General features: G+C 69.0%; 103 protein-coding genes and 1 tRNA gene (2 of these 104 cut by a window edge). 46 read left to right on the top strand and 58 right to left on the bottom strand.

The features are described from left to right. A protein-coding gene (locus LR948_RS13570) for an acetyl-CoA C-acyltransferase family protein (RefSeq protein WP_232754607.1) crosses the window boundary here: on the top strand, positions 1-333 show its 3' end. 846 nt of this gene lie to the left of the window's left edge; the window shows 333 of its 1179 coding nt (coding positions 847-1179); its start codon lies beyond the left edge, outside the window; its stop codon occupies positions 331-333. Positions 334-425: 92 nt separating this feature from the next. Here the strand turns inward: LR948_RS13570 and yaaA are convergent, their stop codons facing one another. From yaaA to LR948_RS13555, 3 genes are all read right to left on the bottom strand, one after another. Beyond that, entirely contained in the window at positions 426-1211 is a 786-nt protein-coding gene (yaaA, locus tag LR948_RS13565) for a peroxide stress protein YaaA (RefSeq protein ID WP_232754606.1), read from the bottom strand. 66 nt (positions 1212-1277) lie between these two features. Next, positions 1278-3332, bottom strand: coding sequence for a DNA helicase RecQ (gene recQ, locus LR948_RS13560; RefSeq protein ID WP_232754605.1), 2055 nt, complete (start codon positions 3330-3332; stop codon positions 1278-1280). A 275-nt stretch (positions 3333-3607) separates the two neighbouring features. Beyond that, complete coding sequence (locus tag LR948_RS13555) at positions 3608-3901, bottom strand: YggT family protein (protein WP_232754604.1); 294 nt, start codon at positions 3899-3901, stop codon at positions 3608-3610. A gap of 131 nt (positions 3902-4032) precedes the next feature. Here LR948_RS13555 and LR948_RS13550 point away from each other — a divergent pair, with 131 nt between their 5' ends. From LR948_RS13550 to arfB, 6 genes are all read left to right on the top strand, one after another. Continuing rightward, entirely contained in the window at positions 4033-4569 is a 537-nt protein-coding gene (locus LR948_RS13550; protein ID WP_232754603.1) for an acyl-CoA thioesterase, read from the top strand. A gap of 714 nt (positions 4570-5283) precedes the next feature. Next, on the top strand, positions 5284-6648 hold the full coding sequence (locus LR948_RS13545; protein WP_232754602.1) for an MFS transporter: 1365 nt from the start codon (positions 5284-5286) through the stop codon (positions 6646-6648). Continuing rightward, entirely contained in the window at positions 6645-7577 is a 933-nt protein-coding gene (gene mepA, locus LR948_RS13540; protein WP_232754601.1) for a penicillin-insensitive murein endopeptidase, read from the top strand. Before LR948_RS13545 ends, mepA begins: the two co-directional genes overlap by 4 nt. After that, a complete protein-coding gene (locus LR948_RS13535) occupies positions 7550-8428 on the top strand; it encodes an esterase-like activity of phytase family protein (protein ID WP_232754600.1) in 879 nt (292 codons plus the stop codon). Before mepA ends, LR948_RS13535 begins: the two co-directional genes overlap by 28 nt. Before the next feature lie 96 nt (positions 8429-8524). After that, complete coding sequence (locus LR948_RS13530; RefSeq protein WP_232754599.1) at positions 8525-9154, top strand: queuosine precursor transporter; 630 nt, start codon at positions 8525-8527, stop codon at positions 9152-9154. Between the two features lie 326 nt (positions 9155-9480). Continuing rightward, the gene (arfB, locus tag LR948_RS13525) at positions 9481-9900 is read left to right on the top strand and encodes an alternative ribosome rescue aminoacyl-tRNA hydrolase ArfB (protein ID WP_232754598.1); all 420 of its coding nucleotides are present in this window, start codon (positions 9481-9483) and stop codon (positions 9898-9900) included. 283 nt (positions 9901-10183) lie between these two features. On the opposite strand, the gene LR948_RS13520 is transcribed toward arfB, so the two are convergent. From LR948_RS13520 to argH, 6 genes are all read right to left on the bottom strand, one after another. Next, complete coding sequence (locus tag LR948_RS13520) at positions 10184-12820, bottom strand: TIGR02302 family protein (protein ID WP_232754597.1); 2637 nt, start codon at positions 12818-12820, stop codon at positions 10184-10186. Positions 12821-12859: 39 nt separating this feature from the next. Beyond that, complete coding sequence (gene lysA, locus LR948_RS13515) at positions 12860-14125, bottom strand: diaminopimelate decarboxylase (protein ID WP_232754596.1); 1266 nt, start codon at positions 14123-14125, stop codon at positions 12860-12862. Positions 14126-14242: 117 nt separating this feature from the next. Next, entirely contained in the window at positions 14243-14566 is a 324-nt protein-coding gene (locus tag LR948_RS13510) for a DUF2834 domain-containing protein (RefSeq protein ID WP_232754595.1), read from the bottom strand. After that, the gene (locus LR948_RS13505; protein ID WP_232754594.1) at positions 14566-14778 is read right to left on the bottom strand and encodes a hypothetical protein; all 213 of its coding nucleotides are present in this window, start codon (positions 14776-14778) and stop codon (positions 14566-14568) included. The genes LR948_RS13510 and LR948_RS13505 overlap by 1 nt, the downstream gene beginning before the upstream one ends. Next, positions 14775-14918: an argininosuccinate lyase gene (locus tag LR948_RS13500; protein ID WP_232754593.1), complete on the bottom strand. Its 144-nt coding sequence runs from the start codon at positions 14916-14918 to the stop codon at positions 14775-14777. Before LR948_RS13500 ends, LR948_RS13505 begins: the two co-directional genes overlap by 4 nt. Further along, on the bottom strand, positions 14915-16306 hold the full coding sequence (gene argH / locus LR948_RS13495) for an argininosuccinate lyase (RefSeq protein WP_232754592.1): 1392 nt from the start codon (positions 16304-16306) through the stop codon (positions 14915-14917). The genes LR948_RS13500 and argH overlap by 4 nt, the downstream gene beginning before the upstream one ends. Positions 16307-16334: 28 nt before the next feature. Between argH and LR948_RS13490 the strand changes: the two genes are divergently transcribed. From LR948_RS13490 to LR948_RS13475, 4 genes are all read left to right on the top strand, one after another. Next, complete coding sequence (locus LR948_RS13490; RefSeq protein WP_232754591.1) at positions 16335-16892, top strand: TlpA disulfide reductase family protein; 558 nt, start codon at positions 16335-16337, stop codon at positions 16890-16892. A 160-nt stretch (positions 16893-17052) separates the two neighbouring features. Next, positions 17053-17418, top strand: coding sequence for a hypothetical protein (locus LR948_RS13485; RefSeq protein WP_232754590.1), 366 nt, complete (start codon positions 17053-17055; stop codon positions 17416-17418). Between the two features lie 63 nt (positions 17419-17481). Beyond that, on the top strand, positions 17482-17874 hold the full coding sequence (locus LR948_RS13480; RefSeq protein WP_232754589.1) for a hypothetical protein: 393 nt from the start codon (positions 17482-17484) through the stop codon (positions 17872-17874). Then, complete coding sequence (locus tag LR948_RS13475) at positions 17871-18800, top strand: sterol desaturase family protein (protein WP_232754588.1); 930 nt, start codon at positions 17871-17873, stop codon at positions 18798-18800. The genes LR948_RS13480 and LR948_RS13475 overlap by 4 nt, the downstream gene beginning before the upstream one ends. Positions 18801-19331: 531 nt before the next feature. Here the strand turns inward: LR948_RS13475 and LR948_RS13470 are convergent. From LR948_RS13470 to pncA, 6 genes are all read right to left on the bottom strand, one after another. Continuing rightward, on the bottom strand, positions 19332-20201 hold the full coding sequence (locus LR948_RS13470; protein WP_232754587.1) for an extensin family protein: 870 nt from the start codon (positions 20199-20201) through the stop codon (positions 19332-19334). Then, positions 20198-21121, bottom strand: a complete 924-nt coding sequence (locus LR948_RS13465) for a prephenate/arogenate dehydrogenase family protein (RefSeq protein WP_232754586.1) — start codon at positions 21119-21121, stop codon at positions 20198-20200. Before LR948_RS13465 ends, LR948_RS13470 begins: the two co-directional genes overlap by 4 nt. Further along, positions 21118-22203, bottom strand: coding sequence for a histidinol-phosphate transaminase (hisC, locus tag LR948_RS13460; protein ID WP_232754585.1), 1086 nt, complete (start codon positions 22201-22203; stop codon positions 21118-21120). The genes LR948_RS13465 and hisC overlap by 4 nt, the downstream gene beginning before the upstream one ends. A gap of 82 nt (positions 22204-22285) precedes the next feature. After that, positions 22286-23578, bottom strand: a complete 1293-nt coding sequence (gene pncB / locus LR948_RS13455; protein ID WP_232754584.1) for a nicotinate phosphoribosyltransferase — start codon at positions 23576-23578, stop codon at positions 22286-22288. A 2-nt stretch (positions 23579-23580) separates the two neighbouring features. After that, a complete protein-coding gene (locus LR948_RS13450) occupies positions 23581-24174 on the bottom strand; it encodes a hypothetical protein (protein WP_232754583.1) in 594 nt (197 codons plus the stop codon). Between the two features lie 114 nt (positions 24175-24288). Further along, positions 24289-24885, bottom strand: coding sequence for a bifunctional nicotinamidase/pyrazinamidase (gene pncA, locus LR948_RS13445; RefSeq protein ID WP_232754582.1), 597 nt, complete (start codon positions 24883-24885; stop codon positions 24289-24291). 142 nt (positions 24886-25027) lie between these two features. On the opposite strand from pncA, the gene LR948_RS13440 reads away from it, so the two are divergent. Beyond that, entirely contained in the window at positions 25028-25939 is a 912-nt protein-coding gene (locus LR948_RS13440; protein WP_232754622.1) for a rhodanese-related sulfurtransferase, read from the top strand. 499 nt (positions 25940-26438) lie between these two features. Here LR948_RS13440 and LR948_RS13435 read toward each other — a convergent pair whose 3' ends face one another. Then, positions 26439-26987 (bottom strand): ActR/PrrA/RegA family redox response regulator transcription factor, encoded by a 549-nt coding sequence (locus LR948_RS13435; protein WP_304621976.1) that lies wholly within the window; start codon positions 26985-26987, stop codon positions 26439-26441. Between the two features lie 72 nt (positions 26988-27059). Next, a complete protein-coding gene (locus LR948_RS13430) occupies positions 27060-27674 on the bottom strand; it encodes an SCO family protein (protein ID WP_232754580.1) in 615 nt (204 codons plus the stop codon). 82 nt (positions 27675-27756) lie between these two features. Here LR948_RS13430 and regB point away from each other — a divergent pair, with 82 nt between their 5' ends. The 10 genes from regB (at position 27757) to hslU (ending at position 41599) form a co-directional block, all read left to right on the top strand. After that, positions 27757-29148 (top strand): sensor histidine kinase RegB, encoded by a 1392-nt coding sequence (regB, locus tag LR948_RS13425; protein ID WP_232754579.1) that lies wholly within the window; start codon positions 27757-27759, stop codon positions 29146-29148. Between the two features lie 191 nt (positions 29149-29339). Further along, positions 29340-30509, top strand: a complete 1170-nt coding sequence (locus tag LR948_RS13420) for a PAS-domain containing protein (protein WP_232754578.1) — start codon at positions 29340-29342, stop codon at positions 30507-30509. 220 nt (positions 30510-30729) lie between these two features. Next, a complete protein-coding gene (gene tsaE, locus LR948_RS13415; RefSeq protein ID WP_232754577.1) occupies positions 30730-31206 on the top strand; it encodes a tRNA (adenosine(37)-N6)-threonylcarbamoyltransferase complex ATPase subunit type 1 TsaE in 477 nt (158 codons plus the stop codon). Then, positions 31200-32171, top strand: a complete 972-nt coding sequence (locus LR948_RS13410; RefSeq protein WP_232754576.1) for a phosphotransferase — start codon at positions 31200-31202, stop codon at positions 32169-32171. The genes tsaE and LR948_RS13410 overlap by 7 nt, the downstream gene beginning before the upstream one ends. Continuing rightward, the gene (locus LR948_RS13405; protein ID WP_232754575.1) at positions 32164-32832 is read left to right on the top strand and encodes a nucleotidyltransferase family protein; all 669 of its coding nucleotides are present in this window, start codon (positions 32164-32166) and stop codon (positions 32830-32832) included. Before LR948_RS13410 ends, LR948_RS13405 begins: the two co-directional genes overlap by 8 nt. After that, on the top strand, positions 32829-35789 hold the full coding sequence (gene addB, locus LR948_RS13400) for a double-strand break repair protein AddB (RefSeq protein WP_232754574.1): 2961 nt from the start codon (positions 32829-32831) through the stop codon (positions 35787-35789). The genes LR948_RS13405 and addB overlap by 4 nt, the downstream gene beginning before the upstream one ends. Further along, on the top strand, positions 35786-39157 hold the full coding sequence (addA, locus tag LR948_RS13395; RefSeq protein ID WP_232754573.1) for a double-strand break repair helicase AddA: 3372 nt from the start codon (positions 35786-35788) through the stop codon (positions 39155-39157). The genes addB and addA overlap by 4 nt, the downstream gene beginning before the upstream one ends. Positions 39158-39201: 44 nt before the next feature. After that, a complete protein-coding gene (gene trxA, locus LR948_RS13390; protein WP_232754572.1) occupies positions 39202-39522 on the top strand; it encodes a thioredoxin in 321 nt (106 codons plus the stop codon). Positions 39523-39659: 137 nt separating this feature from the next. Then, on the top strand, positions 39660-40217 hold the full coding sequence (hslV, locus tag LR948_RS13385; RefSeq protein ID WP_232754571.1) for an ATP-dependent protease subunit HslV: 558 nt from the start codon (positions 39660-39662) through the stop codon (positions 40215-40217). A gap of 62 nt (positions 40218-40279) precedes the next feature. Continuing rightward, positions 40280-41599: an ATP-dependent protease ATPase subunit HslU gene (gene hslU, locus LR948_RS13380; RefSeq protein ID WP_232754570.1), complete on the top strand. Its 1320-nt coding sequence runs from the start codon at positions 40280-40282 to the stop codon at positions 41597-41599. 317 nt (positions 41600-41916) lie between these two features. On the opposite strand, the gene LR948_RS13375 is transcribed toward hslU, so the two are convergent. The 5 genes from LR948_RS13375 to pip form a co-directional block, all read right to left on the bottom strand. Further along, positions 41917-43470: an ABC transporter substrate-binding protein gene (locus LR948_RS13375; protein WP_232754569.1), complete on the bottom strand. Its 1554-nt coding sequence runs from the start codon at positions 43468-43470 to the stop codon at positions 41917-41919. A gap of 69 nt (positions 43471-43539) precedes the next feature. After that, positions 43540-45189 (bottom strand): ABC transporter ATP-binding protein, encoded by a 1650-nt coding sequence (locus LR948_RS13370; RefSeq protein WP_232754568.1) that lies wholly within the window; start codon positions 45187-45189, stop codon positions 43540-43542. A gap of 3 nt (positions 45190-45192) precedes the next feature. Continuing rightward, positions 45193-46365 (bottom strand): ABC transporter permease, encoded by a 1173-nt coding sequence (locus LR948_RS13365; protein ID WP_232754567.1) that lies wholly within the window; start codon positions 46363-46365, stop codon positions 45193-45195. After that, positions 46362-47357 carry an ABC transporter permease gene (locus tag LR948_RS13360; RefSeq protein ID WP_232754566.1) on the bottom strand — a complete coding sequence of 332 codons (996 nt, stop codon included), beginning with the start codon at positions 47355-47357 and terminating at the stop codon, positions 46362-46364. Before LR948_RS13360 ends, LR948_RS13365 begins: the two co-directional genes overlap by 4 nt. Before the next feature lie 95 nt (positions 47358-47452). Next, the gene (gene pip / locus LR948_RS13355; RefSeq protein WP_232754565.1) at positions 47453-48421 is read right to left on the bottom strand and encodes a prolyl aminopeptidase; all 969 of its coding nucleotides are present in this window, start codon (positions 48419-48421) and stop codon (positions 47453-47455) included. 49 nt (positions 48422-48470) lie between these two features. Here pip and ubiG point away from each other — a divergent pair, with 49 nt between their 5' ends. Beyond that, complete coding sequence (gene ubiG / locus LR948_RS13350; RefSeq protein WP_232754564.1) at positions 48471-49226, top strand: bifunctional 2-polyprenyl-6-hydroxyphenol methylase/3-demethylubiquinol 3-O-methyltransferase UbiG; 756 nt, start codon at positions 48471-48473, stop codon at positions 49224-49226. Positions 49227-49234: 8 nt separating this feature from the next. Here the strand turns inward: ubiG and LR948_RS13345 are convergent, their stop codons facing one another. Genes LR948_RS13345 through LR948_RS13330 form a run of 4 tightly spaced genes read right to left on the bottom strand, consistent with a single transcriptional unit; the run spans position 49235 to position 51497 of the window. Then, a complete protein-coding gene (locus tag LR948_RS13345; RefSeq protein WP_232754563.1) occupies positions 49235-49672 on the bottom strand; it encodes a MarR family transcriptional regulator in 438 nt (145 codons plus the stop codon). Beyond that, positions 49669-50499, bottom strand: a complete 831-nt coding sequence (locus LR948_RS13340) for a carbon-nitrogen hydrolase family protein (protein WP_232754562.1) — start codon at positions 50497-50499, stop codon at positions 49669-49671. The genes LR948_RS13345 and LR948_RS13340 overlap by 4 nt, the downstream gene beginning before the upstream one ends. Continuing rightward, on the bottom strand, positions 50496-50753 hold the full coding sequence (grxC, locus tag LR948_RS13335) for a glutaredoxin 3 (RefSeq protein ID WP_232754561.1): 258 nt from the start codon (positions 50751-50753) through the stop codon (positions 50496-50498). The genes LR948_RS13340 and grxC overlap by 4 nt, the downstream gene beginning before the upstream one ends. 30 nt (positions 50754-50783) lie before the next feature. Continuing rightward, entirely contained in the window at positions 50784-51497 is a 714-nt protein-coding gene (locus LR948_RS13330; RefSeq protein WP_232754560.1) for a double zinc ribbon domain-containing protein, read from the bottom strand. Positions 51498-51526: 29 nt separating this feature from the next. On the opposite strand from LR948_RS13330, the gene LR948_RS13325 reads away from it, so the two are divergent. The 3 genes from LR948_RS13325 (at position 51527) to LR948_RS13315 (ending at position 54497) form a co-directional block, all read left to right on the top strand. Continuing rightward, entirely contained in the window at positions 51527-52354 is an 828-nt protein-coding gene (locus LR948_RS13325; protein WP_232754559.1) for a methyltransferase domain-containing protein, read from the top strand. Between the two features lie 66 nt (positions 52355-52420). After that, entirely contained in the window at positions 52421-53506 is a 1086-nt protein-coding gene (hemH, locus tag LR948_RS13320) for a ferrochelatase (protein ID WP_232754558.1), read from the top strand. Between the two features lie 85 nt (positions 53507-53591). Beyond that, positions 53592-54497 (top strand): lipo-like protein, encoded by a 906-nt coding sequence (locus tag LR948_RS13315; RefSeq protein ID WP_232754557.1) that lies wholly within the window; start codon positions 53592-53594, stop codon positions 54495-54497. A gap of 111 nt (positions 54498-54608) precedes the next feature. On the opposite strand, the gene LR948_RS13310 is transcribed toward LR948_RS13315, so the two are convergent. Next, positions 54609-54803, bottom strand: coding sequence for a ferrochelatase (locus LR948_RS13310; protein ID WP_232754621.1), 195 nt, complete (start codon positions 54801-54803; stop codon positions 54609-54611). Positions 54804-54945: 142 nt separating this feature from the next. After that, positions 54946-55551 (bottom strand): L,D-transpeptidase, encoded by a 606-nt coding sequence (locus LR948_RS13305; RefSeq protein ID WP_232754556.1) that lies wholly within the window; start codon positions 55549-55551, stop codon positions 54946-54948. 167 nt (positions 55552-55718) lie between these two features. Between LR948_RS13305 and LR948_RS13300 the strand changes: the two genes are divergently transcribed. Then, positions 55719-56300, top strand: coding sequence for a CAP domain-containing protein (locus tag LR948_RS13300; RefSeq protein ID WP_232754555.1), 582 nt, complete (start codon positions 55719-55721; stop codon positions 56298-56300). 485 nt (positions 56301-56785) lie between these two features. Here the strand turns inward: LR948_RS13300 and LR948_RS13295 are convergent, their stop codons facing one another. The 8 genes from LR948_RS13295 to LR948_RS13260 all read right to left on the bottom strand — a co-directional run bounded on the left by LR948_RS13295 (position 56786) and on the right by LR948_RS13260 (position 66058). Beyond that, complete coding sequence (locus tag LR948_RS13295; RefSeq protein ID WP_232754620.1) at positions 56786-57253, bottom strand: murein L,D-transpeptidase family protein; 468 nt, start codon at positions 57251-57253, stop codon at positions 56786-56788. 95 nt (positions 57254-57348) lie between these two features. Continuing rightward, positions 57349-58143: an ion transporter gene (locus tag LR948_RS13290; protein WP_232754554.1), complete on the bottom strand. Its 795-nt coding sequence runs from the start codon at positions 58141-58143 to the stop codon at positions 57349-57351. Positions 58144-58152: 9 nt separating this feature from the next. Beyond that, positions 58153-59373 carry a class I SAM-dependent RNA methyltransferase gene (locus LR948_RS13285; RefSeq protein ID WP_232754553.1) on the bottom strand — a complete coding sequence of 407 codons (1221 nt, stop codon included), beginning with the start codon at positions 59371-59373 and terminating at the stop codon, positions 58153-58155. 42 nt (positions 59374-59415) lie between these two features. Beyond that, the gene (locus LR948_RS13280; RefSeq protein ID WP_232754552.1) at positions 59416-61284 is read right to left on the bottom strand and encodes an ABC transporter ATP-binding protein; all 1869 of its coding nucleotides are present in this window, start codon (positions 61282-61284) and stop codon (positions 59416-59418) included. Beyond that, the gene (locus tag LR948_RS13275) at positions 61281-63131 is read right to left on the bottom strand and encodes an ABC transporter ATP-binding protein (RefSeq protein ID WP_232754551.1); all 1851 of its coding nucleotides are present in this window, start codon (positions 63129-63131) and stop codon (positions 61281-61283) included. The genes LR948_RS13280 and LR948_RS13275 overlap by 4 nt, the downstream gene beginning before the upstream one ends. A gap of 164 nt (positions 63132-63295) precedes the next feature. Next, positions 63296-64480 carry a CCA tRNA nucleotidyltransferase gene (locus LR948_RS13270; RefSeq protein WP_232754550.1) on the bottom strand — a complete coding sequence of 395 codons (1185 nt, stop codon included), beginning with the start codon at positions 64478-64480 and terminating at the stop codon, positions 63296-63298. Next, entirely contained in the window at positions 64477-65085 is a 609-nt protein-coding gene (locus LR948_RS13265; protein ID WP_232754549.1) for a CoA pyrophosphatase, read from the bottom strand. Before LR948_RS13265 ends, LR948_RS13270 begins: the two co-directional genes overlap by 4 nt. Then, on the bottom strand, positions 65072-66058 hold the full coding sequence (locus tag LR948_RS13260; RefSeq protein ID WP_232754548.1) for an Hsp33 family molecular chaperone HslO: 987 nt from the start codon (positions 66056-66058) through the stop codon (positions 65072-65074). The genes LR948_RS13265 and LR948_RS13260 overlap by 14 nt, the downstream gene beginning before the upstream one ends. Positions 66059-66626: 568 nt before the next feature. On the opposite strand from LR948_RS13260, the gene LR948_RS13255 reads away from it, so the two are divergent. Next, positions 66627-67064, top strand: a complete 438-nt coding sequence (locus LR948_RS13255) for an NUDIX hydrolase (RefSeq protein ID WP_232754547.1) — start codon at positions 66627-66629, stop codon at positions 67062-67064. Positions 67065-67220: 156 nt separating this feature from the next. Here LR948_RS13255 and LR948_RS13250 read toward each other — a convergent pair whose 3' ends face one another. The 4 genes from LR948_RS13250 to LR948_RS13235 all read right to left on the bottom strand — a co-directional run bounded on the left by LR948_RS13250 (position 67221) and on the right by LR948_RS13235 (position 71657). After that, positions 67221-68423 (bottom strand): PP2C family protein-serine/threonine phosphatase, encoded by a 1203-nt coding sequence (locus tag LR948_RS13250; protein ID WP_370634957.1) that lies wholly within the window; start codon positions 68421-68423, stop codon positions 67221-67223. A 340-nt stretch (positions 68424-68763) separates the two neighbouring features. Then, the gene (locus tag LR948_RS13245) at positions 68764-69546 is read right to left on the bottom strand and encodes an SDR family oxidoreductase (RefSeq protein ID WP_232754545.1); all 783 of its coding nucleotides are present in this window, start codon (positions 69544-69546) and stop codon (positions 68764-68766) included. A gap of 26 nt (positions 69547-69572) precedes the next feature. Then, entirely contained in the window at positions 69573-70799 is a 1227-nt protein-coding gene (ilvA, locus tag LR948_RS13240) for a threonine ammonia-lyase IlvA (protein WP_232754544.1), read from the bottom strand. 96 nt (positions 70800-70895) lie between these two features. Next, entirely contained in the window at positions 70896-71657 is a 762-nt protein-coding gene (locus tag LR948_RS13235) for a hypothetical protein (protein ID WP_232754543.1), read from the bottom strand. A gap of 168 nt (positions 71658-71825) precedes the next feature. Here LR948_RS13235 and LR948_RS13230 point away from each other — a divergent pair, with 168 nt between their 5' ends. Beyond that, positions 71826-73052: an argininosuccinate synthase gene (locus LR948_RS13230; protein WP_232754542.1), complete on the top strand. Its 1227-nt coding sequence runs from the start codon at positions 71826-71828 to the stop codon at positions 73050-73052. A gap of 429 nt (positions 73053-73481) precedes the next feature. Here LR948_RS13230 and LR948_RS13225 read toward each other — a convergent pair whose 3' ends face one another. After that, positions 73482-73895: a hypothetical protein gene (locus LR948_RS13225; protein WP_232754541.1), complete on the bottom strand. Its 414-nt coding sequence runs from the start codon at positions 73893-73895 to the stop codon at positions 73482-73484. 267 nt (positions 73896-74162) lie between these two features. Here LR948_RS13225 and glpD point away from each other — a divergent pair, with 267 nt between their 5' ends. Then, entirely contained in the window at positions 74163-75770 is a 1608-nt protein-coding gene (glpD, locus tag LR948_RS13220; RefSeq protein ID WP_232754540.1) for a glycerol-3-phosphate dehydrogenase, read from the top strand. A gap of 34 nt (positions 75771-75804) precedes the next feature. On the opposite strand, the gene LR948_RS13215 is transcribed toward glpD, so the two are convergent. The 3 genes from LR948_RS13215 to LR948_RS13205 form a co-directional block, all read right to left on the bottom strand. Then, positions 75805-77175 carry an aspartate aminotransferase family protein gene (locus LR948_RS13215; RefSeq protein WP_232754539.1) on the bottom strand — a complete coding sequence of 457 codons (1371 nt, stop codon included), beginning with the start codon at positions 77173-77175 and terminating at the stop codon, positions 75805-75807. Between the two features lie 34 nt (positions 77176-77209). Beyond that, positions 77210-78697: an NAD-dependent succinate-semialdehyde dehydrogenase gene (locus tag LR948_RS13210; protein ID WP_232754538.1), complete on the bottom strand. Its 1488-nt coding sequence runs from the start codon at positions 78695-78697 to the stop codon at positions 77210-77212. Positions 78698-78910: 213 nt separating this feature from the next. Next, on the bottom strand, positions 78911-79390 hold the full coding sequence (locus LR948_RS13205) for an Lrp/AsnC family transcriptional regulator (protein WP_232754537.1): 480 nt from the start codon (positions 79388-79390) through the stop codon (positions 78911-78913). A gap of 88 nt (positions 79391-79478) precedes the next feature. On the opposite strand from LR948_RS13205, the gene LR948_RS13200 reads away from it, so the two are divergent. Then, complete coding sequence (locus LR948_RS13200; protein ID WP_232754536.1) at positions 79479-80696, top strand: CynX/NimT family MFS transporter; 1218 nt, start codon at positions 79479-79481, stop codon at positions 80694-80696. A gap of 13 nt (positions 80697-80709) precedes the next feature. Here LR948_RS13200 and LR948_RS13195 read toward each other — a convergent pair whose 3' ends face one another. Further along, the gene (locus tag LR948_RS13195) at positions 80710-81306 is read right to left on the bottom strand and encodes an HD family hydrolase (protein ID WP_232754535.1); all 597 of its coding nucleotides are present in this window, start codon (positions 81304-81306) and stop codon (positions 80710-80712) included. 183 nt (positions 81307-81489) lie between these two features. Here LR948_RS13195 and LR948_RS13190 point away from each other — a divergent pair, with 183 nt between their 5' ends. From LR948_RS13190 to LR948_RS13175, 4 genes are all read left to right on the top strand, one after another. After that, positions 81490-81792, top strand: a complete 303-nt coding sequence (locus tag LR948_RS13190) for a hypothetical protein (RefSeq protein ID WP_232754534.1) — start codon at positions 81490-81492, stop codon at positions 81790-81792. A 76-nt stretch (positions 81793-81868) separates the two neighbouring features. Beyond that, positions 81869-83260 carry an adenosylhomocysteinase gene (ahcY, locus tag LR948_RS13185; protein WP_232754533.1) on the top strand — a complete coding sequence of 464 codons (1392 nt, stop codon included), beginning with the start codon at positions 81869-81871 and terminating at the stop codon, positions 83258-83260. A gap of 153 nt (positions 83261-83413) precedes the next feature. Then, positions 83414-84211 carry a PRC-barrel domain-containing protein gene (locus tag LR948_RS13180; RefSeq protein WP_232754532.1) on the top strand — a complete coding sequence of 266 codons (798 nt, stop codon included), beginning with the start codon at positions 83414-83416 and terminating at the stop codon, positions 84209-84211. 172 nt (positions 84212-84383) lie between these two features. Then, the gene (locus tag LR948_RS13175; RefSeq protein WP_232754531.1) at positions 84384-84725 is read left to right on the top strand and encodes a DUF2853 family protein; all 342 of its coding nucleotides are present in this window, start codon (positions 84384-84386) and stop codon (positions 84723-84725) included. Between the two features lie 1033 nt (positions 84726-85758). Here LR948_RS13175 and LR948_RS13170 read toward each other — a convergent pair. From LR948_RS13170 to tsaD, 3 genes are read right to left on the bottom strand one after another with little or no spacing between them, the layout of a single operon-like run. Next, positions 85759-86178 (bottom strand): EVE domain-containing protein, encoded by a 420-nt coding sequence (locus LR948_RS13170; protein ID WP_232754530.1) that lies wholly within the window; start codon positions 86176-86178, stop codon positions 85759-85761. Further along, positions 86178-86447 (bottom strand): YciI family protein, encoded by a 270-nt coding sequence (locus LR948_RS13165; RefSeq protein ID WP_232754529.1) that lies wholly within the window; start codon positions 86445-86447, stop codon positions 86178-86180. Before LR948_RS13165 ends, LR948_RS13170 begins: the two co-directional genes overlap by 1 nt. 26 nt (positions 86448-86473) lie before the next feature. After that, entirely contained in the window at positions 86474-87556 is a 1083-nt protein-coding gene (gene tsaD / locus LR948_RS13160; protein ID WP_232754528.1) for a tRNA (adenosine(37)-N6)-threonylcarbamoyltransferase complex transferase subunit TsaD, read from the bottom strand. Between the two features lie 71 nt (positions 87557-87627). Between tsaD and LR948_RS13155 the strand changes: the two genes are divergently transcribed. From LR948_RS13155 to LR948_RS13140, 4 genes are all read left to right on the top strand, one after another. Further along, a complete protein-coding gene (locus LR948_RS13155; RefSeq protein ID WP_232754527.1) occupies positions 87628-88362 on the top strand; it encodes a uroporphyrinogen-III synthase in 735 nt (244 codons plus the stop codon). 59 nt (positions 88363-88421) lie between these two features. Then, entirely contained in the window at positions 88422-89972 is a 1551-nt protein-coding gene (locus LR948_RS13150) for a hypothetical protein (RefSeq protein WP_232754526.1), read from the top strand. Between the two features lie 10 nt (positions 89973-89982). Continuing rightward, entirely contained in the window at positions 89983-91521 is a 1539-nt protein-coding gene (locus LR948_RS13145) for a heme biosynthesis protein HemY (protein ID WP_232754525.1), read from the top strand. Between the two features lie 51 nt (positions 91522-91572). Next, a tRNA-Thr gene (locus LR948_RS13140) sits at positions 91573-91648 on the top strand. Positions 91649-91831: 183 nt separating this feature from the next. Here the strand turns inward: LR948_RS13140 and LR948_RS13135 are convergent. The 5 genes from LR948_RS13135 to LR948_RS13115 are packed head-to-tail and all read right to left on the bottom strand — an operon-like array spanning position 91832 to position 97445. Next, the gene (locus LR948_RS13135; RefSeq protein ID WP_232754524.1) at positions 91832-92752 is read right to left on the bottom strand and encodes a sugar kinase; all 921 of its coding nucleotides are present in this window, start codon (positions 92750-92752) and stop codon (positions 91832-91834) included. Beyond that, on the bottom strand, positions 92749-93915 hold the full coding sequence (uxuA, locus tag LR948_RS13130; protein WP_232754523.1) for a mannonate dehydratase: 1167 nt from the start codon (positions 93913-93915) through the stop codon (positions 92749-92751). The genes LR948_RS13135 and uxuA overlap by 4 nt, the downstream gene beginning before the upstream one ends. A 30-nt stretch (positions 93916-93945) precedes the next feature. Next, positions 93946-94677 carry an FCD domain-containing protein gene (locus tag LR948_RS13125; protein WP_232754522.1) on the bottom strand — a complete coding sequence of 244 codons (732 nt, stop codon included), beginning with the start codon at positions 94675-94677 and terminating at the stop codon, positions 93946-93948. After that, positions 94674-96458: a glycoside hydrolase family 2 protein gene (locus tag LR948_RS13120; RefSeq protein WP_232754521.1), complete on the bottom strand. Its 1785-nt coding sequence runs from the start codon at positions 96456-96458 to the stop codon at positions 94674-94676. The genes LR948_RS13125 and LR948_RS13120 overlap by 4 nt, the downstream gene beginning before the upstream one ends. A 6-nt stretch (positions 96459-96464) precedes the next feature. Further along, the gene (locus LR948_RS13115; RefSeq protein WP_232754520.1) at positions 96465-97445 is read right to left on the bottom strand and encodes a TRAP transporter substrate-binding protein; all 981 of its coding nucleotides are present in this window, start codon (positions 97443-97445) and stop codon (positions 96465-96467) included. A 215-nt stretch (positions 97446-97660) separates the two neighbouring features. On the opposite strand from LR948_RS13115, the gene LR948_RS13110 reads away from it, so the two are divergent. From LR948_RS13110 to uxaC, 5 genes are read left to right on the top strand one after another with little or no spacing between them, the layout of a single operon-like run. Then, positions 97661-98164 carry a TRAP transporter small permease gene (locus LR948_RS13110; protein ID WP_232754519.1) on the top strand — a complete coding sequence of 168 codons (504 nt, stop codon included), beginning with the start codon at positions 97661-97663 and terminating at the stop codon, positions 98162-98164. A gap of 10 nt (positions 98165-98174) precedes the next feature. Further along, on the top strand, positions 98175-99479 hold the full coding sequence (locus LR948_RS13105) for a TRAP transporter large permease (RefSeq protein WP_232754518.1): 1305 nt from the start codon (positions 98175-98177) through the stop codon (positions 99477-99479). After that, positions 99476-101836 carry a TIM-barrel domain-containing protein gene (locus LR948_RS13100; protein ID WP_232754517.1) on the top strand — a complete coding sequence of 787 codons (2361 nt, stop codon included), beginning with the start codon at positions 99476-99478 and terminating at the stop codon, positions 101834-101836. The genes LR948_RS13105 and LR948_RS13100 overlap by 4 nt, the downstream gene beginning before the upstream one ends. Then, positions 101833-103236, top strand: coding sequence for a mannitol dehydrogenase family protein (locus LR948_RS13095; RefSeq protein ID WP_232754516.1), 1404 nt, complete (start codon positions 101833-101835; stop codon positions 103234-103236). The genes LR948_RS13100 and LR948_RS13095 overlap by 4 nt, the downstream gene beginning before the upstream one ends. Beyond that, the gene (gene uxaC, locus LR948_RS13090; protein ID WP_232754515.1) at positions 103233-104627 is read left to right on the top strand and encodes a glucuronate isomerase; all 1395 of its coding nucleotides are present in this window, start codon (positions 103233-103235) and stop codon (positions 104625-104627) included. The genes LR948_RS13095 and uxaC overlap by 4 nt, the downstream gene beginning before the upstream one ends. Before the next feature lie 31 nt (positions 104628-104658). Here the strand turns inward: uxaC and LR948_RS13085 are convergent, their stop codons facing one another. Further along, positions 104659-105663 carry an NAD-dependent epimerase/dehydratase family protein gene (locus tag LR948_RS13085; RefSeq protein ID WP_232754514.1) on the bottom strand — a complete coding sequence of 335 codons (1005 nt, stop codon included), beginning with the start codon at positions 105661-105663 and terminating at the stop codon, positions 104659-104661. 181 nt (positions 105664-105844) lie between these two features. Here LR948_RS13085 and msrA point away from each other — a divergent pair, with 181 nt between their 5' ends. Beyond that, positions 105845-106480, top strand: coding sequence for a peptide-methionine (S)-S-oxide reductase MsrA (gene msrA, locus LR948_RS13080; RefSeq protein ID WP_370634955.1), 636 nt, complete (start codon positions 105845-105847; stop codon positions 106478-106480). Positions 106481-106510: 30 nt separating this feature from the next. Here msrA and LR948_RS13075 read toward each other — a convergent pair whose 3' ends face one another. Continuing rightward, on the bottom strand, positions 106511-107392 hold the full coding sequence (locus tag LR948_RS13075; protein WP_232754513.1) for a ribokinase: 882 nt from the start codon (positions 107390-107392) through the stop codon (positions 106511-106513). A gap of 28 nt (positions 107393-107420) precedes the next feature. After that, the gene (locus LR948_RS13070) at positions 107421-109676 is read right to left on the bottom strand and encodes an NADP-dependent malic enzyme (protein ID WP_232754512.1); all 2256 of its coding nucleotides are present in this window, start codon (positions 109674-109676) and stop codon (positions 107421-107423) included. Positions 109677-109830: 154 nt separating this feature from the next. On the opposite strand from LR948_RS13070, the gene mutS reads away from it, so the two are divergent. Next, positions 109831-112488 (top strand): DNA mismatch repair protein MutS, encoded by a 2658-nt coding sequence (mutS, locus tag LR948_RS13065; RefSeq protein ID WP_232754511.1) that lies wholly within the window; start codon positions 109831-109833, stop codon positions 112486-112488. A 1-nt stretch (position 112489) separates the two neighbouring features. Here mutS and LR948_RS13060 read toward each other — a convergent pair whose 3' ends face one another. Next, on the bottom strand, positions 112490-113059 hold the full coding sequence (locus LR948_RS13060) for a nucleotide exchange factor GrpE (RefSeq protein WP_232754510.1): 570 nt from the start codon (positions 113057-113059) through the stop codon (positions 112490-112492). Between the two features lie 9 nt (positions 113060-113068). Further along, on the bottom strand, positions 113069-113827 hold the 3' portion of the coding sequence (hrcA, locus tag LR948_RS13055) for a heat-inducible transcriptional repressor HrcA (RefSeq protein ID WP_232754509.1). The gene runs 306 nt beyond the window's last position; 759 of the gene's 1065 nt are visible here — the last part of the coding sequence; its start codon lies off the right edge, out of view — the gene reads right to left on this strand; the stop codon is at positions 113069-113071.

Here is a 113827-nt window from a genome sequence, read left to right as displayed (position 1 = left end):
GTCCGCCCCGAGGTCATGGGCATCGGCCCGGTGCCCGCGGTCCGCAGCCTCTTCGAGAAGACCGGCCTCGGCCCCGAGGATTTCGACGTGGTCGAATCGAACGAGGCCTTCGCCGCCCAGGCGCTGGCGGTGAACAAGGAGCTGGGCCTCGATCCGGCCAAGGTGAACCCCAACGGCGGTGCCATCGCGCTTGGCCATCCGGTCGGCGCCACCGGCGCGATCATCACGGTGAAGGCGCTCTACGAGCTCGAGCGCATCGGCGGCAAGCGCGCGCTGATCACCATGTGCATCGGCGGCGGCCAGGGCATCGCGCTGGCGATCGAACGGCTCTGATCCCGCAGCCCGCTTGACGTGAAAAGCGCCGCGCCGGTCCCCACCGGCGCGGCGCTGTCGTCTCTAGGGGCCACCTGCGGGCCCCGGCCGCCTCAGGCCGCGCGTTCGGCCGCCTCGGCGTCGCGCAGGAAAACCGGCTTGCCGGGCTCCGAAAGATCCGCGCGGTAAGCATAGCCGCCCAGGTCGAAGCCGAGGATCGCCTCGGGATCGGTCAGCCGGTTCTGCACGATGAAGCGCGCCATGGCCCCGCGCGCCTTCTTGGCGAAGAAGCTGACGATCTTCGGCGTGCCGTTCTTCTCTTCCATGAACTGCGGGGTCACGATGCGCAGCCCCAGCGCCTTTTCCGGCACCGCGCCGAAATACTCCTGGCTTGCGCAGTTGATCAGCGTGTCGCTGCCCAGGACCTCCGCCTCGGCCTTCAGCGTCTTGGCGATCTGGTCGCCCCAATAGGCATAGAGGTTGCTGCCCCGCCGGGTCTTCAGCCGCGAGCCCATCTCGAGCCGGTAGGGCTGGATCGCGTCGCGGGGCCGCAGCACGCCGTAAAGACCCGAGAGGATACGCAGGTGGTCCTGCGCCCAGTCCATCTCCTCGGCATCGAGCGAGCCGGCCTCGAGCCCCTGGTAGGTGTCGCCCGCGAAGGCCAGGGCGGCGGGGCGCCGCTGGTCCGCACCCGGCGCCTCCGAGAAGGCCCGGAACCGGTCGCGGTTCAGCCGCGCCAGGTCGTCCGACAGATCCATCAGCGCCTTGAGGTCGCGCAGCGGCAGGTTGCGCATGGTCTTGGCGAGCCGCAGGGCATCGGCCTCGAATCGCGGTTCGGTCATCTGGACGGACTGCGGGCTCCAGTCGAGCCGCTTGGCCGGGGAAATCACGGTGAGCACAGCGGGGCTCCTTGCATCTGGTCCTCGTCGGGGCCGATCTAGCGCGCCGAGGGCGCGACGCAAAGTCTAGGAAGAAGCGCGCAGCACCTCGAGGAAGGCCGCGCCGAAACGGTCGCAGCGCTTCTGGTCCAGAAGCCGCCCCAGCGAACCCTCGTCCGAGGGCCGTGCCTCGGCGATCCGCGCGAGCTGCGCCGCCGAACAGGAGAGCGGCTTCTCGGTGCCGTCGATCCCCCGCGCCAGCGCCGATTGCGCCTCGAGCAGCTGGTCATACAACCCGCCCGCCGGCTTTCCCGCCAGCTTGCGGCGCGCCGGGTGCAGCCCCTCGGCCTCGCCCGCGATCACCGCGAGGAAGGCGTCGCCGTAGCGGTCGAGCTTCTTCGCCCCGATGCCCGACAGCCCCGCCATCTCATCAAGCGTCTGCGGCCGCCGCTCGGCCATCTCGATCAGCGTGCGGTCGTTGAAGATGATGTAAGCCGGGACCGAGGCCGCCTCGGCCAGCGCCCGCCGCTTGGCCTTCAGCGCCGAGAGGAGCGGCGCGTCCTCCTCGTTGACCAGGGCCTTGGGCGCGGCCCGGGCGGCCTTCTTCACGCTCTTGTCGCGGCGCAGCTGCACCGGCTCTTCGCCCTTCAGGATCGGCAGCGCCCGGTCGGTCATCACCAGCGCGCCATGGCGCTCGGGGTCGGGGCGCATCAGGTCGAAGCCCATCATCTGCCGGAAGACCGCCTGCCATTCGGCCTGCGACAGCTCCTGGCCGACCGCGAAGGTCGGCAGCTTGTCGTGGCCCCGGGCGCGCACCTTCTCGGTCGACTGGCCGCGCAGGATGTCGATCAGATGGCCCGCGCCAAAGTTCTCGCCGGTGCGCAGCGCCGCGGAGAGCGCCTTGCGCACCGCCTCGGTGCCGTCGAAGGTCTCGGGCGGGCTGTCGCAGAGGTCACAGAAGCCGCAGTTGCCCTCGGGGTTCTCGCCGAAATAGCCCAGGAGGTTGTGCCGCCGGCAGCCCTGCGCCTCGGCCAGGCCCAGAAGCGCGTTCAGCCGCCCGTGGTCGGCGCTGCGGCGCTCGGGCGGGGCGAGCCCCTCGTCGATCTGGCTGCGGCGCAACCGGATGTCGTCGGGGCCGTAGAGCGTCAGCGTCTCGGCGGGCCCGCCGTCGCGCCCGGCGCGGCCGATCTCCTGGTAATAGGCCTCGATGGACTTCGGCAGATCCGCATGGGCGACCCAGCGGATGTCGGGCTTGTCGACGCCCATGCCGAAGGCGACGGTCGCCACCACGATCAGCCCGTCCTCCCCGGCGAAGCGCGCCTCGACCGCGCGGCGGTCGTCGGGGTCCATGCCGCCGTGATAGGCCAGCGCCGCATGGCCCTCTTCGCGCAGCGCCCGGGCCAGGGTCTCGGTCTTGGCGCGGGTGCCGCAATAGACGATGCCCGACTGGCCCTTGCGGGCGCCCGCGAAGCCCAGGATCTGCCGCCGGGGGCCGTCCTTCGGGGCGAAGGCCAGGTGGATGTTCGGCCGGTCGAAGCCGCGCAGGAAGACCTCGGGCGCGCCGCCCGCGAAAAGCCGCTCGACGATCTCGGCGCGGGTCTCCTCGTCGGCGGTGGCGGTGAAGGCCGCGACCGGCACGTCGAGCTCGCGGCGGAGCGCGCCGATGCGCAGGTAATCGGGGCGGAAGTCATGGCCCCACTGGCTGACGCAATGCGCCTCGTCCACGGCAATGAGGCTCACGCCCGCCTCACCCAGCATCCGCGCGGTGCCGCCCGAGGCCAGCCGTTCCGGCGCGAGGTACAAAAGCTTCAGATCGCCGGCGTGCAGCGCGTCGAAGACGGCGTCGGTCTCTTCCTGGGTGTTGCCCGAGGTCAGCGCCCCGGCCGAGACCCCGGCCTCGCGCAGCGCGCGCACCTGGTCGCGCATCAGCGCGATCAAGGGCGAGATCACCAGCGTCAGCCCGGGCCGCATCAGCGCCGGCAGCTGGAAGCAGAGCGACTTGCCGCCGCCGGTCGGCATGATCGCCAGGACGTCCTGCCCGGCCGAGACCGCCTCGACGATCTCGCCCTGGCCCGGGCGGAAGCAATCGTAACCGAAAACGTCGCGCAACAGCGCCTCGGCGCCGGGAAGGTCGCGGGGCATGGCACCTGCCAATTTATCTAGATCTGCTCGAGTACAAGGAATCTCATACTAAGATTAGGTAAACAAGCCCCGCGCGCGCCCGCGGGCGCGTTCCGCGGCCCAAGCCGCCGCCCTGCTTCGAGAAAAGCTCCGAGGCCCGGCACCGGCCCCGTTCAGGCCCGGCGCGCGCCGGTCTTGGCCTGCGCCGACCGCCCTGCCTGCATGACCGGGCCGGAAATACTCCGGGAGTATGAGGGCAGCGCCCTCATGCCCGCGCGGGGACCGCGCGGGAGCGCTCAGTAGCCGTAGAACAGCCCGGCGTTATTGGCGAGCACGATGCGGATCGCGTAGATGCCGATCAGCGCCACCAGCGGCGCGAGGTCGAGCCCGCCCATCTGCGGCAGCACCCGGCGGATCTGCGCATAGGCCGGCTCCAGGAGGCGGTTCAGCCCGTCCCAGATCTGCGCGACGAAGGGCTGGCGCAGGTTCAGCACCTGGAAGTTGATCAGCCAGCTCATGATGACATGCGCGATGATGAAGAACCACACGACGTCGAGGATCAGCATCAGGATCTGGAAAAGCGATTGCATGTCGGGTCATTCCTTCCGCGTCTGGCACCGCCCCGAGAGGTAAGGGCAGCGCCGCGCGAGGGCAAGTGCCGCCGCGTCCCCCTTGACGCTGGGGCGGAGGAACGCGACAGGGCTGCCCAAAGGAGCGCCCGATGTATCCATTCGTCCGCCTGTTCAAGGAAGCCCTGGTCTTCCGCAACGCCCCCGCCCTGGCGCTGGGCGCGCCGCATGTCTCGCATCACATCTGCTGGCCCTGGGACCTCGACATGTGGTGGGAGCTGAACAACGGCCGGACGCTGACGCTCTACGACCTCGGGCGGATCCCGCTGGCGATGCGCGCCGGGCTGATCCCGGTGATGCGCGCGCGCGGCTGGGGGCTGACCGTGGCGGGCTCCTCGGTGCGCTACCGCCGCCGGGTGCGGGCCTTCGACCGGGTCGAGATGCATTCGCGGCTGGTGAGCTGGGACTCGAAGTTCATCTACATGGAGCAATCCATGTGGCGCCGCGACGGCGAATGCACGAGCCACGCGCTGTTCCGCACCGCGGTGACCGACAAGAACGGCATCGTGCCGCCCGCCAAGGTCGCCGAGGTCCTGGGCCACGCCCCCGAGCCGCCCGAGATGCCCGCCTGGATCCAGGCCTGGACCGAGGCCGAAGCGCAGCGCCCCTGGCCGCCCGAGAAGGGCTGAGCTGCGGGGGCGTTGGTCGCATGCGTGACCGGCTGGCGCGGCCTCCGGTCGGCGCGCGCCATCTGTCTTGTCTCCCTCTGAATGCCTCGCTGGTTAGCTAGGTCGATCTCGAACGGATGGCCTTTCCCCGAGAAGGCCGGCCATCGGGGACGGCTTCCGTCGGCCCGAACAAGGCCCCGCCAAGCTGTCCACCTGGCACATCGCCTCCCTCCCAGCTCCAACCACGCAACAGGCGCCCCTCCAACCGCGCCACAAGCGCCTCCAGAGGGCGCGCGCCGGACCGGGGGTCGGCGCTGCTGGCCTCTGAGCGGCGCGCTTTATCCACGCAAGGTCAGGACTAGGGGTGAATGACGCGCCTCGCCCACAAGAGCGCCGGCCCAAGGGGCCGGTCCGGCGCGCGCCCGGCATCTTCGATGCTATTCGGGCGCAAGGCGGGGCGCGGGGCGGCGTGGTGTGCGCTTGGCTTGGCTTGGCTTGGCTTGGCTTGGCTTGGCTTGGCTTGGCTTGGCTTGGCTTGGCTTGGCTTGGCTTGGCTTGGCTTGGAGAGTGTTTGTTCCGGTTGAGCCGGCAAGGTGGGCGCACTGACCGACCACCCCCACCCCCATCGGCAGCAATGTCGCGCGTGACGGGAATTCCACGCCCCCGCCACAGCGCCCCCTTGCCAGCCCAGCGTGCCCCGCGTTTGATCGCCCGGGACCGCGACACGGGGGTGACATGACGACGGCGCGCAAACGGATCTGGGGCTGGATGTTCTTCGACTGGGCCCAACAGCCCTATGCGACCCTCGGCCTGACCTTCATCTTCGCCCCCTATTTCGCCGCCGTCGCCTCCGAGGCCTTCATGGCCGGGGGCGCCAGCGAACGCGCGGCGAGCGCCAGCGCCCAGAGCCTCTGGTCGAGCGCCCAGACCATCGCCGGGCTGGTCATCGCCTTCTCGGCCCCACTTCTCGGGGCCTATGCGGACGCTTCCGGGCGCAAGCGGCCCTGGTTCGTGGGCTTCATCGGGACGGCGGTCCTCTGCGCGGCGGGCCTCTGGTTCCTGCAGCCCGACGGCACCGGGCTCTACCTCGCCCTGGCGCTTTTCTGGATCGGCTTTGTCGCCTCGGAATCCGCCTTCAACCTCAACAACGCCATCCTGCCGACGCTCGGCCAGAACGAGACCATGGGCCGGCTCTCGGGCGGGGCCATCGCCTTCGGCTACTGGGGCGGGGTGCTCTCGCTCTTCGTGATGCTGCTGTTCTTCGCGGAAAACGAAAGCGGCACCACGCTCATCGGCCTCGCGCCGCCCTTCGGGCTCGACGCCGAGGCGCGCGAGGGCACGCGCTTCGTCGGGCCCTTCATCGCGCTCTGGTTCGCGCTTTTCGCGATCCCCTTCTTCGCCTGGACCGAGGACCGGATCGCCACCAAGCTCGCCCGGCCCAGCCTCGGCACGGTGCTGGCGCGGCTGAAGACCACGCTCAAGGGCGTGATCGCCCGGCCCTCCTACCGCAGCTTCCTGCTGGCCTCGATGTTCTACCGCGACGCCATGACCGCGCTTTACGCCTATGGCGGGGTCTACGCCAAGCTGGTGCTCGGCTGGGAGATCATCGAGATCGGCGTCTTCGGCATCATCGCGGCGCTGGCGGCGGCAATCCTGTCCTGGGTGGGCGGGCTCGCCGACCAGCGCTTCGGGCCGAAACCGGTGATCCGGGCGAACATCTGGTGCCTGATCGTGGTCGGCTCGGTGATCGTCGGCATGTCCCGCGAGGCGCTCTTCGGCATCCCCTTCGGCGAGAACTCGCGCACGCCCGACGTGATCTTCTACATCTGCGGCGCGATCATCGGCGGCGCGGGCGGCTCGCTCTACGCCGCCTCGCGGACCATGATGGTGCGCCATTGCAGCGCCGAACACGCCGCAGAGGCCTTCGGGCTCTTCGCCCTGGCGGGCCGGGCGACGGCCTTCCTGGCGCCGGCGCTGATCACCGTCTTCACCATCGCGACCGAGAGCAACCAGCTGGGCTTCATCCCGGTCATTCTGCTGTTTATGGGCGGGCTCATTCTGCTACGCTGGGTCCACCCCGACGGAGATCGAGCAGCATGATCCGACCCTTCTTGAGCCTGGCCCTCGCCGCCGCGCTTGTCGCGGGCTGCGGCGGGGACGACCCGGAGCGTCCGCAAAGCACCCTGCCCGAGGCCAGCGCGCCCGCGGCGATTCCCGCGGTGCTGTCTTCCAAAAGCGCCAAGCAGCTCTTCGGCGCCGAGCAGAACGGCTCGGCCCAGGCCGCCGAGCCCTTCGGCTCCTATTCCAAGGGCTGCGCGGCGGGCAATGTCGCCCTGCCCGAGACCGGGCCGACCTGGCAGGCCATGCGGCTCTCGCGGAACCGCAACTGGGGCCATCCCGAGGTCGTCGACTACGTGCAGCGCCTCTCGCGGAAGGCCGCGGCCCAGCCGGGCTGGAACGGGCTTTATATCGGCGACATCAGCCAGCCGCGCGGCGGGCCGATGCTGACCGGCCACGCCAGCCACCAGGTCGGGCTCGATGTCGACATCTGGCTGCGCCCCGCCGACCGGCTCGACCTTTCGGCCAGCGAGCGCGAGAACATCTCCTCGATCTCGATGCGCCGGGCCAAGGGCGCCTTCACCAACGACAACTGGACCCGCTCGCACCACGAGATCCTGAAGGCCGCCGCCTCGGATCCGCGGGTCGCGCGGATCTTCATCTTCCCCGGCGCCAAGGTGCAGATGTGCAACGACGAGACCGGTGACCGCGCCTGGCTGCGCAAGATCCGGCCCTGGTACGGGCACCACTACCACTTCCACGTGCGGCTCTCCTGCCCGCCGGGCGCGACGGGCTGCGTCGACCAGAACCCGCCGCCCCCGGGCGACGGCTGCGCCGACGCGCAGGCCTGGGTGAACAACATCCTGAACCCGCCGCCGCCGGACCCGAACGCACCGAAACCCAAGCCCAAGCGTGAGATCACCATGGCGGACCTGCCGGCCCAATGCGTTTCTGTCCTTTCGGCGCGCTGAGCGCGCTCGCCCTTCTCGCCCTGCCCGCCTGCGCCGCCGAACCGCCCATCGAGGGCTATTTCGGCGCCTATACCTGGCAGTCCGAGGCCGAGGCCCACGGCGGCTTCTCCGGCCTCGAGGTCTCGGACGACGGGCAAAGCTTCGTCGCGATCTCGGACCGGGGCGCGATCACCGCGGGCCGCTTCGAGCGCCGCGAGGGCCGCATTGCGGGCGTCCGCGCCGGGCAGCTTGAACCCCTGACCACGCCGGGCGGCGGCGCGGTCGAGAAACACGAATGGGACGCCGAGGGCCTGGCGATCAGCCCGCAGGGCGCCCGGGTCATCAGCTACGAGGGCGCGGCCCGGCTCTGGGCCTATGGCGCGCGCGGCGCGAGCGCGCTGCCGGTTCCCCCGGCCTTCGAAAGCCTGCAGGTGAACTCCGGCCTCGAGGCCCTGGCGATCGACGGCGAGGGCACGCTCTACACCCTGCCCGAACGCTCGGGCCAGCTGACCCGGCCCTTCCCGGTCTGGCGGCTGAAACAGGGCCGCTGGTCGCAGCCCTTCGAGATCCCGCGCGGCGAGGGCTTTCTGCCGGTCGGCGCGGATTTCGGCCCCGACGGCGCCTTCTACCTGCTCGAACGCGAGTTCAGCGGGCTGGCCTTCCGCAGCCGGGTGCGCCGCTTCACCTTCGAAGGGGACGCGATCACCTCTGAGCGCGTGGTCTTCACCTCGACCTATGGCACCTTCGACAACCTCGAAGGCATCGCCGCCTGGCAGGATCCGGGCGGCCAAACCGTGCTGACGATGATCTCGGACGACAATTTCAACATCCTCCAGCGCACCGAGTTCGTGGAGATCCGCGTCACGGAATAACTTGCGCCGCGCCCGGCTCTGCATTATTGCGCGCGGCTGTTCCGGGAGCGTCCGGAGCCAAGTCCCCGCAACCTTGCAAAAAACGGGAAGCATTCCATGACCCGCGCACATATCCCCGGCATTCTTGCCATGGCGGCCGTCGTCGTCGCCTCGAACATCCTGGTGCAATTCCTGCTCGGCCAATGGCTGACCTGGGGCGCCTTCACCTATCCGATCGCCTTCCTCGTCACCGACCTGATGAACCGGCTCTACGGGCCCGGCCCGGCCCGCAAGGTCGTGCTGGCGGGCTTCGCCGTGGGCGTGGTCTGTTCCTTCATCGGCACCCAGATCCAGGGCGAGTTCGGCCCGCTGGTGACCTTCCGCATCGCGCTGGGCTCGGGCCTGGCCTTCCTGACCGCGCAGCTGCTGGACGTGTCGATCTTCGACCGGCTCCGGGGCGGGCGCTGGTGGCGCGCGCCGCTGGCCTCGACGCTGGTGGGCTCTTCGCTGGACACGGCGATCTTCTTCACCGTGGCCTTCTCGGGCGCGCTGGTCTTCCTCGAACCCGGCAACGACGTCTCCTGGGCCGGCGAGGCGCTGCCGCTCCTGGGTGTCGGGCCGGTGGTGCCGCTCTGGGTGTCGCTCGCGGTGGCCGACTGGCTGGTCAAGCTGAGCCTGGCGCTGATCGCGCTTGTGCCCTTCCGTTTGATCGTTCTCCGCGCAGTATCGACGACGCACACCGCCTGACCACAAGATTTTGTTTTGCGACCGAGGAAAAGCATGGCAGGCTGACCTCATTGAGCAACTCAGAGAAAGGAGGTGATCCAGTGTCGAGAGAAGCATTGGAGAGAGGTGTCGGGACAATTCGGAGGACCCGCCCCTAGGGCAGCCCCTACAGGCGGATGATCGTCCGGATTGGTGGATTGCCTAACCGGCCCCACCTCCACATTCTCGGGGGTCGCCCACATCGGGCGGCCCTTTTACTTTGTGCCCCCGTGCTACATGGGGGATGAAGCCGCGAGCCCTGACTTTGCCGCGGCGTGAGACGGCCGCCGAAGCCCCGGAAAGGACCGATGCTGAGAATCGGACAGCGCACCACCATCGAGGACTGGGAGATCACCGAGCAGTTCATCCGCGCCTCGGGGCCGGGCGGGCAGAACGTGAACAAGGTCTCGAGCGCGGTGGAGCTGCGGTTCGAGGCCGAGCGCTCGCCCAACCTGCCGGGCCACGTCAAGGCGCGACTGCGGCGCATCGCCGGGCGGCGCTGGACCAAGGACGGGGCGCTGATCCTGCAGGTCGACGAGACCCGCAGCCAGGCCCGCAACCGCGAGATCGCCCGCGACCGGCTGGCCGAGCTGATCGCCCGGGCCTTCGAGAAGCCGAAGAAGCGCATCCCGACGCGGCCGACGCTGGCCTCGAAGAAGCGGCGGCTGAAGGCGAAGAAGGTGCAGGGCGAGAAGAAGGCGTTACGCGGGAAGGTGGACCCGGATTGAGGGGGGCCGGCGGCGGTCTGCCTTTGCGGGGTTCTGAAGGCCGGTCACTGAGGGCGAAGACGGTGCGCGGAGATGGGACAGCCTTGCGCGTGAGGCTTGAGCCTAAATGCGGCGGACCTTTGAGCGCGCGGCCAAGCTGACTTCCGCACCCTCTGGCGCTCGCGTTTTAACTCAGCCTTAACGTGACTGCTCTAACAAGGGTGAACGCCACAACGCCTGCCTCGCGCGTCGATCCCCGCGCGAACCGCCGACCACAACCTGAAACGACAGGACAAAAGCCCCCTCAGAACCGCTCCAGCAGCCGTTCGAGATATTCCAGCTCTTCCTCCGGCCGCTCGCCCTCGCCCGAGCGGCGGCGGATCTCGTCGAGAAGCTCCCGCGCGCGGCGGTAGACGTCCTCGCCCTGCAGGAGCTGTTCGTCGGTGCCGACCTGGCCGGTGGTGCCGCTCGACCGGCCCAGCGGGTCGCGCTGCTGGCCGGGGTCGGTGCCGTCGGCCATGCCCTGCTGGCCCTGCTGGCCGGGCTGCTGACCCTGTTCCTGCGCCAGCGCCTCGCCGAGGTTGCGCATGCCCTCGCGCAGGGCCTCCATGGCCTCGGACTGCTGGTCGATGGCGCCGGGCAGATCGTCCTGGCGCAGCGCCTCCTCGGCGCCCTCCATGGCGCCCTCGGCGCGGTCCAGCGCTTCTCCGGCGCGGCGGCCGGCCTCGGTGCCCTGGCCCGGCAGGCTGCCGCGCTGCCGGTTCAGCTCCTGGCGCAGCGCGCGCTGGCGGTCGGCGAGGCTTTCCTCGAGACTCTGCCCCTCGCCGCCCTGGCCCTGCTCTTGCCCCTGGCCCTGTCCCTGGCCGTTCTGCTGGCTGGGCTCCTGCCCGCGGCCCTGGCCGGGCTGCCCGGGCTGCTGGCCCTGTTGCCCCTGCTGACCTTCCTGGCCCTGCTGACCTTCCTGCCCCTGGCGCTGCTGGCCAGGGTTGAACTGGTCCTGCAGGTCGCGGAACGCCTGGTCGGACAGATCCTGCTGCTCGCGCAGGGTCTCGCCCAGCCCCTCCATGGCCTGCTGGCCCGGCGAAGGCTGGCCCTGCCCCTGGCCTTCGGTCACGCGCATGTTCTCCATCAGCCGCTGCAACTCCTCGAGCGCCTGCATCGCCTCGGCCATGCGCCCCTGTTCCATCAGCTCCTGGATGCGGTCCATCATCTCCTGCAGATCGTTCTGGGTCATCTGCATGCCGTCCTGCATGTCCTGCTGAGGCGGCGTCTCGCCGTTCTCCTCGGCCATGCGGCGCTGTTCCTGGGCGAGCTGGCGCATGTAGTCGTCGGTGGCGCGGCGCAGCTCCTGCATCAGCTCGGCGATCTCTTCCTGGGAGGCGCCGTTGCGCATCGCCTCGGAGAGCCGCTCCTGCGCCCGGCGCAGCCGCTCCCGCGCGTCGTCGAGGTCGCCTTCCTCGAGCACCAGCGCCAACTCCCACATGGCCTCGGCGGTCTCGGTCACCTCTTCGTCGGTCAGCCCGTCCTCGAGCTTGGCCTCGAGCCGCCGCAGGATCGTGCGGAAGCGCAGATAATGCGAGCTTTGCCGGAAGAGCCCGTCGGGCTGATGGCTCACCGCCCGCAGGATCAGCGCCACGTCCGATCCGTTCTCGCGGTTCCACAGGAGCGCCTGCCGCTCCTCGATCAGTGCCGCGGCCAGCGGGTCGAAAAAGCGCCGCCCGGGCAGGGTCAGCACCTCGGCGGGCGAGGCGCCGGTCTGGCCCGCGGCGTCCTGCACCTCGAAGGAGATGCTGACCGGCAGGTTGGCCCAGGGGTGCTGCGAGAAATTGTCGATCAGCGCGTCCTCGAAGTCCGAGCGGTCGCCGGCCACGGGCAGCGACAGCGGCACCTCGATGGCGGGGCGTTCCTCGGGCGGGCGGCTGCGGCCGAAGCGGCGGTCGACCTCCTCGAGCGCCAGGGTTATCCGCGCGGTGCCGCCGGTCACGGCGTAGTCGTCGCGGGCCGCATAGGGCAGCGAGGCCTCGCCGTCGTAGGTCACCTCGAAACCGCCGGCGCGTTCGACCTCGGGGGCGCTGTCCTCGGTGACGGCGAAGTCCCAGGCGCGCCCGCCCGGCCCGTCGACCGCGACCCGGCCCGGCTGGGTCACCGAGAAGTCGCGGGCGCTGGCCTCGGCCGCGCCCTCCTGGCCCAGGGGGTTGCCCGAGACGCTTTCGCGGACGCTCAGCGCGCCGACCTCGCCGTAGAGCCGCAGGGTGACATCGGCGCCCTCGGGCACGGTCAGCTCGGGCGCGGTGATGTCGTTGAGGTAGACGGTCGGCAGCCGGGTGTAGGCCGGCGGCTCGACCCAGCCTTCCCAGCTCGGGCCCATGGCCAGCTCCGAGGCGCCGCCCGGCCCCATGCCCGCCACCGAGGAAACCCGCATCACCGACCCGAAAAGCAGCGCCACCGAGAGCGCCAGAAGCGCGGCGTAACGCAGCGCGTAGGGATCGGCCTCGGAGACCCGCAGGTCCGGGCTGACCGCCCGGGCCTTGGCCAGCCGGGCCCGCATCCGCGCCTGGTGCGCCGCCCAGACCGCCTGGCTCGCGCCGTCGCCCGAGCCGATGGCCTGCCGGTCGAGCGCGGTGGAGATCGGCCGCCCCGGCAGCGAGGCATCGAGCCGCAGCATGGCGTCGATCCGGCGTGGCCAGCGGAAGGCACGGATCCCCCGCCAGAGGGTCCAGAGCGTCAGCCCCGCCACCAGCACCGCCAGCCCGCGCGCCGCGCCCAGGGGCAGCATCTCGTGCAGCCCCAGCATCAGCGCGGCCAGCGCGGCGAACAGGACCGACCAGAGCGGCCAGAAGGCCCGGACCAGCCGTTCGGCCAGAAGCCCCGCCCGGGTCAGCCCAAGCGGCCGCTTTACGGGTGAGAGTATCTGTGACGGATCATCGACCTTGTCGGTCATCACGGCTCCGGCGGCGGTGGGGGCCGGAGGCGGGATGCCTCACAGCCATTCAGGAATGCTATCTCGCGAAATCATTTCGTCAAAGTTCGGGCGGGCGCGGATGACGGCATGGTGATCGTCCTTCACCAGCACCTCGGGCACCAGCGGGCGCGAGTTGTATTCGCTCGCCATGACCGCGCCGTAAGCCCCGGCTGAGCGGAAGGCGACCAGGTCGCCGGCCCGCAGCTCGGGCATCTCCCGCGCCTTGGCGAAGGTGTCCCCCGATTCGCAGACCGGGCCGACCACGTCGTAGCTTTGCCGCTCGTGGCCCGGCGCGGGCTCCAGGACCGGCACGATGTCGTGCCAGGCGTCATACATCGCCGGGCGGATCAGGTCGTTCATCGCGGCATCGAGGATCAGGAAGCGCCGCCCCTCGCCTTCCTTCACGTAGATCACCCGCGACAGCAGGATGCCCGCGTTGCCGGCGATCAGCCGGCCGGGCTCGATCTCGACTTCGCAGCCCAGGTGGCCGACGGTGCGCTTGATCAAGGCGCCGTATTCGGTGGGCAGCGGCGGCGCGGCATTGGAACGCTCGTAGGGAATTCCGAGCCCCCCGCCGAGGTCGAGCCGCCGGATGTCGTGGCCGTCGGCGCGCAAAACCTCGGTCAGTTCCGCCACCTTGAGGTAGGCCGCCTCGAAGGGCGCCAGATCGGTGAGCTGCGAGCCGATGTGCACGTCGATCGCCATGGGCTCGATGCCCGGCAGCGCCGCCGCCTCGGCATAGACGGCGCGCGCCCGCGAGATCGGGATGCCGAACTTGTTCTCGGATTTGCCGGTGGCGATCTTGGCATGGGTCTTGGCGTCCACGTCGGGATTGACCCGCAGCGCCACCGGGGCGGTCTTGCCCATCTCCTGGGCGATGCGGCTGATCGCCAGAAGCTCGGGCTCGCTTTCGACGTTGAACTGGCGGATGCCGCCGGCCAGCGCCTGGGCGATCTCGGCCTCGGTCTTGCCGACGCCCGAGAAGACGATGCGCTCACCGGGCACGCCCGCCGCCTTGGCCCGCGCGTATTCCCCGCCCGAGACCACGTCCATGCCCGCGCCGAGGTCGGCCAGCGTCTTCAGGATTGCCTGGTTCGAGGCCGCCTTCATCGCGTAGCAGACGAGATGCGGGATCCCCTCCAGCGCCTCGTCGAAAAGCCGGAAGTGCCGTTCCAGCGTGGCGGTGGAATAGACATAGGCCGGGGTGCCGACCTCGGCCGCGATCTCGGTCAGCGGCACGCCTTCGGCGCAGAGCACGCCGTCGCGATAGAGAAAGTGATCCATGGCAGCCTCCGGGGATTGCGACGGCGGATCTATCGCAGCAGGGCGCCACGCTCCACCCTTCATCTTGGCGAAAATACCTCGGGAGCGCGAGGGCAGCGCCCTCGCAGCGCCGCGCGCTCAGACCGGGCGCGACCGCAGGTAGAGATAGAGCGGCAGCCCGCAGCTCACCCCGATGCAATAGGTCGCGGGGATCGCCCAGAGCGCCGACCAGTTGCGCCGCACCGCCACCTCGGCCAGCACCCAGAGCGTCAGCGTCACCGCCGCGATGGTCAGGTCCCAGGTCAGACCGGTGGTCGAGGCGTTCACATACCAGGCGTCGATCAGCGCGCCGAGCGACCAGTCGTTCTGCGACAGATAGGTCACGAACCAATACATCGGATGCACCGCGCCCCAGAGCGCCAGCGCCAGCCAGAGCGGCCGGAGCCCCGTCAGTGTCGCCATCAGAAGCCTATCCCGTAGCGGAAATTGCCGCGCGTGCGGGTGATCGAGCCGCCGACACCCACGCCGTTGCTGCCGACCGAGAGGGTCACGCTCTTGCGGGTCTCGACCTGGGCGGGCGGCGGGCCCAGCTCCCGCTCAAAGGGGTTCTCGGGCTCGGGCGCGCAACCCGCCAAGAGCGCCGCGGCGCAGGCCAGGCCCAGCGCGGCCCTCACCGGACCGCCACCCCGGTCTCGACGCTGCCGCTGACGCTGATCCCGCGGCGCGGCTCGGGGTCGGGGTCTGGGCGTTCGGGGGCGCCATCGGCACCGCAGGCCGCCAAGGCCAGCAACGACAGGGCCAGGATCACTCTCACGGCAGCAACTCCTTCCAGCGGGCGATCTGTTCGCGCACGCGCTGGGGGGCGGTGCCCCCGTAGCTCACGCGGCTCGCCACGGAATTATGCACGCCGAGGACGTCGAAAACAGCCTCGGTGATGCCATCGTGAACGGATTGCATCTCGGCAAGCGGCAGGTCCGGCAGGTCGCAGCCCTGCGCCTCGGCCTTGGCGACCAGCGATCCGGTGACGTGATGGGCGTCGCGGAAGGGCAGGTTCAGCTCGCGCACCAGCCAGTCGGCCAGGTCCGTCGCGGTGGAGAAGCCGCTTGCCGCGGCGGTCTCGAGCGCCGCGCGGTTGGCGGTCATGTCGCCGACCATGCCCTGCATCGCCGCCAGCGACAAAAGCCAGTTGTCGGCGGCGTCGAAGACCTGTTCCTTGTCCTCCTGCATGTCCTTGGAATAGGCCAAGGGCAGCCCCTTCATCACCGTCATCAGCGCGACATTGGCGCCGAAGATGCGCCCGATCTTGGCGCGGATCAGCTCGGCCGCATCGGGGTTCTTCTTCTGCGGCATGATCGAGGAGCCGGTCGAGAAGCGGTCCGACAGGGTCACGAAGCGGAACTGCGCGGAGGACCAGATCACCAGCTCCTCGGCGAAGCGCGACAGATGCATGGCCGAGATCGAGGCGACCGAGAGGAACTCGAGCGCGAAGTCCCGGTCGCTCACCGCGTCGAGCGAGTTCGCCGTCGGCCGGTCGAAGCCCAGCGCCTCGGCGGTCATGTCCCGGTCGATCGGAAAGCCGGTACCGGCCAGCGCCGCCGAGCCCAGCGGGCATTCGTTCATCCGCTTGCGGGCGTCGCGCACGCGGGAGAGGTCGCGGCCGAACATCTCCACATAGGCCATCATGTGGTGGCCCCAGGTCACCGGCTGCGCGGTCTGCAGGTGGGTGAAGCCCGGCATCACCCAGTCGGCGCCGGCCTCGGCCTGCTCCAGGAGCGCCCGGATCAGCGCCTCCAGCCCCTCGGCGGCGGCGTCGAGCTGGTCGCGCACCCAGAGCTTGAAGTCGGTCGCCACCTGGTCGTTGCGCGAGCGCGCGGTGTGCAGCCGCCCGGCCGCCGGGCCCATGATCTCTTTCAGGCGGGCCTCCACGTTCATGTGGATGTCCTCGAGCGCGGGCGAGAAGGCAAACTCGCCGCCCTCGATCTCTGACAAGACGGTGAGCAGTCCTTCCCTCATCGCCTCGGCGTCATTAGGCTCCACGATGCCCGTCGCGGCCAGCATGGCGGCATGGGCCCTCGACCCGGCGATGTCCTGCGCCGCGAGCCGTTTGTCGAAGCCGATCGAGGCGTTGATCGCCTCCATGATCGCATCCGGCCCCGCGGCGAAGCGGCCACCCCACATCTGGTTCGAGGTCGTGTCGGACATGCAATTTCCTTCTGACGGAGAAGATCTGATGAAGAACGCTCTTGGCCTGCTCGTCTATACTGCGGCCCTCGCGCTTGCAATTCCGGCCAATGCCGAGCTCGCGGACCTGACCGAGGCGCGCGAGGGCGACATGAAGAAGCTCAACCTGCACAGCGAGGCCAAGCCCGCCGGGGAGGCCGATTTCGAGAGCTTCGAGGGCGCGGCGCTGAACCTCTCGGACTACGAGGGCAAATGGGTGCTTGTGAACTTCTGGGCGACCTGGTGCGCGCCCTGCCGCAAGGAGATGCCGGCGCTGGCCGAGCTGCAGGACGAGCTGGGCGGCGAGGACTTCGAGGTCGTGACCATCGCCACCGGGCGCAACCCCAAGCCCGCGATGGAGAGCTTCTTCTCCGAGATCGGCGTCGACAGCCTGCCGCTGCACCGCGACCCGGGCTCGGCGCTGGCGCGGCAGATGGGCGTGCTGGGCCTGCCGATCACCGTGATCCTCAATCCCGAAGGCCAGGAGGTCGCCCGTCTGACCGGCGATGCCGACTGGGCCGCCCCCGAGGCCAAGGCGCTTCTGACCGAGATCGTTTCGCGCCGCTGAGCCGCTTATAGCGGCGGCTCGCACACATCGGGCGGCTTTCCGCCCGCGCCGGGACTGCGCCCGCGCGTGACGCTTGACGCAGGGTCATGCCGGGGACATCGTTTCTGCCATAACAAGAAACTTCCCCGCAGACCTATCGCGCAGCTTTCGGAGACGCCGCATGTCCAGACCCTTCCTTGCCGCCGCCCTGACCGGCGCCCTCCTGCTTGGCGCGATCGGCGCCCGGGCCGACAGCCACTGGGTGCAGATCACCTCGGAGGACCAGTTCACCGCCGCCATCGTCGGGCGCGACCTCGAGGACCGGCGCGGCAACACGCTGACCCTGCGCCGCAACGGCACCTATGTCGCCAGCCACGACGGCCGGAAGGCCCGCGGCGACTGGCGCTGGTCGGGCACCACGCTTTGCCGCGAGTCGCGCAACGACGAACGCGCCGGCTGCCACACCTGGGAGGTCGCCGGCGACTGGGTCCGCGTCACCCCGGACTCGGGCGACAGCAACCGCGCGATCCGCTACCGCTTCAAGTGACGTAACGCCCGTTTTGACAGGGCATGGGCTCCTCCCGCATCGTCTGAGCCGGGAGGAGACGCCATGCCGCTGGGCATTCTCATCGCGCTCGTCGTGGGCGGGATCGCGGGCATCGCGCTCCTGACGCATGTCTTCGGCTTTTCCGCCGCCCGGCGCTTCGCCGATGCCGATGAGGCCCGCGCCGCCTTCCTGCGCGAGTTTCCCGAGACCCGCATTGACCGCGTGACGCTATCGGCCGACGGAGCGGCGGCGCTTCTCGAGACTGAGGACGGCCCGGCGCTGGCCTGGGCCATGGGCGCCGACACCAGCGCGCGGCTCCTCTCCGAGGTGCGCGTCGAGGAGACACCACGCGGCCTGCGCTTCCGCCTGCCCGACATGACCGCCCCCTGCATCGACATCGCCCTGGCGCCCGAGGACCGGGCGGCCTGGCACAGCGCCTCCGGAGGAGCCCGATGACCCCCGATCTCAGCTATCCCGACGTGGTGCAGATGGCCGTGCCGATCTTCATCGCGCTGATCCTGGCCGAGCTGCTCTGGATCGCGCTGTCGCGCCGTGGCGGGCGCTACGAGACCCGCGACGCGGTGACCTCGCTGGTGATGGGGGCGGGCAATGTCGCCTCGGGCATCGCGCTGGGGTTCCTGGCCTGGGGGTTCTTCATGCTGCTCTGGCAGATCACCCCGCTGGACCTCGGTTCGGCCTGGTGGGTGGTGGCGCTGTGTTTCGTCCTGGACGATCTACGCTACTACTGGGTGCACCGCTTCGGGCACCGCATCCGCTGGGTCTGGGCGAGCCACGTGAACCACCACTCGAGCCAGCACTACAACCTCACCACCGCGCTGAGGCAGACCTGGACCGGCACCTTCACCTTCATGATGGTCGTCCGCGCGCCGCTGATCCTTCTGGGTTTTCACCCGGCCATGATGCTCTTCTGCGGCGGGCTGAACCTGATCTACCAGTTCTGGATCCACACCGAAGCCATCGGCCGCCTGCCCCGCTGGGTCGAGGCGGTGATGAACACGCCCTCGCACCACCGCGTGCACCACGGGCGCAACCCGCGCTACCTCGACGCCAATTACGCAGGCGTTTTCATCGTCTGGGACCGGCTCTTCGGCACCTTCGTGGCCGAGCGCGACGACGAGCGGGTGGATTACGGGCTGGTGCGCAACCTCGGGACCTTCAACCCGCTGCGCGTGGCGTTCCACGAATGGGCGGCGATCTTCCGGGACGTGACGCGGCCGGGGCTCTCCTGGCGGGCGCGGCTGGCCTATGCCTTCGCGCCGCCGGGCTGGAGCCACGACGGCAGCCGCGACACCTCCGCCGCGATCAAGGAGAAGCACCTGGCGCGGCACCCCGAGGACCGGGGCACGCCGGGGTTTTCGTGAGGGGGCTTTGGGGGTTGTGGGCCGAAAGCAAGCGCGGGTCGCGGTCTTCGGAGATCAGGTTGACGGATTTCGGCCTCCACCGTTTTGGAGAGTGCCCAGGGACCTGAGTTTCGAAGCGAAACGCTCCGCACGAGTGTAACTAAGAGGCTCCCGAGACACCCCGCGCACCACGACCGTCGCACCTCGACGCCCCGCGACGCCACATCCGACGCCCATTCGCGCCACTCTCCACCGCACCAACGTCCCCCATGACGCCCCAGCGGCCCCCACCCGTGCACCACCCCGCCATCACCCCGCGCAACGGAGGGCGCGCGCCGGGCCGGGGGCCGGCGCTGCCGACCTCCGAGCGAGGCGCTTTATGGCTGCAAGGTCAGGAGGAGAGATGAGCGGTGCACGCCACTCACAGGAGCGCCGGCCCAAGGGGCCGGTCCGGCGCGCGCCCGGCATCTTCGATGCTATTCGGGCGCAAGAAAGGGCGGTTTGCAGAGGCAAAGGCGTGGTGAGCTAGGCGATACGCCCAACGCCCACCCCTCACGGCCCGCAGTACGCCCCACCACGATGGCGCGCGGTGTCGAAGTGGAAGTGGTCCTGGTGATACCGGTCCGAATCCGGCCCCAGCGTCGTGCCGAAGATCCCGCAGGCGCCCTTGTACATCCGCCGCAGGATCGGGCCCTGGTAGTCGGTGCGATAGCCGCCCAAGACGCTCAACTGCGAGCCGTCGCGCAGGTTGATCGCGGAGATGTCGATCGCCCGGCCCTTGCCATGCTCGGAGATCTTCGCCCCGGGCTGGTTGTTGCGCGTCCGGCAGGAGTAATGCGCCGCCACCTTCAGCTCGGCGATGCCGCCGCCGACCCGCCCGACCGAGGGTTTCGCCACCCGGTCGACCCAGCGCTTCAACGCCTTGGCGGTCGAGCAATGCACCAGCGCGCGCTGGCTCAGCGCCACGCCCGAGACCGAGCGCAGTTCGACCGCATCCTCGATCCCGCAGCCGCGGATGCGGCCGGGCACATAACCCACGTAGTCGCCCTGAAGCGCCGGATCGCCGCAAAGCGCGCCGCCGCGGCGGTCGCGCTGGCGCGCCATGGCCTTTTCCACGAGCCCGCCGCTGCGCATCAGCGGCCTGAGGGCGCGCGGCACGGCCTGGCGACTGGCGGCGGCGAAGGCACGCTCGCGGGCGAGCCGCGCGGCCTCGGCGGTGGGGGCGAGGCGCTCAAAACGCCCGGCCAGTTCCTCGGCGATCAGCGCCTCGACCTGCGCCGCGGGCCGGGCCTCGGGGCGCATCGGCTGCGCCTCGGGCATGACCACGACCCGCGCCTCGGGCCGGGGCGAAACCTCGGGCGCCGCGGAAAGCGCCGGCCCCGCGGCCAGCGCCAGCAAGAGAAGGCCCAGCGCGCCCCTCACCGCTCCACCTTCACGCGGCCGAAGTCCGGCGCGTCGGTGTCCTGGCCGGCTTCGATGATGCCGCGCCGGATCGCGCGGGTGCGGGTGAAATACTCGTGCAGATGCGCCCCGTCGCCCTTGCGGATCGCCCGCTGCAGGGCAAAGAGCTCTTCGGTGAAGCGGCCCAGGATCTCGAGCGTGGCTTCCTTGTTGGTCAGGAAGACGTCGCGCCACATGGTCGGGTCCGAGGCGGCGATCCGGGTGAAATCGCGGAAGCCCGCGGCGGAATACTTGATGACCTCGCTGTCGGTCACCCGGCGCAGGTCGTCGGCGACGCCCACCATGGTGTAGGCGATGAGATGCGGCGTATGCGAGGTCACGGCCAGCACCAGGTCGTGATGCTCGGCGTCCATCTCCTCGACCTGGGCGCCGAGGCCCTCCCAGAAGGTCTTGAGTCGGGCCACGGCGGCGCGGTCCGAGCCCTCGACCGGCACGAGCAGGCACCAGCGGTTGTCGAAAAGCGTGGCGAAGCCCGATTCGGGGCCGGAATGCTCGGTCCCGGCGAGCGGATGGCCGGGGATGAAATGCACACCCTCGGGCATATGCGGGCCGACGGCGGAGATGACCTCTTTCTTGACCGAGCCGACGTCGGTGACGGTCGCGCCGGGCTTCAGATGCGGGCCGATCTCCTCGGCAACGGCGCCCATGGCGCCCACCGGCACGGCCAGGACCACGAGGTCGGCATCGGCCACTGCCTCGGCGGCGCTTTCGGCGATGCTGTCGCATAGCCCGATCCGGCGGGCGGTCTCGCGGGTGGCCTCGGAGCGGGCGTAGCCGCTGACCTCGCCCACGAGGCCGCGGCGCGACATCGCCCAGTACATCGACGAGGCGATCAGCCCGAGCCCGATCAGCGCGACCTTTCCGTAGACCGGAGCCGTCATCGCTCCCCCGCTTTGAACAGCCCGATGCAATGCGCCACGCGGCGGCAGGAGGGTTCGTCGCCCACGGTGATCCGCAGCGCCGAGGGCAGCCCGTAGCCGCCGACGCGGCGCACGATCAGGCCCTGTTTCTGCAGGAAGGCGTCGCAGGCCTTGGCCTCTTCCGGCGAGGAGAGCCGCGCCAGCACGAAGTTCGCCGTCGAGGTGTCCGAGGGCACGCCGTGCTCCATCAGCGCCTCGGCCAGCCAGGTGCGCAGGCGGGTGTTCTCGTCGCGGGACTTCTTCACGTAGTCGGCGTCGCGGATCGCCGCCTCGGCAGCGGCCAGCGCGATGTTCGACAGGTTGAAGGGCCCGCGCACGCGGTTCAGCACCTCGATCACCGCCTTGGGCGCATAGGCCCAGCCGATGCGCATGCCGCCCAGCCCGTAGATCTTCGAGAAGGTGCGGGTCATCACCACGTTCTCGCGGCTCTCGACCAGATGCGCGCCGCCGTCGTAGCCCTCGACGTATTCGGCATAGGCCCCGTCCAGCACCAGCAGCGTCTGCGGCGGCAGGTTCTCGGCCAGCCGCTCGATCTCGGCGAGGCCGACCATGGTGCCGGTCGGGTTGTTGGGGTTGGCCAGGAACACCAGCTTGGTCTTCTTGGTGCAGGCCGCGAGGATCGCGTCGACATCGGTCACGCGCTCCTTCTCGGGCACCTCGACGGGCTTGGCCCCGGCCACCCGGGCGCTGATCTTGTACATGGCGAAACCATGTTCGGTGTGGATCACCTCGTCGTTGCGCGCGGCATAGGCCTGGCACAGGAAGTGGATGATCTCGTCCGAGCCGGTGCCGCAGATGATCCGCTCGGGATCGAGCCCGTGCACCTCGCCGATGGCGGCGCGCAGGCTGGCGTGATCCGACGAGGGATAGCGGTGCATCTCGTGCAGCGCCCGGCGGATCGCCTCCTTGGCGCCCTCGGGCGGGCCGAAGGGATTCTCGTTGGAGCTGAGCTTGATGACGTTCGACACGCCGTCGACCGCCGCCTTGCCGCCCTCATACAGGGCGATGTCCATGATGCCGGGTTTGGGTGCGATTTTTGTCATTTGTCCGCGCTCTCCTCGTTCCCCGGCTATAGCGGCCCGCCGGAGCCGTGAAAAGCGCGAAGCGCCCGGCGGAGGCGGCGTGTCACACCGTCACGTCAAAGCGTTTCTGCGCGCCGACCTCGAAGACCCGCTTGTAGCGCGCGATCTCGTCCTCGGGGCCCATGGCCTTGTTGGGGTTGTCCGACAGCTTGACCGTCGGGCGGCCCTCGGCGGCCACCGCCTTGCAGACCAGGCTGAAGGGCGCCAGCCGGTCCCCCGGCACCAGCCCGCGGAAGTCGTTGGTCAGAAGCGTGCCCCAGCCGCAGGAGACCCGGACCCGCCCGGCGAACCGCGCGTAAAGCTCTTCGATCTTGGCCACGTCGAGCCCGTCGGAGAAGATCACCAGCTTCTCGCGCGGGTCTTCGCCCCGGGCCTTCCACCAGTCGATGGCGATCTCGGCGCCCGCCGCGGGGTCGCCGGAATCGATGCGGATGCCGGTCCAGCCCGCCAGCCAGTCCGGCGCGCGATCGAGGAATCCCTGGGTGCCATAGGTGTCGGGCAGGATGATCCGCAGGTTGCCCTCGTGTTCCTCGTGCCAGTCGGCCAGGACGTCGTAGGGCGCCTGGGCGAGGCCCGCGTCATCCTCGGCGAGCGCCGCGTAGACCATGGGCAGCTCGTGGGCATTGGTGCCGATCGCCTCGAGGTCGCGGTTCTTGGCGATCAGGCAGTTCGAGGTGCCAGTGAACCGGTCCCCGAGCCCCTCGTACATGGCCTGCACGCACCAATCCTGCCAGAGGAAGCTGTGCCGCCGCCGGGTGCCGAAATCGGCGATGCGCAGCCCCTCGATGCCGCGCAGCCGCTCGATCTTTTCCCAGAGCTGGGTCATGGCGCGGGCGTAAAGCACCTGCAGCTCGAAGCGGCCGAGGTCGTTCAGCACCGCCCGGCCGCGCAGCTCCATGAGCACCGCAAGCGCCGGGATCTCCCAGAGCATGACCTCGGGCCAGGAGCCCTCGAAGGTCAGCTCGTATTGGTCGCCCACCCGCTCCAGGTGATAGGGCGGCAGGCGCAGGTTCTCGAACCAGTCCATGAAGTCCGGCCGGAACATCTGCCGCTTGCCATAGAAGGTGTTGCCGCGCATCCAGGTCGACTCGCCCCGCCGCAGCGAGAGCGAGCGGATGTGGTCAAGCTGCTCGCGCAGCTCGCCCTCGTCGATCAGCTTGGCCAGCGGCACATGCGAGGAGCGGTTGATCAGGCTGAAGGTCACCTGGGTGTCGCGCTTGTTGCGGAACACCGACTGGCACATCAGGAGCTTGTAGAAGTCCGTATCGATCAGCGAGCGGACGATCGGGTCGATCTTCCACTTGTGGTTCCAGACGCGTGTGGCGATGTCGACCAAGTTTAATTCCTTTCGCCGGAACCGATTGTTTCAAGCGCTTCGCGAAGCTCGGCGTGCATCACCCAAACAAAATTGCCAGTGTCTTTTCGAGGTTTGCCAACGCCAGCAAGCACGCCTGTCGGCATTTCCTCGCTGCGCGTCGTGGACATCGGCGGCACAACGTCAATGGCTTCGGCCACCAACCGGCCTGCACGACCGTAGATCGAATTTGCGACCTCGAAGTCCGAATAACCACCTGCAGACGCAAGCTCACCGGCCGTCATTCCATCGGCCCCTGTCTTGGCGTGCGCTTCGAGCATCCTCCACTGGATTTTGGACAGTGATGCCGTTCCCAGCGCTTCCTCGAACTCCGATACAGACGGAACGTCAAAACCAAGCGTCTCGTCACGACGTCGCGCCGATCGTTGGCGCCGCTGCAGATCGTCCAATTTCCCGCGGAGCGCATCGAGAGCGCCTTGAGCGCCGTCGCCCTCGGCTTCCGCGACGATTCCACGGCGCTTGCCACCCCTTGCGTAGAATGCGCGCGCAACGAAGCGCTCACCGAGCTTGGCGGATAAAAGACGGTATCGCCCGTAAGTTACCTCGACAGTCTTCACCTATTACCTCTCACGTTTACGCAATGGGCTCGGCGCTAACAGGTTAAAGCTTCCGTTGGACCACATGACAAGGTGGCGGGAGTGAATGCACTCTCTCAACACCAGACGAGGGATTTAACCTGTCAGTTGCACCCCCGCGGTGGCCATCTCGTCGAGCGCGGCGGCCAGCGAGCCCTCGAGGTCGATGGCCCGGCAGAGGTCGCGCTTCACGGTGACGCCGAAGCCCAGTTTTGCCGCGTCGAGAGCCGAGAACTTCACGCAGAAGTCGGTGGCCAGCCCGACCAGCGTCAGATCGGTGATCCCGCGTTCGCGCAGGTAACCCTCGAGCCCGGTGGGCGTGGCGTGGTCGTTCTCGAAGAAGGCGGAATAGCTGTCGATCGCGCGGCGGAAGCCCTTGCGCAGGACCAGGTCGGCGCGGTCGGTGTCGAGATCGGGGTGAAAGCGCGCGCCTTTGGAGCCGATGACGCAGTGATCCGGCCAGAGGACCTGCGGGCCATAATCCATCTCGGTCATCTCGAAGGGCGATTTGCCGGCGTGTTCCGAGGCGAAGGAGGAATGGCCCGCCGGGTGCCAGTCCTGGGTCAGGATCACGGTCTCATAGGCGGACATGAGCGCGTTGATCGGGGCGACCACGGCGTCGCCTCCCTCCACGGCGAGCGCCCCGCCGGGGCAGAAGTCGTTCTGCACGTCGATGACCAGAAGCGCCTGCATGCTGTCTCTCCTCTCGCGGATCGCGGGGCAGACCCTAACCGCCCGCGGCGCGGAGGCAAGGGGCGGCGGGGCGCGCGGCGGGGCCCAGCCCGTGCAGGGCGGGACTTGCGCGACGCAGGCCCGCTACCCTATCTCGCAGGGCATGTATCAGATCGCCGCGCTTTACCACTTCACTCCCTTCGCCGATCCGGCCGCGCTGAAGCTAGGGCTCGTCGCCCGGGCCGAGGCCGGCGATGTGACCGGCACGCTGCTCATTGCGCGCGAAGGGATCAACGGCACCGTCGCGGGGCCCGAGGCCGGGGTGGCGGCGCTGCTCGAATATATCCGCGCGCTGCCGGGCTGCGCCGATCTGGAGGTGAAGTTCTCCACCGCCGAGGCCCGCCCCTTCGCGCGGCTCAAGGTGCGGCTCAAGAAGGAGATCGTCACCCTCGGCCAACCCGAGGTCGACCCGCGCGCCCGCACCGGCCATTACGTCGAGCCCGCCGAATGGAACGCGCTGATCCAGGCCCCCGACGTGGCGGTGATCGACACCCGCAACGCCTACGAGGTGGCGATCGGCAGTTTCGAGGGCGCCATCGACCCCGGCACCGAGAGCTTCCGCGACTTCCCCGCCTGGTGGGAGGCGAACAAGCACCGCTTCCACAACAAGCGCATCGCGATGTTCTGCACCGGCGGCATCCGCTGCGAGAAATCGACAAACTGGCTGATCGGCCAGGGGGTCGAAGAGGTCTATCACCTCAAGGGCGGCATCCTGAAATACCTCGAGGAAGTCCCCGAGGCCGAGAGCACCTGGCAGGGCGAATGTTTCGTCTTCGACGGCCGGGTCTCGGTGGGGCACGGGCTCGCGGAAGGCCCGCACGAGCTGTGCCACGCCTGCCGCCGCCCGATCCTGCCCGAGGACCGCGCCCGCCCGGAGTTCGAGGAAGGCGTCGCCTGCCACCATTGCGCCGCGGAAACGAGCGCCGAAGACAAGGCCCGCTTCCGCGAGAGGCAGCGGCAGATCGCGCTGGCGCGGGCGCGGGGCGAGCGGCACCTGGCGGGGTCCGGGGAGTAGGTCTGGGGCCTGTCGGTAAAATACGCGCGGGGGCTTGGTGCGCGGTTGTGGGCTTAGTGCGGCGGTTCCGGGTTTAGTGCGGCATCCTTTGGGCCTGGCCGACGGCGCTGGGTGACTGCGCTAAGTTGGGTAACCGCGCTCGGTGACCGCGCTTAGTGACTGCGCTTAGAGCGCAGATCCGTCTCTAACGCTGGGAAACCCGCCCCTCTCCAGGTGAAAAGCCGCGTCTGCGCCGGACCGGGGTCTGGCGCTTCCAACCGCCGAACGGCGCGCTTTATCCCGGCAATGTCAGGACAAGAGGCAAGCGTCGCGCTGACCTCTGAGGAGCGCCAGACCGCCGGGCCGGTCCGGCGCAGGCGCGGCGGCCTGCGGCCTTGTTCCGCGCCTTTGGGGTTGGGCGGTGAGGTCAGGACGAGACCGGTGCGGGCGGAAATGCGGCTCTAAACCGGGGCGAACGGCACCGAGCGCAAACCGCGCGGCGCTCGACGCCCAGCGCCCCCTACCGCGGCGAGCGCTTCGCCAGGATCCGCTGCAGCGTCCGGCGGTGCATGTTCAGCCGCCGCGCGGTTTCGGAGACGTTCCGGTCACACAGCTCGTAGACCCGCTGAATGTGCTCCCAGCGCACCCGGTCGGCGGACATCGGGTTCTCTGGCGGCGGCGGCAGTTCCTCGCCGTCGGAAAGCAGCGCGTTCACGATGTCCGTCGCATCGGCGGGCTTCGACAGGTAGTCGGTCGCGCCGATCTTCACCGCAGCGACCGCCGTGGCGATGGCGCCGTAGCCCGTCAGCACCACGATCCGCGCGTCGGGGCGCTTCTCGCGCAGCACCTCGACCACATCGAGCCCGTTGCCGTCCTCGAGCCGCAGGTCGACCACCGCATAGGCCGGCGGGCGCGCGGTGGCGATGGCGCTGCCGGCGGCGACCGATCTGGCGGTCTCGACCGAGAAGCCGCGCTTCTCCATGGCCTTGGCCAGCCGCTTCAGGAACGGCTCGTCGTCATCGACCAGTAGCAGCGAAATGTCGTCGCCCAGCTCGCGCATCTTGTGCATCCTTGCCTGCCTCCGGTCCTGCCGGAGTGCCTCTGATCTAGGCGCGGGCCGGGATGCGGTCAAACCGCTGCGTCATGCTGCCTCGGCGAAACAGGCGACACGCTCGGCGATCTGCTCGGCCGGGGCCTCCCGGCGGAAGTAGTCGACGAAGCCCTCTTCGGGCATCAGGAGGTAGGTGAAGGTGGTGTGGTTCACGAGGTAATACTCGTCCTCGGGGTCCTGCGGCACCTGGTAGATCACCCGGAAGGCCTCGGCCGCTTCGCGGATCTGCTGTGGGCTGCCGGTGAGGCCGATCATCTCGGGGTGGATCGCCTGGGCGAACTCGCCCACGACCTCGGGGGTGTCCCGCGCGGGGTCGACGGTGATGAAGGCGTTCTGGGCCTCCACGCCCTCCTCGGCCAGAAGGTCGATCGCCGCGGCGTTGCGCACCGTGTCGAAGGGGCAGACGTCCGGGCAGAAGGTATAGCCGAAGTAGACCAGCGTCGGCTCGCTGACCAAGGCCTCCGAGGTCACCGTCTCGCCGGCGCCGTTCACCAGGGTGAACTCACCGCCGATATTGCCGGCCACCGCGCCCTCGCGGCAGGAGGCGAAGGTCTCGGCGTCGCCGCGCAGCACCGACCAGAAGACCGTCACCCCGGTCACCGCCGCCAGCACCAGGGCGGCCGCTATCACGTAAATCCAGCGCATGGGTCGCACCCTCCGCGATTGCCTCGGAACCGCCCCGGCTTTATCACTTGCCACACCGCCCGCAAGAGACAGGTTGGCGCAGATGACCGACGCCGACATCGGCATTTACGGCGAAGGCCGCCGCGCCAACTGGATCCGCCTGCGCACCATGATCCTGTTGCGCTGGTTTGCCATCGCCGGCCAGCTCGCCGCCATCGTGGTGGCCGAACAGGTCTACCGCATGGACCTGGAGACCGGGCTGTGCATCCTGGCCATCGGCATCTCGATCATCGGCAACCTCGTGGCGATGTTCATCTTCCCCGAGAACAAACGCCTGTCGGAGACCGAGAACCTGCTCATGGTGCTCTTCGACGTGCTGCAGCTGGCCTTCCTGCTGTTCCTGACCGGCGGGCTGCACAATCCCTTCTCGCTCTTGATCCTGGCGCCGGTCACCGTCTCGGCGGCGGTGCTGCCCCTGGCGCGCACGGTCTTTCTGAACATCACCGCCTTCGCGCTGGTCACCGGGCTGGTCTTCTACCACCTGCCGCTGACCACCGAGGCGGGCGAGCTGCTGCGCATTCCCGACCTCTTCGTCTTCGGGCAATGGGCGGCGATCACGATCGCGTTGATCTTCATCTCGATCTACGCCCGCCGCATCACCCAGGAGATGCATTCCATGGGCGACGCCTTGGCGGCGACGCAGATGGCGCTGGGCCGGGCGCAGAAGCTCAACGACCTGGGCGGGGTGGTGGCGGCGGCCGCGCACGAGCTGGGCACGCCGCTGGCGACCATCAAGCTGACCTCCTCGGAGCTGATCGAAGAGCTCGACGACCGGCCCGAGCTGCAGTCCGACGCGCTGCTGATCCGCGAACAGGCGGACCGCTGCCGCGATATCCTGCGCTCCATGGGGCGGGTCGGGAAGGACGACCTGCAGCTCCGCCAGGCGCCGCTTCTCGAGGTCATCCGCGAGGCCGCCGAGCCGCATGAGGACCGCGGCAAGGTGATCCGCGTCGAGGCCCAGCGCGGCCCCGGCGGCAGCGAGGAGGAGCCCCTGGTCCTGCGCCGCCCCGAGATCATCCACGGGCTGCGCAACCTGATTCAGAACGCGGTGGATTTCGCCCGCAGCACCGTCTGGATCGAGACGCTCTGGTCCGACGACCTCGTCTCGATCCGCATCGTCGACGACGGCAGCGGCTTCCCGCCGCATCTCCTGGGCCGGATCGGCGACCCCTTCATGCGCTCGCGCCGGACCGAGACCGACCGCGGCCAGCGCCCGGCCTACGAGGGCATGGGGCTGGGGCTCTTCATCGCCAAGACGCTGCTTGAACGGACCGGGGCGGAGTTGAGCTTCGCCAATGGCTCGGACCCCTTCGCGGGCAGCGGCGGCCCCCGGCGCGGCGCCATCGTCGAGGTTGTCTGGCCGCTCTCCGCGGTCGCCGTGGACACCCGCGCGGCGCGGGCGCCGATGGGGCAGAACCGGCCTTTCGAGGGATGACTGTGGCTCTGCACCGGCGTGAGTGCTGGTGACGGCGGTCCGGCGCGCGGTGTTCTCGGACGAAGCCTGACCGCCGCTTTTCGCGCCCTCATCGACCGTCTCACCCTGCCCCGCCCCACAGGGTTAACCGGCCGTTAACCCGTGGTTAACCGAATCTTGCCAGCCTGAGGATCGTTCTCTTGGAGGGGCGCATGGCCGGGGCGGCGATCTTCGCGATTTTGGTGGGCACGGGGCTGGCGCTGGTGCTGATCGGCCCCCTGCAGGGCGCCCTGCCCGGCCCGGCGCGCGGCGCCCGCCTGCCGCGTCCCGCCAGCGCCGAACGGCTCGCCGCCGAACGCGCCCCCGCGCCGATCTGGCTGACCTCGGCCACCGGCAACCTGCTCTGGGCCAATGCCAGTTACCGCCGCCTCGCCGCGCGCATCGGGGCGGAACGGGTCTTTCCCGACCCCGTCCCCGAGGACCGCCGCGCCGTGCGCCGCATCCGGCTCGAGCCCAAGGGCCCTGCCACGCCCGGCTGGTTCGACGTGCAGACCCGCGCCACCCGCGGCGGCGCGCTGCATTATGCCCAGGACGCGGGCCCCCTGGTCGCCGCCGAGACCGCCCGGGCGACCTTCGTGCAGACGCTCGGCAAGACCTTCGCATCGCTGCCCACCGGCCTCGCGATCTTCGACCGCGACCGGCAGCTCGCGCTGTTCAACCCCGCACTCCTGGATCTCACAAGACTCTCGGCGCCCTTCCTCTCGGCCCGGCCGACGCTGGTGACCTTCTTCGACCAGCTGCGCGAAAGCCGGGTCATGCCGGAACCCAAAAGCTACGCCGACTGGCGCGCCCATCTCGCCGACCTCGTGGAGGCCGCCAAGGAGGACCGCTACACCGAGACCTGGAGCCTGCCCGACGAGACCACCTACCGGATCACCGGGCGCGCCCATCCCGACGGCGCCATCGCCTTCCTCTTCGAGGACATCAGCTCCGAGATCGCCCTGACCCGCCGCTTCCGCGAGGAGCTGACCCTGAACCACGCGGTGATCGAGGCGCTGGGCGACGCCATCGCGGTCTTCGACGCGGGCGGCATCTGCATCTTCTCGAACGCCAGCTACCGGCGGCTCTGGCTTTTCGACGCGGGCGCGCAGATCCGCGAGGCGACGCTGGGTGAGGCGCTGGCCGAATGGCGCGCGAAATCGGCCCCCGGGGAGGGCTGGTCCGAGGTCGCCTCCGCGCTCGAGGCGCGCGACCGGGGCGAGGCCTGGCAGGGCGTCGCCCCGGGCCCCTCGGGGCACCTCCTGGCGGTGGCCTGCGCACCGCTCGCCGGGGGCGCGCTGCTGGTGCGCTTCTCGCGGGGGCCGGGACGCGGGGCGGGGTGATCCGCGGCAGTTAGGGCCGGGTGTTCTAGGTGAGCTGATCCGGGCAATATCAGGCTCTGTGCAGAGGTTTTCGTCGCATATCGCCTGATCCCCCCTGCCCGCGCCGCACCCTCGCACAGACCGTCCAGCCACCACCACAAGCCACCCCCAGCCGCCGCGTCACCCGGCCGATCCGCGATCCCCTCTTGCGAGTGATCATGGGCGCGATAGTCTCGCGCCCATGCCAGCCCAGCGCCTGCACATCCCCCTGCCCGACGCCGAGGCCACGGCCGCGCTGGCCGCGGCCCTCGCCCCCCGGCTAAGCCCCGGCGACGTGCTCCTCCTCTCGGGCGGCATCGGCGCCGGCAAAACCCATTTCGCCCGCGCCCTGATCCAGTCCCGGCTCGCCACCCCCGAGGACGTGCCCTCGCCCACCTTCACGCTGGTGCAGACCTACGAGACGCCCGAGACGGAGATCTGGCACGCCGATCTCTACCGCCTCGACGGGCCCAACAGCGTGCTGGAACTGGGCCTCGCCGAAGCCTTCGACACGGCGATCTGCCTGATCGAATGGCCCGACCGCCTGCAGGAGGTCGCCCCCGAGACCGCGCTGTCGCTGGCCTTCTCGGACGGCGCATCCCCCGACGAACGGCTCCTGGACCTGAGCTGGAGCGACGCCCGCTGGGCGGCCAAACTCGACGGGATTGCCCCGTGTTAGAGACGTTTCTCGCCACCGCCGGATGGGACACGGCCCGCCGCAGCCCGCTCGCGGGCGATGCTTCCGCGCGGCGCTACACAAGGCTGAAATCGCCCTCGGGCAGCGCCATCCTGATGGAGGACCCCGAGGGCGATCCCGCCCGGTTCGCCGCGCTCGCGCGCTACCTGACGCAACATGGGCTCAGCGCCCCGCGCATCCTGGCCGAGGCGCCGGGGCTTCTCCTGATCGAGGACCTGGGCGACGCGCTGTTTGCCGGCCTCGCGGACCGCGACGAGGCGACCGAAATCAGGCTCTATGAAACCGCGATCGAGGCGCTTCTGGCGCTGCAGCGGCTGTCGCCGCCCCCCGGGTTGGCACGCGCCGACGCGGGCTATTTCGCCCGCCAGACCGAGGATGCGCTGGGCTGGTATCTGACCGGCGCGGGCACCGAGACGCGCCCAGAGGACCGCACCGACCTGGCCGCCGCGCTGAGCGCCGCCATCGACCGTCACTGCCCGGACTGCGCGGTCACCATCCTGCGCGACTACCACGCCGAGAACCTGATCTGGCTGCCCGAGCGTGAAGGCCCGGCGCGGGCGGGCCTTCTCGACTTCCAGGACGCGCTGGTCGGCCACCGCGCCTACGACGTGGTCTCCCTGCTGGAGGACGCGCGGCGCGATGTCTCGGAGCCCGCCCGCGAGGCCGCGATCAGGCTCTATCTCGGCGCAACCGGCCTCTCGGACGAAGGGTTCTCCGCCGCGCTTGCGGTCCAGGGCGCGGCGCGCAACCTGCGCATCCTGGGCATCTTCGCCCGGCTGGCCGCGGTCCGGGGCAAGCCGCATTACGTCGACATGATGCCCCGCGTCTGGGCCCACCTGATGCGCGACCTGCGCCACCCGGCGCTGGCTGACCTCACGCCCCGCGTCACCGACCTTCTGCCCGCCCCGGAGCCCGCCGTGAGAGAACATATGAAACGCCATGCCTGAGGCCGCGATGATCTTCGCCGCTGGGTTCGGCACGCGCATGGGCGCGCTGACGAAATCCCGCCCGAAACCCCTGATCAGGGTCGAAAACCAGACGCTTCTCGACCGCACCTTGGCGCTGGCCGACCACCTGCCGCGCCGGGTGGTCAACGCGCATTACCACGCCGACCAGATCCAGCGGCACCTCGAGGGGCGCGACGTGCAGGTCATCGTCGAGACCGAGGAGATCCTCGACACCGGCGGCGGTCTGCGCAACGCCCTGCCGCAGCTTGGCGCCGGGCCGGTCTACACAATGAACGCCGATGCCGTCTTCGCCGGGCCCAATCCGCTGGAGGTGCTGGCCGAGGCCTGGGATCCGGCGCGGATGGACGCGCTGCTCCTCTGCCTGCCGGTGACGCGCGCCGTCGGGCGGCAAGGCGGCGGCGACTTCGCCCTTGGGCCCGATATGCGGCTCGAACGCGGGGGAAATCACGTCTACACCGGCGTGCAGATCCTCAAGACCGAAGCGCTTTCCGAGATCCCGGAGCGGGTCTTTTCGCTGAACCTCCTGTGGAACCGCATGGCGGCGGAGGGCCGGCTTTACGGTTGCGACTACCCCGGCCGCTGGGCCGACGTCGGCCACCCCGAGGGCATCGCCCTGGCCGAGGAGATGCTGGCGCAATGATCTTCGCGGATGCCCCGACCCCGCGGCTTTACGCCCTGCCGCCCGGCGCGGACTTCCCCGCCGAGCTGGTCCGGGGCCTGACCGCGCGCCACGAGAGCCTGCCGCCCGAGGCCATGGCCCGGGCCGAGCTCTTCCTCAACAGCGCCCGGATGCGGCGCCGCGTGACCGAGCAATTCGCCAATCACCGCGCGGGTTTCCTGCCGCGCCTGCGGCTTTTGACCGAAACCGGCGACCCCGCGCTGCGGGCGCTCCTGCCGGCCCCCGTGCCGCCGCTCCGCCGCCGGCTCGAGCTGACCGCGCTGGTCTCGCGGCTCCTGGACCAGGAGCCCGACCTCGCCCCGCGCGCGGCGCTTTTTGACCTGGCCGAGAGCCTCGCGCAGCTCATGGAGGAGATGCAGATCGAGGATGTGCCGCCCGAGGCCATCGCCGCGCTCGACGTCTCGGACCTCTCCGGCCATTGGGAGCGCGCGCTGCAATTCCTGCGCATCGTGCAGCATTATTTCGAGGCCACGCATCCCGCGCCGGATGCCGCGCAACTGCAACGTCGCGCTTTGGAGGCCCGGCTGGAGACCTGGGACGAGGCCCCGCCGAGCCACCCGGTGATCGTCGCGGGCTCCACCGGCTCGCGCGGCACCACCCACGAGATGATGTGTGCCGTCGCGCGTCTGCCCCAAGGGGCGGTGATCCTGCCGGGCTTCGACTTTGACCTGCCGCGGCATGTCTGGGACCAGCTGATCGACGACATGCCGCGCAAAGACCAAAGCCAGCCGGGCGAGGATCACCCGCAGTTCCGCTTTGCCCGGCTGCTGCGCGACCTAGGCGCGAGCCCCGCCGACGTGCGGCCCTGGGGCGGTGATGCGCCCGCGCCCGCGCGCAACCGGCTGGTGTCCCTGGCGCTGCGGCCCGCGCCGGTCACCGACCAATGGCGCGCCGAGGGGCCGGAGCTGCCGCCGCTGCGTGCCGCGACGGAGGGCATGACGCTGCTCGAGGCCGCCAACCCGCGCGAGGAAGCCGTGGCCATCGCCATGCGCCTGCGCCAGGCCGCCGAGGACGGCACGCGCGCCGCGCTGGTCACGCCCGACCGGGTGCTGACCCGGCAGGTCTCGGCGGCGCTCGATCGTTGGAACATCGTGCCGGACGATTCCGCCGGCCAGCCCGCGCAGCTCAGCCCGCCGGGGCGGCTCTTGCGGCAGGTGGCGGCGCTTCTGCACGAGGATCTGACGGCGGAGAGCCTGCTGGCGCTTCTGAAGCATCCGCTCTGCCACGGCGGCGACGACCCGGGCCGCGACCGCAGTCCGCATACCGCCGCTTTGCCCAAGTTAGAGACACATATCCGCCGCAAGGGCATGCCCTATCCCGACGCCGAGGCGCTGGCGGCCTGGGGCGAGAAGGCGGACCAAACCCGCTGGGCGGCCTGGCTCGGGCGCTGTTTCTGCGCGCCGCGCGCCACCGGGACCCGGCCGCTCGCCGACTGGGTGGCCGCGCATCGCGCCCTGGCCGAGGCGGTGGTCGCGGGCAGCGCCGGGGCCGGGCCCGCCGCGCTTTGGGACAAGGAGGCGGGCCGCAGCCTGCGGATGGTCATGGACGACCTCGCCGCCGAGGCGGACGCGGGCGCCGATCTGACCGCGCGGGATTATGCCGAGCTTTTCGGCGCGATCCTCGCCCGCGAGGAGGTGCGCCGCAGCGAGACGGTGCATCGCGACATCCGCATCTGGGGCACCATCGAGGCGCGCGTCATGGGCGCGGACCTCATCATCCTGGCCGGGCTGAACGAGGGCAGCTGGCCCGAGGCGCCCAAGGCCGACCCCTGGCTGAACCGCCGGATGCGCGCGGAAGCGGGTCTGACACTGCCCGAACGGCGCATCGGCCTCGCTGCGCATGACTTCCAGCAGGCGATCGGCGCGCGGGAGGTCTGGCTGACCCGCGCGGTGAAATCCGACGACGCCGACACCGTGCCCTCGCGCTGGCTGAACCGGCTGACGAACCTCATGGAGGGCCTGCCCGAACGCGAGGGCGACAGCGCCCTGGCCGAGATGCGCGCGCGCGGCGACGCCTGGCGCGCGCGGGTCGCGGCGCTGGAGGCGCCCGAGGTCAGCGCCCCGGCCACCCGGCCCTCGCCCAAGCCGCCCGCCGAGGCCCGGCCGCGCAAGCTGCGGCTGACGCAGGTGAAGACGCTGGTGCGCGATCCTTACGCGATCTACGCCAAGGAGGTGCTGCGCCTCGATCCGCTGAACCCGCTCATGCAGGCGCCCGACGCGCTCTTGCGCGGGGTGGTGATCCACGACGCGCTGGAGCGCTTCGGCAAGGCCATGCGCGACGCGGGGCTGGCGCCGACGCCCGAGGCTTTCCTGCGGGAAATCGAGACTGTTCTGGCCGAAAAGGTGCCATTTCCTCTGGCCCGGCAGCTCTGGCATGCACGTCTGAGACGGGTCGCCCTGCCCTTCGTCGAGGCCGAGAAGGCCCGGCAGGCGCGCGCCCGGCTGGCGCATATCGAGACCGGCGGCGAGACGCGGATCGAGCCTCTGGACTTCACCCTGATCACCCGCGCCGACCGAATCGACATGGACGATCTCGGCTATGCGCATCTCTACGACTACAAGACCGGCGCGCCGCCTTCGGAGAAGCAGCAGAAAAGCTTCGACCCGCAGTTGCTGCTGACCGCGGCACTGGTGATGCGCGGGGCCTTCGAGAACCTCACTCCGCGCGGCGTGGGCTCGGCGCATTACCTGCAGATCGGCTCCGAGACGAAAGAGGTGGCAGCCCCCCTCGAGGAGATGCAGCCCGCCACGGTTTGGGCCATGTTCGAGACGCTTGTGGCGGGCTATCTTTCGCCCGACAAGGGCTTCACCGCGCGGCGGGCGATGTTCAGCGATCAGGCCATCTCGGATTACGACGACCTCTCGCGGCTGGGCGAATGGTCGGTCTCTGACCCCGCGGACCCGGAGGTGCTGACATGACCCGCGACGCGGCAAGCGAAGCCCAGGTCCTGGCGGCCCGGCCCGAGGTCTCGACCTGGCTGTCGGCCAATGCCGGTTCGGGCAAGACCCGGGTGCTGACCGACCGCGTCGCGCGGCTCCTGCTGGACGGCGTGGCCCCCGAGAACATCCTCTGCCTGACCTACACCAAGGCCGCGGCCAGCGAGATGCAGAACCGGCTGTTCCGGCGGCTCGGCGCCTGGGCCATGCTGAGCGACGCCGACCTGCGCGCGACGCTGACCGAGCTGGGCGTCGAGGGCGCGCTGCCGGGGGTCTTCCTGCAGAAGGCGCGCACGCTTTTTGCCCGCGCGATCGAGACGCCGGGCGGGCTGCGGATCCAGACGATCCACTCCTTCTGTGCGGCTCTGTTGCGGCGCTTTCCGCTCGAAGCCAAGGTCAGCCCGGACTTCCGCGAGATGGAGGACCGCGCCGCGCAGCTCCTGCGGGCCGAGATCCTCGACAGCCTGTCGAACGGCCCCGAGGCGGATCATGTCACCGCGCTGGCGCTACATTTCACCGACCAGGACGACAACCTCGACCGGCTGTTGCAGGAGGTGCTGACCCGCCGCGCGGCCTTCGATCCGCCGCGCGCTCCCGAAGAGCTGGGCGCCGCCTACGGGCTGCCCGAGGGCTACGGCCCCGAGGCGTTCCTGGCCGAGGTCTTCCTGGGCGGCGAGGCCGAGCTGATCGCGGAAATCGTCCCTATCCTGCGGCAAAGCGGCGGCAACGACGCCAAGGCGGCCGAGGCGCTGACGGGGGCCACGGGCCGCGACGCGCAGAGCTTCGAGGCGCTAAAGGCGGGGCTTCTGACCCAGGCCGGCACCCCGCGCAAGAATTTCCCCAAGAAGGCCCTGCGCAGCGATCCGGTCCTTGCCCCCCTGATCGACCGGCTCGACCAGCTGACCCTGCGGGTCGAGGCCGCGCGCGACCGGGCGCTGGCGCTCTCTACCTGCGAGCGCGACCTGGCGCTGCACCGCTTCGCCCAGGTTTTCCTGCCGCGCTACGAGGCCGAGAAACAGGCCCGCGGCTGGCTCGATTTCGACGACCTGATCCAGAAGGCGCATGACCTTCTCTCCGACGAGCGGGTGGCCGACTGGGTGCTCTACCGGCTCGACGGCGGGATCGACCACATCCTGGTCGACGAGGCGCAAGACACCAACCCGCTGCAGTGGAAGGTCATCGCCAAGCTCGCCCGCGAGTTCACCGCCGGCGAGGGCGCCCGCGCCGAGGCCCGGCGCACGATCTTCGTGGTGGGCGACAAGAAGCAGTCGATCTACTCCTTCCAGGGCGCCGACCCCGATGCCTTCGACCGCATGCGCGAGGCCTTCGACGCGCAGCTCGCCCCCTCGGGCGCGCCGCTCGAGACCCGGTCCCTGGCCTACAGCTTCCGCTCGGCAGGCACGATCCTGCGGGCGGTCGACGCGACCTTCGCCGGCGCCGAGGGCTCGGGCTTTGCCGCCGAGGGCCGGCACCTGGCCTTCCACGAGGCGATGCCGGGGCGGGTCGACCTTTGGCCCGTGGTGCCGAAGCCCGAGACCGAGGAAGACGGCCCCTGGTCGGACCCGGTCGACCGCAACGCGCCGACCGATGCGACCGTGGTCCTGGCCGAGCGCATCGCCGCCGAGATTTCCGCCGCCGTCGCGCGGGGCCAGCCGATCGCGCTTGGGCCCTCCGCGCCCCGGGCCATGCAGGCGGGCGATGTGCTGATCCTGGTGCGCCGGCGCGGCGCGCTCTTTCACGAGATCATCCGCGCCTGCAAGGCCGCCGGCCTGCCGGTGGCCGGGGCCGACCGGCTCAAGGTCATGGCCGAACGCGCGGTCAAGGACATCGGCGCGCTCCTGTCCTTCCTGGCGACGCAGGAGGACAACCTCTCGCTGGCCGTGGCGCTGCGCTCGCCGCTTTTCGGGCTGAGCGAGCAGGACCTTTTTACCCTCGCCCATCGCCGCAAGGGGCCGAGCCTCTGGGAGGCGCTGCGCGCCCGGGCCGAGGACTATCCCCGCACGATGGAGATCCTGTCGGACCTGCGCGACCAGACCGACTTCCTCCGGCCCTACGACCTGATCGAACGGGTGCTGACGCGGCACGGCGGGCGGGCCCGGCTGATCGGGCGGCTCGGGGTCGAGGCCGAGGACGGGATCGACGCGCTGCTCTCGCAGGCGCTGACCTACGAGTCGGGCAGCGTGCCCTCGCTGACCGGCTTCCTCGGCTGGATGCAGACCGACGACCTGGAGATCAAGCGCAGCCCCGAGGCGGCGGGCGCGGCGATCCGGGTGATGACCGTGCATGGCGCCAAGGGGCTGGAAGCGCCGGTGGTGATCCTGCCGGAATGCCAGAAGCCGCAGGGCCAGGTGAAATCCGCCCTTCTGGCCACGCCCGACGCGCCGGAGACAGCCCTTTGGAAGACCCGTTCGGAGCAGATGCCCGCCGCCCAGGCCGAGCGGCTCGAGGCGATGAAGGCCCGCGAGAAGGCCGAGCGCGACCGGCTGTTATACGTCGCCATGACCCGCGCCGAGGCCTGGCTGATCGTCGCGGCGGCGGGCGACATCGGCAAGGCGCCGGAGGACTCCTGGTATGGCCAGGTGGCGCAGGGGCTCGAGGCCTGCGGGGCCGAGACCTATGAGACCGAGGGCGGCTCGGGCCTGACCCTGGGCGCCCTGCCCGAAAGCGCCGAGGCCAGCGCGCCGCCCGCGCGGGCTGAACGGGCCGAGTTGGAGCCGTTTTTCGCCAGTCCCGCCGCGCCGCGTCCGGCCGATCCGGGGCCGCTTTCGCCCTCGGACCTGGGCGGGGCCAAGGCGCTGCCGGGCCTCGGCGAGGAGACCGAGACCGCCCAGGCGCGAGGCACCTTCGTGCATCACCTGCTGGAGTGCCTGCCGGAGCTACCGCCCGAGCGGCGCGCGGAGGTCGCGCAGCACCTTCTGGCGCGCGAGGGGCTGGAGGGGCCCGAGGGCGCGGCGCTGGTCGCCGAGGCGCTGGCGCTCCTCGACGCGCCGGCGCTGGCCCCGGTCTTTGCGCCCGAGACCCTCGCCGAGGTGCCGCTGTCCGCCGAACTTCCGGGCCTCGGCCAGCTTTACGGGGTGATCGACCGGCTGGCGGTCACTCCCGAAAGCGTGACCGCCTATGATTTCAAGACCAACCGCCAGGTGCCCGGGACGCCCGAGGCGGTGCCCGAGGGGCTCTTGCGGCAGATGGGCGCCTATCGCGCGATGCTGGCAGAGATTTATCCCGGCCGGGCGCTGCACATGGTGCTGGTCTGGACCGCGACGGGTGCGCTCATGGAGCTGCCCGAGGCGCTGACCGGACCCGCCCTGGCCCGCGCGGGGCGACTTGATTCTGCCGGGGCCGGTCCATAGGTTCGTCCTCCAAGACATTCCGCAATTTCTCTGGAGACGAGACCATGGCCACCGTTGCCGTTACCGACGCCACTTTCGACCAGGAAGTGAAGAATTCCGACGTGCCCGTCATTGTGGATTTCTGGGCCGAATGGTGCGGCCCCTGCAAGCAGATCGGCCCGGCCCTGGAAGAGCTCGCCGATGAATACGGCGGCAAGCTGAAGGTCGCCAAGGTGGACGTCGACCAGAACCCCAACACCGCCGCCCAGATGGGCGTGCGCGGCATCCCCGCGCTCTTCATCTTCAAGGACGGCCAGGTCGTGTCGAACCGCGCCGGCGCCGCGCCCAAGGCGGCGCTCAAGGGCTGGATCGACGAGTCGATCTGATCCCGCGTCCGAGACGTGACAGCTTCAAGGCCCCGCCCCCGCGCGGGGCCTTTTCGTATCCGGGCGGGCTTTTGCCGTCCGGTTGCGCGCCCGCGCCGCAGGCCCCATATCGCGGCAGACCGACAAAGGAGTGAGACATGGCCGACGACACCTTCCCCGGCTGGCACGGCACCACGATCATCGGCGTCCGCAAGGGCGGCGAGGTGGTGGTCGCAGGCGACGGCCAGGTGAGCCTCGGGCAGACCGTGATCAAGGGCTCGGCCCGCAAGGTCCGCCGCCTCAGCCCCGGCGGCTACGACGTGGTCGCGGGCTTCGCGGGCTCGACCGCCGATGCCTTCACCCTGCTCGAGCGGCTGGAAGCCAAGCTCGAGGCGACACCGGGCCAGCTGCAGCGCGCCAGCGTGGAACTGGCCAAGGACTGGCGGACGGACAAATACCTGCAGAAGCTCGAGGCCATGCTGATCGTGACCGACGGCAAGGACCTCTATGTCATCACCGGGGCGGGCGACGTGCTCGAGCCCGAACATGACATCGCCGCGATCGGCTCGGGCGGAAACTTCGCGCTGGCCGCCGCGCGGGGTCTCATGGAGACCGAGAAATCCGCCGAGGAGGTGGCCCGCCGCGCGATGGAGATCGCCAGCGACATCTGCGTCTATACCAACGGCAACCTGACCGTGGAGAAGATCGGCGGCTGAGGCGCGCCCCGGCGCCGTTGCGCCGGAACAGAGCCGCATATCGCCGTTCGAGAAAGGATCCCATGACCGACCTGACCCCCCGCGAAATCGTCTCGGAGCTCGACCGCTTCATCATCGGGCAGAAGGACGCCAAGCGCGCCGTCGCCGTGGCCCTGCGCAACCGCTGGCGCCGCAAGCAGCTGCCCGAGGATCTGCGCGAAGAGGTCTATCCGAAGAACATCCTGATGATCGGCCCCACCGGCGTCGGCAAGACCGAGATCTCGCGCCGTCTGGCCAAGCTCGCCCGCGCGCCTTTCGTGAAGGTCGAGGCGACCAAGTTCACCGAAGTGGGCTACGTCGGCCGCGACGTGGAGCAGATCGTGCGCGACCTCGTCGACGCCTCCATCGCCATGACCCGCGAGTTCATGCGCGAGGACGTGAAGGCCTCGGCCCACAAGGCCGCCGAGGACCGGGTGATCGCTGCCATCGCCGGTGAGGACGCCCGCGAGGGCACCCGCGAACGCTTCCGCGAGAAGCTGCGCAACGGCGAGCTGGACGACACGATGATCGAGCTGGACGTGGCCGACAATTCCTCGCCCTTCCCGATGATGGAGATCCCCGGCCAGCCCGGCATGGGTATGGGCGGCGCCGGCGGCGGCATGAACCTCGGCGACATCTTCGGCAAGGCCTTCGGCGGGCGCACCACCCGCAAGCGGCTCTCGGTGGCGGAAAGCTACGAGGTGCTGATCGGCGAAGAGGCCGACAAGCTTCTGGACGACGAGGCGGTCAAGCGCGAAGCGATCCGCGCGGTGGAGGAAAACGGCATCGTCTTCCTCGACGAGATCGACAAGGTCTGCGCCCGCACCGACGCCAAGGGCGGCGACGTCAGCCGCGAGGGCGTGCAGCGCGACCTGCTGCCGCTGATCGAAGGCACCACCGTCTCGACCAAGCACGGGCCGGTGAAGACCGATCATATCCTCTTCATCGCCTCGGGCGCCTTCCATATCGCCAAGCCCTCGGACCTCCTGCCGGAGCTGCAGGGCCGCCTGCCGATCCGGGTGAACCTGCGGCCGCTGACCGAAGAGGACTTCGTCCGCATCCTGACCGAGACCGACAACGCGCTGACCCTGCAATACACCGGGCTCATGGCGACCGAGGAGGTGGAGGTCAGCTTCACCGAGGGCGGCATCGCCGCGCTGGCCCGGATCGCCGCCGAGGTGAACACCTCGGTCGAGAACATCGGCGCGCGGCGGCTCTACACGGTGATGGAACGGGTCTTCGAGGAGCTCTCCTTCACCGCGCCGGACCAGGCGGGCCAGACCGTGACCGTCGACGAGGGTTTCGTCGAAGAGCACCTGGGCGACCTCAGCCGCTCGACCGACCTCAGCCGCTACGTGCTCTGAGGCGGCGGGGGCCGCGGGCGCCGGGTTGGCGCGGCGGTCTAGCTGGTGACCATATATTGAATCGCGCAGAGGCGGCGCCGTTGGGTTCGACGGCGCCGCTCTTGCATTGAGGGCCCTTTGCCGCCTCGGCGCGCCGAGGTGGCGGGGCGCTTGTTGCGCGGGGGCGCGCCGGGGGACCAGCCCCCCGGACCCCCCGAGGTATTTTTGCCAAGTTGAAGCTGGGGGTGGGTTCTCGTGCTGGGCCGGGGCGCGCAAGAAAACACCCCGCGGCGCGGGCCGCGGGGTGCGTGGTTGTCAGGCTGTTTCGCTGATGCGGATCAGGCGACCCACCAGCGTTCGGCCATGCGCGAGTTGTCCATCTGCCAGAGGTTGCCGATCTGGTCCGGCGTGCCGATGCGCGTGTTGTGGGCCTGCACCCAGTTGGCGAACATCGGGATGACCACGCCGCCGTCGTCGCGCAGGATGGTCTGCATCTCGCCGTACATCTGGCGGCGCTTGGCGCTGTCGAGCTCGGCCCGGGCCTCGACCAGCAGCGACTGGAAGCGCGCGTTGTCGTCGCTGTCCCACTGGCTGTCGTTCCAGGGCACGCCCTCCTCGTAGGCCGAGGAGAACATCCAGTCCTCGGTCGCGCGGCCCGACCAGTAGCAGGCGCACCAGGGCTTCTTGATCCAGACGTTGGACCAGTAGCCGTCCGCGGGCTCCTGCACGACGTTGATGTTGATGCCCGAGGGCGCCGCCGAGGCCTGGTAGAGCTGCGCCGCGTCCACCGCGCTCTCGAAGGCCGCCGAAGAGGCCGAGAGGTCGATGTTCAGCGAATCGAGCCCGGCCTGCTTGAGATAGTACTTCGACTGGTCGGGGTCGTAGGGGATCGGGTCCAGCTCGGCCATGTACTGGTTTGCGGGCCCGATCGGGCTGTCGTTGGCGACCTGGCCATGCCCGAAGAGGATCTTGTCGACCATCTCCTGCCGGTTCACCCCGTATTTCAGCGCCCGGCGCACGTTCACGTCGTCGAAGGGCGCGATATTGGTCAGCATCGGGAAGGTGTAATGCTGGTTGCCCGTCACCTCCTGGATGAGGATCGAGGGGTTGGCCTTCAGGAGCTGCTCGGTCTTGAAGTCGATGCGGTTGATCGCGTCGACCTGGCCGGTCAAGAGCGCGTTCATCCGGGCGGTGTTGTCGTTGATCGCGATGAACTCGATCTCGTCGAACCAGCCGGCGTCGCCGTCCTTGTAGTGGCTGTCGACGCGGGTGCCGACGAAGCGCACGCCGGGCTCGAAGCTCGAGACCTGGTAGAGGCCGGTGCCGATGCCCTGGGCGATGGCCTCCTCGATCTGGCCGGCGGGATAGATCAGCAGGTGATAATCCGACATCAGGTAGGGGAAGTCGGCGTTGCCCGCGGCCAGGGTGAACTGCACCTGGTGCTCGCCGGTCTTCTTCATCTCGACGATCGGCTCGACCAGCGGCTTGGCGCCGGACTTGGTGTCCTCGCCCTGGTGCAGCGCAATGGATTCCATCACGTCGTCGGCGTTGAAGGGCTTGCCGTTGTGGAAGGTCACGCCCTGGCGCAGGTTGAAGGTCCAGACCTTGGCGTCGGCCGAAGCCTCCCAGTCGGTCGCCAGCTCGCCCACCAGGCTGCCGTCGGCGGCGACCTCGGTCAGGCTGTCGAAGACCGCGCCCTGGGCGGCGGAGATCATGTAGACGTCCGAATGGGTGCGGCCGTCCCAGTTGTCCGAGGTATTGGCGCCGGACAGGCCGACGGTGATCTTGCCGCCGCGCTGGGCCTGCTGGGCGCGCAGTGGCAGGCCGGTGGCGGCCAGCACACCGGCGGCGGCGCCGGTGCGGAGCAGTCCGCGTCTCGAAATACGTGTCATTTGGTCTTCTCCCTGTCGTCTTCTCCGGCGCTCAGGCGCCGCGTTGCACACCCTTTTTCCGGGCGATCCCTAGTCCATGCTCCCGACCGCGGCATCGCCGAGGTTGTCGCGGCCGCGTTCGGCCAGGAGCTCGCTGAGCCAATCGGGGTCCATTTCCGGCACCGAGCTCAGCAGCAGATCGGTATAGGGATGGTGCGGCGGCGTGAACATATCGGCCTTGGGCCCCTGTTCGACCACCTCTCCATCCTTCATCACCACCACCTCGTCGGCGATGGCGCGCACCGTCGCGAGGTCGTGGGTGATGAACATATACGACAGTTTGAGGTCATCCTGCAGTCTTGCCAAGAGCTTGAGGATGCCCTCCGCGACAAGTTGATCGAGCGCCGAGGTGACCTCGTCGCAGATGATGAACTTGGGCTCGGCCGCCAGCGCCCGGGCGATGCCGATGCGCTGCTTCTGCCCGCCGGAGAGCTCAGAAGGCAGCCGGTCGATGAATTCCCCCGGGGGCAGCTCGATCTGGGTCAGAAGTTCCTCGACCCGGGCGCGCTTGGCCTTGCCGCGCAGGCCCAGGTAGAACTCCACCGGGCGGCCGATGATCTCGCCGATGGTCTTGCGCGGGTTCAGCGCGGTATCGGCCATCTGGTAGATCATCTGGACCTGGCGCAGCTGCTCCTTGGAGCGGTTGCGGTAGTCGAGCGGCAGCGCCTGTCCGTCGAGCTCCACCTGCCCCGAACGCGGCGGAAGAAGCCCGGTGATGCAGCGCGCGGCGGTGGATTTGCCCGAGCCGCTTTCGCCCACCACGGCGACCGTCCGGCCCTCGTGGATGTCGAAGCTGACGTCGCGCAGCACCGTCGCCTTGCCGTAGCCCGCGGTCACGTTCTGCACCGAGAGGACCGGCACCGCATCGGCGGCAGGCGCGGGTTTCGCCGGGCGCTTGAAGCTGCGCACCGCCCAGAGCGAGCGGGTATAGTCTTCCTGCGGCGCCTCGAGCATCTGCCGGGTCGGCGCCTCCTCGACCTCGTCGCCGCGCAGGAGCACCTTGATGCGGTCGGCCATCTGCGCGACCACCGCGAGGTCGTGGGTGATGTAGATCGCCGAGGTGCCGAACTGCTCGACGATGTCGCGGATCGCCGCCAGCACCTCGATCTGGGTGGTCACATCGAGCGCCGTGGTCGGCTCGTCGAAGATGATCAGGTCGGGCCTACAGGACATCGCCATGGCGGTCATCGCCCGCTGCAGCTGGCCGCCCGAGACCTGGTGGGGATAGCGGAAGCCGATCTCCTCGGGGTTGGGCAGACGCAGGCGGCGGTAAAGCTCGATCGCGTCCTCCTCGCTTTCGCCCTTGCGCATGACGCCGTGGCGCACCGGCGCCTCGCTGTGCTGGTCGATCAGCTTGTGCGCGGGGTTGAAGCTTGCGGCGGCGGATTGCGCGACATAGGCGATGCGCTTGCCCAGAAGCGCGCGCTTCTGCATCAGCGGCGCGTTGACCAGGTCGATGCCGTCGAACTCCACCGAGCCGCCGGCGATGCGCACCCCGTCGCGGGTGTAGCCCATGGCCGCGAGGCCCACGGTCGACTTGCCCGCGCCGCTTTCACCGATCAGGCCCAGGACCTCGCCCTTGTCGAGCGTCAGGTCGACGCCGTTCACGATGGGGATCCACTGCTCGTCGGCGCGGCCCTCGATGCGCAGGTCGGTGATGGTGAGAAGACGCTCGCCCATGGCTCAGTCCTTCAGCCCCGAGGACCGGTGCAGCACCCAGTCCACCACGAAGTTGACCGCCACCGTCAAAAGCGCGATGGCCCCGGCCGCCATGAGCGGCAGCGCGGCGGCCAGGGGCGAGAAGGCGGCGAAGTTGATGAATTGCGCCAGGTCGCGGACCATGGTGCCCCAGTCCGCCAGCGGCGGCTGGATGCCCACGCCAAGGAAGGACAGCGCCGCGATGGTCAGGAAGACGAAGCAGAAGCGCAGGCCGAACTCGGCCAGGAGCGGCGCGGTCGCATTGGGCAGGATCTCGCGGAAGATCAGGTAGCGCAGGCCCTCGCCGCGCAGCTTGGCGGCCTCGATGTAGTCCATCACGACGATGTTCTGCCCGACCGCGCGGGCCAGCCGGAACACCCGGGTCGAATCGATCACCGCGATTATGACGATCATGTAGATCGTCAGCAGCCAGCGTTCCGACCCCGCCCAGGCGCTGGCGATGGTCATCAGCAGGAGCGCGAAGATCAGCGAGGGGATGGCCATGAGCACATCCACCGCCCGGCTCAGGAGGTTGTCGAACCAGCCGCCGATCACCGCCGCGAGAAAGCCCAGCGAGCCGCCCAGCAGGAAGGCCAGGCAGGTCGTCGCGAAGGCGATGCCCACGGTGTTCTGCGCGCCGTAGATCAGCCGGGTCAGCAGGTCGCGCCCGATCTGGTCGGTCCCGAGCGGATGCGCCGGGTCGCCGCCGCTCGCCGGGTCGCCGCCGGGCAGCATGTTGGGCTGGGCGAAGACCTCGGCCTGCCCGTAGGGCGCGAGAAGCCCCGCGAAGATCGCCAGCACCGCGTAGACGAGGATCGTGAGGATGCCGAAGGCGGCGGTCAGCGGCATCGTGCGGAAGGCCTTTCGGGTGCCCTCGGAGCCGATGTGCCGCCCCGCCAGCCGGAAGACGAAGGCCAGCGCCGCTGCGATCACGAAGCCCTGCACCGCCCAGCGGAAGAAGACCGCGTTGGGCTGCACCCAAAGCACCGCCCCGCCGATCACGGCCGCCACCGCGGCGACATAGCCGAAGGCCACCGCATAGGGCATGTCGCGGAAATAGGGCGCATTGCCGGTGAGCCTGCGGCCCAGCGCCCGCATCAGCCAGGCGCCGCCGAAGACCGCCAGCGCGATCGCGAGGGTCCAGGTCCAGAAGCTCATTTCGGGTGCCTCAGCCGCGGGTTGGAGAGGATGGAGAAGATGTCGGCCATGAGGTTCAGCAGGATATAGGCGGCGGCGAAGATCAGGCAGCAGGCCTGCACCACGGGGATGTCGCGGATCTTCACGCTGTCGACGAAGAGCTGGCCGATGCCGGGATAGACGAAGACCACCTCGACGACGACGACGCCGGTGATGAGATAGGCGAGGTTGATCGCGATCACGTTGATGATCGGCGCCAGGGCGTTGGGCAGCGCGTGGCGCACGATCACCCGCATCGGCTTGATGCCCTTGAGCCGGGCCATCTCGATGTAGGGCGAGGCCAGGAGGTTGATGATCGCCGCGCGGGTCATCCGCATCATATGCGCGGTGACCACCAGCGTCAGCGTCAGCGCCGGCAGGAGCGTGCGCTGGAGCCGCTCACCCATGCCCATGCCCTCGTAGATGTTCGAGAGCGACGGCAGGATCGGGTTCAGCACCGCCAGGAAGAGGATCAGCACATAGGCCAGGAAGAACTCGGGGCTCGAGATCGAGGTCAGCGCGAAGACATTGGCGCCCTTGTCGAAGGCCGAGTTGCGGAACAGCGCCGAGAGGATGCCGAGACCCACCGCGAAGGGCACCGCGATCATCGCGGTGACACCGGCGAGGAAGAGCGTGTTCTCGAAGCGCGGCCCGATCTGCGCCATGACCGTCGCCCCGGCCTGGCTTTCGTTGCCGGTGAAGGTGGCGAAATTGGCCTGCGCGAAAGAGGTGCCGAGGTCGCCCCTCAGCATGTCCGAGAGCCAGCTCCAGTAGCGCACTAGGAAGGGCTGATCGAGCCCGAGGTCGCGGCGGATCGCGGCCACCGCCTCGGGCGTGGCGCCCTGGCCCAGCACGGCCTGCGCGAAGTCCCCCGGCAACATGTTCACCGCGGTGAAGATGATGACGGAGATGACGAACAGCGTCAGAAGCCCTAACAGGAGCCTCTGGCCAATAATTTTTGCTACACTTGACACGGTTTCCGGCAATTTCCTGTCGCGGAAGTTGCGGACAAATTAACGCCTTAGGGCTTAATGTAAAGCCTTGTGCCCCGGAGCGGCCAAGGAATTGATTATCCGGTCAATTCATCCATGGCCCGGACCAGCTCGGCGCTGATGCCCGGCTCGGAGAGCGCGTGGCCCGCGTTGCGGATCATCCGAAGGTCGGAACTGCGCCATTTGCGCGCCAGCTCCCAGGCCCGGGCGGGCGGGCAGATCATGTCGTAGCGGCCCTGCACGATCACCCCGGGGATGTGCTGGATGCGGTCGATGTTCTTGAGAATCCAGCCGTCTTCCTCGAGGAAGCCCTTGTGGGTGAAATAATGGTTTTCGAGCCGCGCGAAGGCGCGGGCGTAGTCGCCGGGTGCCTCTCCGCCCGAGCCCGAGGAATGGATCGAGGCCAGGGCGTTCTCCCAGGAGGACCAGGCGCGGGCGAACTGGGTCTCGATCCGCAGGTCGCCGCAGAAGAGCCGCCGGTGATAGGCCGCGATCATGTCGTGGCGTTCGTCCGGCGGGATCAGGTCGCGGAACCGCGCCCAGGTCTCGGGCCAGAACTGCCCCGCGCCGCCGCCGTAGAACCAGTCGAGCTCGACCTGGGTCATCAGGAAGACGCCGCGCAGCACCAGCTGGCGCACCGCCTCGGGATGCGAGATCGCGTAGATCAGCGACAGGGTCGCGCCCCAGGAGCCGCCGAAGACGATGAACCGGTCGATGCCCAGCTCGGCGCGGATCGTCTCGATGTCGGAGACGAGGTCCCAGGTGGTGTTCTCGGTGACGCTGGCATGGGGCCGCGAGCGGCCGCAGCCGCGCTGGTCGAACAGGACGACGCGGTAGTGCTCGGGGTCGAAATAGCGCCGCATGGCGGGCGAACAGCCGCCCCCCGGGCCGCCGTGCAGCACGATGACCGGGATGCCGTCGGGCCGGCCGCATTGTTCGACGTAGATCGTGTGACCGCCCGAGACCGGAACCATTCGCTGGTCGAAGGGATCGCGGGGCGGGTAGAGATACTGAACGGCGCGCTTTTGACCCAGGTCTTTGTCCATGCCCTTCCTATATGAGAGAGAACACCGGAAAGACCATGAGATTCTGCCGATGACCCCAAGCCCAGAGACCGCCAGCGTCGATCCCGCGGAGGTCGCGAAATTCGAGGCCATGGCCGCCGAATGGTGGGACCCCAACGGCAAGTTTCGCCCCCTGCACGAGATGAACCCCTGCCGGCTCGATTACATCGCCGGGCAGATCGCCGCCGAGTTCGACCGCGACCGCCGCGACGCGCGGCCTTTCGCGGGGCTCAAGGTGCTGGACATCGGCTGCGGCGGCGGGCTTCTGGCCGAACCGCTGGCGCGGCTCGGGGCCGAGGTCACGGGCATCGACGCGGCGGGCGGCAATATTCCCGTCGCCCGCACCCATGCCGAGGCGCAGGGGCTGGTGATCGACTACCGCCACATGAGCGCCGAGGCGCTGGCCGCCGAGGGCGCGCGTTTCGACGCGGTTCTGGCCTTCGAGGTGGTGGAACATGTCGCCGATCCCGCCGCCTTCCTGGCGGTCGCGGGCGGGCTGGCGCGGCCCGGCGGGCTGGTCATGGTCTCGACCCTGAACCGCACCGCCAAGGCCTTTGGCGCGGCGATCCTCGGGGCGGAATGGCTGCTGCGCTGGCTGACGCGCGGCACCCACGACTGGGCGAAATTCATCACCCCCGACGAGCTTGAAGCGATGCTGAGCGGCGCCGGGCTCGACGTGGTGGACCGCAAGGGCATGGTCTTCGACCCGATCCGCTGGGACTGGTCGCTTTCGCCCAATGATCTCTCGGTGAACTACGCCATGACGGCGCTGGTGCCCGGGGACTGAGCCTCGGCCTACCCTTCGGATTCGAGCCGGAGGCGCAGCTCCCGCAGGACCGGCATGGCCGCGCGCACCTTCTCGCGGCCGAGCGCGCCCACCAGCTCGCTGACCAGGGGCATGATCGCCCGCAGCGCCGCGTCGCGCGCCTCGAGCCCGGCCGGGCTGATCGAGACGAGCTTGCGCCGCGCGTCGTCCCAGTCGGGGCGGACATGCACATAGCCCTGCGCTTCGAGCCGCGACAGCGTGTTGGTCATCGCGCCCCGGGTCACATGGAAGACCCGGCTGAGCTGCACCGGCGTCTTCTCCGCCCCGCGCGCGAGGTGGTTCAGCACCGAGAAATGCGACAGCTCCATCCGGTCGGGCAGCGCCTTGGCGAGCCGCGCCCGCAAGAGCTGGTCGGCGGTCAAGAGCTCGGAAAAGAGCGTGATCGCAAGGCCGTCGTCTCCGCTCACGGGCCGCTCACCTCGCGGTCATGCGAGAGCGAGGGCACCTTGGCGCGGGCCTCCTGGGCCGCATCAGGGTCGATTTCCACCAGATGCACGCCGGGCTCGGTGCCCGCGTCCAGCAGCACCTCGCCCCAGGGCGAGACCGCCAGAGTGTGCCCATGGGTCTTGCGCGGCTTGCCGCGTGTCGCGGCATGGATGCCGACCTGCGCGGGCGCCAGCACGTAAGACCCCGTCTCGATCGCCCGGGCGCGCAAGAGCGGCTCCCAATGTAGCGGGCCGGTGGCGGTGGAAAAGGCCGAGGGCACGGTCAGGATCGTCGCGCCGGCCTGCGCCAGCCGGCGGTAGAGATAGGGAAAGCGCAGGTCGTAGCAGATGCTGAGGCCCAGCGTGCCAAAGGGCGTCTCGGCGGTCACCGCGCGGTCGCCCGGGGCGAAGCCCGCGCTTTCGCGGTAGGTCTCCTGCTCCGAGACCTGCACGTCGAACATATGCGCCTTGTCGTAGCGCGCCGAGATTTCGCCCTCGGGGTCGATCAGGATCGAGCGATTGGCAAAGCGCGTCTCGGGCGGCTCGGAGCGCAGCGCCAGCGACCCGGCCAGCACCCAGACGCCATGTTTGGCCGCGGCCTCGCGCAGGGTGGCCAGCGTGACATCCTCGGCCTCGGGGCGCAGCACCTCGGTCTGGTGGCTGCGGCTGGTCGAGACGCAATTGGTGACCTCGGGGGTCAGCACGAAGCCCGCCCCAGCCGAGGCGGCGCGGGCAACAAGCGCGCCGGCGACCCGCGCGTTGGCCGCGGGGTCGTCCGACGAGGTGATCTGCAGAAGCGCGGCCTTCACGCCACGAGCATCGGGTCGAGCTTGCCGGCGCGGTCGAGGGCGTAGAGCTCGTCGCAGCCGCCGACGTGTTCATCGCCGATGAAGATCTGCGGCACGGTGCGGCCGCCATGCGCGCGGTCGATCATCTCGGGCTTGCGGTCGGGATGCGCCATCACGTCGATCTCGACGAAGCTGGCGTTCTTCTGCGCGAGCAGCCGCTTGGCCGCATGGCAGAAGCCGCAGAGCGGCGAGGTGTAGATTTCAATTTTCGGCATCAGAGCCTCCGTAACGAAGTTGTTACGAACTTAGGCGTCCTTGGCCACGCGTGCCAGCGCGAGAACGCAGACCCGCTGTGCGCCTGCGGCCAGAAGCGCCGTGGTCGCGGCGGCGAATGTGGCGCCGGACGTCAGAACGTCGTCCACCAGCACAACGTCGCGCCCCGAGACGACGTTCCCCTGCCCCGGGGTCACGGAAATCGACCCTGTCACGGCGGAAAACCGGTCGTCGCGGCGCAATCCGTCGAGGCTGGGCGTCGCCCGGTGCCGCCGCAGCGCCCGGGGCGCCGCGGTCAGGCCGGTCTCGCGTGCCAGCGCCCCGGCCAGGAGCGCCGACTGGTTGTAGCGCCGCCGGATCAGCCGCAGCGGGTGCAGCGGGATCGGCACCAGCAGGCAGTCCTGCGACAGAATCGGCGCCCCCGCGCGGGCCATCCAGGCCCCGGCGGCGGGCGCGATGTCGTGGCGGTCCGCGTGCTTGAGTTGCAAGACCAGCTCCCGCGCCCGCCCGCGATAAAGGAGCGCCGCCCGCCCTGCGGCCCAGGGCCGGGTGATCCGCAGGCAGTCGTCGCAGCGCGCCCCCGGCCCGCCCTCGCCCGGGAGCGGCAGCCCGCAGAGCCCGCAGCTCAGCCCGGTGACAAAGGGCGTCTCGCGCCAGCAGGGACCGCAGAGCGCACCCTCGGGCGCGGTCAGCCCGCCGCAGGCCAGGCAGCGCGGCGGAAAGATCAGGTCGCGCGCGGTTTGCAAGCCGGGTAGCCGCACCTTATTTGCCCCCCATGGCCGAGACCGACACCCCGAAACTGACCGACCGCCCAGCGCTTGCCGCGCATCGCACCCGCGCGGCCGAGGCGCCCGCCCTGTTCCTGCAGGAGGCCGCCGCCGAGGATGTGCAGGATCGCCTCGCCGTGGTTAACAGACGGTTTAGCGCGCCGGTGGTGGTGACCGCCTATCCCGATATCTGGGCGCCGCTTTTTCCCGAGGCCCGGATCGTCGCCGACGACGAGGTGCTCGACCTCGAGGAAGGCGCGCATGACCTGGTGATCCACGCCCTGGCGCTGCATTGGGCCGACGACCCGGTGGGCCAGATCATCCAGTGCCGCCGCGCGCTGAAGCCCGACGGGCTGTTCCTCGGCGTGGCCTTCGGCGGCCGCACCCTGACCGAGCTGCGCCAGGCGCTGGGCCAGGCCGAGGTCGAGGTGACCGGCGGGCTCAGCCCGCGCGTGGCGCCCATGGGCGACATCCGCGACCTCGGCGCGCTTCTGCAGCGGGCGGGGCTTGCCATGCCGGTCGCCGATGCGCTGCCTCTGAACGTGACCTATGCCTCGGCGCTGCACCTGATGCGCGACCTGCGCGCCATGGGCGAGACCAATGCCCTGGCCGACCGCCTGCGGCATTTTACCCGCCGTTCCGTGCTGATCCGCGCGGCCGAGGTCTATGCCGAGGCCCATGGCGACGCCGAGGGCCGGGTGCGCGCGACCTATGAGCTTGTGACCCTGACCGGCTGGGCGCCCGACGAGAGCCAGCCGAAGCCGCTGCGGCCGGGCTCGGCCACGGCCAGCCTCGCCGAGGCCCTGGGTACCCGGGAGACCAAGCTCAAAGATTGACCCCGGGGACCGGGACGTTAGTTACGGATCGAGTTTAGACCCATTCCAAAGCAGGGGCCCTCATCCATGCTGGATAGCACGAAATCCGCGGTTCGACCCCCGAATGCGCCCGCCGATCACCCCAAGGTCGCCGCCGGCAAGGTCGGCGTCCTCCTGGCCAACCTCGGCACGCCGGACAATTACGACTACTGGTCGATGCGCCGGTATCTGAACGAGTTCCTCTCGGACCGGCGGGTGATCGACTATTCGCCCTGGCTCTGGCAGCCGCTCCTGCAGCTGGTGATCCTGACCAAGCGGCCCTTTTCCAGCGGCGAGGCCTACAAGTCGATCTGGAACGAGGACAAGGGCGAGAGCCCCTTGATGACCATCACCAAGGACCAGACCGCCAAGATCGCCCGGGCCATGGAAGCGGCCCATGGCGACGAGGTCATGGTCGATTTCTGCATGCGCTACGGCAACCCCTCGACCCGCTCCAAGGTCCGCGAGATGGTCGCCGCGGGCTGCCGCAAGATCCTGTTCTTCCCGCTGTATCCGCATTACGCGGGCGCCACCTCGGCCACGGCCAACGACCAGTTCTTCCGCGCCCTGATGGAAGAGAAGTGGCAGCCCACGGTGCGCACGGTCGATCCCTATTACGAGCATCCGCTCTATATCGACGCGCTGGCGCGCTCGATCGAACGCGCCTACGGGCAGATGGAGACCCGGCCCGACATCCTGGTCTGTTCCTACCACGGTGTGCCCAAGCGCTACCTGCTCGAGGGCGATCCCTACCACTGCCAATGCGCGAAGACGACGCGGCTCCTGAAGGAGCGGCTGGGCTGGGAAGACACCGAGATCACCACCACCTTCCAGTCGCGCTTCGGGCCCGAGGAATGGCTCAAACCCTATACCGTGGAAGAGGTCGCGCGGCTGGCCTCGGAAGGGGGCAAGAAGAACATCGCCGTCTGCGCCCCCGCCTTCTCGGCCGATTGCATCGAGACGCTCGAAGAGATCAACGAGGAGATCAAGGAAAGCTTCGAGGAAGCCGGCGGCGAGCAGTTCACCTATATCCCCTGCCTCAACGACGACGATGCCCATATCGCCGCGCTGACCGCGGTGATCGAGGAGAACCTCGGCGGCTGGATCGGCCAGCCCGCCGTCGCAACCCCGTGAACCGCGCCATCTGACGCTGGCGCGGCGCGCCGTTTTCCCCCACCTTTTCCCTGCAAGCCTGCAAGGAACCCCGGGGGGAGGCGGCATGTTCGAGAGCCTGAGACAGCGCATCGGCAAGGCGCTTGCCGACATCCTGAGCGCCCCGCGCGTCGGGGCGGAGCCGCTTTCGGCGCCCTCGGACTTCGCGCGGCTCAAGGCGACGCTGCGCCCGGGCGACGTGCTCCTGGTCGACGGGCAGGCGCGGGTCTCCATCGCGATCAAGTATCTCACCCAGTCGAGCTGGTCGCATGCGGCGCTTTACTGCGGGCCGATCCCGGGCCGCGCCGAGCCTGACGGCACCCCGCATGAACTGGTCGAGGCGGTGGTGGAATCGGGCTGCATCTCGGTGCCCTTGTCGAAATACGCCGATCACCACACCCGCATCTGCCGGCCCGTGGGCCTCGGCCCCGAGGGCCGGGCGGCGGTGGTCGACTACATGGTCAACCGGATCGGCCTGGCCTACGACCTGCGCAACATCTTCGATCTGCTGCGGTATTTCCTGCCGACCCCGCCGGTGCCGGTGCGCTGGCGGCGGCGGATGCTGTCGCTGGGCTCGGGTGATCCGACGCGGGCGATCTGCTCGGCGCTGATCGCCCAGGCCTTCCAGTCGGTGCGCTACCCGATCCTGCCCCGGGTCGAGGCGCGGCCCGGCCGCGGGCGCATCGCCGAGGAGATCCTGCACATCCGGCACCATTCGCTCTTTGTGCCGCGGGATTTCGACATCTCGCCCTATTTCCGCATCGTGAAGCCGCATCTGGAAGAGGCCTTCGACCCCCAGGCGCTGACCTGGAGCGACGAGGAGGCGCCCGAGCCGCCGACCCTGCCGGTCACCCCTGCCCCGCCGGTGCCGGGCGGAGAAAGCGAGCCCGAGGCCGTGGCGGCGCGGGTCGCGGCGGAGGATGAGGAAGAGCGCGCGCCGGGCGTGGCGGCCAGCAAGCCCGCCGCTTCGTGACACGCGAAATGCGCCAGTGCGGGCGCGATGCGCAAAGGGCTCAGATCGCCCGGCGCAAAGAAAAAAGGCGGTGCCGAGGCACCGCCTTTTCCCAGGTTCTGACGAACCGAATTAGTCGGCGGAAACCGCAGCTGCGACGAGCGCGAGCAGGATCAGCGGAACGATGATCGCTGCCGAGGACGACTGCTGTTCGGTTTCTTCGACGACAACGACGGGCTCCATGACCACGTCGTCTTTTGCGTAGGAGCCTGCCATTGCCGAGGTGCCTGCGGCGGCGATTGCGGCGGCCAGTGCGAGTTTCTTCATCATTATCCTCCAGATAATCGCTTGCTCGGAGGATACCCGAACAAGCACCCAAGACTTAACCTCGTGAGTCGTTCTAAGCAGCTTCCCTTTGCATTTGCAAACGCAACTTAAGCCGCTCAAACCGCCTATCGCGGGCTTGTCGTCAAATAAGCAACACTTGGGTGCCGACCTGCGCCATCTCGTACAGCTCTTCGATATGCTCGTTGTAAAGGCCGATGCAACCGTTCGACGAACGGCGGCCGATCTTGCGCGTATCGTGGGTGCCGTGGATCCGGTAATAGGTCCAGCTCAGGTGCAGCGCACGGGTGCCGAGCGGGTTGTCGGGGCCCGGCGGCACGTAGTCCGGCCACTCGGGATTGCGCTTCTTCATCGAGGGCGTGGGCCGCCAGTCGGGCTCGGGATCCTTCAGCGTAACGCTGGTCCGGCCGCGGCGGGTCAGGTCCTCGGTCAGCGGCACCGAGGTCGGATACAGCTTGTAGACCGCCTGGTCCTCGGACCAGTAGTGCAGTGCGCGGCTCTGGATATCGACCAGGATCGCACCCTTGTTCAGGTTCGAGAAATAGGGCCGCCAGTCGAGCATGCGGAAGCTCGAGGTGTTGCGGCGCACGATCTCGGAGAGGTCACGCTCGACCTCGGTGGTGCCGGCGCCGGTGACGCTTTGGGCGAGCGCCGGACCTGCAAAAGAGGCCGCGGCCGTCCCCGCGAGGAAGGCGCGCCGGCTGGTGGCGCGAGAGGAAAACTTGCTCATGGGACATCTCCGTGATGAACGGCAATTTCCTGCCAATTAGTGCGCGATTGTCGCATTCGCAATTCAAACCCGCGTGTCTCGGCGCAGTCACGCCGATGTGGGTTTGATAAGCCACGCGCGAGAAGATAAGGCCGTTCGGGTCGAATGGACAGAACAGGATCGCCGCCATGCTCCGCGCTTCGCTTATCTCCGCCGCCCTGGCCCTTGTCCTGGCAGGATGCGCCAGCTCTCCGACGCCGCCGGCCGAACCGCGACTCGGACCCGATGGTCAACCCCTGCCGACGGTCTACCGGATCGGCCTGGGCGAGGCGAACCGGATCGAGATCCGGATGCTCGACTCAGTCAACGCGCTGCGCGCCGAACAGGGGCTGGTGCCGCTGGAATACAACGCCCAGCTGAACGCCGCCGCGGCGACCCATTCGCGCGACATGGCGGTGCAGAACCGGCCCTGGCACTTCGGCTCGGACGGCTCCTCGCCGATCGACCGCGTGCGCCGGGTGGGCTACGGCGGCTCGCTGCAGGGCGAGGTGATCTCGGAGACCTATGAGACCGAGCTGCAGACCCTTGCGGCCTGGATGGACGACAGCGCGACGCGCGGGGTGATCATGTCGCCCGAGGCCCGCGAGATGGGCTTTGCCTGGCACCAGGAGAACAACGGCAAGATCTGGTGGACGCTGATCACCGGCGCGCCGGGCTCGGCCAGCGGCGCACAGGTCGCCGCGGCGGCAGAGGCGGGCGGCGCCTCCTGAGGGGGTGAGGGCGCTCGGGCTGTGGGGCGCGGAGCCGCGCAGCGACGGGCCTCTTTGCCACCACAACACCTTACAAGCTGACTGATATTTGACCGATTGCCGGATTACCCAGGATCGGTCGATCTGCGCGCCGGCGCGGAATAACCGGCCGAAGGCCGCCGCGCATCGCCGGGCCGTCCCGTCGGCACGGCGATTTGGCCGGTCTGGGCGCGCCGCTCCTATTGCGCGCGGACCTGGCAACCATAAAGCGCTGCCGCTCGACCCTGGGATCGCCGCGCCACGGCCCGCCGACGCGCGGCTATTCGCACCATGTCCGATGGATCGCCAATTGCGGCGTTCGGATGATTACCGGGCGCGCAATCCCGCCAATCCCGCTGGAATATAGACGCATACACCGCCGAGTGGCGCGAGGGCCGGGGCCGAATAGGCGCGCCCATAAGAGCCGCCAAATTGGTCCCCGACAATTCCATGCCGCGCAGTCCCGCCTAGGGCTGGATCAGGATCGGCGTGCCGTCCCGCACCATCGCGTAGACATCCTCCATCTCGCGGTCCTTCACCGCGATGCAGCCCCAGGTCCAGTCCGACCGCGGGCTGAAACGCGCGCCTTTCGGCGGGCCGCCGTGGATGAAGATGTCCCCGCCGGGCGATTTGCCCAGGGCGATGGCCTCGGCGATATCCGCCTCGTTGGGATAGGAGATCCCGATCGAGAGGTGAAACCGCGAGTTCGGGTTGCGGCGGTCGATGAAGTAGAGACCCTCGGGCGTCTTGCCGTCGCCCTCGATCTGCTTGTCGCCCTCGGGCGCGAACCCGAGCCCGATGCGGTAGCTCTTCAGCACCTCGCGGTGGTGCAGAAGATACATCTTGCGGTCGCTCTTATCGACCACGACCTGGGTGACCTCGGGGCCATTGTAGGTCTTGAACTTGCTGCTGCATGCCGAGAGCCCGAGGGCCATGAGACACAGCGCGGCGATCTTGATGAGTTTCACTGTCCTGCTCGCTATTTTTCCGGGCAGAATAGCGATTTTCAGGGCTTCCGGGTAGCCTGAACTCACTCGCGCTCACGCGGCGGTGAGCCCTGGGCATCAAGCCGCCGTTCGATCGCCTCGAGCCGGGCCAGCACCTGGTCGCGGTAGCTGTCGGTCGCGGCATTGGCCTCTTCGGCATGGGCGTCCTGCATGGAGTTCACGATCAGGCCGACCACCAGGTTCACCACCGCGAAGGTGGTGATCAGGATGAAGGGCACGAAGAAGGCCCAGGCGGCGGGATAGACCTCCATCACCGGGCGCACGATGCCCATGGACCAGCTTTCCAGCGTCATGATCTGGAACAGCGAATAGGCCGACCGGCCGAGCGTGCCGAACCACTCGGGGAAAGAGGCGCCGAAGAGCTTCGTCGCCATGACCGCGCCGATGTAGAAGATCAGCGCCATGAGCAGGAAGACCGAGCCCATGCCGGGCAGCGCGGTCAGGAAGCCCTCGACCACCCGGCGGAGCCGCGGCAGCGTGGAGACCACGCGCAGTACCCGCAGGATGCGCAGGGCCCGCAGGACCGAGAAGGACTGCGAGCCCGGCACCAGCGCGATGCCGACGATCACGAAGTCGAAGATGTTCCAGCCGTTGCGCGGGAAGCGCCGGCCCTGGGCGTAGATCTTGGCGGTGAGCTCGATCACGAAGACCGCGAGGCAGGCGCGGTCGAGCGCCACGATCAGCCCGCCGGCGGCGGCCATGGCCCGCTCCGAAGTCTCGAGCCCCAGGAGGATCGCGTTGAAGACGATGATCAGCGTGATCGTGTTGCGCGTCAGCGGACGCTCGAGAAAGGCGGCAAGGCGGGCGCGGAAGGGCATGGTGGGGTCTCAGTCCAGTCTGAACGCGGCGGCAAGCTCGATATGGGTGGACCAGCGGAACTGGTCCACCACCTGCACCCAGTCGATCCGGTAGCCCGCGCGCACCAGCGTCGCGGCGTCCCGGGCGAAGGTCACGGGGTTGCAGGAGACATGGGCGATGACCGGCAGGCGGGCCTCGGCAAGAGCGGCGACCTGCGCCTCGGCCCCGGCGCGCGGCGGGTCGATCACCGCGGCGCCGTAGCGCGCCAGCTCGGCCGGCAGAAGCGGGTTGCGGAAGAGGTCGCGCACCTCGGTGGTCACCGCGCGCAGCCCCTGCCCGTGCCGCCAGCCCCGGTCGAGCGCGGCGGTCATCGCCGGGTCGCCCTCGACCGCATGGACCTCCATGCGCTCGGCCAGGGGCAGCGCGAAGGTGCCGCAGCCGGCGAAAAGATCGACCGCGCGCTTGCAGCCTTCGGTGATCTCGGAGACGGCGGCGCGCAGCGCGGCCTCGCCCTGGGGCGTGGCCTGCAGGAAGGCGCCGGGCGGCGGGGTCACCCGCGCCGCGCTGAAGGTCAGGATCGGCGGGCGGCGCTCGAGCGTCTCGTCCCCGGCCCAGCCGATCCGCGCGAGGTCGTGGCGGCGGGCGATCTCGGCCAGCTCGATGCGCAACGCCCCGTCGAGCGGCTTGCCCCCGGTGACCATCACGTCGAGCCCGCTTTCGCTGCGGGTGACATTGACCGAGAGCTCGCCCTTGCGCGAGCCGCCGAGCACGGTCAGCTCTTCCACCAGCGGCAGGGCGGCGGACAGGTCCGGGTGCAGCACCTGGCACTCGGGCACCGGCACGATCACCTCGGAGCGTTTCACGTGGAACCCGGCCTGCGCCCCCTTCTTGGTGCGCTTGCCCGAGAAGACCGCGCGGCGGCGGCTTTGGGCCGGAGAGGTCACGATGGGCCGGAAGGGCGCTTCGAGCCCCTGCCCCGCCAGCGCCGTCTCGACCACCTGCTGCTTCCATCCGGCGACGAAATCATCGGCGGCGTGCTGCAGCTGGCAGCCGCCGCAGCGCTTGGCATGGGCGCAGGGCGGCGTCACGCGGTCACCCGAGGGCGTCAGGATGCACGGCGCGGCGATCACCCCGTCGGCGACCTCGCCCGTCACCTCTTCGCCGGGCAGCGCGCCCGGCACGAAGACCGGCCCCGGCGCGATGCCGTCGCCCAGGTGGCCCAGCCGTTCGATCACATAGCTCGTCGTCATGGCGCCCTCATGACTCGAAAGTCGCGCGGCGTCGAGGCCGGGCTATTCCGCCGCCTCGCGGGTCTCGAAACCGCCCGACTGCCGCTCCCAGTAGCGGGCGTAAAGCCCGCCCTCGGCCAGGAGCGTCTCATGGGTGCCCTCTTCCACGACGCGGCCGCGGTCGAGCACAACGATCCGGTCCATGTCGGCGATGGTCGAGAGCCGATGCGCGATGGCCAGCACGGTCTTGCCCTCCATGGCGCGGTGCAGCGCGTCCTGGATCGCGGCCTCCACCTCGCTGTCGAGCGCCGAGGTCGCCTCGTCCAGGATCAGGATCGGCGCGTCCTTCAGAAGCGCCCGCGCCAGCGCGATGCGCTGCCGCTGCCCGCCCGAAAGCTTCACGCCGCGCTCGCCGAGATGCGCCTCGTAGCCCTGCCGGCCCTTGTGGTCCTGCATGGCGAGGATGAAGTCATGCGCCTCGGCCTTTTGCGCCGCGGCGACCACCTCCTCGAAGCTGGCGTCGGGCCGGCCGTAACGGATGTTGTCCAGGGCCGAGCGATTGAACATCGCGGTCTCCTGGGTGACCATGCCGATGGCCCGGCGCAGGCTTTCCTGCGTCACCTCCGAGATGTCCTGCCCGTCGATCAGGATGCGGCCTTTTTCGGTGTCGTAGAGCCGCATGAGCAGGGCCACCAGCGTCGATTTCCCCGCCCCCGAGGCGCCGACGATGCCGAGCTTCTCGCCCGGCTGCACCTCGAGCGAGACCCGGTCGAGCCCGCCGCGCTCGTAGCCGTAGTGGAAGCTCAGATCGCGGAGCGTCACCCGGCCCTCGGTCACCGAAAGCGCGCCGGCGTCGGGCCGGTCGGTCAGCGCGTGGCGCGGCGCGAGGGTGCGCATCCCGTCCTCGACCTCGCCGAGGTTGGAATAAAGCGACATCAGCGTGAAGCTGACCCAGCCGGTCATCTGCGCCAGCCGCAGCGCCACCGCGCCGGTCGCGGTGATGTCGCCGGCGCTGACCAGCCCGCGGCTCCAATACAGAAGCGCCCCGCCGACCAGCAGCACCGGCAGAAGCCCCGCCAGGGCCATCAGCCAGAAGCGGAAGGTCACCGAGACCTGGCCGAACTCCAGCGCCCGGTGACGATAGGTGTTCATCGCCGAAAGCGCCGCGCGGTCCTCGTGCTCGGCATGGGCAAAAAGCTTCACCGTCTTGATGTTGGTCACCGTGTCGACCACCTGCCCGGTCACCATGGCCCGGGCCGAGGCCCGCGCCTTCGACCGCTTGCGGATGCGCGGCATGAAGGCCCGGATGAAAAGCCCGTAGACCACCATCCACAAGAGAAGCCCCAGCGCGATGCGCGCGTCGACCGTGCCCAGAAGCAGGATCGCCCCCACCACCGAGGCCAGCGCGAAAAGCACCGTGTGGATCATCTCGATCACCACGTCGGTCAGCGCCCGAGAGGTCTGCATTTCCTTCTGGCTGATCCGCCCGGCGAAATCGTTGTCGAAGAAGGTCACCGACTGGCCGATGGTGTGCCGGTGCAGCCGCGACAGCACCAGGTTCAGCACGTTGGGCTGGACCACGATCGACTGGAAGAAGGTCGAGACGCCCATGATCGCGGGCCGCGCCAGGACGAAGAACAAAAGCGCCCCGATCAGGACCGGCGCCTGGTCGGTGAAGACCTGGCCCGCCTCGGCGGCGAGCGCCGCATCGACCACCCGGCCCAGGATGAGGGCGGCCATGACCTCGACCACGCCCGAGAGGATCGAGAAACAGCCCGCCACGGCCAGGACCGGCCAGGCGCCTTCGAGGTTCCAGCGGAAGAAGGGCAGAATCTGCTGCGGCGGCGGGCCCGAGGCCGGGCGGAACGGGTCGATCCAGCGGCTCGGGCGGCGCCAGCGCGGGGTCTCCTCTGGCTCGGATGTCGCACTCACTCGGCGGCCTCGCTTTCGTCGTCGAAGGTCAGGAACCCGCCGGACTGACGGGACCAGAACCCTGCATATAGTCCCTCGCGGGCCAAAAGCTCGGCGTGGCTGCCCTCTTCGACGATGCGCCCGTCGTCCATGACCAGGATCCGGTCGAGATGGGCGATGGTCGACAGCCGGTGCGCGATGGCGATCACCGTCTTGCCCTGCATCATGCCGTAGAGCGTGTCCTGGATCGCCGCCTCCACCTCGCTGTCGAGCGCCGAGGTCGCCTCGTCCAGCACCAGGATCGGCGCGTCCTTCAGGATCACCCGCGCCAGCGCAATCCGCTGCCGCTGCCCGCCCGAGAGCTTCACGCCGCGCTCGCCCACATGGGCGTCATAGCCGCGCCGGCCCTCGGCATCGGCGAGATCGCGGATGAAGTCATGCGCCTGGGCCTGTTCGGCGGCGGCGATCATCTCGGCCTCGCTGGCCTCGGGCCGGCCATAGAGGATGTTCTCGCGCACCGAGCGGTGCAGCAGCGCCGAATCCTGCTGCACCATGCCGATCCGCGCCCGGAGCGATTCCTGCGTCACCCCCGAGATGTCCTGCCCGTCGACGAGGATGCGCCCGCCCTCGGCGTCGTAGAACCGCATGAGCAGCTTCACCAGCGTGGATTTCCCCGCCCCCGAACGGCCCACGAGGCCCACCTTCTCGCCCGGCGCGATGGTCAGGTCGATGCGGTCGAGGCCGCCCTGCCCGCGCCCGTAGTGATGCGTCAGCCCCTCGAGCGCGATGGCCCCGGAGATCAGCTTCAAAGGCGCCGCATCGGGGCTGTCGGTCAGGGTCACCGGCTGGGCGATGGTCTCCATGCCCTCCTGCACGATGCCGAGCTGCTGGAAGAAATTCGTCAGCGCCCACATGATCCAGCCGGTCATGGCGTTGATCCGCAGGGTCAGCGCGGTCGCCGCCGCGACGGTGCCGACCGTGGCGATGCCGAGCCCCCAGAACCACAGCGTCAGCCCGGTGACCGAGACGATCAGAACCCCGTTCAGCACCACCAGCGCGACATCCATGATGGTGTAGAGCCGCATTTCCTTCTGGAAGGTGTCGCGGGTGTGTTCGATCGCCTCGCGGCCGTATTCCAGCTCCTTGTCGTGATGGGCGAACATCTTGATCGAATGGATGTTGGTGTAGCTGTCGACGATCCGCCCGGTGAGCTGCGAGCGCGCGTTCGAGGCGTTGCGCGAGGCCACCTTGATGCGCCGCACGGTCCAGTTCATCAGCAGCGCGTAGAGCCCCAGCCAGATCGCCAGCGGCAGCATCAGCCAGGGGTCGGCCGCACCCAGAAGCGCCAGCGACCCCACCACATAGGCCAGCGCATAGGTCAGCGCGTCGAAGATCTGGAAGACCGCCTCGTTGGCCGCCGAGGGCGTCTGGATCACCCGGTTGGCGATACGGCCGGCGAAGTCGTTCTCGAACCAGCCGACCGACTGGCGCATGACGTGGCGATGCGCGCGCCAGCGCACCACGGTGCCGAGCTGCGGCATCATCGCGTTGTTCAGGATCAACACGTCCAGCGCCTGCAGAAGCGGGCGGATCAGCAGGATGAAGAGCCCCAGCAGGATGAGCCCGGTACCATGCTCCTGCCAGACCTGCGCGGGGTCCTGGCCGAGGATGTCGACCACCCAGCCCATGGCCCAGATCAGCACCAGCTCGACGCCCGCGACCAGCACCGAGAGCACCGCCGCGACCGCGAAGATCGGACGGAAGGGCCTGGTATAATCCCAGAGGAACGGCCAGAGCCGCTTGGGCGGCACGTCCTTTTCCTCGTAGGGCGCATAGGGGTCGATCAGGTTTTCGAAAAAGCGGAACATGGCCGGACTGCCTGGAAAGAGACTCGCGATGAAATCTTGCTGGCCGGAGGGGGCGGGCCGGTGACGCGGGCGCGCCACCCCTGAGGGGCGGGGCGCGCTATCGCGCGAGGCCAGGGCCAGCCGCCGGCGGGCTGAGGGTCAGATAGCCCGCGCGGGGGCGCTTGTCACTTCTTTCGCAGGTTTGCGAGAAGCGCCGCGCGGTCGAGCGTGAAGCCCGAGGCGATCCAGCGCGCCTCGAGCTCGGCAAGCGCCGCGCCGATCTCCGCCCCCTGCCGCTCGGGCATCAGGTCGCGGGCGCTGACGGGGAAGCTTTGCCGGGCGCCGTGGGTGGCCTCGGAGAGCGCTTCGGGATCGAGCGGCATGCCCAGCGCGGCCGCCCGCAGGAGCAGCGCATCCCGCGCCAGCGCCTCCCCGAAGCGGTAGCCCAGCGCCGCCGGGCCCGCGCCGCTGTCCACCGCCTCCCAAAGCCGGGCGAGGTGTTTCTGCTCGGCCTTGGAGAGCCGCAGGTCCACATCCGCCCGGACGCCCAGCGCCGCCAGCCGTCTCAGCGGCTCGGGCCCAGAGCCCGCCTGCCCTTCGAGGTGGATGAGCGGCGCGAGGCTCTCGGACACCGCCCCCGGCAGCACCCGCGCCAGTGCGCCGCTTTGCGCCATGGCGCCCAGCGCCGGGGCCGGGTCAGGCGCGGAGAGCAGTTTCTTCATCTCCGCGCCGACCCGTTCCTTGGAGAGCCGGGTGAGCCCCGCGCCCTCGGCGGCGATGGCCGCCAGCGCCTCGGGGTCGAAGCCCGCCTCGGGGTCGCCATACCAGGCGGCGAAGCGGAAATAGCGCAGGATACGCAGGTAATCCTCGCGGATGCGGGCCTCGGCATCGCCGATGAAGCGCACCCGCCGGGCGGCGAGGTCTTCGAGCTGACCCGCCCCCAGCGGCGCGATCACCTGCCCGTCGGGCCGGGCGTAAAGCGCGTTGATGGTGAAATCCCGCCGCCGGGCGTCTTCCTCGAGCGTCTTGGAAAAGCGCACCCGGGCGTGGCGGCCGTCGGTCTCGACGTCCGCGCGGAAGGTGGTGACCTCGAAGCCCTCGCCCTCGGAGACCACGGTGATCGTGCCGTGATCGGCGCCCGTGGGCACCGCCTTCAGCCCCGCCGCCTCCACCGCGGCGACGGTCTCCTCGGGGCGGGCCTCGGTGGCGATGTCGAGGTCCTCGACCGGCGCGCCGAGAAGCGCGTTCCGCACGCAGCCGCCCACCGCGTAGGCCGCGAAGCCCTGGTCGGCGAGCGCGGCAAAGACCGCCTGCGCGCGCGGCGCGCTCAGCCAGTCGCCCCCGACCCGATCGGCCGTGATCTCGGTCATGGGGACAGCCTTTCGGCGAGGCCGCGCAGGATCCGCGCCGTCGCGCCCCAGATGTAATAGGGGCCGTAGGGCACGGTGAAATAATGCCGCCGCTCACCGCGCCAGCGCCGCGACTGCACCGAGAAGCGCGCGGCCTCGGTGACATGGGCGAAGGGCAGGCTGAAGATCTCGGCCACCTCGCCGGGCTCGGCGCGCGGCGCGAAGGGCCCAGTCACCAGCCCGACGAAGGGCGCCATGGCAAAGCCCGTGACCGTTTCGTGCACCGGCAGCGCGCCCAGAAGGCTGACCGAAGCGCGCGGCAGGCCGATCTCTTCCTCGGTCTCCCGCAGGGCGGCATCCTCGGGGCCGGCGTCGGTCGGATCGACCTTGCCGCCCGGAAAGGCGATCTGCCCCGGGTGGTGCTTCAACTTCGAGGAGCGCTTGGTCAGGATCAGCCGCAGCCCCTCGGGGCTGTCGATCAGCGGCACAAGCACGCCTGCCGGGCGCAGCTTGCGCGTCGGCGGCAGCGCCGCCTTGGCGCCGGCGTTCAGGTCGAAATCCGACGAGGGCGCCGCCGCCGCGTCGAGCGCGCGACGGAGGCGGGTCAGGTCGTCACTTCCCGGCATCCTCGGCCTCGAAGCCGACGGAATTGGGGTCGAGGTCGTAATGCGCGCCGCAGAACTGGCAGTCGGCGGTGACGCGGCCCTCGTCGGTGGTCATCTTCTCGATGTCCTTGGCCGAATAGATCGAGAGCGACTGGCGCACGCGATCCTCCGAGCAGGTGCAGCCGAAGCGCACCGGCAGGCTGTCGAAGACCCGCGGCGTCTCTTCGTGGAAGAGCCGGACCAGGAGGTCGGTCGGCGGCAGGTTCGGGCCGATCAGCTCCATCTCCTCGACCGTGTCGAGGAGGTAGTTGGCGCGGCGCCAATCCTCGCCCTCGTCCTCGGAGAGCATGTCGACGGCCTGCAAGAGCCCGTCCTCGCCCGAGCCGCCGCCCTCGATATGCGGGCTGGCCTTGGGCATGTGCTGCAGCATCACGCCGCCGGCGCGCCAATGCTCGGCGCCGCCGCGTTCGGTCGAGCGTCCGAAAGACAGCTGGAACCGGGTCGGCAGCTGTTCGGACTGGGCGAAATAGCTTTCTGCCGCATCCGAGAGCGAGCTGGTCACCAGGGGCGTGATGCCCTGGTAGGGCTGCATGCCCTTGCCCTGGTCCATGAGGATGGCGAAATAGCCCTCACCGATATGCGACATCGGGTCGGCGTCGCTGATGCGCTCGGGGTCGAAGCTGGCATAGGCGCGGATGCGGGCCGGTTCGCCCTCCTTCTCGGGGGCGTAGAAATCCGTGGCGATCATCCGCACCGGGCCCTTGGACTGGACCTGCAGCGAGAGCTTCCAGCGCAGCTTGATGGTCTGGCCGATAAGCGCGGTCAGCAGCGCCATCTCGGCCACCAGCGCCTCGACGGCGGGGGGGTAATCGTGTTGCTTCAGGATCCCGTCCAGGACGCCGTCCAGACGCGCGACGCGGCCGCGGATGTCCGAGCGGTCGAGCTGGAACGGGAGGACTGTGTCGTCCCAGGCGATCTTGGGTCCGAGGGTCATAGGGTATCCTTGCTGGCGGGGTCTTGGCATGAGGGCTCTATATAAGAGCCCGCGTTGCGCGTCCAAGGGGGGGGACAAGCGATGGGTGGTCGGGGCGTGCGACGCCACCCGCGGCGCCATTCGTCGGGATCGGTGCGTTGCCCAACGCTGGCACCGACACCGACACCGACACCGACACCGACACCGACACCGACACCGACACCGACACCGAGGAAATCCACGATTCAGCCTAGCCCGCCAACTCCGACTAGGCCCAACTTCCCGATTCTTGGCACAGGGAGGCGAAACTGCTGAAAGAACCACGAAACCCGCGATCTACTCCCCCATCACCATTGACCCTTATCCTTCACCGCGACAGCCTCCCTTCAACTCTGACATTCAACCCTGACTTCGCCGCAACGCCCGCCCTTCAAAACGCCCCGCCATTCAACCACTCGCTCCTTCAGTTTCCCGGACAAACCCCTTTGCAGCACAGTCGATCCAGCTCAAACAGGCACGCCTACTCAGCACCTCGCATCACCTCTCCCGATAAACCTCCTCTACAATCACCCTCCTCGAGTTGCCCTGAATGACCTTCCGCGTCGGCCCGCCACCCGAAGTCAATCGCCGCTACACCCTCCGCCGCGGCGCCTACGCGGTCCTGATGCGCGACCGAGAGGTCTTGCTCACTCACCAGGAAACCCCGCACCCTGAGTTCCAGCTTCCCGGCGGCGGCATCGACCCTGGCGAAAGCCCCCTCGCCGCTCTGCATCGCGAGGCCTTCGAAGAAACGGGCTGGCGCATCGCCGCGCCCCGCCGGCTCGGAGCCTTCCGGCGCTTCACCTATATGCCCGACTACGACCTCTGGGCCGAGAAGCTCTGTATCGTCTACGCCGCCCGCCCTGTCCTACCGCTCGGCCCGCCGACCGAGCCCGGCCACCTCGCCGTCTGGATGCCCCCGGCCCTGGCGCTCGAAGCACTCGGAAACGACGGCGACCGCACATTCTTGGCGCGCTGCCTGCGGTAAGCTCGGAGGTAAGCAGCCAAGCCGGAGCCATTACGTCGACCCTAACAACCCTGGCTCCCGCCGATCCTCTATGTCGCCCTCCTTTCGTTAAACCATCTCGCCTTATTGCACTTCGGGTCCTATCCCCGCAGCGAACTGCGCCACACTTCGAAATCTTCATCCTCTGAATTCGAGCAGAGCCGCCGAAACATCGTCCTCCAATCGCCCGCCCGCGTCCGCCGCCAATTGCAGGGTCTCGAACAGGGTATCGAGATAGGCCGGGCCCTCCCTTCCCGCCGGCACACTCGCCACAAGGTCTCGCAGTCCTGCCTCACCCAGATCGCGCCCGGACGGCAGAACGGGTTCGATGAACCCATCGGAGTAGAGCAGAAGCCGGTCGCCTGGACGCAGCGGTACCGTCAGCCGGTCGTGCTGCACGGTCTCAACCAGCCCAATCGGCAACCCGCCCTCGCCGAGAAACTGCATGTCGCCCGAGGCGCGCAGCAACAGCGGTCGAGGATGCCCTGCCAGCACAAGCTCCAACACACCGCGCTTCAGGTCGACGCGCGCGTAACTCATGGTGAGATATTCCTCGATGCCCGGATCGGCCGAGAGCCGATCGTTCAATCGCCGGGCCACCGTCTCGGGTGGGTCCAGCGCATAGCCGCCATCGGCCCCCCGCGCGAAGGCAATATTCTGTTCGGGATAGCGATCGTTCAAATACCCTGCCACGCGCGCTGCGACCATGGAGGCGGCGATGCCGTGGCCCGAGACGTCGATTCCGTAAAACCCGATCTGCCCGGGCGCGGCTTCGAAACTGCCAACAAGATCTCCGCCCACGTGGCCGCTCGCCGCAAGCAGCAGGCTGACCCTCGCGCCGCCGAAGTCCCGCATGCGTTCCGGAACCAGAGATTCCTGGATCCGCCTGGCATGGCCCAGATCACGCTCGATGCTAGCATAGGCGGTCTGCAGTTTTTCCAAAGTCTCCGAGATTTGCCGATTCTTCGCGGCCAGATCGCGTTGTTTCGTCACTAGCCGATCGGCGGCGGTGAGGCGGGCCCGCAGTTCTTCCGGGCTGACCGGCTTGGTCAGGAAGTCGTCGGCCCCTGCCTCAAGACCATGCGCAATGGCCGCATCGTCGCCCCGGGCGCTCAGCAAAATGAAATAGGCAAAATGCGCATCAAATTGATCGCGGAAAGCGCGACAGAAGGCGACGCCATCCATGCCCGGCATCATCCAATCCGACAGGATGAGGTCCGGCGGAGATGCTCGACAGATCTCGAGCGCTTCCAGGCCGCTTTCGGCCAGCTCCACCTCATAGCCCCACTGAGAGAGCGTATGCGCGAGGATCAACCGCTGCGGCGGGCTGTCGTCGGCCACGAGAATCCGCCGCAGCGCCGTGGGCGCGACCGGCCTTGCGGGCAATACGGAGGCGACCGGCGCAGTCATGAGCTATAAGGGCAAAACATGAACATGCCTTCTGGATAGGCGCCAACGCTTAACGATCTGTGAAGGCGAAACGCATTCCTTCTTCGTCAAAAAGTTCACTATTTGTTCACGTTTGGCGCGGTAGGGAATGGATATGTTCCTTTTCACCCAAGCCAAAACATGCCCGCCGGGCCCCGCTTTCCATGCGGGGCCGCAGCCGACTCTCCGCATCACCCCGCGCGAGACGGCTGCTCGCAGTCGACGGCGGCGCAATTCCGCAGGCCGACCTAGTTCAAATCTTCCGATGCAACGCCGCGATATCGGTGGGGCCATCCTCCATCACGCGCCCGCGCAACCGACGCATGGCGGCGATCCAGCCCTCCGGATCATTGGCGCGCATCCGGAAGAAATCCCCCGCTTCAGGATGCGGCAGAATCAAAAACCGCTCCTCCTTGATCCCCGCAACCACGGCCAGCGCCACCTCGTCAGCCGTGATGACCCGATCATGCGCCGGCGCATCCCCGTCGCCATAGCCGATAAGCGGCGTCGCCACGTAGAGCGGGCAGACCACACCAACGTAGACGCCGTCATTCCCGTGTTCGATCGCCAGCGACTGCGCCAGGCTGACGGCGGCGTGCTTGCTGGCGGAATAAGCGGCATCGCCAATCTGCGTCAGAAGCCCCGCGGCGGAGGCCACATTGACCAGCGCCCCCTCGTCGCGCGCCACCATGTCTGGAAGCAGAGTCCGCGCAGCTCTGAGATGGGCCATGACATGCAGATCGAAGCTCTGCTGCCAATGCGCCTCTTCTGCCGAGACCGCGCCGTTGGGCTCTCCGCGTGCCATTCCGGCGTTGGAGACAAGGATGTCCACCCGGCCTCGCCAGGCGTGGGCACGCTCCAAAACGTCGTGAAATGCCTCCGGGTCGGTCACATCGCAGTCGAGGGCCAGCCCGTTAATCGCCTCGGCGACCTCGCCCGCGCGGTCGGCATCGCGATCGAGCACGATCACCTTGGCGCCCTCAGCGTGCAGCGCTTCCGCTATCGCCCGGCCGATGCCCTGACCCGCACCGGTCACCAGCGCGATCCGCCCCCGAAGCTCCATCAGATCAGGAACTGCGCGAGGATCTCGTCCTCGGTGATGTCCTGATAGGTGAAACCGCGCTGGTCCAGATCGGCAAAGAGTCGGTCGAAGTTGCCCGCCTGCGTGGTCTCGATCCCGATCAGGACCGACCCGAAATTTCGCGCGGATTTCTTCAGGTATTCGAACCGCGCGATGTCGTCCTCGGGGCCGAGCGTGGTCAGGAAATCCTTCAATGCGCCAGGACGCTGAGGCAGACGCAAGATGAAGTACTTCTTAACGCCAGAAAACCGCTGCGCGCGCTCCTTGACCTCGGGCAGACGCTCGAAGTCGAAGTTGCCGCCGGTCGCGAGACAGACCACCGTCTTTCCCCGGATCGACCCGCCCAGGTCCTTGAGCGCGTCGATGGCCAGGGCGCCGGCGGGCTCCAGCACGATGCCCTCGACGTTCAGCATTTCGAGGATCGTGGTGCAGAGCCGGTCCTCGGGGATGGTCAGCGTGTTGGCGAGGCCCACGCCCTTCAGCCGGGCAAAGGGCCGGGCGCCGATCTTCGCCACGGCGGCACCATCGGCAAAGGTGTTGACCTGCCGCAGGGCGACGGGCTCTCCGGCGCGCAGCGCGGCGGTCAGGCAGGCACCGCCGGAGGGCTCGACGAAGGTCCAGCCGGGGCCATTGCCGAAATATTCGACCATTCCGGCGGACAACCCGCCGCCGCCCACAGGAACGACGATATGATCGGGCGCGCGGCCCAGCTCGGCCTCGATCTCGGCGGCGACGCTGGCCTGGCCCTCGATCACGTCCTCGTCGTCGAAGGGCGACAGGAAGTGACCGCCGGCTTCGGCGCAGAAGGCCTGGGCGGCCTCGAGGCATTCGTCGAAATAGTCCCCGATCAGGCGGATCTCGACGGCATCGCCGCCGAACATCCGGGTCTTCTGGATCTTCTGCTGCGGGGTGGTGACCGGCATGAAGATCACCCCGGATTTGCCGAACTGGCGGCACATGAAGGCGACGCCCTGGGCGTGGTTGCCGGCCGAGGCGGCGACGAAGAGCGCCTGGTCGGGGCGCTTGCGCATGGCATTGAAGGCGCCGCGCAGCTTGTAGGAGCGCACGGGCGACAGATCCTCGCGTTTCAGCCAGATGTCGGCGCCGTAGATCTCGGACAGATGGGCGTTGCGCAGAAGCGGCGTCTCGGGAAAGACGCTGCGCATCTCCTCGGCGGCGGCGCGGGCGATCTGGCGAAAGTCGGTCATGGTGCTCCTGTTTCAGCAGGTAAGGCGCGGCCGGCGGCGCGTGTCTCGGCGGGTCGGGCGAAGCCGGCGTCCTGGAACGCCCCGGCCCCGCGAGCGTCAGTCGATCGGGCGGCCCTCGATGTAATGCCCGTGCAGGGTCGTCAGAACCGAGACCGAGACCAGGGTCACGAACCAATTGGCGGCGATCTGCGCCACGAGGCCCAGCGCGGGCAGCACGGCGTTGATCAGCGCCAGCGGGATCAGCAGGGCAAACATCAGAAGGACGCCCAACCCGGCCATGGCCAGCGCAGTGCCGGTGGTGCCGCGGGTGGCCTCGAGCGCCTCGCGAATGCCGAGCGGCTGGCCCACCGCCATGGCGGGCAGGATCGGGCCCAGCCGGAAGAAGAGCGCGATGGAGGCCCCGACGCCGAGCGGGATCGCCAGGATCAGAAGCGGCGGCGCGATGGCCGAAAGAAGCAGCACCGGCAGGCCGATAGAAAAGCTCACCGCGAGGCCGATCATCAGGGTCAGGGCAAAATACAACGCCGCGCGGTCGACCGGCACGGCGGTGAGCCAGCCCGCTGGATATTCCTCGAGAAGGACGTAGCGATGCCAGGCGACCGCGATCCAGATCGACACCACGAGGTTCAGCACAACCATCAGCCCGTAGAGCCCGAAGTTGGCGGGCGGGCCGGGCATCTCGCCCTCGGGCATGGGCATCATGCCTCCCTCGGGCATCTGCATCATCGCGGGTTCGGGCGCGAGGGTCAGCTGCGCCAGGGCCACCAGCCCGTAAAGCAGCGCCGAGATCTTCAGCGCGTCGACGCGGTTGCGCCAGACGAGCCGGATCGAATGCGACAGGATCCGCCAGGACTTCATGGGCCAAACTCCGTCTCTTTCCCGCCCCTTGGGCTAGCACGCGGCAGCCCCGCCGCCTAGGCGCAAAGCTTGCCGGGCGCGGCGAAACCCGGTAAGCGCCCCGGCGAAGATCACAATCCCGCCCGCAGCGCCCCGCGCGCGCCGCGGCCGCAAGCAGGAGACCTGAGCATGTCCGCGCCCAAGAAAGTCGTTCTGGCCTATTCCGGGGGTCTGGACACGTCGATCATCCTGAAGTGGCTGCAGACCGAATACGGCTGCGAGGTGGTGACCTTCACCGCCGACCTGGGCCAGGGCGAAGAGCTCGACCCCGCGCGCAAGAAGGCGGAGCTTCTGGGCATCGATCCGGCCAATATCTACATCGAGGACATCCGCGAGGAATTCGTCCGCGACTTCGTCTTCCCGATGTTCCGCGCCAATGCGGTCTACGAAGGGCTCTACCTTTTGGGCACCTCGATCGCGCGGCCGCTGATCTCCAAGCGGCTGGTGGAGATCGCGCAGGAAACCGGCGCTGACGCCGTGGCCCATGGCGCGACCGGGAAGGGCAACGACCAGGTGCGCTTCGAGCTGGCGGCCTATGCGCTGAACCCCGACATCAAGGTCATCGCGCCCTGGCGCGAATGGGATCTGACCTCGCGCACCAAGCTCCTGGCCTTTGCCGAGGAAAACCAGATCCCGATCGCCAAGGACAAGCGCGGCGAGGCGCCCTTCAGCGTCGACGCGAACCTGCTGCACACCTCCTCCGAGGGCAAGGTGCTGGAGGATCCGGCCGAGGATGCGCCCGATTACGTCTACCAGCGCACGGTGAACCCCGAGGATGCGCCCGACACGCCGGAGTTCATCGAGGTCACCTTCGAGAAGGGCGACCCGGTGGCGATCAACGGCGAGGCGATGTCGCCCGCGACCCTGCTGACCGCGCTCAACGACTACGGGCACCGGCACGGCATCGGCCGGCTCGACCTGGTCGAGGGCCGTTTCGTCGGGATGAAATCGCGCGGCATCTACGAGACGCCGGGCGGCACCATCCTGCTCGAGGCGCATCGCGGTATCGAGCAGATCACCCTCGACCGCGGCGCGGCGCATCTGAAGGACGAGCTGATGCCGCGCTACGCGGAGCTGATCTACAACGGCTTCTGGTTCTCGCCCGAGCGCGAAATGCTGCAGGCCGCGATCGACCGCAGCCAGGCGCATGTGACCGGCACCGTGCGGTTGAAGCTCTACAAGGGCCTGGCGCGCACTGTCGGCCGCTGGTCGGAGCATTCGCTCTATTCCGAGGCGCATGTGACCTTCGAGGATGACGCCGGCGCCTACGACCAGAAGGACGCGGCGGGCTTCATCCAGCTGAACGCGCTGCGCCTGAAGCTCCTGGCCGCGCGGGACCGCCGCCTGAAGGGCTGAGCCGGGCCTGACGGGAAGGATGGGTGAGAGAAAGCTGCGGGCCGAGGGTCCGCGCTTTTGCTGGCAGGTGCTTTGTTGACATGTGCTCGGCCTGGCAGGTGCCGGGTTGCACCGGTGCGCTGCCTTACGGCCACTTTAGGGGGCGAACCCAGCGCCCACCGGGGAGCGCGGGAAAGACAGGACGCCCCGCACGCCCGGGGCGTACGCCCGCGAAAGGCTCTCGGCACCGAAAAAACCTGCGGGCACCTTCCCCGCCAAATCCACCCCCCCAAAAACACCTCGGGGCGCCCGGCCCAAAAAGCCCGAGCGCCCCGAATTCTGTTGGCCGCCCCGCCGCCCGTGGGTCAGGGGCCGCGGGAGGCGGGACGGCCACGCACGCCGACGGCCTTACTACAGGAGAGCTGTCGCCGGCGCGCGTCCCTGACCGCTTTACTGCACGGTGATCGTGGTCATCACCAGCTCGCCGTCGACCCGGATCGGGCCGTCCTCGGTGGCGCCGAGGGTGTATTCGAAGACGCCCTCTTCGGTGCCGCCGGCCTCGGAATGCACCATGAGCATCAGCATGTCGCCCGCCGCGACCTCTTCGGTCAGCTCGGCGGAGACCTCCATGTTCTCCCCCTCCTCGAGCGCGGCATGGCCGACCACCGGGCCGGGCGCCATCTCGGCGTCGGTGCGGTGCACGACCAGCCAGCCGGTCTCGGGGGCGATGACCTTGGCGGCGGTAACCATGCCATTCTCGACGGCCTGGTCGGAGGCCTCGACGCCCGGCGCCATGGCATGGGCGGCGGCCATGGCCAGCGAGGCGGTGGCGCAGAAGGCGGTGCTCAGCATCAGCGTTTTCATCTTCATCTCCATGTGTCTGCGGCGGGCCTTGCCGGCCCGCGTCGTTGAACATGAATAGCCACGTCAGATCGCCGCCTCGGGTTTCACCCCGCCCCGCGCTTTTCGCGCAGACCCGGGATTGCACGCGCCGCGCCCTGCCGCCTTGGCAGGCAGATCCCGCCCGTCCGGAGACCAAAGTTCGGCTTTGGGAAGGATTGCCCCTTCGATTCTGGCCCTAGGTTGCGGTAGAGCGACTGCGCAGGACTTGGATCAGACCCGGGGGACGCGATGAACGACCGGACGGAACCGAACCAGGACAGCTACGACCTCTTCGTGATCGGCGGCGGCATTAACGGCTGCGGCATCGCCCGCGACGCCGCGGGCCGGGGGTTGTCGGTCGCCCTGGCCGAAATGAACGACCTGGCCTCGGCCACCTCCTCGGCGTCGACCAAGCTGTTTCACGGCGGGCTGCGCTACCTCGAGTATTTCGAGGTGCGGCTGGTGCGCGAAAGCCTGATCGAACGCGAGACGCTGCTGCGCGCCATGCCGCATATCGCCTGGCCGATGCGCTTCGTGCTGCCCTTCCACAAGTCGATGCGCTTCGACAATTCGACGCCGACCTCGCGGCTTCTGAACACCGTGATGCCCTGGATGAAGGGGCGGCGGCCGGGCTGGCTGATCCGGCTGGGGCTGTTCATGTACGACAACCTCGGCGGCCGCGAGATCCTGCCCGGGACCAAGACGCTGGACCTCAAGCGCAGCGTCGAGGGCAAGCCGCTCAAGGACAAGTTCCAGCACGCCTATGAGTATTCCGACGCCTGGGTGCAGGATTCGCGGCTGGTGGTGCTGAACGCCCGCGACGCCCAGGCCCGCGGCGCCGACATCCTGACCCGCACGAAAGTGGTCGAGGCCAAGCGCGAGGGCGACCTCTGGGCGGTGACGCTGCAGAACCGCCGCTCGGGCGCCGAGCGGGTGATCCGCGCGCGGATGCTGGTCAACGCCGGCGGTCCCTGGGTCGGCGACATCATCCGCACCAAGGTGCGCAGCAATTCCACCGAGGGCGTGCGGCTGGTGCGCGGCAGCCATATCGTGACCCGCAAGCTCTACGATCACGACAAGTGCTACTTCTTCCAGGGCCGCGACGGGCGGATCATCTTCGCGATCCCCTACGAGCAGGATTTCACCCTGATCGGCACCACCGACAGCGAGCAGGAAGACCCCGACAAGAAGCCCGAATGCACCGAGGAGGAAATGCAGTATCTGTGCAACTTCGCCTCGGAATATTTCGAGACGCCGGTGACGCCCGAGGACGTGGTCTGGACCTATTCCGGCGTGCGCCCGCTCTATGACGACGGCGCGAAAAGCGCGACGGCGGCGACCCGGGACTACACGCTGAAGCTCGACGAGGCCGGCGGCGCGCCGCTTCTGAACATCTTCGGCGGCAAGATCACCACCTACCGGCGGCTGGCCGAACATGCGCTCGAGAAGATCGTGCCGTATTTCGACGCGGCCAAGGGCCCTTGGACCGCGGGTGCGACGCTGCCCGGCGGCGACTTCAAGGTCGTCGAGACCCGTGGCAGGATCGAGAAGCTGGCCGAGGACTACCCCTTCCTCGGGCCGAAATGGGCCGAGCGGATGATCCGCCACTACGGCACCGAGGCCTGGCAGATCCTGGGCGAGGCCAAGACCGAGGCCGACCTCGGCACGCCCTTCGGCACAACCCTGACCGAGGCCGAAGTGCTATGGCTGATGGAAAAGGAATACGCCGAGACCGCCGAGGACGTGGTCTGGCGGCGCACCAAGCTGGGGCTGAAGCTGGACGAGCCGCAGATCGACCTGCTCGAGACCTTCATGCAGGACGCCGCGGCGGCGCTTGAGGATCGGGCGACGGGCTGAGCCGCCGCCCGGATCCGGGTCTCATGGCCGGGGGTTAGCCCAGCACCTTGGCCAGGGCCTTGGCGGTCTTGCCGGCGATCTCGTCGGCCTCCGCCTCGGTCAGGCAGAAGGGCGGCGCGAAGCCGATGATGTCGCCCTGCGGCATGGCCCGGCCGATCACCCCTTCTTCAAGCAGCGCCGCGGCGACCGAGGGGCCGACCTTGCGCCCGGCCTCGAAGAAGGTCCGGCTGTCGCGGTCCTCGACCAGCTCCACCGCGCAGAGCATGCCCTCGCCCCGGACCTCGCCGACATTCGCGTGATCGCCCAGCGCCTCGGTCATCACCTTGTTGAGGTAGGCGCCGTTGCGCCCGGCGTTGCCCACGAGGTCCAGCTCGTCGATCAGCTTGAGGTTGGCGACCCCGGCGGCGGCGCCGATGGGATGGGCCGAATAGGTCCAGCCGTGGCCGATCGGCCCGTTCTCGTCGGTGCCCTGCTCCAGCACCTTCCACATCTTGTCCGAGACAATCGAGCCCGAGAGCGGCGCATAGGCCGAGGTCAGCCCCTTGGCGATGGTGATCAGGTCGGGCTTCAGCCCGTAGTGCTCGGAGCCGAACATGGTGCCGAGCCGCCCGAAGCCGGTGACCACCTCGTCGGCGACCAGCAGGATGTCGTGGCGGGCCAGCACCTCCTGGATCGCCTCCCAGTAGCCGGCGGGCGGGGGCACGATGCCGCCGGTGCCCAGGACCGGCTCACCGATGAAGGCGGCGATCGTATCGGCGCCCTCGGCCTCGATCAGCGCCTCGAGCTCGGCCACGCAATGGGCGGTGAACTGCTCTTCGCTCATCGAGAGGTCGGGGCGGCGGTAATAATAGGGCGCCTCGGTGTGGATCACCTGGGCCAGCGGCAGGTCGAACTTCTTGTGGAAAAGCTCGAGCCCGGTCAGCGAACCGGTGACCAGCCCCGAACCGTGGTAGCCGCGCCAGCGCGAGATGATCTTCTTCTTCTCGGGCCGCCCGAGGATGTTGTTGTAATACCAGATCAGCTTGACGTTGGTCTCGTTGGCATCCGAGCCGGAGAGGCCGAAATAGACCTTGGACATATGGTCCGGCGCGCGGTCGAGGATCATCTTCGACAGGGTGATCGAGGCCTCGGTGCCATGGCCGACATAGGCGTGGTAATAGGCCAGCTCGCGGGCCTGGTCGGCGATCGCCTCGGCGATGTCCTGGCGGCCGTAGCCCACGTTCACGCAGTAGAGCCCCGCGAAGGCGTCGAGCAGGCGGTTGCCGTCACGATCCTCGATGTGGCAGCCCTGCCCGCCGGTGATCACCCGATGCGGTGCATTGCCCCGCGCGAATTCGGCCAGATGGGTGGAGGGATGGAAGAAATTGTCCCGGTCCCACTGTTCCAGCATGTCGTTTCTCAGCATCAGAACTCGTCCTTATTCCTGATCGCGCCGGGCCTCACGCCCAGTCGCGGCACACGTATTTGATTTCGGTGAAGGCCTCCAAGCCCTGGCGCGCCCCTTCGCGGCCGAGGCCCGATTGTTTCATGCCCCCGAAGGGGATCGGCGCGCCGGTGACCTTGGTGCGGTTCACCGCGACCATGCCGAACTGCAGCTTGCGGCTGACCCGGTAGATGCGCCGGGGGTCCTGGCTGTGCACATAGGCCACCAGCCCGTATTCGGTGGCATTGGCGCGGGCGACGACCTCTTCCTCGGTGTCGAAGGGCACCAGCGCCGCGACCGGGCCGAAGGTCTCCTCAGCCAGAATATCGGCGCTTTCCGGCACATCGGCCAGAACCGTCGGCGCGTAGAAAAGCGGGCCGAGGTCCTCGCGCCGGGCGCCGCCGCATTTCAGGACCGCGCCTTTCTTCAGCGCGTCGGCCACATGGGCCTCCTGCTTCTGCACCGCCTTCTCGTTCATCAGAGGGCCGATGTCGGCATCGTCGAGCCCGCGCGCCACGCTCAGCGCCTCGGTCGCCTTGGTGAAGCGGGCCACGAAATCCTCGTAGATCGGCCGCTCGATGAAGATCCGGTTGGCGCCGAGGCAATCCTGCCCGGAGGTGGCGAACTTCGCCTTGATCGTCTCGGTCACCGCCTGGTCGAGGTCGGCGCCCTTGAAGACGATCACCGGCGCATGGCCGCCCAGCTCCATGATCAGCGATTTCACCGTGCCCGCGCATTGGCGGTAGAGCAGCCGCCCGACCTCGGTCGAGCCGGTGAAGGACAGGACCCGCACGCGCGGATCTTCGGTCCAGGGGCCGACCACCTCGGGGGCCTCGCCGGTGATGACGTTGAAGACGCCCGGCGGAAAGCCCGCGCGCTCGGCCAGCTCGGCCAGCGCCAGCGCGGAAAAGGGCGTCTCGGCCGAGGGATGCGCGACCACGGTGCAGCCCGAGGCCAGCGCCGCCGCCGCCTTCCGGGTCAGCATGGCCGAGGGGAAGTTCCAGGGCGTGATCAGCGCGGCCACGCCCATCGGCTCGCGCCAGAGCTCGACCTCGGCATCGGGCAGATGCGAGGTCACGCCCTCGATGTTCGGGCGGCGGGTTTCTTCGGCGTAGAACTCGATGAAATCGGCGGCATAGGCGATCTCACCCAGCGCCTCGGAATAGGGTTTGCCCTGCTCCAGCGTCATCAAGAGCGCCAGGTCGTCCTGGTGCTCGAGCATCAGCTCGTACCAGCGCCGCAGAAGCCGCGCGCGTTCCTGCGGCAGGGTCTCGGACCAGGTGGCGAAGGCGGCATCGGCGGCATCCACCGCGGCGCGGGCCTCGTCACCCGAGAGCGCCGAGACCTCGCCCAGCCACTCGCCGTCAGCGGGATTGGTGACGGCGATGGCCGCGCCGCTCTCGGCGCTGCGCCACTTGCCGTCGACATAGGAAAAGCTGCGCACCAGCCGCGCATCCTTGAGCGCGCTCAAGGGCGATTTCGGAAAGGTTCGGTGAATGCTCATGGGCCATCTCCTCGGGACAGAGCGACGCGATGACCTCAGGCTAGGCGCCTGCCGCCAGAGGAGGGGACCAAAGTTCACGGCCCAAACAGTCCGATCCTCTGGCTGCTGGGGGATTTGCCAGAGGAACCCTCTGGTCCCGGCGCTGCGCGGCCGCCCCGGCCCGCGAACGGCAGGCGACTCGGTCCCCGCGAGCCCCGCCGCGAAGGCCCCGCCCTAGCGCCCTTCCAGCAGCGCCAGCGGCAGCCCCGGGCTGCCCTTGATCGGCTTGGTCACGATGTAGGTGTAGTAGCGCGCCAGCCCGATCTTCTCGGCCAGGAGCCGGTCGATCAGCCGTTGGTAGCTGTCGATGTCGCGGGTCACCACCTGGATCAGGTAGTCGAAGCCGCCGCCCAGCGCCCAGGCCCAGGTCACCTCGTCCTGGGCCCTGAGCGCGGTCTCGAAGGCGCGGAAATCCTCGGCCCGGTGGCCGTCGAGCTCGCAGGCCACGAAGACCGTCACATGCGGCCCGAAGGCCTTGTAGGCGATGCGCGCGCCGTAACCCTCGATCACCCCGGCCTTCTCGAGCTTCTTCAGCCGCTCCCAGGCGGGCGTCGGCGACAGGCCGACCCGCTGCGCGAGCTCGGCCTTGGTGATCCGGCCCTCGGCGGCGAGGACGCGCAGGATCTCGATATCGCGCTGGTCGAGGCGGGTCATGGCGCGACTGTGCCGCGAAGATCGGGGAATGGAAAGCCGCGCGATTTCGCGCTGGGCCTCGCCTCCGGGCGGGGCTAAGCCTTGGGCCATGCAAAGCTCCGACGGTCTCGACTCACGGCAAAGCTGGATGCGGCTCGCGGTCACGCTCCTGGCGGCGGTAACCGGCAATGTCGGCATGTGGGCGGTGATCTCCGCCCTGCCCGAGATCGCCGCCGAGTTCGAGGCCAGCCGGGCCATGGCCTCGCTGCCCTACGCGCTGACCATGCTGGGTTTCGGCGCGGGCAATTTCCTGATCGGGCGCTGGGTCGACCGCTACGGCATGGCGCGGGTGCTGGCCGTGGTGGGCCTGGGGCTTGCGGGGGGCTACGGGCTGGCGGCGCTCTCGCCGTCGATCCTGTTCCTCTGCGCGGTGCAATTCGCCATCGGCTTCGGCACCGGCGCCTGTTTCGCGCCGCTGATCGCCGACATCTCGCAGTGGTTCCTGCGCCGGCGCGGGCTGGCGGTCGCGGTCACCGCCTCGGGCAACTACCTGGCCGGGGCCTTCTGGCCGGTGGCGCTGGACTGGCTCGGCGGCGATGCGGGCTGGCGCTGGGACTACGGCGCGCTGGGCGTGGCCTCCCTCCTGGTGCTCCTGCCGGTGAGCCTGGCGCTCCGGCCCCGCGTGCCCCAGGCGGCACTGGCCCGCGCCGAGGCCGAGGCCAGTGCGCGGGCCAGCGCCACCGGCCTCTCGCCCCGCAAGCTGCAATGGGCGCTGGCGGTGGCGGGCATCGGCTGCTGCGTCGCCATGTCGATGCCGCAGGTGCATATCGTGGCGCTTTGCGTCGACCTGGGCTTCGGCGCGGCGGTCGGCAAGGAGATGCTGGCGCTGATGCTCCTGGGCGGGGTCGCCTCGCGGATCGTCTCGGGGGCGCTGGCCGACCGGCTGGGCGGGGTTCGGACGCTGCTCCTGGGCTCGGTCCTGCAGTGCCTGGCGCTGATCCTCTACCTGCCGGCGGGCGGGCTGACCTCGCTTTACGCGGTCAGCCTGATCTTCGGGCTGAGCCAGGGCGGCATCGTGCCCTCCTACGCGGTGATCGTGCGGGAATACCTGCCCGCCCGCGAGGCCGGGGCGCGCACCGGCTTCGTGATCCTGATGACGCTGATCGGCATGGCCTTCGGCGGCTGGCTCTCGGGGGTGATCTACGACGCCACCGGCTCCTACGCGCTGGCCTTCTGGAACGGCATCGCCTGGAACCTGATGAACATCGCGATCATCGTCACGCTGTTCATCCGCACCCGCCCGCGCGGCGTTCCGGCCCCGGCCTGAGACGCTAGAGCGCCTAAAGCGCCGCCAGAAGGTCCGCGTGGCGCTGGGTGAACTCGGCGCGCACCTCGACCGGCGGGCGCGGCGCGATGCGCAAGCCGTCGATCAGCTCGGGCGCGGGGCGTCCGAAGAAGCGGTCGGCCTCGGCCACGGCAAATCCCGCGATCTCGGTCGCCTCCATCCAGGCCGAGACCTTGTCAGCCGCCTTGATGCGTTTCTTCAGCGCCTTGGTGGGCACCGCCGGCAGGCCGAAGCGCACGTGGATCGCCACCGCCAGCCGGTCGTCGAGCTTGCCGTAATCGGGCCCCACCGCGGTCTTCACCGGCGAGATCATGTCCCCGATCACGTATTCTGGCGCGTCATGCAGCAGCGCGGTCAGCCGGTCGGCCACCGAGGCGCGGGGATACATCCGCCCGAAAAGCGCCTCGACCAGCAGCGAATGTTCGGCCACCGAATAGGGGAAATCGCCCCGCGTCTGGCCGTTCCAGCGCGCCACGAAAGCGAGGCCATGGGCGATGTCCTCGATCTCGATGTCGACCGGCGTCGGGTCCAGAAGATCGAGACGGCGCCCGGACAGCATCCGTTGCCAGGCGCGCGGTTGTTTGGGCGGCATGACCTCTCCTTTTCGGCGACTCGCGGGGTTTTTCGGTCTCGCGGCCCTCATAACGGGATGCTGCGGCACACGCCACGTCGCGAAAGCGTATCTCGTATGTGAGCCCCGCAGCACCCATATATAAGGCACACCCCTGACCCACAGGGGCCGCCGCCCCTTGGGTTTCAACCTTAGGAGAGCGACATGTTCAAACGTATCTTCACCGCGGGTTTCGTGCTTGGCGCCGCAGCGCTGGCCCCGCCCGCCTGGGCGCAAAGCGCCCCCTGCATGCCCCGTGACCACCTGGTCGAGGCGCTTGAAGAGACCCATTCCGAGGTCATGGTCGGCAACGGCCTGCAATCCCCCACCAGCATGATCGAGATCTGGTCCTCGCCGGAGACCGGCAGTTTCACGATCTTCATCACCAACCCCAACGGGCTGAGCTGCGTGGTCTCGGCGGGCCGCTTCTGGACCACCATCGCGCCGGAACCCGGCGTGGCAAGCTGACCGACCCCGGCGCGATTGTCCGGATACGGCCGAGGTGCTATCTGCCCTGCAACGGAATTTCTTGCAGGAACGGAAGATGGCTGACGACTACATCGTGAAGGACATCGCGCTCGCGGAGTACGGGCGCAAGGAACTCGACATCGCCGAGACGGAAATGCCGGGCCTCATGGCCTGCCGCGAGGAGTTCGGCGAGAGCCAGCCGCTCAAGGGCGCGCGCATCGTCGGCTCGCTGCATATGACCATCCAGACCGCGGTCCTGATCGAGACGCTGGTGGCGCTGGGCGCGGATGTGCGCTGGGCCTCCTGCAACATCTTCTCGACCCAGGATCACGCCGCGGCGGCCATCGCCAAGGGCGGCACCCCGGTCTTCGCGATCAAGGGCCAGACGCTCGAGGAGCACTGGGATTACCTCGACCGCTCCTTCCAGTTCGAGGACGGGCCGAACATGATCCTCGACGACGGCGGGGATGCGACGCTCTATGTGCTGCTCGGCGCCCGCGTCGAGGCCGGCGAGAGCGAGCTGATCGCCGCGCCGACCTCCGAGGAAGAAGAGGTGGTCTTCGCCCAGATCAAGAAGCGCATGGCGCAAAGCCCCGGCTGGTTCACCAAGGTCCGCGACCAGATCCGCGGCGTCTCGGAAGAGACGACTACCGGCGTGAACCGCCTCTATCAGCTGATGCGCGACAAGCAGCTGCCCTTCCCGGCGATCAACGTGAACGACAGCGTCACCAAGTCGAAGTTCGACAACAAGTACGGCTGCAAGGAAAGCCTGGTCGACGGCATCCGCCGCGCCACCGACACGATGATGGCCGGCAAGGTCGCCGTGGTCTGCGGCTACGGCGACGTGGGCAAGGGCTCGGCCGCTTCGCTCGCCGGGGCCGGCGCGCGGGTGAAGGTCACCGAGGCCGACCCGATCTGCGCCCTGCAGGCGGCCATGGACGGCTTCGAGGTGGTGCTTCTCGAAGAGGTGGTGCAGTCAGCGGACATCTTCATCACCACCACCGGCAACAAGGACGTCATCCGCATCGAGCACATGCGCGAGATGAAGGACATGGCGATCGTCGGCAACATCGGCCACTTCGACAACGAGATCCAGGTCGCCAACCTGAAGAACCACAAGTGGACCAACATCAAGGACCAGGTGGACATGATCGAGATGCCCTCGGGCTCGCGCATCATCCTCCTCTCCGAGGGCCGTCTGCTGAACCTCGGCAATGCCACGGGCCATCCGTCCTTCGTGATGTCGGCGTCGTTCACCAACCAGGTGCTGGCGCAGATCGAGCTCTGGAAGAACGGCGATGACTACGAGAACCAGGTCTACATCCTGCCCAAGCATCTGGATGAAAAGGTCGCGCGGCTGCACCTCGGAAGGATCGGCGTGAAGCTGACGCAGCTCAGCCCGGACCAGGCTTCCTATATCGGCGTGACGCCCGAAGGGCCCTTCAAACCCGAGCATTACCGCTACTGACGCGGCGATTTTCCGGCTCTGGGCGGGAACCTGCCCAGCCGTCGGCCAAATCCCGCAAATCCCGCGACCACCTGCCGCGCCCCGTCCGAAACCTTGGACGGGGCGTCGCTGTTCTGGGGGCATAGCAACCGTGACCAAGGAGGCACGACAGCAATGACCCTGAAGACCCTCATGATGAGCGCCGCAACCGCAGCCCTTTTCGCCGGCGGGGCGGCCTATGCCCAGGACTCCAGCACGGACGCCCAGGCGCAGACCGACGGCGGCGAGATGAGCGCCACCGAAGGCCAGGCCGGCGGCACCGGCGCCGAGCTGGGCACCACCGGCGAGACCGGCATGTCCGGTGAGGCCGGCGCCGAAGCCGAAACCGAAATGGCCGAGGAAACCCCGCCGCAGTCGCTCGAGGAGATGACCGTGGGCGACGTGATCGGCCTGCCGGTGCAAAGCACCGAGGGCGAGAACATCGGCGAGATCGACTACCTGATCGACGGGCCGAACGGCCTCGAGGCGGTGATCGGCATCGGCGGTTTCCTGGGCCTTGGCGAATACACCGTGGCCCTGCCGATCGGTGACTTCGAGTTCGACGCCGAGCAGCAGGTGCTGATCCTGGCCTCGACCAAGGAAGAGCTGAAGGAACGCCCGGAGTTCGACGAGACCGGCGTGACCGGCCTGCCCGAGGACATGGCCCTGGCGGAACTTCTGTCGGATGGCGCCGAGGCCGGCGCATCGGCCACCGGCGGCACCTCGATGGGCGGCTCGGCCGACACCGAGGCCGGCATGGACGACGGCGCGGCCTCCGAGACCGAGAGCGACGGCGCGGCGGAAGCCGAGGCCGAAGCCGAGGCGGAGACCGACATGGGCGCCGAGGCAGAGGCCGAAGCCGAAGCCGGCGGCGAGACCGAGATGGAGAGCGACAGCTCCATGGATGAGGACGGCGAGACCCAGAACAACTGATCTCGCGCGGATGACCGGCAGGGCCGGCTCCCCTCTCGCGCCCTGTCCGTCCCGACGCCCCGCGGTCCCGCCGCGGGGCGTTTTTTCTTGAGCGCGCGCATGACCCGCGCATAGCGTTTCCGCATCGCGCCCCCGTGACGGCGCGGACATGGGACAGTGGAGGAGCGATACCATGGGAAAACGTGACGAGTTGATCGAGAAATACGCCGAGGACCTGCGCGGCAAATGCGGGATGCAGCCGGACATGGACCTTTTGACCAAGGTCACCATCGGCTGCGGCCCGGCGATCTACAACGACGATGCCTCGACCGTGGCGGCCTCGGACCCCGAGGAGCTCGAGACCATCAAGCGCAACTTCCTGATGAAGAAGCTCGGCCTGCCCGAGAGCGCCGATCTGATGGCCGGGATCGACGCGGCGGTCGAGACCTACGGCCGATCCGAGCGCAACAAGTATCGCGCGGTCTTCTACTACCTGCTGACCAAGCACTTCGGCCGGGAACAGGCCTACGCCTGAGGGTAGGCCGCTCGGGGGCGCCCCTGCGGCGCCTCGCCGGGCTGTGGATAGGCACGGGTTTGAGCCGCGGAATCAGGAGAAAGCGCCTCGAATTTGAGGCGCTTATCTTTTGCAGGCGACCGGTATACCGGTGTATCTAGGACATGTCGCCGGCAGTAGGGGGCCGGCGCCGACCCGACATCCGGGGGCGTGTGGGAGCGCAGGGGATCGGGTCCGGCGAATACGCCGGACCCAAACCACACCCGGAGCAGGGCTTTCCAAGACAGGGATATGGAAGGGAGCGTTACGGGCCCGCGAGAGGCGGGGCCGGAGGGGCCGGTGTGCCTCTGCGATACCCCGTCAAACCATTAAAATATATCGAAAATTTTGGGCTCTTAGGCTTTGCGGTTCGCCGGTATACCGGTGTAACGTTTATCTGTCGGCGGCGATTGGGGACCGCCGGCCAGGCGCCGCGGAAGCGGGCGCTTCGGGGACCGGGTCCGACGGCGCCGTCGGACCCAACCGCCCACCGGGGGATTTTGCCGGATGGTGGGGGTGCTTGTCTCCGCGGGTTCCGAGAGGGGACAGGCGGTAGGTGTCGCGAAGGTCTTCGCGCAAGATCCACGGCTCGGTTCGGCAGCTCTCAACCCGTCTCAGCAGAACATGGTCGGTATTCGGGCGCTTCCGAACGGAAGATGTGCGGCGGCAAGAGACCCTCGTTCGAAACAAAGGGCGCGCGCCGGACCGGGGGCCGGCGCTTCCGACCTCCGAGCTAAGCGCTTTATCCCGGCAAGGTCATTGCTCACTGTTAGCTAGGCGCTTCGCCCACAGGAGCGCCGGCCCATCGGGCCGGTCCGGCGCGCGCCCGGCACCTTCGGTGCTATTCGGGCGCAATAGGGGCGCTTGGATGGGTAAGGTCGCGCGAGACGCCGAGCACTGGCACGGGAAAGACGGACAAAGGTGGACGCTCAAGGCGCGGTCAGCTCCGACTTGGGCAGTCTCGCAACCAGTGCGCAGGAAACCCTGCCCCAATACCCGGCCCCCCCGCCTCCCCTCAGCCCTCGACCCCGCCCAGCGCGCAGATCCGGGCCCATTCCTCACCGCTCACCGGCTGCACCGAGAGCCGCGAGTTCTTCACCAGCACCATCTCGGAGAGCGCCGGGTCCTCCTTGATCATCTCCAGCGTCACCGGCGTCTTCAGCGGCGCAAGCGCCTTGATGTCCACGCAGTCCCAGCGCGCATCCTCGGTGGTGCTGTCGGGATGCGAGGTGGCGATCACCTCGACGGTGCCGACCACGGCCTTCTCCTTCTGGGAATGGTAGAAGAACCCGCGATCGCCCAGCGCCATCTCGCGCATGCAGTTGCGCGCCTGGTAGTTGCGCACGCCATCCCATTCCTCGCCCTCGGCGCCCTTGGCGACCTGGTCGTCCCAGGACCAGGTCGAGGGCTCCGACTTGAACAGCCAGTAGCGCATCAGCCGATCACCTTCTTCCATTCCACCAGCTCGACCGAGGCGAAAAGCCCGGCCTTGGCGTAGGGGTCGTTCTCGGCCCAGGCCTCGGCGGCCGTCATGTCGGCGACCTCCAGGATCACCAGCGAGCCGGCCATCTCGCCGTCGACGATCAGCGGCCCGGCCTGGGTCACCACGCCGGTGTCCTCGATATAGGCCAGATGCGCGTCGCGGTTGGCCTTGCGGATCTCCAGGGCGCCGGGCTTGTCCCGGGCGGTCAGGGCTACGAGCATGTCTTTCTCCTCTCCTTGCAAAGGTCTCAGGCCTTGGCGCCCTTGCGGCCACCGCCGATCAGCGGCGCCGAGGCGGCATCGAGCGGCCAGCGCGGGCGGGCGGCCAGGTCCATGCCCGAACGCGCCCCGGCGGCGAACATCTCTTGCCCGGCCCAGGCGATCATCGCGGCATTGTCGGTGCAGAGCGCCAGGGGCGGCGCGGTGAAGCGCAGCCCGGCTTCGGCGCAGATCGCCTCGAGCGCGCCGCGGATCGCGCCATTGGCCGCCACGCCCCCCGCGATGGCGAAGGCGGGGGCGCCCGGCGCCTCGTCGAGATAGGCGGCGATGGCCCGGCGGGTCTTTTCGGCCAGGACGTCGCGCAGCGCGGCCTGGAAGCCCGCGCAAAGATCGGCGCGGTCGCCCTCGGTCAGCCCGCCATTCTCGGCGACAAGCGCGTCGCGCTGGCGCAAAAGCGCGGTCTTCAGGCCGGAAAAGCTCATGTCGCAGCCCGGCCGGTCGAGCAGCGGGCGCGGGAAGGCAAAACGCTTGGGATCACCCGCTTGGGCGGCCTTTTCGACCGAGGGCCCGCCGGGCTGCGGCAGGCCCAGAAGCCGCGCGGTCTTGTCGAAAGCCTCGCCCGGCGCGTCGTCGATGGTGCCGCCCAGGCGGCGGAAGTCCTCGGGCCCGCGCACCACCAGAAACTGGCAATGCCCGCCCGAGATCAGCAGCATCAGGTAGGGATAGGCCAGGTCGTCGGTCAGCCGCGGCGTCAGCGCATGGCCCGCGAGGTGGTTCACCCCGACAAGCGGCTTGCCCGCGCCCGCCGCCAGCCCCTTGGCGCACATCACGCCCGAGAGCACACCGCCGATCAACCCCGGCCCCGCGGTCACCGCCACGGCGTCGACCTCGGACAGCGTCAGCCCGGCGCCCGACAGCGCCTCGGCCACGGCCAGATCCAGCTTTTCGGCATGGGCGCGCGCGGCGATCTCGGGCACCACGCCGCCGAAGGCCGCGTGCAGCTCGGCCTGGCCCATGACCACGTTCGACAGGATCTCGCGCCCGCGCAGGACCGCGGCGGCGGTGTCGTCGCAGCTGCTTTCGAGACCGAGGATGGTGAGCGGGCCGGACATGACCTCTCCATTGCGCAAAGGCAGTCTGCGAGGTAGCCCTTTCCGGGCGAGGCCACAAGACAGGCGGCGTTATGCCCGACCCGATCCTGCTTCTGACCCGGCCGGACCGGGCGTCGCGCGGCTTTCTCGAGGCGTTGGCCTCGGATGGGCTGCGCCCGGGCGCCGTGGTCATCTCTCCGCTGATCGAGATCGTGCCCGAGGGCGCCCTGCCCGACATGGCGGGGATCGCCGGGCTGATCTTCACCTCCGCCCATGGGGTCGAGGCCTACCAGCGCGCCGGCGGGCCGCATCGGCCGAGCTGTTTCGCCGTGGGCAGCGCGACGGCCGAGGCCGCCCGCGCCATCGGGTTGCACCCCGCCACCGCCGAGGGCGACGCCGAGGCGCTGATCGCGCTGATCCAGGCCACCTCGCCCGAGGGGCCGCTTCTGCACCTGCGCGGCCGCCATGCGCGCGGCGACATCGCGGCGCGACTAACTGAGGGCGGCATCGAAACCCGCGAGGCGGTGCTTTACGACCAGCGCCGCGCCGGGCTGAGCGCCGAGGCGCAAGCTGCGCTCGGCGGCACGGCGCCGGTGGTCGCGCCGCTCTTCTCGCCGCGCACGGCGGATCTGCTGGCCGCCTCTGGACCCTTCGCCGCGCCGCTTTACGTCGCTGCGATGAGCGGGGCGGTGGCCGAGCGGCTCAAGGGCCTGCCGCGGGCCGAGCTGGTCACCGCCGCCCAACCGAACGGCACGGCGATGCGAAAGGCGCTGGCCGATCTTTGGGCGCGGGCGCAAGCGCTTGAGGGCGGCGGACCGGGTCAGTAAGGTCGAGCGGACACCCGCCCCAGGCGGCGCCCGGTGACAGATTCGAAAGGTAGGGACAGTTGGCAAACTCGAAAAAGCCCAGGGGCCGCGCCTCCAAATCCGTGCAATCCGCCGAGGATACGCTGGCGGCCGGCACCACCGAGGGCGCGGACAGCCTTCCCGACAGCGCCGGCGCCGAGGACACGCTGAACGCCGAGACGCCCGAGACGACCGGTGCGGAGAAGACCTCCGAGACGCCCGCCGAGAGCGAGGCCAAGCCCGAGGAGGCCGCCGCCGGCCCCTGGGGTGGTGACGCCGAGGCTGCCTCGAAGGACGACGCGGAGAGCGGCTCGGACGAGGGTGCGACCGGCGAGGACGCCAAGACCGAGACTGCGGAGGCGGCGCAGGACGACGCCAAGAGCGACGACAGCGCCAGCGAGGCATCCGACACCACGACCCCCGACAGCCAGGACGACCAGCCCGAACCCGGCGAGGAAAGCCCCCGGGTCGCCGAGGCCGCGGCCTTCGGCGCTGTCCCCTCGGAGGGCCCCGGCAAGCAGGAAAGCACCGGCAGCGCCCCGGCCGCGAAGGAGACCGTGGTCGAACGCCGGGGCGGCTTCCTGCCCCTGGCGCTGGGCGGCATCGTCGCCGCCGCGGCGGGCTTCGGCGTCTCGGAATACCTCAACCGCCAGGGCGCCGAGGAGGCCGCCAGCTTCGCCGAGGAGACCCGCGGTGCGCTCGAGGCGCAGTCGGGCGAGATCGCCGATCTGACCGGCCGGCTCGAGGGCATCGAGGCCGATGTGACCGCCGTCGACCTCTCCTCGGTCGAAAGCGCCGTCGCCGATCTGACCAGCCGCAGCGCCGCCATCGGCGAGGAGCTGACCGCGCTGTCCGACCGCGTCGCCGCGCTGGAAGAGAGCGGCAGCACGCTCACCGATCGGGTCTCGACCCTGGAGCGCGCGCCGGTGGAAGACGCGGTCTCTCCGGCCGCGATCGAAGCCTACGAACAGGAAATCGCGCGGCTGCGCGAAGAGGTGCAGGCGCAGCTCGCCGAGGTGCAGGCCCAGCGCGAAAGCGTCGAGGCGCTGGCCGAAGAGGCCGTGGCCGCCGAACGCGCCGCCCAGAGTGAGGCCCGGACCGCCGATCTGCGCGCCCAGGTGGCCGCGCTGCGCAGCGCGCTCGACAGCGGGCAGCCCTTTGCCCAGTCGCTCGAACCGCTGCGCGGCTCCGAGATGGTCGATCTGCCCGAGGCGCTGACCGCCACCGCGGGCGACGGCGTGGCCTCCATGGCCGAGCTGACCGAAAGCTACCCCGAGGCCGCCCGCGCGGCGCTGGCCGCCGCCCGCGAAGCCGGGGCCGCCTCGGAGAACCGGGGCCGCATCGCCGGCTTCTTCGCCGAGCAGCTCGGCGCCCGCTCGGTCACCCCGCGCGAAGGCGACAGCGCCGACGCGGTGCTCTCGCGCGCGGAAGCGGCGCTGCGCGGCGGCGACCTCGCGGCCACATTGCAAGAACTCTCCGCCCTGCCCGAGCCCGCCGCCGCGGCGATGTCGGACTGGAGGGCGCGCGCCGAGGCGCGGCTCGCGGCACTGGAGGCCGCCGCCGCGCTCTCCTCGGAACTGGATTCGGAATAAGGGTCGGCTCATGCTCTGGTCACTCATCAAGATCGTTCTTTTCGTCGCCATCGTGGCGGCCCTGACCCTTGGCGCCAGCTACCTGATGGAAAGCGAAGGCGGGGTGCAGATCACCGTCGCGGGGATGGAATTCACCCTCGGCCCGCTGCAGTCGGTGATCGCCGCCGTGGTGCTCTTCGTCGTGGTCTGGCTGGTGCTGAAGCTGGCCTCGCTCCTGGTGGCGGTCCTGCGCTTCATCAACGGCGACCAGACCGCGATCTCGCGCTATTTCGACCGCAACCGCGAGCGGAAGGGCTACCAGGCGCTGGGCGACGGGCTGACCGCGCTGGCCTCGGGCGAAGGCCGGCTGGCGCTGGCCAAGGCGCAGAAGGCCGAACGCTACCTGCACCGCCCCGAGCTGACCGACCTCTTGCAGGCCCAGGCCGCCGAGCAGATGGGCGACCGCAAGAAGGCGGAAGAGGTCTACAAGCGGCTCCTGAAGACCGATGCCACCCGCTTTGTCGGCGTGCGCGGGATCATGAAGCAGCGCCTCGCCTCGGGTGACACCGAGACCGCGCTGCGGCTCGCCGAACGCGCCTTCGCGATCAAGCCCAAGCACGAAGAGGTGCAGGACACGCTCCTGTCCCTGCAGGCCCGCAAGGCCGATTGGGCCGGGGCCCGGCGCACGCTGGCCGCCAAGCTCAAGCACGGCTCCATGCCGCGTGACCTGCACAAGCGCCGCGACGCGGTGCTGGCGCTCTCCGAGGCGCGCGACATCCTCGACGAGGGCAAGGACATCGAGGCCCGCGAGGCGGCGATCAGCGCCAACAAGGCCTCGCCCGACCTGATCCCCGCCGCCGCCATGGCCGCGCGCGGCTTCATCGCGGATGGTCGCAAGAAGAACGCCACCCGGCTTCTGAAGAAGGCCTGGCAGGCCCAGCCGCACCCCGAGCTGGCCGCCGCCTTCGCCGAGATCGAGCCTGCCGAAAGCCCCGCCGAGCGGCTGCGCCGCTTCTCGGCGCTGACCTCGATCCAGCCCGAGCACCGCGAGACCCGGCTGCTCTTGGCCGAGCTGCACCTTGCGGCCGAGGATTTTCCCGGCGCACGCCGCGCGGTCGGCGAGCTCTGGCAAAGCGAGCCCGACGCCCGGGTGCTGACCATGATGGCCGCGATCGAACGCGGCGAGGGCTCCGAGGACGCCATCGTCCGCGGCTGGCTCGCCAAGGCGCTGACCGCCCCGCGCGGGCCGCAGTGGGTCTGCGAGAACTGCAACAACATCCAGACCGAGTGGTCGCCGATCTGCAACAACTGCGACGCCTTCGACAGCCTGAGCTGGCGCACGCCGCCGAAGACCGACGTGACCCTGCCCGCGGGTGCCGAGATGCTGCCGCTCCTGGTCGGCCCCTCGGTCATGCCCCCCGACGAGGCCGAGCTGGTCGCGGAGGAGCCCGAGGTGGAGGATGCGGCGGAGGCATCTGAGACCTCCGAGGCGGCGCCGTCAGAGCCCGCATCCGAGGCTGAGGCAGCGCCCGAAGAAAATGCCGAGGCCCCGCGCGAAAAGGCCTCCTGACCCCTTCCCATCCCCCCGGCGCGGTGCTATGTGCCCGCGCACGGAAATTGGGCCGCTGTAGCTCAGCTGGTAGAGCACGTCATTCGTAATGATGGGGTCGTAGGTTCGAGTCCTATCAGCGGCACCATGTTTCCGGCCTTCCCATACATCCTGAGCGGGCCGGGTTGCCTCGGCGGGCGCGTGCCGCCGCGCCGGGTCACGCGGACCGATGGGCGCCGCGAATGTGTCTCATTGAATGTAGTCGGTGATGGCGCACCCGGTCAGCGCGCAGACGCCGGGCGGGCAGCTAAACCGCAGGACGCGACCGGGCTCAGCGCCCGGCCGCCTCCCCCAAATCCATCTCATCCACCGCCACCAGCGCGCCGCGTTGGCCGATGACCTGGCGGGCCAGGTGGCAGCCCGCGCGGCAGGCGGCAGAGAGGTCCGACCCGCGCAGCAGGGCGGCGAGGAAGCCCGCGTTGAAGGCATCGCCGGCTGCGGTGGTGTCGACAACTTCCGCGACAGGTTCGGGGGCGATCTCGAGCGCAACATCAGTGCCCCGCACCACCACCGTGTCATCACCGTTCTTCACCACGACCAGCTCCGCCCCGGCGGCGCGGTAGCGGGTTGCGACGGCCTCGGGCGTGGCGTCGCCGAAGGCGGCGGCTTCGTCGGAGAAGGACGGCAAGACCACATCCGCGGCGGCGGCAGCTTTGGTGATCTCGCTCCGCAGGGTCTCCGCCGTTTCCCAGAGCGCGGGGCGGATGTTGGGGTCGAAGACCACCCGCACGCCCTCGGACCGGGCGCGGGCCAGCGCGGCGTGCAGACGCAGCCGGCCTTCGGGCGGCAGGATGGCCAGCGTGATGCCGGAGAAATAGGCCAGATCGCCCGGCTCGAGCTCCGGCAACGCCTCCAGATCGTCAGCAAGCGTCCGCGCCGCCGAGTTGGCGCGCCAATAGCTGAAGCTGCGCTCGCCCTCGTTCAGCGAGATGAGATAAAGCCCGACCGTCCGGTCGGCGCGCCGGGCCAGGATCGGGTCGATCCCGGCCTCGCGCATGAAAGCCTCCATACGGGCGGAAACATCGTCCTCCCCCACCGCGGAGAGATAGCCGACCGACAGCGCCAGATCGCCCACCTGCCGCAGATACCAGCAGGTGTTGAAGGTGTCCCCGGCGATGCCCATGGCGTAGTTGCCGTCGCCCGCCGGGGCCATCTCGATCATGCATTCGCCGATGCCCAGAACCCGGGTCATCGCGCCACCCCTGCCGCATAGGCCGCCGCGACGCCGCGCAGCTCGGCGAGGCCGCGCATCCGGCCGAGGTAGGGATAGCCCGCGCGCATGCCGCGCTCCTGGTCCCAGGCGATCATATGGCCGTGGTCGGGGCGCATGGGCAGCCTGGTCTCGCGCGCCGCCTCGATCCCCAGGACCTGGCCCAGGATCCGCACGAGACCCGCATCACCGCCCAGGTGCTCGGCTTCGTGGAAGCTGATGCCGTCGGCCTCGCGCCGGGTCGAGCGCAGGTGCAGGAAATGCACCCGATCGCCGAAACGGTCGAGCATGGCCGGCAGGTCGTTGTCGGGCCGGACGCCCAGCGAGCCGGTGCAGAAGGTCAGCCCGTTGGCGCGCAACTCGGAGCGCCCGAGGATCGCCGCGAGGTCGGCCTCGGTCGAGACCACGCGCGGCAGACCAAAGAGCGGAAACGGCGGATCGTCGGGGTGGATCGCCAGGGCGACGCCCAGCTCTTCGGCCACCGGCAGCACCCGGTCGAGGAAGGCGAAGAGGTTGGCGCGCAGGTCCTCGGGCCCGATCCCGTCATAGGCGGCGAGCCGGGCGCGGAAGGCCTCGAGCGTCCAGCTTTCCTCGGCGCCGGGCAGCCCGGCGATGATCGTGTCGGTCAGGCGCTGGCGTCCAGCCTCGTCCATCTCGGCGTTGCGGCGGGTGGCGGCCTCGACGATGTCGGCCCGGTGATCGGCGCGGGCGCCCGCGCGCTCCAGGACGAAAATGTCGAAGACCGCCGCGTCCACCGCGTCGTAGCGCAGGCAGCGCGCGCCGTCCGACAGCTCATGCGCGAGGTCGGTGCGCGTCCAGTCGAGGACCGGCATGAAGTTGTAGCAGACGGTGCGGATGCCGGCGGCGGCCAGGACCCGCAGGCTTTCGGCCCAGGCGTCGGCATGGGCCTCCCAGCCGGGGGCGCCGGTCTTGATGTCCTCGTGCACGGGGATGGATTCGACGACCACCCAGTCGAGCCCCGCCGCGCGGATCATGTCGCGGCGCGCCTCGACCTCCGCGCGCCGCCAGGCGACGCCCGCGGGCACGCCGTGCAGCGCCGTCACGATGCCGGTCGCGCCGGTCTGACGGATATCGGAAAGCGTCACGGGATCGTCGGGGCCGAACCAACGCCAGGATTCGATCATTTCTTGCCTTTCTTGTTGTCTGGAGGCCGCCTAGCCCGTGCGCGACACGGGCTCGAAGAGGTAGCCGTCGAAGGCCGGATCATCGACATCCGACAGCGCCATGAGCGTGTCGCGGACATTGCCGAGATGCTGCCACATGGCGGTCTGCGCCTGCTCGGGGTTGCGCGCCTGCAGCGCGGTCATGATCGCCTGGTGGTCGTCCAGCCAGGCGCGCCGGTAGGTGGTCTCGAAGATGCGGTTGTGCAGCCGCGCCCACATCGGGCTTTGCTCGCGCTTGCGCCAGAGCTCCTCGACCACGTCGACCAGCACCGAGTTCTGGGTCGCCTCGGCGATCAGCCGGTGAAAGGCCCGGTCGCCGGAATATTCCGAGGCGCCGCGTTCGAGGTCGGCGCGCTCGAGCTCCAGCGCCTCGCGCAGGCGCAGGATGTCGTTCTTGGTGACCATCCGGGCGGCGAAGCCGGCGATGTCGGCCTCGATCAGCTGGCGCGCCTGCAAGAGCTCGAAGGGCCCGATGTCGTCGCGCGCGGGCACGCTGGTGGCATGGGGGTTGGACGAGATGTAGATGCCCGAGCCCTTGCGGACCTCCACGGCGCCCTCGATCTCGAGCAGGATCAGCGCCTCGCGCACCAGCGAGCGCGAGACCCCGAGCCGTTCGGAGAGCCCGCGTTCGGGCGTCAGCCGGTCGCCCGGTTTCAGCCGGGCCTCGGCGATGAGGTCGCGGATCGCCCGGGCGATGTCCTGGTATTGGCGAGGCTTGTTCATGCGGTGTCCTCCTCGGCGCGTTCGGCGTAATAGGCCGCGAGGATATCGAAAGCGGGCTTCTTCGTCTGCTTGTCCGCCGCGATCAGGCCCTTGCGGTTCCAGCCCCGCTGGAACACGTTCTGCCGCCGTTCAACCCGGAAGTCGTAGAGAATCCAGGGCGACATGCCCTTCACGTAGTCCAGCGCGCGCAGCGTGGCGATCTGCTTGCGGTAGACCTCGGCCTGGTAGGCCAGCGAGAAAAGCCCGGTCTCGGGCCCCGCCTCGTGGTCGCCGTCGGCGCCGGTCTCGGAGATCACGACGGGCCTATCGGGGGCGGAGTTCTCGCCGATCACGCCCAACTCGTCGAAGTTCTCGTCGTACCAGCCGTAATATTCGTTGATGCCGATCACATCGATATGGGCCGCAAGCCGGTCCTCGATCTTCAGCTTGCGGTGGTTGACCAGGCAGGCGGCGGCGACGAGCCGGGTCGGGTCTTCCGCGCGGCAGGTCTCGGCGAGGCTGCGCATGAAGGCCAGCCGCGCGTCGGTGTCGGGGTTCTCGTTGCCGATCGACCAGATCGCCACGCTGGCGCGGTTGCGGTCGCGGCGGATGAGCTCGGTCAGCTGGTTGGTGGCGTCGCGCAGGGTCGCGGGGTTCTCGAAATCCACCGCCCAGTAGACCGGGATCTCTTCCCAGAGCAGGAAGCCCATCTCGTCGGCGATTTCCGCCGCGCGTTCGTGGTGCGGGTAATGCGCGAGGCGCAGGAAGTTGCAGCCCAGCTCCTTGGCATGGGCGAAGCGGCGGCGGATGTCTTCCTCGGAGGTCAGTTTGCCGTCACCGGCGTCGTCCTCGTGGACCGAGATGCCGCGCAGGAAGAGCGGGCGGCCGTTCAGCACGATCTCGGTGCCGCGCCGCGCGATGCTGCGGAAGCCCACGCGGTCCTGCACGCTGTCGCCCCCGGCGGTGCAGGTTACATCGTAAAGGCGCGGGCTTTCAGGCGACCAAAGTGCGGGCGCGGCCTCGATCCGGGCCTCGCCGCGGCCCTCGGTCAGGGGAATGTCGGTGGCCACGCCCAGCTCGGGGATCTCGAACCGCGCGGTGTCGGCCGGGCCGTCGGCCTGAACCGAGACGCGGATCGCGCCACCGTCGAGCCGCACGAAGAGGTCGCGGATCACCGTCGCGGGCGTCTCGTAGAGCGTCACCTCCCGGTAGATGCCGCCGTAGTTGAACCAGTCGGTGTTGCGCATCGGCACGCGGTCGCGGGTGCGGCTGTTGTTCACGCAGAGCATGAGCCAGTTCTCGCCCGGCACCAGCGCCTGGGTCAGCTCGAGGCAGAAGGGCGTCGAGCCGCCGTAATGGTTGCCGAGGAAGCGCCCGTTCACGAAGACCTTGCAATCGTATTGGGCGGCGCCGATCCGCAGGAAGCGGCGCCGTCCCTCGCTGAGCGGGTCCACCGTGACTGGCCGGCTGTACCAGGCGGAGCCTTCGAAGAAATACCATTTCTCCTTGAGCATCTGCCAGCACGAGGGCACCGGCACGGTCTCGCCCGTGTGGGGGTCGTAGTCCCAGGGCTCGATCCGGTCCCCGGGGTCTGCGGGCGTCATGGCGAACCACTTCTGCCGCAGCCCCGTATCGAGAAGATCGACACAGAAATTCCAGTCTCCGCCAAGCGACCGGCCAGACCGGCCGCCGGTGAAGATCAGGGTCTCGGCGTTCAGCGACTGCGTGTTGAAAGGACGGTCGTAGTCCTCGTCATGCAGCGCCTGCAGCGCGTTCTCCGCGATATCGGACCGTTCGAGCATGCCGGATCAGGAGCCCGAGCCGCCGGCCGCGCGGATGCGCTCGATCAGCTGCGCGACGGTCTCGGAGGTGGCGCCCACCTCGTCGTACATCGGCTGGACGGCCTCGACGAAGGGCGCCTTGTCGACCTCGTGGATCTCGACGCCCAGATCGGCCTGGGCCTCTTCGATCGCGGCGCTGGCGGCCTCTTCCCAGGCGACGCCGTGGCGCTCCTGCATTTCGGCGGCGGCGGTCTGCAGCGCCTCCTGCTGCTCGGGCGTCATCGCGTCCCAGGCGCAGTTCGACATGACCACGACCGAGGGGATGATGGTGTGCTCATCCATGGAGAAATGCGTCACCACCTCGCCGTGCCGGGCGGTGGTCAGCGCGGTCGGGTTGTTCTCGGCCGCGTCGACGACGCCCTGCTGCAGCGCGCTGTACAGCTCGCCCCAGGAAATCGGCGTGGGGTTGCCGCCGAGCAGTTCGACCATGCGGATCGCCGAGGGCGAGGGCTGCACGCGCACCTTCAGACCTTCGAGGTCGGCCGGCGACAGGATCGGCTTCTGACCGTAGAAGGACCGCGCGCCCTCGGTCAGGAAGGCCACGCCGCGGAAGCCATTGTCCACCGAGGCGGCCAGGATGTCCTGCCCGATCTCGCCCGAGACCACCGCGTTGAAGTGGTCCTTGCTGTCGAAGATGTACGGCAGGTTGATCGCGGAATAGCTTTCCTCGAAGGCCTCGAGCTCGGAGGCGTTCGAACGCGCCATCTCCAGCGCGCAGTTCTGCACCAGCTCCATCGATTCGCGCTGGGTGCCAAGCTGGGCGTTGGGGAAAATCTGGATCTTGATCTCGCCGTCGGTCAGCTCTTCCACGCGGTCGGCCATGTATTGCATGGAGACATGCGTGGGGTGATCCGGCGGGTTGTTGTGGTTCAGGCGCAGCGTGTCCGCGCTGGCGGCCGAGGCCGAGGCGACAAGGGCCGTGGTGGTCAGGAATGTGGTGACTTTCATGATGCTCCTCCCAGAATCTCGATGCGCGGGTCCACCGAATTGGTCGACCAAACGCGGGCAAGTTGCGCCATATTCTGACATCCAGTCAACCAATTTTCGCAAATTGGTTGACCAATCGTGCTGAGCCTGAGAGTTTGCGGCACGGATCTCGGCATGGGAGGGGACGAGATGAAGCACTGTCCAGCCGCATTGTTTTCGGGTCGGGGAGGCGCGGGATGAAGCCTGTCGTCGACACCGCCCTTCGCTGGATCGTCATCACGATCTTCTCGGTGCTCGTGGTTTGCGTGAGCTGGCAGGTGATCAGCCGCTACGTCCTCGGCACCCCCAGCGTGCTGACCGACGAGCTGGCGCGCTTTTTGTTCATGTGGCTCGCGCTGATCGGCGGGGCCTATACCTTCGGCGCCCGGCGCCACCTCGCCATCGACCTTCTGACCATCACCCTGAAGGGCCGCGCGCGGCTCATCTCGGAGGCGGCGATCCTGGCCGTGGTGATCACCTTCGCGGGCGTGGTCATGGTCTGGGGCGGCTGGTCGCTGGTCTCGCGCACGTTGGCCTCGGGCCAGGTGACCCCGGCGCTGCGCATCTCGATGGGCTGGGTCTACGGGGCCATCCCCTTCGCGGGCGCGGTCATCGCCTACTACTGCCTGACCTTCTTCGCCGAGATCGCCCGGGGCCGCCTGCCCAGCGGCGAGGGCGACACCGATCTGCCGTTGGAGTGAGGAGCGCACAATGGACTACGCAATCTGGGTTCTCTTCGGCTCTTTCGGGATCCTCATGGCCATGGGCGTGCCCATCGCCTTCGCCATCGGTTCGGCGGCGACGCTGACCTTCCTGCTGTTCATGGGGGTCGAGCAATCGGTCTTTATCGTCGCGCAGCAGATGGCCTCGGGGCTCGACAGCTTCACGCTTCTGGCGATTCCCTTCTTCATCCTGGCGGGCAACATCATGAACCGCGGCGGCATCGCGCTGCGGCTGATCGACTTCGCCAAGGTGCTGGCCGGGCGGCTGCCCGGCGCGCTGGCGCATTGCAACGTGATCGCCAACATGATGTTCGGCTCGATCTCGGGCTCGGCGGTGGCCTCGGCGGCCGCGGTCGGCGGGGTCATGGCCCCCCTGCAGGAGCGCGAGGGCTACGACCGGGGCTTCTCCGCCGCGGTGAACATCGCCTCCTGCCCGACGGGCCTCTTGATCCCGCCCTCGGCCACGCTGATCGTCTATTCGCTGATCACCGGCGGCACCTCCATCGCGGCACTGTTCGTGGCGGGCTACCTGCCCGGGCTCCTGATGGGGCTGGGGCTGATGATCGTCGCGGGGTTGATCGCCAAGCGCCGGGGCTACCCGGTGCCGCCGCGCCCCTCGCTCTCCGAGGTCTGGCGCGCAGCGCGTGACGCGATCCTGCCGCTGGGGCTGATCGTGGTGATCATGGGCGGCATCATCACCGGCGTCTTCACCGCGACCGAGGCCTCCGCCGCAGCCGTGATCTACGCGCTGGTCCTGGCACTGGTCTGGTACCGCGAAATCACCATCCGCGACCTGCCGAAGATCATCATGGAATCCGCGGTGACCACCTCGGTCGTGCTCTTGATGATCGGCGCCTCCATCGCGATGAGCCGCGCCATGGCCTTCGGGATGATCCCCAACACCATCTCGGACGTGCTTCTGGGCATCTCCGAGAACCCGCTGGCGATCCTCCTGGCGATCAACATCACGCTTCTCCTGATCGGCACCTTCATGGACATGACGCCGGCGCTGCTGATCTTCACGCCGATCTTCCTGCCGGTGGTCAACGACCTGGGCATGGACCCGGTGCATTTCGGCATCGTGATGACCTTCAACCTCTGCATCGGCATCTGCACCCCGCCCGTGGGCTCGGCCCTCTTCGTCGGCTGTTCCGTCGGCGGCACCTCGATCGCCAAGGTCATCCGGCCGCTTCTGCCGCTTTACGCGGTGCTGGTGACCCTGCTTCTGGTCGTGACCTATGTGCCCGAGATCAGCCTCTTCCTGCCACGTCTTCTGCTTGGATACGGCTCATGAAAACTCTGAACGCCTGGACCCTTGAGGCCCGCCACGCCTGCGGTCTCGACCTGCTCATCGAGGGACGGCACCAGCTGCGCATCCGCGTGCTCGAGGACGACCTGATCCGGGTTTCGCTGCTGAAGAACGGCGCCTGGCGGCTGCCGCGGAGCTGGACCGTCGCGCCCGGCGGCGAGATGCCCTGGGAGGGGCGCAGCCGCGACGACCTCTCGGGTTTCACCTGCCCGGCCCCGGTGGTGCGCGAAGGCGAGACCCTGGAGATCGAGACCGCGCAGCTGCGCCTGACCATCCGCCAGCCCCTGCAGCTCTGCTGGTCGGCGAAGATCGGCGAGACCTGGGTGCCCTTCGTCGAGGAACGCCCCACCGGCGGGACCATGCTGGGGGTCCGCGACCACGCCCACGGGCACTTCCTGCGGCGCTACCCGAACGAGCCCGTGCATGGCCTGGGCGAAAAGACCGGCGATCTTGACCGCTCGGGCCGCCGGTTCGAGATGCGCAACCTCGACGCCATGGGCTATGACGCCGAGACGACGGACCCGCTTTACAAACACGTGCCCTTCACCATGACCCGCACGGAAGGCGCCGGGGCCTGGTCGATCTTCTACGACAACCTCGCCTCCTGCTGGTTCGACCTCGGCAACGAGCTCGACAACTACCACCTGCCCTACCGCGCGCTGCGCGCCGAGGATGGCGATCTGGATTACTACATTCGCTGGGCGCCCGAGATGCTGGACCTCGTGAAGGCGCAGGTCCGGCTGACCGGCGGCACCGCCTTCCCGCCGCGCTGGACGCTGGGTTATTCCGGCTCGACCATGAGCTACACCGACGCGCCCGATGCCCAGGCGCAGCTCGAAGGGTTCCTCGACAAGATCGCCGAGCATCAGCTGCCCTGCGACAGCTTCCAAATGTCCTCGGGCTACACCTCGATCGGGGCCAAGCGCTATGTCTTCAACTGGAACCGCGACAAGGTGCCGGATGTCGACGCCATGGCGGCGCGCTTCCGCGAGGCGGGCGTGCATCTGATCGCCAACATCAAGCCCTGCCTCCTGCAGGACCACCCGCGCTACGCCGAGGCCACCGAGGCCGGGCTGTTCGTCCGCGACAGCGAGGCGCCCGAGCAGCCCGAGCGATCGATCTTCTGGGACGACGCGGGCTCGCATCTCGATTTCACCAACCCCAAGACCGTGGATTGGTGGAAGGAGGGCGTCACCACGCAGCTTCTCGAGCACGGCATCGGCTCGACCTGGAACGACAACAACGAATACGAGATCTGGGACCACGCCGCGCGCTGCGCGGGCTTCGGCACGGAGGTCGACGTGGGCCTGATCCGGCCCCTGATGCCGATCTTCATGAGCCGCGCCTCGGAAGAGGCCCAGCGCGCCCATGCGCCGGGAAAGCGGCCCTATCTCATCTCACGCTCCGGCGCGCCGGGGCTGCAACGCCACGCGCAGACCTGGTCGGGCGACAACCGCACCGACTGGAAGACCATCCGCTACAACATCCGCACCGGCCTCGGGATGAGCCTCTCGGGCTTCTACAACATCGGCCATGACGTCGGCGGCTTCGCCGGCCCCCGGCCCGAGCCCGAGCTCTTCCTGCGCTGGGTGCAGAACGGCATCTTCCACCCGCGCTTCACCATCCATTCCTGGAACGACGACGGCACGGTGAACGAGCCCTGGATGTATCCCGAGGTCCTGCCGCAGATCAAAGAGGCGCTGGCCCTGCGCTACCGGCTTCTGCCCTATCTCTACACCTGCCTCTGGCAGGCGGCGGCGCGGGACGAGCCGATGCTGCGGCCGCTTTTTCTCGATCACCCCGAGGATGCCTCTGCCTGGGAAGAGCGCGACGAGTTCCTGCTGGGCCGCGACCTGCTGGTCGCCAATGTGCTCGACAAGGGCGCCGAGACGCGCAGCGTCCTCCTGCCCCGGAACGGCACCGGCTGGTGGGATTTCCACGCCGGGACCTGGCACGAGCCGGGCGCGCGGGTCGATCTGCCGGTCGACCTGGGCTCCATGCCGCTTTTCGTGCGGGCGGGCGCGGTCCTGCCGATGTCCACCGGCGCGATGCGCGCCGATCCAGACGCGGAAACCGGGCGCGCGCTGCATCTTTTCCCCGCGCCCGAGGGCACATCGGAAAGCCTGCTCTACGAGGACGACGGGATCAGCGAGGCGCCGCGCCACAGCCTGCTGACCTTCGCCCTCGGCGCGGATGCGGAGGCCGTGACGCTCGACTGGGCCCAAAGCGGACCCGGCGCGCCACTGCTGCCCAAGGCGCGGATCGTGCTGCCCGAGGGCGAAACCCGCGCCCTCACCCTGCGCGGTGAGCGTGCAAGCCACGGCGCGGAGGTGACCCTGTGACCCAGCTGGCACTGACCACCGAGGCCCCCCGCTACGACCGCGCAGCATTGCGCCCGCGCATCCTGCACATCGGCTTCGGCGCCTTCGGGCGCGCGCATCCGATGTGGTTCCTCGACCGCGGGCTGGATGCGGCGGGCGGGGACTGGGGTGTCGTCGCGGCCCGGCTGAACTCCGGCGCCGAGGCGCTCGACGCGCTCGAGACCGCCGGGGGGCGCTACCACCTGGCCGCCGCCGACGGCAGCGCGGCGCTTCTGCGCGAGGTCGGCTGCGTGATCGCCACCCGTCATCCCAAGCGCGACGGCCCCGAGGCGCTGCCCGATCTGATCGCGCAGCCCGGCCTCGACGTGATCTTCCTGACCGTAACCGAGAAAGGCTACTGCCAGCGTGACGGGCGGCTCGACCAAAGCCGCGAGGACGTGCGCGCGGATCTCGCCGAGGACAGCACCCCCGGCACCGCCATCGGCCTGCTGGTCGAAGGGCTGCGCCGCCGCCGCGCGGCGCAGGGCGCGCCGATCACCGTCCTGTCCTGCGACAACATCCCGAGCAACGGCACGCTGCTGCGGCAGGTGACGCTGGACTTCGCGGCAGCGCGGCAGCCCGAGCTGGCGGATTGGATCGAAGCCAATGTCGCCTTCCCCAGCGCCATGGTCGACCGCATCACGCCCGCCATGGACGAGGCCGGGCGCGCCCTGATCCGCGACCTCGCGGGCACCGAGGACCCCAATGCCATCGTGACCGAACCCTTCGCGCAATGGGTGGTCGAGGATCACTTCGCCGGCCCGCGCCCACCGCTGGCCGAAGGTGGCGCCGAGCTGGTCGCCGATGTGACGCCCTTCGAGGAGATGAAGCTGCGCATGCTCAACGGCGCGCACAGTTTCCTCGCCCATGCCGGGCGGCTCGCGGGCCATGAGACCGTGGCCGAGGCCGTGGGCGACCCCGCCCTGCGCGAGGCGACCCGCCGGCTCATGCTGGACGAACAGGCGGTGACGCTCGACATGCCCGAGGGCACCGACCTTGCGGCCTATGCCGAGGCGCTGATCGCGCGGTTCGACAACACGCGGCTGCGCCACCGGCTCGATCAGATCGCCCAGGACACCAGCCAGAAGATGCCGCAGCGGCTGTTCGAACCGGCCGCGCTGAATGTGGCGGCGGGCCGGCCCTGGCCGCTGACCGCGCTGGCCCTCGCCTGCTGGATCGCCGCGCTGCGCGACCTACCCCGTGTCGCCGACCCGCTGGGCGATGAGCTTCTCGCGGCAGTACGAGCCGAGGATCCCGCCCGGGCGCTTCTGTCGCTGCCCCGCCTCTGCCGCGATCCCGCGCCGCTGATCGGCCCGGTCCGCGACGCATTCGACACCCTGTCCCGCCGCGGTCTCCAGGCCGCGCTGAAGGAGGCCCTGTGACCCGTTTCCTGAACGCCGATTTCCTGCTCGACACCCCCGAGGCGCGCCGCCTCTACCACGAGGTCGCCCACGACCTGCCGATCGTCGACTACCACAACCACCTGCCACCAGCGGAGATCGCCCAGGACCAGCGCTGGGACGAGCTGGGCACGCTCTGGCTTGGGCATGACCACTACAAGTGGCGGGTCATGCGTTGGGCGGGCGTCGAGGAGCGCCTCGTGACCGGCGACGCCGACCCGCGCGAGAAGTTCGACGCCTTCGCCCGCGCCATGCCGAAGATGGTCGGCAACCCGGTGCACCACTGGAGCCACCTGGAGCTTTGGCGCTACTTCGACCTGGACGGCACGATCCTGAGCGAGAAGACCGCCGATCACGTCTGGGAAGTCACGCGCGAGCGCCTGGCCCGGCCCGACTACGGCGCGCGGGGCCTCTTGAGCCGCATGAAGGTCGAGCTGGTGGGCACGACCGACGACCCGCTTGATACGCTCGAGCATCACGCCGCGCTGAAGGATGCGCCCTGGCGCGTGGTGCCGACCTTCCGCCCGGACCCGGCGGTCAAGATCGAGGCTTCGGGCTTCGCCGACTGGGTGGCGCGGCTTGAAGAGATGACTCATCCGATCCGCGGCTTCGAGGACCTGGTGGCCGCGCTGGAGCTGCGGCTCGACCATTTCGTCGCCCATGGCTGCCGGGCCGCCGACCACGGGATCGACCGGCTCGATGCCGGGGCGCCGGTCAGCGAGGCGACGCTCGACGCCGCGCTCGACAGCGCCCGCGCCGGGCGTGAGATCGGTGCCGAGACGGCGGCCTCCTGGCGCGCGGCGGTCTTCGTCGCCATGGGCCGGGCCTATGCGCGGCGCGGGCTGGTGATGCAGCTGCACGTCAACGCGATGCGCAACAACCGCAGTCGGCTTCTCGATGCCGCGGGGCGCGACGCGGGCGCGGATTCGATCCGCGACATCGGCCTGGCCGAGCCGCTGAACGCGCTCCTCGACCGGCTCGATTGCAGCAACGAGCTGCCGCGCATGGTGATCTACGGGCTCGACCCGGCGCGAAACCCCGCGATCGTGACGACCGCGGGCAATTTCCAGGACGGCAGCGTGCCGGGCAAGGTGCAGGCCGGGACCGCCTGGTGGTTCAACGACCAGCTCGACGGGATGGAGGAGCAGATGCGCACCCTGGCGCAGATGGGCCTGATCTCGACCTTCCTGGGCATGCTGACCGACAGCCGGTCCTTCCTGTCCTTCCCGCGGCACGAGTATTTCCGGCGGCTGTTCTGCCGGATCCTCGGCCGCTGGGCCGCCGAGGGCCATGTGCCGGACGATGCCGAGACGCTGGACGAACTGACCCGCGACGTCTGTTACCGCAACGCCCGCGACTGGTTCCGCACCTGACGCGGGCGGCGCGGCGCGCGGGCCACCGGGATCACTTGCCCGAATACTCCCGGTACCACTCCACGAAGCGGCGGATGCCGTCGCGGAAGTCGGTCTGCGGACGGTAGCCGGTGAGGTTCTGCAGAAGCGTCGCATCCGCCCAGGTGGCGGGCACGTCGCCGGTCTGCATCGGCATCATGTTCTTCTCGGCCTCCTGGCCGAGGGCCTCTTCGATCCCGGCGATGAAATCCATCAGCCGGACCTTGTCGGAATTGCCGATGTTCACCACGCGGAACGGGGCGGCGGGGCTCAGGGTATCGGCCTCGACGCGGGTCTCCTCGCCGCCAGGCACCGCGTCGACCAGAAGCCGGATGCCGCGCACCAGGTCGTCGATATAGGTGAAGTCGCGATACATGTCGCCGTAGTTGTAGACGTCGATCGGGCGGCCATCGAGGATGAGATCCACAAATTTGTAGAATGCCAGATCCGGCCGGCCCCAGGGGCCGTAGACCGTGAAGAAGCGGAACATGGTCGTTGGTACTTGGTGGATATGCGCCCAGGCGTGGCCCATGCTCTCGTTGGCCTTCTTGGTGGCGGCATAAATCGTGAGCTGGGTGTCCGCCTTATCCGTCTCTGAATAGGGCATTTCCTCGTTGGCGCCATAAATCGACGACGTCGACGCCATAAGAAGATGTTGGACAGCGTGGCGGCGGGCCGCCTCCATGACGGAAAAGGTGCCCATCACGTTTGTCGAAAGATAGGCCTTGGGGTTCTCGAGCGAGTAGCGCACCCCGGCCTGGGCGGCGAGATGCACGATCACGTCAGGCTCGAAGGCATCGGCGGCGGCGTCGAAGGCCTCCTGGTCCTCGAGTAGCGCCTCGGTCGCGGTGAAGCCGGGCTTCTGGAACAGATGCGCGTGGCGGCGCTGCTTCAGGCGCACGTCGTAGTAATCGGTCATGCCGTCGAAGCCATGCACCGTGAAGCCCTCGTCGAGCAGCAGCCGCGAGAGGTGGAAACCGATGAAACCGGCCGAACCGGTGACGAGAACGCGTGTCATGGAAGGCCCCTTGTTGCGCTTGCCCCCGCCTTCCTAGGCGGGCGGCGCGGGCTTGGAAACCCCGGGCCCTGCAACGCCGGGCCGCGCACGGGCGTTCACCTCTGAGTGAGACCCCGGAGCGGGCTTTGCCCACGCCCCGTGGCTTGCGTCACAGTGTTTCCGACCATCAGGAGGACCCGACATGCCCCGCTCTTTCCGCGCCGCATCGCTGGCGCTTGCGATGATCCTGCCCGCCCCGGCGCTGCAGGCCGCCGAGATCACCGTCGCCGGCGGCTGTTTCTGGTGCGTCGAGGCCGATTTCGAGAAGGTGCAAGGCGTCTCGGAGGTGGTCTCGGGCTATACCGGCGGCTCGACCCGGAACCCGACCTACAAGCAGGTGGTCGCCGGCGGGACCGGCCATTACGAGGCCGCGCGCATCGACTACGACCCCGGCGTCGTCAGCCGCCGCCAGCTCTACGACAGCTTCTTTCGCTCGATCGACCCTTTCGACGATGGCGGGCAGTTCTGTGACCGGGGCGAGTCCTACCGCCCGGCGATCTTCGTCTCGAACCCCGAGGCCCGTGCCGATGCCGAGGCGGCGAAAGCCGCGGCGGAGCGCGCGCTGGGAGAAGCGGTCGCCGTGCCGATCCTCGACGCGCAGACCTTCTACGAGGCCGAGGACTACCACCAGGATTACTACAAGAGCAGCGAGCGCACCCTGACCCGCTTCGGCTATGTCGACCGGAAGGATGCCTACAAGCGCTACCGCCAGGCCTGCCGCCGCGATGAGCGGGTGCGCGAGGTCTGGGGCGACGCCGCGCCCTTCGCGGGCGGATAAGCCCGGGTTAGGCTCTGATATCGCGCCGTTTCAGGCGCCCGGGCCGAAGCGGTCCTCGATGTCCTTGAGGTCGGGGATCGCATCGGCGGTGCCGACCCGGCTGACCATGATCGCCCCGGCCTTGGCCGCGAGGTCGAGCGCTTGGCGCATCGGCAGCCCCCGGTCGAGCCCGGCGATCAGGTAGCCGGTGAAAGTGTCGCCCGCGCCGGTGGTGTCCACCGCCTCGGCGGGCACCGGCGGGATCTCGGTGCGGGTGCCGGTGTCGGTCTCGTACCAATGCGCGCCCTCGGCGCCGCGCGTCACCACCACGTCGCGCACCGGCAGTTCCGCCGGGCCCAGCCCGGTGGCGGCGCGCAGCTGCTCGGCCTCGACCGCGTTCAGGATCAGCAAATCGAGCAGCGGCATGACCGCCTTCACGGCATCGGCCTCGAAGGGCGCGGCCGCATAGGCGATGCGCATGCCCCGGCGCGAGGCCAGGGTCGCCGCCTGCCGTTGGGCGTTGGTCTCGTTCTGGAACAGGAAGATATCGTGGCTTTCGCCGTGCCCCAGCCGGTCGGCCAGCGCGATCTCGGAAATCGCGCGGTTTGCACCGGGATAGAGAATGATCTGGTTCTCGCCCGCTTCGTCCACGGCGATCACCGCATGGCCCGAGGCCTCGCCGATGCGGTCGATCAGCCTTGTGTCGACGCCGTATTCGAGCAGCCGCTCGATCATCCAGCCGCCGTCGGGGCCCACGGCCCCGAGGTGGCGCACCTGGGCGCCGGCGCGGGCGATGGCCACCGACATGTTCGCGCCCTTGCCGCCGAGCCCCCGGCTGTAGCGGGTCGAGGCCAGCGTCTCGCCCGGTCCGGGCAGATGCGGCACGCGGTAGACCAGGTCGGCGTTGATCGACCCGAGGTTCCAGACGGTCATGGGCGCCCCCGTTTCCCTGTCGCGGGCCTCAGCCCACCTTGCAGGCGGCCAGCACCGCCATGTTCAGAATGTCGTTGGCCGTCGAGACCGTCGAGCAGATCTGGATCGAGTGATCCACCCCCGCGAGGATCGGCCCGATCACCGTGGCCCCGGCCATCTCCTGCAGGAGCTTGGTCGAGATCGAGGCCGAATGCCGCGCGGGCACCACCAGCACATTGGCCGGCCCGGTCAGCCGCGAGAAGGGATAGGCCTTCTGCGCCTGGGCATTCAGCGCCACGTCGACGGTCATCTCGCCTTCGTATTCGAAGTCCACCCCGCGCCGGTCGAGCACCTTGGAGGCGACATGCATTTTGGTCGCGCGCTCCGAGACCGGGTAGCCAAATGTCGAGAAGCTGAGGAAGGCCACCCGCGGCTCGAGCCCGAGGTGCTGGGCCACGCCCGCCGCGCGTTCGGCGATGTCGGCGAGGTCCTCCTCGTCGGGCCATTCCTGCACCAGCGTGTCGCCGATCAGCACGATGCGCCCGTTGTGAATGAGCGCCGTAACCCCCACCGCGCCATGGGCGGCATCGGCGTCGAAGACGTGGTTCATCCGCTCCAGCACATGCGCCGACTTGCGCGTCGCCCCGGTGATCAGCCCGTCGCCATGGCCATGGGCCAGCATCAGCGCGGCGAAGACATGGCGGTCCCGGGCGGCCAGCCGGTGCACGTCCTGGCGGTCCATGCCCTTGCGCTGGTTCCGGTCGTAGAGGAAGTCCTTGTAGAGCTCGAGGTGGGCGGTATTGGCGGCGTTCACCACCTCGATCTCACGCACGGCGTCGCCCATGCCGGCGGCCTCGAGCTTGGCTTTCACGTCGGCCTCGCGGCCCACCACCAGCGCCTTGCCAAAGCCCGACCGCTGGTAGGTCGCGGCGGCGCGCAAGACGCGCGGGTCGTCGCCCTCGGCGAAGATCATCCGCGCCTGGGCCGCCCGGGCGCGCGCCGAGATGCCCTGCAGGATCGAGGCGGTCGGATCGAGCCGGGTCTTCAGCGAGACCTCGTAGGCCTCCATGTCGACGATCGGACGGCGCGCGGCGCCGGTGTCCATGCCCGCCTTCGCCACCGCCGGCGGGATGCGGTAGATCAGCCGCGGATCGAAGGGCGTGGGGATGATGTAATCCCGCCCGAAGGCCAGGTTGCGCCCATAGGCCACGGCGACCTCATCCGGCACATCCTCGCGGGCGAGCGCGGCCAGGGCCTCGGCGCAGGCGATCTTCATCTCGTCGTTGATGGCGCGGGCGTGGATGTCCAGCGCGCCGCGGAAGAGATAGGGAAAGCCCAACACGTTGTTGACCTGGTTGGGATAATCCGACCGCCCCGTGGCGACGATGGCGTCGAGCCGCACCTCGTGCGCCTCTTCGGGGGTGATCTCGGGGTCGGGGTTGGCCATGGCGAAGATCACCGGGTCGTCAGCCATGCTTTCGACCATCTCGCGGGTCACCGCCCCCTTGACCGAAACGCCCAGGAAGACGTCGGCGCCCTTCATCGCCTCTTCGAGGCTGCGGTACGGGGTGTCGACCGCATGGGCCGATTTCCACTGGTTCATGCCCTCGGTGCGGCCCTGGTAGATCACGCCCTTGGTGTCGCAGACCACGCAGTTCTCGTGCCGCGCGCCCATGGACTTCAAAAGCTCGATGCAGGCGATGCCCGCGGCCCCGGCCCCGTTGAGGACAATCTTCACGTCCTCGATCTTCTTGCCCGAGATGTGCAGCGCGTTGATCAGCCCGGCGGCGCAGATCACCGCGGTGCCGTGCTGGTCATCGTGGAAGACGGGGATGTTCATCTCTTCCTTGAGCCGCTGCTCGATGATGAAACATTCCGGCGCCTTGATGTCCTCGAGGTTGATGCCCCCGAAGGTCGGCTCCATGAGCTTGACCGCCTGGCAGAAGGCCTCGGGGTCCTCGGTATCCAGCTCGATGTCGATGGAATTGACGTCGGCGAAGCGCTTGAAGAGCACCGACTTGCCCTCCATCACCGGCTTCGAGCCGAGCGCGCCGAGGTTGCCGAGCCCGAGCACCGCCGTGCCGTTCGAGATCACCGCCACCAGGTTGCCCTTGTTGGTGTAGTCATAGGCGGTCTCGGGATTGGCGGCGATTTCCTCGCAGGGCACCGCGACGCCCGGGCTATAGGCCAGGCTCAGATCCCGCTGGGTGGCCATGGGCACGGTGGCCTGCACCTCCCATTTGCCGGGGCTCGGCTCGAGGTGGAAAGCCAAAGCCTCTTCGCGGGTGAATTTCTGCCGTGCCATGCGCGCCCTCCCTTGCGTCCGTCCGGGCTTATCCGAGGGGGGCATGGCTCTCAACTCCGGTAGCGCTACCAGCATCCGCCGACGCCCCGGCATTTCGGCTTTCGCCCTCGCGCGCGCTTGCTTAGGGTCCGCGAAAGATCACGCGAGGAGACCCATGAGTGCCGCCGCAACGCCGATGATGGCGCAATATCTCGAGATCAAGGAGCGCCACAAAGACGCGCTCTTGTTCTACCGGATGGGGGATTTCTACGAGCTCTTCTTCGACGACGCCGCAGCGGCGGCCGAGGCGCTCGACATCGCGCTGACCAAGCGCGGCAAACACGCGGGCGAGGATATCCCGATGTGCGGCGTGCCGGTCCATGCCGCCGAGAGCTACCTGCTGACGCTGATCCGCAAGGGCTTCCGCGTGGCGGTCTGCGAACAGATGGAAAGCCCCGCCGAAGCCAAGAAGCGCGGCCACAAATCGGTGGTCAAACGCGACGTGGTGCGGCTGGTGACGCCGGGCACGCTGACCGAAGAGAGCCTTCTCGAGGCGCGGCGGCACAACTACCTTGCGGCGATTTCCATGGTGCGCGGCGAATGCGCGCTGGCCTGGGCGGATATTTCCACCGGGGCCTTCCACGTCATGCCGCTGAGCGCCGCGCGGATCGGGGCGGAACTGGCGCGGCTCGCCCCCGCCGAGGTGCTGGTGGCCGAGACCAGCGAGGAAGAGCTGCGGCCCGTGCTGGACGACCTCGGGCTTCTGCCGACGGTGCTGTCGAAGGCCTCATTCGACTCTGTTTCGGCCGAAAACCGGCTTCTGACGCTCTTCGGGGTGGCCTCGCTCGAGCCTTACGGCGCCTTCGGGCGGGCCGAGACGGCGGCCATGGGCGCGGTGGTCGATTACCTCGACATCACCCAGAAGGGGAAGCTGCCGCTCCTGCGTCCGCCCCGGCAGGACCAGGTCTCGCGGCTTCTGCAGATCGACGCGGCGACCCGGGTGAACCTGGAGCTGACCCGCGGCGCGGGCGGCACCCGGGCGGGCTCTCTCCTGTCGGTGATCGACCGGACGGTGACGGCGGGCGGCGCGCGGCTTCTCGAACGCCGGCTTTCGGCGCCCTCGCGGGACCTCGCGCAGATCCGCGCCCGGCAGGACGGTGTGGCCTGGGCGCTGGAGGCGCGCGATCAGGCTCTGTTCCTGCGCGATGCGCTGAAAAACGTGCCCGATCTCGACCGCGCGCTGTCGCGGCTGGCGCTCGACCGGGGCGGCCCGCGCGACCTCGCGGCGGTGCGCAACGCGCTGATCGAGGCGCAGGGCATCGCGGCGCGGCTCGAGGGGACGGAACTGCCCGAACTCCTGGACGAGGCCCGCGCGGCGCTGGCGCGGCAGATGGAGGTGCTCGACACGCTTGACGAGGCGCTGATCGCCGAGCCGCCGCTTCTGACCCGCGACGGCGGTTTCATCGCCGAGGGCTTCGATGCGGACCTCGACGAGGCGCGGACGCTGCGCGACGAGGGCCGCGGGGTGATCGCCGGGCTGCAGGCGCGCTACGCCGAGGAGACCGGCATCAACGCGCTGAAGATCAAGCACAACAATGTGCTGGGCTATTTCATCGAGACCACGGCCACCCATGCACAGAAGATGCTGGCCCCGCCCTTCTCGGAGACCTTCATCCACCGCCAGACGACGGCCAACCAGGTGCGCTTCACCACGGTCGAACTCTCGGACCTGGAAACCCGCATTCTGAACGCTGGCGGGCGGGCGCTGGAGATCGAAAAACGGCTCTATGACAGCTTGAAACAGGCCATTTTGACCGTCGCACCGGAGCTGGGCGAGACCGGGCTGGCGCTGGCGGAATACGACCTCGCGGCAGGGCTGGCGGATCTCGCCGCCGCCGAGGACTGGTGCCGCCCGAAGGTCGACGAGAGCCGCGCGTTTCACGTGGAACAGGGCCGCCACCCGGTGGTGGAGCGCGCGCTCCGGGCGCAGGGCGGCGCGCCTTTCGTGGCCAATGACTGCGGGCTCTCGCCCGAGGGCGACGGCCCGGCGCTGGAGCTGCTGACCGGGCCCAACATGGCGGGTAAGTCGACCTACCTGCGGCAGAATGCGCTGATCGCCATTCTGGCGCAGATGGGCGCCTATGTGCCCGCCAGCGCCGCGCATCTGGGCGTGGTGAGCCAGATCTTCAGCCGCGTCGGCGCCTCGGACGACCTGGCGCGGGGCCGCTCGACCTTCATGGTCGAGATGGTCGAGACCGCCGCCATCCTGAACCAGGCCGACGACCGGGCGCTGGTGATCCTCGACGAGATTGGGCGCGGCACGGCGACCTACGACGGGCTGTCGATTGCCTGGGCGACGCTGGAACACCTGGCCGAGGTGAACCGGGTGCGGGGGCTGTTTGCCACGCATTACCACGAGCTGACCGTGCTGGCGGGCAAGCTCGCGGGCGTCAGCAACGCCACGGTGGCGGTGAAGGAATGGGAAGGCGAGGTGGTCTTCCTGCACGAGGTGCGCAGCGGCGCCGCGGACCGCTCCTACGGGGTGCAGGTCGCGCAGCTCGCGGGCCTGCCGAAGGCGGTGGTGGCCCGGGCGAAATCCGTGCTCGAGGCGCTGGAGAAAGGCGAACGCGAGAAGACCACGCCCAAGGCGCTGATCGACGATCTGCCGCTCTTCTCGGTGGTGGCCCGCGAGGCGGAGGCCGCGCCCGCGCAGGAAAAAGCCGCGCCCTCGGAGGTCGAGGCGCGGCTCAAGTCGATCAATCCCGACGATCTGAGCCCACGCGCGGCGCTCGAGGCGCTCTACGAATTGCGCGGGCTCCTGGGCGAGGGCTAACTCAGCCCGGGTTCGAGCTGACGCCGACCTGGGCGGGCCGCAGCAGGCGGTCGTGCAGCATGAAGCCTTCGGCCGAGACCTGGATGATGTCGCCAGCCTTGGTCTCGGGCAGCGGCGCCTCGAACATCGCCTCGTGGTGCTTGGGGTCGAAGCGGTCGCCGACCTCGGGCTTGATCACCTCGATGCCGTGCTTCTTGAAGACCGAGAGCAGCTCACGCAGGGTCAGCTCGACGCCCTCGAGAAGCGCCGCGGAAATCTGCTTCTGCTCGTCGTTGGCGGTGGCCAGCGCGCGCTGCAGGTTGTCGTAGACCGGCAGCAGGTCGCGGGCGAGCCGGGTGCCGCCGTATTGCTCGGCCTCGCGGCGGTCGCGGTCGGAGCGTTTGCGCGCGTTCTCGGCATCGGCGAGCGCGCGCATGAACTTGTCCTTGTAGCCGTCACGCTCGGCCTCAAGCTCGGCGATGCGGTCGGCCTCGGTGGGCTCTGCCGCCTCGAATGCCTCTTCCTCGGCCTCGGCCTCGGCTTCGAGCGCGTCCAGGTCATCGAGGAAATCGTCGTTCTTCGGATCTGCCATGCTCATCCTCTATTTTCGGTCGGACAGGAGCTTGCCGACCAGCTGGGCGGTGTAATCCACGATCGGAACGATCCGACCGTAATTGAGACGGGTGGGCCCGATGACGCCCACCGCGCCGATAATCTTTCGGTCCGCGTTCATATATGGAGAGACGACCAGAGAGGAACCCGAAAGCGAGAAAAGTTTGTTCTCGGAGCCGATGAAGATGCGCACCCCCTCCCCGCCTTCGGTCAGTTCGAGGAATTCCGCGATGTCGCGCTTGCGCTCGAGGTCGTCGAACAGGCTGCGGATGCGGTCGAGATCCTCGCCCGGGGCCTCTTCGCCCAGGAGATTCGCCCGTCCCCGGACGATCAGCCGCTCGGAGCGGTCGCCCTCCTCGGCCCAGACGGCGAGCCCTGATTCGACCATTTCATGCGCCAGGCTGTCGATTTCCTGGCGCCGCGCGGCGATGTCGCGCACCACGTCGCGGCGCATGTCCGACAGCGTGCGCCCCTCGACGATGGCGTTGAGGAAGTTCGCCGCCTCGCGCATCGCCGAGGGCGTCATGCCCGGCGGCGGGGTGAAGACGCGGTTCTCGACCTGGCCGTCGTCGAAGACCAGCACCACCAGCGCCCGGCTGGGCGCGAGCGAGACGAACTCGATGTGCCGGATCGGCGCCTCGTGCTTGGGCGTCAGCACCAGCGAGGCGCCATGGGTCACGCCCGAGAGCGCCGAGCCCACCCGGTCGAGCAGGTTGCCCACGTCGTCGGTATTGGTGCCCAGCGTCGC

Origin of the sequence: Roseivivax sp. GX 12232, assembly GCF_021272185.1 — a bacterium.
In the GTDB taxonomy this organism is placed as follows: Bacteria; Pseudomonadota; Alphaproteobacteria; order Rhodobacterales; family Rhodobacteraceae; genus Roseivivax.
This window is presented reverse-complemented; position numbering and strand designations above follow the sequence as displayed.

Coding starts and splice junctions, on each gene's coding strand:
- recQ (WP_232754605.1), bottom strand. CDS start 3,332: ATGCCCCGCGACCTTCCCGGCGCCGAGGCGCTGTTGCGCGACGTTTTC.
- LR948_RS13555 (WP_232754604.1), bottom strand. CDS start 3,901: ATGCAATCGCTTTTCCAGATCCTGATGCTGATCCTCGACGTCGTGTGG.
- LR948_RS13550 (WP_232754603.1), top strand. CDS start 4,033: ATGTATCCATTCGTCCGCCTGTTCAAGGAAGCCCTGGTCTTCCGCAAC.
- LR948_RS13545 (WP_232754602.1), top strand. CDS start 5,284: ATGACGACGGCGCGCAAACGGATCTGGGGCTGGATGTTCTTCGACTGG.
- mepA (WP_232754601.1), top strand. CDS start 6,645: ATGATCCGACCCTTCTTGAGCCTGGCCCTCGCCGCCGCGCTTGTCGCG.
- LR948_RS13535 (WP_232754600.1), top strand. CDS start 7,550: ATGCGTTTCTGTCCTTTCGGCGCGCTGAGCGCGCTCGCCCTTCTCGCC.
- LR948_RS13530 (WP_232754599.1), top strand. CDS start 8,525: ATGACCCGCGCACATATCCCCGGCATTCTTGCCATGGCGGCCGTCGTC.
- arfB (WP_232754598.1), top strand. CDS start 9,481: ATGCTGAGAATCGGACAGCGCACCACCATCGAGGACTGGGAGATCACC.
- LR948_RS13520 (WP_232754597.1), bottom strand. CDS start 12,820: ATGACCGACAAGGTCGATGATCCGTCACAGATACTCTCACCCGTAAAG.
- lysA (WP_232754596.1), bottom strand. CDS start 14,125: ATGGATCACTTTCTCTATCGCGACGGCGTGCTCTGCGCCGAAGGCGTG.
- LR948_RS13510 (WP_232754595.1), bottom strand. CDS start 14,566: ATGGCGACACTGACGGGGCTCCGGCCGCTCTGGCTGGCGCTGGCGCTC.
- argH (WP_232754592.1), bottom strand. CDS start 16,306: ATGTCCGACACGACCTCGAACCAGATGTGGGGTGGCCGCTTCGCCGCG.
- LR948_RS13490 (WP_232754591.1), top strand. CDS start 16,335: ATGAAGAACGCTCTTGGCCTGCTCGTCTATACTGCGGCCCTCGCGCTT.
- LR948_RS13485 (WP_232754590.1), top strand. CDS start 17,053: ATGTCCAGACCCTTCCTTGCCGCCGCCCTGACCGGCGCCCTCCTGCTT.
- LR948_RS13480 (WP_232754589.1), top strand. CDS start 17,482: ATGCCGCTGGGCATTCTCATCGCGCTCGTCGTGGGCGGGATCGCGGGC.
- LR948_RS13475 (WP_232754588.1), top strand. CDS start 17,871: ATGACCCCCGATCTCAGCTATCCCGACGTGGTGCAGATGGCCGTGCCG.
- LR948_RS13465 (WP_232754586.1), bottom strand. CDS start 21,121: ATGACGGCTCCGGTCTACGGAAAGGTCGCGCTGATCGGGCTCGGGCTG.
- hisC (WP_232754585.1), bottom strand. CDS start 22,203: ATGACAAAAATCGCACCCAAACCCGGCATCATGGACATCGCCCTGTAT.
- pncA (WP_232754582.1), bottom strand. CDS start 24,885: ATGCAGGCGCTTCTGGTCATCGACGTGCAGAACGACTTCTGCCCCGGC.
- LR948_RS13440 (WP_232754622.1), top strand. CDS start 25,028: ATGTATCAGATCGCCGCGCTTTACCACTTCACTCCCTTCGCCGATCCG.
- LR948_RS13435 (WP_304621976.1), bottom strand. CDS start 26,987: ATGCACAAGATGCGCGAGCTGGGCGACGACATTTCGCTGCTACTGGTC.
- LR948_RS13430 (WP_232754580.1), bottom strand. CDS start 27,674: ATGCGCTGGATTTACGTGATAGCGGCCGCCCTGGTGCTGGCGGCGGTG.
- regB (WP_232754579.1), top strand. CDS start 27,757: ATGACCGACGCCGACATCGGCATTTACGGCGAAGGCCGCCGCGCCAAC.
- LR948_RS13420 (WP_232754578.1), top strand. CDS start 29,340: ATGGCCGGGGCGGCGATCTTCGCGATTTTGGTGGGCACGGGGCTGGCG.
- tsaE (WP_232754577.1), top strand. CDS start 30,730: ATGCCAGCCCAGCGCCTGCACATCCCCCTGCCCGACGCCGAGGCCACG.
- LR948_RS13405 (WP_232754575.1), top strand. CDS start 32,164: ATGCCTGAGGCCGCGATGATCTTCGCCGCTGGGTTCGGCACGCGCATG.
- addB (WP_232754574.1), top strand. CDS start 32,829: ATGATCTTCGCGGATGCCCCGACCCCGCGGCTTTACGCCCTGCCGCCC.
- addA (WP_232754573.1), top strand. CDS start 35,786: ATGACCCGCGACGCGGCAAGCGAAGCCCAGGTCCTGGCGGCCCGGCCC.
- trxA (WP_232754572.1), top strand. CDS start 39,202: ATGGCCACCGTTGCCGTTACCGACGCCACTTTCGACCAGGAAGTGAAG.
- hslV (WP_232754571.1), top strand. CDS start 39,660: ATGGCCGACGACACCTTCCCCGGCTGGCACGGCACCACGATCATCGGC.
- hslU (WP_232754570.1), top strand. CDS start 40,280: ATGACCGACCTGACCCCCCGCGAAATCGTCTCGGAGCTCGACCGCTTC.
- LR948_RS13375 (WP_232754569.1), bottom strand. CDS start 43,470: ATGACACGTATTTCGAGACGCGGACTGCTCCGCACCGGCGCCGCCGCC.
- LR948_RS13370 (WP_232754568.1), bottom strand. CDS start 45,189: ATGGGCGAGCGTCTTCTCACCATCACCGACCTGCGCATCGAGGGCCGC.
- LR948_RS13365 (WP_232754567.1), bottom strand. CDS start 46,365: ATGAGCTTCTGGACCTGGACCCTCGCGATCGCGCTGGCGGTCTTCGGC.
- pip (WP_232754565.1), bottom strand. CDS start 48,421: ATGGACAAAGACCTGGGTCAAAAGCGCGCCGTTCAGTATCTCTACCCG.
- ubiG (WP_232754564.1), top strand. CDS start 48,471: ATGACCCCAAGCCCAGAGACCGCCAGCGTCGATCCCGCGGAGGTCGCG.
- grxC (WP_232754561.1), bottom strand. CDS start 50,753: ATGCCGAAAATTGAAATCTACACCTCGCCGCTCTGCGGCTTCTGCCAT.
- LR948_RS13325 (WP_232754559.1), top strand. CDS start 51,527: ATGGCCGAGACCGACACCCCGAAACTGACCGACCGCCCAGCGCTTGCC.
- hemH (WP_232754558.1), top strand. CDS start 52,421: ATGCTGGATAGCACGAAATCCGCGGTTCGACCCCCGAATGCGCCCGCC.
- LR948_RS13315 (WP_232754557.1), top strand. CDS start 53,592: ATGTTCGAGAGCCTGAGACAGCGCATCGGCAAGGCGCTTGCCGACATC.
- LR948_RS13310 (WP_232754621.1), bottom strand. CDS start 54,803: ATGAAGAAACTCGCACTGGCCGCCGCAATCGCCGCCGCAGGCACCTCG.
- LR948_RS13305 (WP_232754556.1), bottom strand. CDS start 55,551: ATGAGCAAGTTTTCCTCTCGCGCCACCAGCCGGCGCGCCTTCCTCGCG.
- LR948_RS13300 (WP_232754555.1), top strand. CDS start 55,719: ATGCTCCGCGCTTCGCTTATCTCCGCCGCCCTGGCCCTTGTCCTGGCA.
- LR948_RS13295 (WP_232754620.1), bottom strand. CDS start 57,253: ATGGCCCTCGGGCTCTCGGCATGCAGCAGCAAGTTCAAGACCTACAAT.
- LR948_RS13290 (WP_232754554.1), bottom strand. CDS start 58,143: ATGCCCTTCCGCGCCCGCCTTGCCGCCTTTCTCGAGCGTCCGCTGACG.
- LR948_RS13285 (WP_232754553.1), bottom strand. CDS start 59,373: ATGACGACGAGCTATGTGATCGAACGGCTGGGCCACCTGGGCGACGGC.
- LR948_RS13275 (WP_232754551.1), bottom strand. CDS start 63,131: ATGTTCCGCTTTTTCGAAAACCTGATCGACCCCTATGCGCCCTACGAG.
- LR948_RS13270 (WP_232754550.1), bottom strand. CDS start 64,480: ATGACCGAGATCACGGCCGATCGGGTCGGGGGCGACTGGCTGAGCGCG.
- LR948_RS13265 (WP_232754549.1), bottom strand. CDS start 65,085: ATGCCGGGAAGTGACGACCTGACCCGCCTCCGTCGCGCGCTCGACGCG.
- LR948_RS13260 (WP_232754548.1), bottom strand. CDS start 66,058: ATGACCCTCGGACCCAAGATCGCCTGGGACGACACAGTCCTCCCGTTC.
- LR948_RS13255 (WP_232754547.1), top strand. CDS start 66,627: ATGACCTTCCGCGTCGGCCCGCCACCCGAAGTCAATCGCCGCTACACC.
- ilvA (WP_232754544.1), bottom strand. CDS start 70,799: ATGACCGACTTTCGCCAGATCGCCCGCGCCGCCGCCGAGGAGATGCGC.
- LR948_RS13235 (WP_232754543.1), bottom strand. CDS start 71,657: ATGAAGTCCTGGCGGATCCTGTCGCATTCGATCCGGCTCGTCTGGCGC.
- LR948_RS13230 (WP_232754542.1), top strand. CDS start 71,826: ATGTCCGCGCCCAAGAAAGTCGTTCTGGCCTATTCCGGGGGTCTGGAC.
- LR948_RS13225 (WP_232754541.1), bottom strand. CDS start 73,895: ATGAAAACGCTGATGCTGAGCACCGCCTTCTGCGCCACCGCCTCGCTG.
- glpD (WP_232754540.1), top strand. CDS start 74,163: ATGAACGACCGGACGGAACCGAACCAGGACAGCTACGACCTCTTCGTG.
- LR948_RS13215 (WP_232754539.1), bottom strand. CDS start 77,175: ATGCTGAGAAACGACATGCTGGAACAGTGGGACCGGGACAATTTCTTC.
- LR948_RS13210 (WP_232754538.1), bottom strand. CDS start 78,697: ATGAGCATTCACCGAACCTTTCCGAAATCGCCCTTGAGCGCGCTCAAG.
- LR948_RS13205 (WP_232754537.1), bottom strand. CDS start 79,390: ATGACCCGCCTCGACCAGCGCGATATCGAGATCCTGCGCGTCCTCGCC.
- LR948_RS13200 (WP_232754536.1), top strand. CDS start 79,479: ATGCAAAGCTCCGACGGTCTCGACTCACGGCAAAGCTGGATGCGGCTC.
- LR948_RS13195 (WP_232754535.1), bottom strand. CDS start 81,306: ATGCCGCCCAAACAACCGCGCGCCTGGCAACGGATGCTGTCCGGGCGC.
- LR948_RS13190 (WP_232754534.1), top strand. CDS start 81,490: ATGTTCAAACGTATCTTCACCGCGGGTTTCGTGCTTGGCGCCGCAGCG.
- ahcY (WP_232754533.1), top strand. CDS start 81,869: ATGGCTGACGACTACATCGTGAAGGACATCGCGCTCGCGGAGTACGGG.
- LR948_RS13180 (WP_232754532.1), top strand. CDS start 83,414: ATGACCCTGAAGACCCTCATGATGAGCGCCGCAACCGCAGCCCTTTTC.
- LR948_RS13175 (WP_232754531.1), top strand. CDS start 84,384: ATGGGAAAACGTGACGAGTTGATCGAGAAATACGCCGAGGACCTGCGC.
- LR948_RS13170 (WP_232754530.1), bottom strand. CDS start 86,178: ATGCGCTACTGGCTGTTCAAGTCGGAGCCCTCGACCTGGTCCTGGGAC.
- LR948_RS13165 (WP_232754529.1), bottom strand. CDS start 86,447: ATGCTCGTAGCCCTGACCGCCCGGGACAAGCCCGGCGCCCTGGAGATC.
- tsaD (WP_232754528.1), bottom strand. CDS start 87,556: ATGTCCGGCCCGCTCACCATCCTCGGTCTCGAAAGCAGCTGCGACGAC.
- LR948_RS13155 (WP_232754527.1), top strand. CDS start 87,628: ATGCCCGACCCGATCCTGCTTCTGACCCGGCCGGACCGGGCGTCGCGC.
- LR948_RS13145 (WP_232754525.1), top strand. CDS start 89,983: ATGCTCTGGTCACTCATCAAGATCGTTCTTTTCGTCGCCATCGTGGCG.
- LR948_RS13135 (WP_232754524.1), bottom strand. CDS start 92,752: ATGACCCGGGTTCTGGGCATCGGCGAATGCATGATCGAGATGGCCCCG.
- uxuA (WP_232754523.1), bottom strand. CDS start 93,915: ATGATCGAATCCTGGCGTTGGTTCGGCCCCGACGATCCCGTGACGCTT.
- LR948_RS13125 (WP_232754522.1), bottom strand. CDS start 94,677: ATGAACAAGCCTCGCCAATACCAGGACATCGCCCGGGCGATCCGCGAC.
- LR948_RS13120 (WP_232754521.1), bottom strand. CDS start 96,458: ATGCTCGAACGGTCCGATATCGCGGAGAACGCGCTGCAGGCGCTGCAT.
- LR948_RS13115 (WP_232754520.1), bottom strand. CDS start 97,445: ATGAAAGTCACCACATTCCTGACCACCACGGCCCTTGTCGCCTCGGCC.
- LR948_RS13110 (WP_232754519.1), top strand. CDS start 97,661: ATGAAGCCTGTCGTCGACACCGCCCTTCGCTGGATCGTCATCACGATC.
- LR948_RS13105 (WP_232754518.1), top strand. CDS start 98,175: ATGGACTACGCAATCTGGGTTCTCTTCGGCTCTTTCGGGATCCTCATG.
- LR948_RS13100 (WP_232754517.1), top strand. CDS start 99,476: ATGAAAACTCTGAACGCCTGGACCCTTGAGGCCCGCCACGCCTGCGGT.
- LR948_RS13085 (WP_232754514.1), bottom strand. CDS start 105,663: ATGACACGCGTTCTCGTCACCGGTTCGGCCGGTTTCATCGGTTTCCAC.
- msrA (WP_370634955.1), top strand. CDS start 105,845: ATGCCCCGCTCTTTCCGCGCCGCATCGCTGGCGCTTGCGATGATCCTG.
- LR948_RS13075 (WP_232754513.1), bottom strand. CDS start 107,392: ATGACCGTCTGGAACCTCGGGTCGATCAACGCCGACCTGGTCTACCGC.
- LR948_RS13070 (WP_232754512.1), bottom strand. CDS start 109,676: ATGGCACGGCAGAAATTCACCCGCGAAGAGGCTTTGGCTTTCCACCTC.
- mutS (WP_232754511.1), top strand. CDS start 109,831: ATGAGTGCCGCCGCAACGCCGATGATGGCGCAATATCTCGAGATCAAG.
- LR948_RS13060 (WP_232754510.1), bottom strand. CDS start 113,059: ATGGCAGATCCGAAGAACGACGATTTCCTCGATGACCTGGACGCGCTC.